98 protein-coding genes, 4 tRNA genes, 1 pseudogene and 1 riboswitch (1 of these 104 running past the window's edge) are annotated in these 112916 nt (G+C 71.4%); of the genes and pseudogenes, 46 read left to right on the top strand and 57 right to left on the bottom strand.

The features are described 5' to 3' along the window. Positions 1–2: 2 nt before the first annotated feature. The 17 genes from rpsJ to IAI59_RS01115 all read right to left on the bottom strand — a co-directional run bounded on the left by rpsJ (position 3) and on the right by IAI59_RS01115 (position 17167). Positions 3–311, bottom strand: coding sequence for a 30S ribosomal protein S10 (gene rpsJ / locus IAI59_RS01035; protein ID WP_137177962.1), 309 nt, complete (start codon positions 309–311; stop codon positions 3–5). 30 nt (positions 312–341) lie between these two features. After that, entirely contained in the window at positions 342–1529 is a 1188-nt protein-coding gene (tuf, locus tag IAI59_RS01040; RefSeq protein WP_207417764.1) for an elongation factor Tu, read from the bottom strand. 26 nt (positions 1530–1555) lie between these two features. Then, positions 1556–2032, bottom strand: coding sequence for a 30S ribosomal protein S7 (rpsG, locus tag IAI59_RS01045; protein WP_120639579.1), 477 nt, complete (start codon positions 2030–2032; stop codon positions 1556–1558). A gap of 12 nt (positions 2033–2044) precedes the next feature. Then, entirely contained in the window at positions 2045–2416 is a 372-nt protein-coding gene (gene rpsL / locus IAI59_RS01050; RefSeq protein WP_207417765.1) for a 30S ribosomal protein S12, read from the bottom strand. A 335-nt stretch (positions 2417–2751) separates the two neighbouring features. Then, positions 2752–7020 carry a DNA-directed RNA polymerase subunit beta' gene (gene rpoC, locus IAI59_RS01055; RefSeq protein WP_207417766.1) on the bottom strand — a complete coding sequence of 1423 codons (4269 nt, stop codon included), beginning with the start codon at positions 7018–7020 and terminating at the stop codon, positions 2752–2754. Between the two features lie 100 nt (positions 7021–7120). Then, entirely contained in the window at positions 7121–11305 is a 4185-nt protein-coding gene (rpoB, locus tag IAI59_RS01060) for a DNA-directed RNA polymerase subunit beta (RefSeq protein ID WP_207417767.1), read from the bottom strand. 234 nt (positions 11306–11539) lie between these two features. Beyond that, complete coding sequence (gene rplL / locus IAI59_RS01065) at positions 11540–11920, bottom strand: 50S ribosomal protein L7/L12 (protein ID WP_207417768.1); 381 nt, start codon at positions 11918–11920, stop codon at positions 11540–11542. Positions 11921–12007: 87 nt separating this feature from the next. Further along, complete coding sequence (gene rplJ / locus IAI59_RS01070; protein ID WP_207417769.1) at positions 12008–12526, bottom strand: 50S ribosomal protein L10; 519 nt, start codon at positions 12524–12526, stop codon at positions 12008–12010. 308 nt (positions 12527–12834) lie between these two features. Then, the gene (gene rplA, locus IAI59_RS01075) at positions 12835–13533 is read right to left on the bottom strand and encodes a 50S ribosomal protein L1 (protein WP_207417771.1); all 699 of its coding nucleotides are present in this window, start codon (positions 13531–13533) and stop codon (positions 12835–12837) included. 2 nt (positions 13534–13535) lie between these two features. Next, positions 13536–13970, bottom strand: a complete 435-nt coding sequence (gene rplK, locus IAI59_RS01080) for a 50S ribosomal protein L11 (RefSeq protein ID WP_207417773.1) — start codon at positions 13968–13970, stop codon at positions 13536–13538. Positions 13971–14120: 150 nt separating this feature from the next. Continuing rightward, positions 14121–14564 (bottom strand): DUF2062 domain-containing protein, encoded by a 444-nt coding sequence (locus tag IAI59_RS01085; RefSeq protein WP_207417799.1) that lies wholly within the window; start codon positions 14562–14564, stop codon positions 14121–14123. Between the two features lie 4 nt (positions 14565–14568). Further along, a complete protein-coding gene (gene nusG, locus IAI59_RS01090) occupies positions 14569–15105 on the bottom strand; it encodes a transcription termination/antitermination protein NusG (RefSeq protein WP_207417775.1) in 537 nt (178 codons plus the stop codon). 16 nt (positions 15106–15121) lie between these two features. Next, positions 15122–15319, bottom strand: coding sequence for a preprotein translocase subunit SecE (gene secE, locus IAI59_RS01095; protein ID WP_207417778.1), 198 nt, complete (start codon positions 15317–15319; stop codon positions 15122–15124). A 119-nt stretch (positions 15320–15438) separates the two neighbouring features. After that, a tRNA-Trp gene (locus IAI59_RS01100) sits at positions 15439–15515 on the bottom strand. Between the two features lie 136 nt (positions 15516–15651). After that, positions 15652–16839 (bottom strand): elongation factor Tu, encoded by a 1188-nt coding sequence (tuf, locus tag IAI59_RS01105; protein ID WP_207417764.1) that lies wholly within the window; start codon positions 16837–16839, stop codon positions 15652–15654. Between the two features lie 77 nt (positions 16840–16916). Beyond that, positions 16917–16990, bottom strand: a tRNA-Gly gene (locus IAI59_RS01110). A gap of 94 nt (positions 16991–17084) precedes the next feature. Further along, a tRNA-Tyr gene (locus tag IAI59_RS01115) sits at positions 17085–17167 on the bottom strand. A gap of 509 nt (positions 17168–17676) precedes the next feature. Here IAI59_RS01115 and rlmB point away from each other — a divergent pair. The 7 genes from rlmB (at position 17677) to IAI59_RS01150 (ending at position 22299) form a co-directional block, all read left to right on the top strand. Continuing rightward, the gene (rlmB, locus tag IAI59_RS22920) at positions 17677–18525 is read left to right on the top strand and encodes a 23S rRNA (guanosine(2251)-2'-O)-methyltransferase RlmB (RefSeq protein ID WP_408887630.1); all 849 of its coding nucleotides are present in this window, start codon (positions 17677–17679) and stop codon (positions 18523–18525) included. A gap of 121 nt (positions 18526–18646) precedes the next feature. Continuing rightward, a complete protein-coding gene (locus IAI59_RS01125) occupies positions 18647–18874 on the top strand; it encodes a hypothetical protein (protein WP_207419336.1) in 228 nt (75 codons plus the stop codon). 234 nt (positions 18875–19108) lie between these two features. Next, positions 19109–19246: a hypothetical protein gene (locus IAI59_RS01130; protein ID WP_207419337.1), complete on the top strand. Its 138-nt coding sequence runs from the start codon at positions 19109–19111 to the stop codon at positions 19244–19246. 79 nt (positions 19247–19325) lie between these two features. Further along, positions 19326–20642, top strand: a complete 1317-nt coding sequence (gabT, locus tag IAI59_RS01135) for a 4-aminobutyrate--2-oxoglutarate transaminase (protein ID WP_207419338.1) — start codon at positions 19326–19328, stop codon at positions 20640–20642. A gap of 4 nt (positions 20643–20646) precedes the next feature. Continuing rightward, positions 20647–21285, top strand: coding sequence for a hypothetical protein (locus IAI59_RS01140; protein ID WP_207419339.1), 639 nt, complete (start codon positions 20647–20649; stop codon positions 21283–21285). A 55-nt stretch (positions 21286–21340) separates the two neighbouring features. After that, positions 21341–21412 (top strand) — tRNA-Thr (locus tag IAI59_RS01145). A gap of 26 nt (positions 21413–21438) precedes the next feature. After that, entirely contained in the window at positions 21439–22299 is an 861-nt protein-coding gene (locus IAI59_RS01150) for a glycosyltransferase family 2 protein (protein ID WP_207419340.1), read from the top strand. Between the two features lie 174 nt (positions 22300–22473). On the opposite strand, the gene IAI59_RS01155 is transcribed toward IAI59_RS01150, so the two are convergent. Genes IAI59_RS01155 through IAI59_RS01165 form a run of 3 tightly spaced genes read right to left on the bottom strand, consistent with a single transcriptional unit; the run spans position 22474 to position 25729 of the window. After that, complete coding sequence (locus IAI59_RS01155) at positions 22474–23499, bottom strand: glycosyltransferase (RefSeq protein ID WP_207419341.1); 1026 nt, start codon at positions 23497–23499, stop codon at positions 22474–22476. Further along, positions 23499–24527, bottom strand: coding sequence for a glycosyltransferase (locus IAI59_RS01160; RefSeq protein ID WP_207419342.1), 1029 nt, complete (start codon positions 24525–24527; stop codon positions 23499–23501). The genes IAI59_RS01155 and IAI59_RS01160 overlap by 1 nt, the downstream gene beginning before the upstream one ends. Next, positions 24524–25729, bottom strand: a complete 1206-nt coding sequence (locus tag IAI59_RS01165) for a glycosyltransferase (protein ID WP_272874683.1) — start codon at positions 25727–25729, stop codon at positions 24524–24526. The genes IAI59_RS01160 and IAI59_RS01165 overlap by 4 nt, the downstream gene beginning before the upstream one ends. A 209-nt stretch (positions 25730–25938) precedes the next feature. On the opposite strand from IAI59_RS01165, the gene IAI59_RS01170 reads away from it, so the two are divergent. Genes IAI59_RS01170 through IAI59_RS01180 form a run of 3 tightly spaced genes read left to right on the top strand, consistent with a single transcriptional unit; the run spans position 25939 to position 28378 of the window. After that, complete coding sequence (locus IAI59_RS01170) at positions 25939–26868, top strand: diacylglycerol/lipid kinase family protein (protein WP_207419343.1); 930 nt, start codon at positions 25939–25941, stop codon at positions 26866–26868. Between the two features lie 2 nt (positions 26869–26870). After that, on the top strand, positions 26871–27677 hold the full coding sequence (locus tag IAI59_RS01175) for an inositol monophosphatase family protein (protein WP_207419344.1): 807 nt from the start codon (positions 26871–26873) through the stop codon (positions 27675–27677). Further along, a complete protein-coding gene (locus IAI59_RS01180) occupies positions 27659–28378 on the top strand; it encodes an SDR family NAD(P)-dependent oxidoreductase (protein WP_237181169.1) in 720 nt (239 codons plus the stop codon). The genes IAI59_RS01175 and IAI59_RS01180 overlap by 19 nt, the downstream gene beginning before the upstream one ends. A gap of 86 nt (positions 28379–28464) precedes the next feature. Here the strand turns inward: IAI59_RS01180 and IAI59_RS01185 are convergent, their stop codons facing one another. The 5 genes from IAI59_RS01185 to glk all read right to left on the bottom strand — a co-directional run bounded on the left by IAI59_RS01185 (position 28465) and on the right by glk (position 33557). Continuing rightward, the gene (locus IAI59_RS01185) at positions 28465–29181 is read right to left on the bottom strand and encodes an ABC transporter permease (RefSeq protein ID WP_207419345.1); all 717 of its coding nucleotides are present in this window, start codon (positions 29179–29181) and stop codon (positions 28465–28467) included. 160 nt (positions 29182–29341) lie between these two features. Next, the gene (locus tag IAI59_RS01190) at positions 29342–30247 is read right to left on the bottom strand and encodes an ABC transporter ATP-binding protein (protein WP_207419346.1); all 906 of its coding nucleotides are present in this window, start codon (positions 30245–30247) and stop codon (positions 29342–29344) included. Beyond that, positions 30244–31458, bottom strand: coding sequence for an ABC transporter permease subunit (locus IAI59_RS01195; RefSeq protein ID WP_237181170.1), 1215 nt, complete (start codon positions 31456–31458; stop codon positions 30244–30246). The genes IAI59_RS01190 and IAI59_RS01195 overlap by 4 nt, the downstream gene beginning before the upstream one ends. A 4-nt stretch (positions 31459–31462) precedes the next feature. Then, positions 31463–32404, bottom strand: coding sequence for a glycine betaine ABC transporter substrate-binding protein OsmF (gene osmF / locus IAI59_RS01200; protein WP_207419347.1), 942 nt, complete (start codon positions 32402–32404; stop codon positions 31463–31465). 187 nt (positions 32405–32591) lie between these two features. Continuing rightward, positions 32592–33557, bottom strand: a complete 966-nt coding sequence (glk, locus tag IAI59_RS01205; RefSeq protein WP_207419348.1) for a glucokinase — start codon at positions 33555–33557, stop codon at positions 32592–32594. A gap of 117 nt (positions 33558–33674) precedes the next feature. Here glk and zwf point away from each other — a divergent pair, with 117 nt between their 5' ends. Beyond that, positions 33675–35159 carry a glucose-6-phosphate dehydrogenase gene (gene zwf, locus IAI59_RS01210; protein ID WP_207419349.1) on the top strand — a complete coding sequence of 495 codons (1485 nt, stop codon included), beginning with the start codon at positions 33675–33677 and terminating at the stop codon, positions 35157–35159. Positions 35160–35255: 96 nt separating this feature from the next. Further along, positions 35256–35561: a hypothetical protein gene (locus IAI59_RS01215; protein ID WP_207419350.1), complete on the top strand. Its 306-nt coding sequence runs from the start codon at positions 35256–35258 to the stop codon at positions 35559–35561. Positions 35562–35944: 383 nt separating this feature from the next. Here IAI59_RS01215 and IAI59_RS01220 read toward each other — a convergent pair whose 3' ends face one another. Beyond that, a complete protein-coding gene (locus IAI59_RS01220) occupies positions 35945–36217 on the bottom strand; it encodes an HU family DNA-binding protein (RefSeq protein WP_207419351.1) in 273 nt (90 codons plus the stop codon). 205 nt (positions 36218–36422) lie between these two features. On the opposite strand from IAI59_RS01220, the gene IAI59_RS01225 reads away from it, so the two are divergent. Genes IAI59_RS01225 through IAI59_RS01245 form a run of 5 tightly spaced genes read left to right on the top strand, consistent with a single transcriptional unit; the run spans position 36423 to position 41474 of the window. Next, on the top strand, positions 36423–37592 hold the full coding sequence (locus IAI59_RS01225; RefSeq protein ID WP_207419352.1) for an ABC transporter ATP-binding protein: 1170 nt from the start codon (positions 36423–36425) through the stop codon (positions 37590–37592). Position 37593: 1 nt separating this feature from the next. Beyond that, positions 37594–38493: a carbohydrate ABC transporter permease gene (locus IAI59_RS01230; protein ID WP_207419457.1), complete on the top strand. Its 900-nt coding sequence runs from the start codon at positions 37594–37596 to the stop codon at positions 38491–38493. Further along, a complete protein-coding gene (locus tag IAI59_RS01235) occupies positions 38486–39325 on the top strand; it encodes a carbohydrate ABC transporter permease (RefSeq protein ID WP_207419353.1) in 840 nt (279 codons plus the stop codon). Before IAI59_RS01230 ends, IAI59_RS01235 begins: the two co-directional genes overlap by 8 nt. 8 nt (positions 39326–39333) lie before the next feature. Then, the gene (locus tag IAI59_RS01240) at positions 39334–40614 is read left to right on the top strand and encodes an ABC transporter substrate-binding protein (RefSeq protein ID WP_207419354.1); all 1281 of its coding nucleotides are present in this window, start codon (positions 39334–39336) and stop codon (positions 40612–40614) included. Positions 40615–40619: 5 nt separating this feature from the next. After that, a complete protein-coding gene (locus IAI59_RS01245; RefSeq protein WP_207419355.1) occupies positions 40620–41474 on the top strand; it encodes a metallophosphoesterase family protein in 855 nt (284 codons plus the stop codon). A 40-nt stretch (positions 41475–41514) separates the two neighbouring features. Here IAI59_RS01245 and IAI59_RS01250 read toward each other — a convergent pair whose 3' ends face one another. Next, complete coding sequence (locus tag IAI59_RS01250; RefSeq protein WP_207419356.1) at positions 41515–42120, bottom strand: DUF4412 domain-containing protein; 606 nt, start codon at positions 42118–42120, stop codon at positions 41515–41517. Between the two features lie 74 nt (positions 42121–42194). Next, the gene (locus IAI59_RS23285) at positions 42195–43205 is read right to left on the bottom strand and encodes a TonB family protein (RefSeq protein WP_207419357.1); all 1011 of its coding nucleotides are present in this window, start codon (positions 43203–43205) and stop codon (positions 42195–42197) included. 234 nt (positions 43206–43439) lie between these two features. Here IAI59_RS23285 and abc-f point away from each other — a divergent pair, with 234 nt between their 5' ends. Next, positions 43440–45320: a ribosomal protection-like ABC-F family protein gene (gene abc-f, locus IAI59_RS01260; protein ID WP_207419358.1), complete on the top strand. Its 1881-nt coding sequence runs from the start codon at positions 43440–43442 to the stop codon at positions 45318–45320. A 266-nt stretch (positions 45321–45586) separates the two neighbouring features. On the opposite strand, the gene IAI59_RS01265 is transcribed toward abc-f, so the two are convergent. Then, entirely contained in the window at positions 45587–47926 is a 2340-nt protein-coding gene (locus IAI59_RS01265) for a helicase-related protein (protein WP_237180970.1), read from the bottom strand. A gap of 175 nt (positions 47927–48101) precedes the next feature. On the opposite strand from IAI59_RS01265, the gene IAI59_RS01270 reads away from it, so the two are divergent. Then, a complete protein-coding gene (locus IAI59_RS01270) occupies positions 48102–48629 on the top strand; it encodes a peroxiredoxin (RefSeq protein ID WP_237180971.1) in 528 nt (175 codons plus the stop codon). Here IAI59_RS01270 and IAI59_RS01275 read toward each other — a convergent pair. The 3 genes from IAI59_RS01275 to radC form a co-directional block, all read right to left on the bottom strand. Continuing rightward, a complete protein-coding gene (locus tag IAI59_RS01275) occupies positions 48626–49120 on the bottom strand; it encodes a YdcF family protein (RefSeq protein ID WP_207419360.1) in 495 nt (164 codons plus the stop codon). The genes IAI59_RS01270 and IAI59_RS01275 overlap by 4 nt on opposite strands. Before the next feature lie 181 nt (positions 49121–49301). Continuing rightward, positions 49302–50546, bottom strand: coding sequence for a class I SAM-dependent methyltransferase (locus tag IAI59_RS01280; RefSeq protein WP_207419361.1), 1245 nt, complete (start codon positions 50544–50546; stop codon positions 49302–49304). Between the two features lie 458 nt (positions 50547–51004). Beyond that, a complete protein-coding gene (gene radC, locus IAI59_RS01285; RefSeq protein ID WP_207419362.1) occupies positions 51005–51913 on the bottom strand; it encodes a RadC family protein in 909 nt (302 codons plus the stop codon). A 157-nt stretch (positions 51914–52070) separates the two neighbouring features. Here radC and ltnD point away from each other — a divergent pair, with 157 nt between their 5' ends. Continuing rightward, positions 52071–52961: an L-threonate dehydrogenase gene (gene ltnD, locus IAI59_RS01290; RefSeq protein ID WP_207419363.1), complete on the top strand. Its 891-nt coding sequence runs from the start codon at positions 52071–52073 to the stop codon at positions 52959–52961. A 244-nt stretch (positions 52962–53205) separates the two neighbouring features. Here ltnD and IAI59_RS01295 read toward each other — a convergent pair whose 3' ends face one another. The 6 genes from IAI59_RS01295 to IAI59_RS01320 form a co-directional block, all read right to left on the bottom strand. Continuing rightward, positions 53206–53829 (bottom strand): isochorismatase family protein, encoded by a 624-nt coding sequence (locus IAI59_RS01295; protein ID WP_207419364.1) that lies wholly within the window; start codon positions 53827–53829, stop codon positions 53206–53208. Between the two features lie 52 nt (positions 53830–53881). Beyond that, entirely contained in the window at positions 53882–54706 is an 825-nt protein-coding gene (rsmA, locus tag IAI59_RS01300; RefSeq protein WP_207419365.1) for a 16S rRNA (adenine(1518)-N(6)/adenine(1519)-N(6))-dimethyltransferase RsmA, read from the bottom strand. Positions 54707–54708: 2 nt separating this feature from the next. Next, a complete protein-coding gene (locus IAI59_RS01305) occupies positions 54709–56031 on the bottom strand; it encodes a peptidylprolyl isomerase (RefSeq protein WP_207419366.1) in 1323 nt (440 codons plus the stop codon). An 86-nt stretch (positions 56032–56117) separates the two neighbouring features. Then, the gene (locus tag IAI59_RS01310; protein WP_207419367.1) at positions 56118–58553 is read right to left on the bottom strand and encodes an LPS-assembly protein LptD; all 2436 of its coding nucleotides are present in this window, start codon (positions 58551–58553) and stop codon (positions 56118–56120) included. A 60-nt stretch (positions 58554–58613) separates the two neighbouring features. After that, entirely contained in the window at positions 58614–60005 is a 1392-nt protein-coding gene (locus tag IAI59_RS01315) for a sensor histidine kinase (protein ID WP_207419368.1), read from the bottom strand. Continuing rightward, positions 60002–60670 (bottom strand): response regulator transcription factor, encoded by a 669-nt coding sequence (locus tag IAI59_RS01320; protein WP_207419369.1) that lies wholly within the window; start codon positions 60668–60670, stop codon positions 60002–60004. Before IAI59_RS01320 ends, IAI59_RS01315 begins: the two co-directional genes overlap by 4 nt. 325 nt (positions 60671–60995) lie before the next feature. Here IAI59_RS01320 and IAI59_RS01325 point away from each other — a divergent pair, with 325 nt between their 5' ends. After that, entirely contained in the window at positions 60996–62450 is a 1455-nt protein-coding gene (locus tag IAI59_RS01325) for a DcaP family trimeric outer membrane transporter (RefSeq protein ID WP_237181171.1), read from the top strand. Between the two features lie 42 nt (positions 62451–62492). Here IAI59_RS01325 and lptG read toward each other — a convergent pair whose 3' ends face one another. From lptG to IAI59_RS01355, 6 genes are all read right to left on the bottom strand, one after another. After that, on the bottom strand, positions 62493–63602 hold the full coding sequence (gene lptG, locus IAI59_RS01330; RefSeq protein WP_207419370.1) for an LPS export ABC transporter permease LptG: 1110 nt from the start codon (positions 63600–63602) through the stop codon (positions 62493–62495). 10 nt (positions 63603–63612) lie between these two features. Further along, positions 63613–64821, bottom strand: coding sequence for an LPS export ABC transporter permease LptF (lptF, locus tag IAI59_RS01335; protein ID WP_207419371.1), 1209 nt, complete (start codon positions 64819–64821; stop codon positions 63613–63615). Between the two features lie 380 nt (positions 64822–65201). Then, on the bottom strand, positions 65202–66266 hold the full coding sequence (locus IAI59_RS01340) for an ABC transporter ATP-binding protein (protein ID WP_207419372.1): 1065 nt from the start codon (positions 66264–66266) through the stop codon (positions 65202–65204). Next, positions 66263–68467: an ABC transporter permease gene (locus IAI59_RS01345; protein WP_207419373.1), complete on the bottom strand. Its 2205-nt coding sequence runs from the start codon at positions 68465–68467 to the stop codon at positions 66263–66265. The genes IAI59_RS01340 and IAI59_RS01345 overlap by 4 nt, the downstream gene beginning before the upstream one ends. Before the next feature lie 12 nt (positions 68468–68479). Continuing rightward, on the bottom strand, positions 68480–69514 hold the full coding sequence (locus tag IAI59_RS01350) for an ABC transporter substrate-binding protein (protein WP_207419374.1): 1035 nt from the start codon (positions 69512–69514) through the stop codon (positions 68480–68482). A 99-nt stretch (positions 69515–69613) separates the two neighbouring features. Then, a complete protein-coding gene (locus tag IAI59_RS01355) occupies positions 69614–70234 on the bottom strand; it encodes a pyridoxamine 5'-phosphate oxidase family protein (RefSeq protein WP_207419375.1) in 621 nt (206 codons plus the stop codon). 106 nt (positions 70235–70340) lie between these two features. On the opposite strand from IAI59_RS01355, the gene IAI59_RS01360 reads away from it, so the two are divergent. Next, entirely contained in the window at positions 70341–71210 is an 870-nt protein-coding gene (locus IAI59_RS01360) for a LysR substrate-binding domain-containing protein (RefSeq protein ID WP_237181172.1), read from the top strand. Between the two features lie 18 nt (positions 71211–71228). Here IAI59_RS01360 and IAI59_RS01365 read toward each other — a convergent pair whose 3' ends face one another. The 3 genes from IAI59_RS01365 to IAI59_RS01375 are packed head-to-tail and all read right to left on the bottom strand — an operon-like array spanning position 71229 to position 73452. Beyond that, positions 71229–71558, bottom strand: a complete 330-nt coding sequence (locus IAI59_RS01365) for a DUF3325 domain-containing protein (RefSeq protein ID WP_207419376.1) — start codon at positions 71556–71558, stop codon at positions 71229–71231. Next, the gene (locus IAI59_RS23290; protein ID WP_207419377.1) at positions 71555–73105 is read right to left on the bottom strand and encodes a PepSY-associated TM helix domain-containing protein; all 1551 of its coding nucleotides are present in this window, start codon (positions 73103–73105) and stop codon (positions 71555–71557) included. Before IAI59_RS23290 ends, IAI59_RS01365 begins: the two co-directional genes overlap by 4 nt. 20 nt (positions 73106–73125) lie before the next feature. Then, a complete protein-coding gene (locus tag IAI59_RS01375) occupies positions 73126–73452 on the bottom strand; it encodes a DUF3649 domain-containing protein (protein WP_207419378.1) in 327 nt (108 codons plus the stop codon). A 270-nt stretch (positions 73453–73722) separates the two neighbouring features. Here IAI59_RS01375 and efeU point away from each other — a divergent pair, with 270 nt between their 5' ends. The 4 genes from efeU to efeO are packed head-to-tail and all read left to right on the top strand — an operon-like array spanning position 73723 to position 77810. Continuing rightward, complete coding sequence (efeU, locus tag IAI59_RS01380; RefSeq protein WP_207419379.1) at positions 73723–74547, top strand: iron uptake transporter permease EfeU; 825 nt, start codon at positions 73723–73725, stop codon at positions 74545–74547. Beyond that, a complete protein-coding gene (locus IAI59_RS01385; protein ID WP_207419380.1) occupies positions 74544–75626 on the top strand; it encodes a cupredoxin domain-containing protein in 1083 nt (360 codons plus the stop codon). Before efeU ends, IAI59_RS01385 begins: the two co-directional genes overlap by 4 nt. Positions 75627–75645: 19 nt before the next feature. Beyond that, the gene (gene efeB / locus IAI59_RS01390; RefSeq protein WP_207419381.1) at positions 75646–76947 is read left to right on the top strand and encodes an iron uptake transporter deferrochelatase/peroxidase subunit; all 1302 of its coding nucleotides are present in this window, start codon (positions 75646–75648) and stop codon (positions 76945–76947) included. A 26-nt stretch (positions 76948–76973) separates the two neighbouring features. Further along, positions 76974–77810, top strand: a complete 837-nt coding sequence (gene efeO, locus IAI59_RS01395) for an iron uptake system protein EfeO (protein WP_272874685.1) — start codon at positions 76974–76976, stop codon at positions 77808–77810. A 4-nt stretch (positions 77811–77814) separates the two neighbouring features. On the opposite strand, the gene IAI59_RS01400 is transcribed toward efeO, so the two are convergent. Further along, complete coding sequence (locus IAI59_RS01400) at positions 77815–79629, bottom strand: glycoside hydrolase family 15 protein (protein WP_207419382.1); 1815 nt, start codon at positions 79627–79629, stop codon at positions 77815–77817. Then, on the bottom strand, positions 79629–80678 hold the full coding sequence (locus IAI59_RS01405) for an SDR family oxidoreductase (protein ID WP_207419383.1): 1050 nt from the start codon (positions 80676–80678) through the stop codon (positions 79629–79631). The genes IAI59_RS01400 and IAI59_RS01405 overlap by 1 nt, the downstream gene beginning before the upstream one ends. A gap of 116 nt (positions 80679–80794) precedes the next feature. On the opposite strand from IAI59_RS01405, the gene IAI59_RS01410 reads away from it, so the two are divergent. The 7 genes from IAI59_RS01410 to glpD are packed head-to-tail and all read left to right on the top strand — an operon-like array spanning position 80795 to position 87484. Next, positions 80795–81583, top strand: coding sequence for a DeoR/GlpR family DNA-binding transcription regulator (locus tag IAI59_RS01410; protein WP_207419384.1), 789 nt, complete (start codon positions 80795–80797; stop codon positions 81581–81583). 43 nt (positions 81584–81626) lie between these two features. Continuing rightward, the gene (locus IAI59_RS01415; RefSeq protein ID WP_207419385.1) at positions 81627–82466 is read left to right on the top strand and encodes an HAD-IIB family hydrolase; all 840 of its coding nucleotides are present in this window, start codon (positions 81627–81629) and stop codon (positions 82464–82466) included. Next, entirely contained in the window at positions 82463–83560 is a 1098-nt protein-coding gene (gene phnD / locus IAI59_RS01420) for a phosphate/phosphite/phosphonate ABC transporter substrate-binding protein (protein WP_207419386.1), read from the top strand. Before IAI59_RS01415 ends, phnD begins: the two co-directional genes overlap by 4 nt. Before the next feature lie 30 nt (positions 83561–83590). Further along, entirely contained in the window at positions 83591–84391 is an 801-nt protein-coding gene (gene phnC / locus IAI59_RS01425; protein ID WP_237181173.1) for a phosphonate ABC transporter ATP-binding protein, read from the top strand. After that, positions 84388–85173, top strand: a complete 786-nt coding sequence (phnE, locus tag IAI59_RS01430; RefSeq protein WP_207419388.1) for a phosphonate ABC transporter, permease protein PhnE — start codon at positions 84388–84390, stop codon at positions 85171–85173. The genes phnC and phnE (IAI59_RS01430) overlap by 4 nt, the downstream gene beginning before the upstream one ends. After that, positions 85170–85991 carry a phosphonate ABC transporter, permease protein PhnE gene (gene phnE, locus IAI59_RS01435; RefSeq protein ID WP_207419389.1) on the top strand — a complete coding sequence of 274 codons (822 nt, stop codon included), beginning with the start codon at positions 85170–85172 and terminating at the stop codon, positions 85989–85991. Before phnE (IAI59_RS01430) ends, phnE (IAI59_RS01435) begins: the two co-directional genes overlap by 4 nt. After that, positions 85991–87484, top strand: a complete 1494-nt coding sequence (glpD, locus tag IAI59_RS01440; RefSeq protein WP_207419390.1) for a glycerol-3-phosphate dehydrogenase — start codon at positions 85991–85993, stop codon at positions 87482–87484. The genes phnE (IAI59_RS01435) and glpD overlap by 1 nt, the downstream gene beginning before the upstream one ends. Before the next feature lie 103 nt (positions 87485–87587). Here glpD and IAI59_RS01445 read toward each other — a convergent pair whose 3' ends face one another. From IAI59_RS01445 to IAI59_RS01465, 5 genes are all read right to left on the bottom strand, one after another. Next, the gene (locus IAI59_RS01445) at positions 87588–88007 is read right to left on the bottom strand and encodes a pseudoazurin (RefSeq protein WP_207419391.1); all 420 of its coding nucleotides are present in this window, start codon (positions 88005–88007) and stop codon (positions 87588–87590) included. 11 nt (positions 88008–88018) lie between these two features. Further along, complete coding sequence (locus tag IAI59_RS01450; protein ID WP_207419392.1) at positions 88019–88783, bottom strand: ABC transporter ATP-binding protein; 765 nt, start codon at positions 88781–88783, stop codon at positions 88019–88021. Next, a complete protein-coding gene (locus tag IAI59_RS01455) occupies positions 88780–89856 on the bottom strand; it encodes a FecCD family ABC transporter permease (RefSeq protein WP_408887628.1) in 1077 nt (358 codons plus the stop codon). The genes IAI59_RS01450 and IAI59_RS01455 overlap by 4 nt, the downstream gene beginning before the upstream one ends. After that, on the bottom strand, positions 89853–90863 hold the full coding sequence (locus IAI59_RS01460; RefSeq protein WP_207419393.1) for an ABC transporter substrate-binding protein: 1011 nt from the start codon (positions 90861–90863) through the stop codon (positions 89853–89855). Before IAI59_RS01460 ends, IAI59_RS01455 begins: the two co-directional genes overlap by 4 nt. A 111-nt stretch (positions 90864–90974) precedes the next feature. After that, positions 90975–91171: riboswitch (cobalamin riboswitch) on the bottom strand. A 40-nt stretch (positions 91172–91211) separates the two neighbouring features. Further along, positions 91212–91490, bottom strand: coding sequence for a hypothetical protein (locus tag IAI59_RS01465; protein ID WP_207419394.1), 279 nt, complete (start codon positions 91488–91490; stop codon positions 91212–91214). Between the two features lie 130 nt (positions 91491–91620). Between IAI59_RS01465 and dinB the strand changes: the two genes are divergently transcribed. Beyond that, positions 91621–92700 (top strand): DNA polymerase IV, encoded by a 1080-nt coding sequence (dinB, locus tag IAI59_RS01470; protein ID WP_272877393.1) that lies wholly within the window; start codon positions 91621–91623, stop codon positions 92698–92700. On the opposite strand, the gene IAI59_RS01475 is transcribed toward dinB, so the two are convergent. After that, on the bottom strand, positions 92697–93095 hold the full coding sequence (locus tag IAI59_RS01475) for a hypothetical protein (RefSeq protein ID WP_207419396.1): 399 nt from the start codon (positions 93093–93095) through the stop codon (positions 92697–92699). The genes dinB and IAI59_RS01475 overlap by 4 nt on opposite strands. A 163-nt stretch (positions 93096–93258) precedes the next feature. Between IAI59_RS01475 and IAI59_RS01480 the strand changes: the two genes are divergently transcribed. Beyond that, a complete protein-coding gene (locus IAI59_RS01480) occupies positions 93259–94782 on the top strand; it encodes a serine hydrolase domain-containing protein (protein ID WP_207419397.1) in 1524 nt (507 codons plus the stop codon). After that, entirely contained in the window at positions 94779–96356 is a 1578-nt protein-coding gene (locus IAI59_RS01485; RefSeq protein ID WP_207419398.1) for an ABC transporter substrate-binding protein, read from the top strand. Before IAI59_RS01480 ends, IAI59_RS01485 begins: the two co-directional genes overlap by 4 nt. Before the next feature lie 48 nt (positions 96357–96404). Here the strand turns inward: IAI59_RS01485 and IAI59_RS01490 are convergent, their stop codons facing one another. Continuing rightward, positions 96405–97274 carry an aldo/keto reductase family oxidoreductase gene (locus IAI59_RS01490; protein WP_207419399.1) on the bottom strand — a complete coding sequence of 290 codons (870 nt, stop codon included), beginning with the start codon at positions 97272–97274 and terminating at the stop codon, positions 96405–96407. Between the two features lie 91 nt (positions 97275–97365). On the opposite strand from IAI59_RS01490, the gene IAI59_RS01495 reads away from it, so the two are divergent. Further along, complete coding sequence (locus IAI59_RS01495; RefSeq protein WP_207419400.1) at positions 97366–98322, top strand: LysR family transcriptional regulator; 957 nt, start codon at positions 97366–97368, stop codon at positions 98320–98322. An 812-nt stretch (positions 98323–99134) separates the two neighbouring features. On the opposite strand, the pseudogene IAI59_RS22935 reads toward IAI59_RS01495, so the two are convergent. Then, positions 99135–99599: pseudogene (locus IAI59_RS22935) on the bottom strand (deoxyribodipyrimidine photo-lyase); the annotation flags it as partial. A gap of 236 nt (positions 99600–99835) precedes the next feature. Here IAI59_RS22935 and IAI59_RS01500 point away from each other — a divergent pair. The 9 genes from IAI59_RS01500 to IAI59_RS01540 all read left to right on the top strand — a co-directional run. Then, the gene (locus IAI59_RS01500; RefSeq protein ID WP_207443827.1) at positions 99836–103135 is read left to right on the top strand and encodes a DEAD/DEAH box helicase; all 3300 of its coding nucleotides are present in this window, start codon (positions 99836–99838) and stop codon (positions 103133–103135) included. Between the two features lie 69 nt (positions 103136–103204). Continuing rightward, a complete protein-coding gene (locus IAI59_RS01505) occupies positions 103205–103750 on the top strand; it encodes a heme NO-binding domain-containing protein (protein WP_207419402.1) in 546 nt (181 codons plus the stop codon). A gap of 5 nt (positions 103751–103755) precedes the next feature. Next, complete coding sequence (locus IAI59_RS01510; protein ID WP_207419403.1) at positions 103756–105312, top strand: putative bifunctional diguanylate cyclase/phosphodiesterase; 1557 nt, start codon at positions 103756–103758, stop codon at positions 105310–105312. A gap of 359 nt (positions 105313–105671) precedes the next feature. Further along, entirely contained in the window at positions 105672–107315 is a 1644-nt protein-coding gene (locus IAI59_RS01515) for an amidohydrolase (protein WP_207419404.1), read from the top strand. Positions 107316–107318: 3 nt separating this feature from the next. Then, on the top strand, positions 107319–108260 hold the full coding sequence (locus tag IAI59_RS01520) for an ABC transporter permease (protein ID WP_207419405.1): 942 nt from the start codon (positions 107319–107321) through the stop codon (positions 108258–108260). A gap of 2 nt (positions 108261–108262) precedes the next feature. Continuing rightward, on the top strand, positions 108263–109156 hold the full coding sequence (locus tag IAI59_RS01525) for an ABC transporter permease (RefSeq protein WP_207419406.1): 894 nt from the start codon (positions 108263–108265) through the stop codon (positions 109154–109156). A gap of 61 nt (positions 109157–109217) precedes the next feature. Continuing rightward, positions 109218–110810: an ABC transporter substrate-binding protein gene (locus tag IAI59_RS01530; RefSeq protein ID WP_207419407.1), complete on the top strand. Its 1593-nt coding sequence runs from the start codon at positions 109218–109220 to the stop codon at positions 110808–110810. Positions 110811–110832: 22 nt separating this feature from the next. Beyond that, positions 110833–112266 (top strand): amidohydrolase family protein, encoded by a 1434-nt coding sequence (locus tag IAI59_RS01535; protein WP_207419408.1) that lies wholly within the window; start codon positions 110833–110835, stop codon positions 112264–112266. Beyond that, positions 112266–112916 carry the 5' portion of an ABC transporter ATP-binding protein gene (locus tag IAI59_RS01540; RefSeq protein ID WP_207419409.1) on the top strand. The gene runs 345 nt beyond the window's last position, so the window shows 651 of its 996 coding nt (coding positions 1–651); the start codon lies at positions 112266–112268; the stop codon falls past the right edge of the window. The genes IAI59_RS01535 and IAI59_RS01540 overlap by 1 nt, the downstream gene beginning before the upstream one ends.

The raw sequence follows: 112916 nt of genomic DNA on the forward strand, positions 1-112916 counted from the left end.
CTTCAGATCTTGATCTCGACGTCCACCCCGGCGGCCAGGTCGAGCTTCATCAGCGCGTCCACGGTCTGCGGGGTGGGGTCGACGATATCAAGCAAACGCCGGTGAGTCCGGATCTCGAACTGCTCACGGCTCTTCTTGTCGACATGCGGCGAACGGTTCACGGTGAACCGCTCGATCTGCGTCGGCAACGGGATCGGGCCGCGCACGCGCGCGCCCGTCCGCTTCGCGGTGTTCACGATCTCCCGCGTGCTGCCATCCAGCACGCGGTGATCGAACGCCTTGAGGCGGATGCGGATGTTCTGGCTGTCCATGACTGGCGCCTATCTCTTCCCGCTGCCCGCTTACGCGCTGATGGAGGCGACGACGCCGGCGCCGACGGTGCGGCCGCCTTCGCGGATGGCGAAGCGCAGGCCCTCATCCATGGCGATCGGCGCGATCAGCTCGACGTCCATCGACACGTTGTCCCCCGGCATCACCATCTCAACGCCGTCCGGCAGCGTCACCACGCCCGTCACGTCGGTCGTGCGGAAGTAGAACTGCGGGCGGTAGTTGGTGAAGAACGGCGTGTGGCGGCCGCCTTCTTCCTTGGTCAGCACGTAGGCCTCGGCCTTGAACTTGTTGTGCGGCTTGATCGAGTTCGGGGCCGCCAGAACCTGGCCGCGCTCCACGTCCTCGCGCTTGGTGCCGCGCAGCAGCGCGCCGATGTTGTCGCCCGCCTGTCCGCTGTCCAGCAGCTTGCGGAACATCTCGACGCCCGTCACCGTCGTCTTCACCGTCGCCTTCAGGCCAACGATCTCGACTTCCTCGCCGACCTTGATCACGCCCCGCTCCACGCGGCCCGTCACCACCGTGCCGCGGCCCGAGATGGAGAACACGTCTTCCACCGGCATCAGGAACGGACGGTCAATGGCGCGCTCCGGCTGCGGGATGTAGGCATCCACCGCCGCCATCAGCTCCAGGATCGCGTTCTCGCCCAGCTCCGGCGACTTGTCTTCCAGCGCCATCAGCGCCGAGCCCTTGATCACGGGGATGTCGTCGCCCGGGAACTGGTAGGAGCTCAGCAGCTCGCGCACCTCCATCTCGACCAGCTCCAGCAGGTCGGGATCGGCCATGTCGCACTTGTTCAGGAACACCACCAGCGCCGGCACGCCAACCTGGCGCGCCAGCAGGATGTGCTCGCGCGTCTGCGGCATCGGGCCGTCGGCCGCCGACACCACCAGGATCGCGCCGTCCATCTGCGCCGCACCCGTGATCATGTTCTTCACGTAGTCGGCGTGGCCCGGGCAGTCCACGTGGGCGTAGTGGCGGTTGGCCGTCTCGTACTCGACGTGCGCCGTCGAGATCGTGATGCCGCGCGCCCGCTCCTCGGGGGCCTTGTCAATCTGGTCGTACGCCGTGAACGACGCACCGCCCGACTTCGCCAGGACCTTGGTGATCGCCGCCGTCAGCGACGTCTTGCCATGATCCACGTGCCCGATCGTGCCAATATTGCAGTGCGGCTTGTTCCGCTCAAACTTAGCTTTCGCCATCGTCTTCAGTCCCCGATCGGGTGTCGTTACCAGCGGTAGTGGCTGAAAGCCTTGTTGGCTTCGGCCATCCGGTGCGTGTCTTCGCGCTTCTTCACGGCGGTGCCGCGGTTGTTCGCGGCATCCATCAGCTCCGAGGAGAGCCGCTCTTCCATCGTGTGCTCACCGCGCTTGCGGGAGCTCTCGATGAGCCAGCGGATCGCCAGGGCCTGGCGCCGCTCGGGACGCACTTCGACGGGCACCTGATAGGTGGCACCGCCGACGCGGCGCGAACGCACCTCGACCGCGGGCTTCACGTTGTCCATCGCCTCATGGAACAGGCGCAGGGGGTCGCTGTTCGGACCGCCGCGGCGCTTCAGGGTGTCCATGGCGGCGTAGACGATACGCTCGGCCGTGCTTTTCTTGCCGTCATACATCAGCACGTTCATGAAACGGCTGAGGACGACGTCGCCGAACTTCGGGTCCGGCAAAACTTCGCGCTTCTCGGCGCTATGGCGACGCGACATCGCTGCTATTCCTTACTTCGGCCGCTTCGCGCCGTAGAGCGAGCGCCGCTTGCGACGCTTGGAGATGCCCTGCGTGTCCAGCACGCCGCGCAGGATGTGGTAGCGCACACCCGGAAGATCCTTCACGCGCCCGCCGCGGATCAGCACCACGGAGTGCTCCTGCAGGTTGTGACCTTCACCGGGGATGTAGCTCACGACTTCATAGCCGTTCACCAGGCGCACCTTGGCGACCTTACGCAGAGCCGAGTTCGGCTTCTTCGGCGTGGTCGTGTAGACGCGGGTGCAAACGCCACGCTTCTGCGGGCAGTTCTGCAAGGCCGGAACCTTGTTCCGCACCGGCTTGGGCTCACGCCCGCGGGCAATGAGCTGATTGATCGTCGGCATGACGCCCCTTGTGCTTCTACTGACGCCCAGACCCCATGCAAGCGAAGCAGCCCGGCCAGACCATGCATTGCTGCATGACCCTTCCGAGCCTTTGCCCCGCCCCCGGCCTAGACATCCATGAAATGGATGCGGCACCGGTTGCGCAGAACCTGTCGTCCGAACTCCGCAGGCCTACCCGGTGCTCCGGATAAACCCCGTCGAGGGGGCGGAACCTACGCGCCGACCCACAATGAGTCAAGCACGCCGCACCCCCGTCACAGGGAATCCGGGGCCGAAAGGACCCCGGATTCCTTTTGCCTCCCCTGCGCCGGACGCGGGTGCGCCCGGCCGGGACCTTACTCCGCCGCTTCGGCGCCGGGCTTGGGCAGCGCCGCGCTGGTCTGCGGCAGCCGCTGGCCATCGCGCTGTGCGGCCAGCGCCCGCAGCCGGTTCATCACGGAGCCCGTGCCCGCCGGGATCAGGCGCCCGACGATCACGTTCTCCTTCAGCCCGGCCAGGAAGTCGACCTTGCCGGCCACCGCCGCCTCCGTCAGCACCCGGGTCGTTTCCTGGAAGGAGGCGGCCGAGATGAAGGAGGTGGTCTGCAGCGACGCCTTGGTGATGCCCTGCAGCACCGGCTCGGCCCGCGCCGGGCGCTCCTTGTTCGCGATCAGCTTCTCGTTCTCGATCTCGAACTCGATGCGCTCGACCGTTTCGCCGGTCAGGTAGGTGGTGTCGCCCGGCTCCAGGATCTCCACCTTCTGCAGCATCTGACGAACAATGACCTCGATGTGCTTGTCATTGATCTTCACGCCCTGCAGTCGATAGACGTCCTGGATCTCGTTGACCAGGTAGTTGGCCAGCGCCTCCACGCCCAGCACCCGCAGGATGTCGTGCGGCACGCGGGGACCGTCGACCAGCGGGTCGCCGGCCTTCACGTAGTCGCCTTCCTGCACGGACACGTGCTTGCCCTTGGGCACCAGGTACTCGCGGGCCACGGGCGCGTCGTCGCCCACCTGCTCCGGCACCACCAGGATGCGGCGCTTGGCCTTGTAGTCCTTGCCGAACTCCACGCGCCCATCGATCTCGCTGATGATCGCGTGGTCCTTCGGGCGGCGGGCCTCGAACAGCTCGGCCACGCGGGGCAGACCGCCGGTGATGTCGCGGGTTTTGGAGGACTCGCGCGGCAGGCGGGCCACCACGTCGCCGGCCGCCACCTGGGCGCCGTTCTCGACTGAGAGGATCGAGTCGGGCGACAGGAAGTAACGGGCCTCGGCGCCGTTGGAGAGCTTGGCGATGTTGCCCTTCTCGTCCTTCAGGATGATGCGCGGCCGCAGATCGACGCCGCGCGCCGCCTGCTTGTAGTCCACCACCACCTTGGAGGAGAGGCCGGTCACCTCGTCCTGCCGCTCCACCAGCGTCACGCCCTCGATCAGGTCGGCGTATTCGATCGCGCCACCCTTCTCCGTGATGATCGGCAGGGTGAAGGGATCCCACTCGGCCAGCTTCTGGCCGCGCGTCACGGCGATGCCGTCCTCCAGCGTCAGCAGCCGGGCGCCGTAGGGCACGCGGTAGCGGGCGCGCTCGCGGCCGGCGGCGTCGCTCAGCACGATCTCGCAGTTACGCGACATCACGATGGGCACGCCCTGGCTGTTGGTCACCACGTTGCGGTTGACCACCACCACGGTGCCGTCGCTGGTGGCTTCCACCGCCGACTGCTCCGCGCCACGCTGCGCCGCACCGCCGATGTGGAAGGTGCGCATGGTGAGCTGCGTGCCCGGCTCGCCGATCGACTGCGCGGCGATGACGCCCACCGCCTCGCCGATGTTGACCGTCGTGCCGCGGGCGAGGTCGCGCCCGTAGCACATGCCGCAAACGCCGGAGCGCGCGTCGCAGGTCAGCACGGAGCGGATGTAGACCTCCTCCACGCCCGCCTGCTCCACCATCTCGGCGGAAGGCTCGTCCACCAGCGTGCCGCGCGGCAGGATGACCTCGCCCGTTTCCGGGTCGACCACGTCGCGCTGCACGGTACGGCCCAGGATGCGCTCGCTCAGCGAGGACACCGTCTCGCCGCCATCCATCACGGCGCGCACGGTGATGCCGCGCTCGGTGCCGCAATCGGGCTCCACGATGATGCAGTCCTGCGCCACGTCCACCAGGCGGCGGGTCAGGTAGCCGGAGTTCGCGGTCTTCAGCGCGGTGTCCGCGAGGCCCTTGCGGGCCCCGTGGGTCGAGTTGAAGTACTCCAGGACGGACAGGCCCTCCTTGAAGTTCGCGATGATCGGCTGCTCGATGATCTCGCCGGAGGGCTTGGCCATCAGGCCGCGCATGCCGGCCAGCTGGCGCATCTGCGCCGGCGAGCCGCGCGCACCGGAATGCGACATCATCCACACCGAGTTGGTGACGCGGCCGACCTCCTGGCGGGAGATCTCCTTCATCATCGCGCCGGCAACCTCGTCCGTGCAGCGCGACCAGGCGTCGACCACCTTGTTGTAGCGCTCGCCGGCCGTGATCAGGCCGTCGAGGTACTGCTGCTCGAACTCCTTCACCTCGGCCTTGGTGCTGGCGATGAGCCCCTCCTTCTCGGCGGGGATCATCATGTCGTCCTTGCCGAAGGAGATGCCGGCCTTGGCCGCCTGCTTGAAGCCGAGGCTCATCAGGCGGTCGGCGAAGATCACCGACTCCTTCTGGCCGCAGTGGCGGTACACCGCGTCCATGACGTCCGAGATGGACTTCTTGGTCAGCTGGCGGTTGACCAGGCTGTAGGGCGTGCGCGGGTCGCGCGGCAGCAGCGCGCCCATCATCATGCGGCCGGCGGTGGTCAGCACGGTCTCGTGACGCTTAGCGTTGTCCTCGCTCGGCGCCGGCACGCGCGCCATCACGGCGGTGTGCAGCGTGATGGAACCGGCGGCCAGCGCCTGCTCCACCTCGCCCAGGTCGCCGAACACGTGCGGCCGGTGCTCCAGCGCCTTGCGCTCGGCATCGTTCAGCGCATCCACGGCCTTGCCGTTGGCACTGCCAATGGCGGCGCGGATCTGCTCCAGCTCCTTCTGGGCGACGCGGAACTCCGGCGTTTCTAGCGAGAGGTAGTACAGGCCCAGAACGATGTCCTGGCTCGGCACGATGATCGGCTTGCCGTTGGCGGGGCTGAGGATGTTGTTGGTGGACATCATCAGCACGCGCGCTTCCAGCTGGGCCTCAAGGCTCAGCGGCACGTGCACGGCCATCTGGTCGCCGTCGAAGTCCGCGTTGAAGGCGGTGCAGACCAGCGGGTGCAGCTGGATCGCCTTGCCTTCGACCAGCACCGGCTCGAAGGCCTGGATGCCCAGGCGGTGCAGCGTCGGCGCGCGGTTCAGCATCACCGGATGCTCGCGGATCACCTCTTCCAGGATGTCCCAGACCTCGGGACGCTCCTTCTCCACCATCCGCTTGGCGGCCTTGATGGTGGTGGCGTGGCCGTACTTCTCGAGCTTCGAGTAGATGAAGGGCTTGAACAGCTCCAGCGCCATCTTCTTGGGCAGGCCGCACTGGTGCAGCTTCATCTCGGGACCGACGACGATCACCGAGCGGCCCGAATAGTCGACGCGCTTGCCCAGCAGGTTCTGCCGGAAACGGCCCTGCTTGCCCTTCAGCATGTCGGACAGCGACTTCAGCGGGCGCTTGTTGGCACCCGTGATGGCGCGGCCGCGGCGGCCGTTGTCGAACAGCGCGTCCACGGACTCCTGCAGCATGCGCTTCTCGTTGCGCACGATGATGTCCGGCGCCCGCAGCTCGATCAGCCGCTTCAGGCGGTTGTTGCGGTTGATGACGCGGCGGTACAGGTCGTTCAGGTCGGAGGTCGCGAAGCGGCCGCCGTCCAGCGGCACCAGCGGGCGCAGCTCGGGCGGGATCACCGGCACGACGTCGAGGATCATCCACTCGGGGCGGGCGCCGCCCTCCTTGAACGCCTCGATCATCTTCAGGCGCTTGACGTACTTCTTGCGCTTGGCTTCCGACGCCGTCTCCTTGAGATCGACGCGCAGCTGCGTGCTCTCACGGTCCAGGTCGATGCCGGCCAGCATCTGCTTGACCGCCTCGGCGCCGATGCCGACCGAGAAGGCGTCCTCGCCGAACTCGTCCTGCTTGGAAACGAACTGCTCCTCGGTCAGCAGCTGGTGCAGCTTGAGGTCGGTCAGGCCCGGCTCCAGAACCACGTAGGATTCGAAGTACAGGACCTTCTCCAGCTCCTTCAGCGACATGTCGACCATCAGGCCGACGCGGCTCGGGAGGGACTTCATGAACCAGATGTGCGCGACCGGCGAGGCGAGCTCGATATGGCCCATGCGCTCGCGGCGCACCTTGGCCAGCGTCACCTCGACGCCGCACTTCTCGCAGATGATGCCGCGGAACTTCATCCGCTTGTACTTGCCGCACAGGCACTCGTAGTCCTTGATCGGACCGAAGATGCGCGCGCAGAACAGCCCGTCCCGCTCCGGCTTGAACGTCCGGTAGTTGATCGTCTCGGGCTTCTTGATCTCGCCATAGGACCACGAGCGGATCTGCTCGGGCGAGGCGATGGTGATCTTAATCTGATCGAAAGTCATCGCCTGGCCGGTCTGGCCAAGGATCTTCATCAGTTCGTTCATGCGCCCGTCCTCTCAAGGTGAGGCCGCCGCGCCGGGATCTTCCCGGCGCGGCTGAGCAAAAGGTGATTGGTGGAAGTCGCGGCGGCCTGAAGGATGGGCATCAGGTCGGACGCGTCTCCAGGTCGACGTTCAGGCCCAGGGACTTCAGTTCCTTGACCAGGACGTTGAAGGATTCCGGGATGCCGGCCTCGAAGTTGTCCTGATCGCGGACGATCGCCTCGTAGACCTTGGTGCGGCCGGACACGTCGTCCGACTTCACCGTCAGCATCTCCTGCAGCGTATAGGCGGCGCCATACGCTTCCAGGGCCCAGACCTCCATCTCGCCGAAGCGCTGGCCGCCGAACTGCGCCTTGCCACCCAGCGGCTGCTGCGTGACGAGCGAGTACGGGCCGATCGAGCGCGCGTGGATCTTGTCGTCGACCAGGTGGTGCAGCTTCAGCATGTAGATGTAGCCGACCGTGACCTTGCGCTCGAACGGCTCGCCGGAGCGGCCGTCGATCAGCGTGGTCTGCCCCGAGGTATCGAGGCCTGCCTTGGTCAGCATGGTCTCGATGTCGGAGATGCGGGCGCCGTCGAACACCGGCGTCGCGATCGGCACGCCGCGCTTCAGGTTCTCGCCCAGCTCCAGCAGCTGGTCCTCGGTCATGTCCTCGATGTCGCGGTCGAAGATCTCCTGGCCGTAGACCTCGCGTAGCTTCTCGATCAGCTCCTCGCGGGCGGCGCCCACGCGGCGGTAATCGTCCACCAGCTCGCCGACCTGCTGGCCCAGCACCGCGCAGGCCCAGCCCAGGTGGGTTTCCAGGATCTGCCCGATGTTCATGCGCGACGGCACGCCCAGCGGGTTCAGCACGATGTCGACCGAGGTGCCGTCCGGCAGGAACGGCATGTCCTCCACCGGCACCACGCGGGACACGACGCCCTTGTTGCCGTGGCGGCCGGCCATCTTGTCGCCCGGCTGAAGCTTGCGCTTCACGGCCACGAAGACCTTGACCATCTTCATCACGCCCGGCGGCAGCTCGTCGCCGCGCTGCAGCTTCTCGACCTTGCTGTCGAAGCGCTTCTGCAGCTTCTCGACCGCCGCGTCGAACTCGCGCTTCAGCGCCTCGATCTCGGCCATCACGGCGTCGTCCTGCACGCCGATCTGGCGCCAGGTGGCACGCGAGTACTGGTCCAGCACCTCGTCGGTGATGGGCGTGCCGGCCTTGATGCCCTTGAAGCCGCCGCTGGCCTTCTGGTTCAGCAGCCGCTCGCGCATCCGCGACGTGAAGGACCGCTCCTGGATGGCGCGCTCGTCGTCGCGGTCCTTGGCCAGCCGCTCCACCTCGGCGCGGTCGATCGCCATGGCGCGCTCGTCCTTGTCCACGCCGCGGCGGGAAAAGACGCGCACGTCGACAATGGTGCCGGTGGTGCCGGGCGGCAGGCGCAGGGAGGTATCGCGGACGTCGGAAGCCTTTTCGCCGAAGATGGCGCGAAGCAGCTTCTCTTCCGGCGTCATCGGGCTTTCGCCCTTGGGCGTCACCTTGCCGATCAGGATGTCGCCCGGGTTCACCTCGGCGCCGACATAGACGATGCCGGCCTCGTCGAGGTTGCGCAGCGCTTCCTCGCCGACATTCGGGATGTCGCGGGTGATCTCCTCCTGGCCCAGCTTGGTGTCGCGGGCCATGACCTCGAATTCCTCGATGTGGATCGAGGTGAAGACGTCGTCCTTGGCGATGCGCTCGCTGATAAGAATGGAGTCCTCGAAGTTGTACCCGTTCCACGGCATGAAGGCGACGAGCACGTTGCGGCCCAGCGCCAGCTCGCCGAGCTGGGTGGAGGGGCCGTCCGCGATGATGTCGCCCATCGCCACCTGGTCGCCCACCTTCACCAGCGGGCGCTGGTTGATGCAGGTCGACTGGTTGGAGCGCTGGAACTTGCGCAGGCGGTAGATGTCGACGCCACGGGTCGTGCTGTCCGTGTTCGTCGCGCGCACCACGATGCGGGCACCGTCGATGCTGTCGATCACGCCCTCGCGGCGGGCCACGATGGTGGCGCCGGAGTCACGGGCGACGGCCGCCTCCATGCCGGTGCCGACCAGCGGGGCATCGGACTGCACCAGCGGCACGGCCTGCCGCATCATGTTGGAGCCCATCAGCGCGCGGTTGGCGTCATCGTTCTCCAGGAACGGGATGAGCGCCGCGGCCACCGAGACGAGCTGCTTGGGCGAGACGTCGATCGCCGTCACCTCTTCCGGCTTGACCAGCCGGAAGTCGCCGCCCTGGCGGACGGAGACGAGGTCCGACTTGAACTCGCCGGTGTCGTTGTCGACCTCGGCATCGGCCTGGGCGACGACCAGCTTCTCTTCCTGCATGGCGGACAGGTAGCGCGGCTCGCCGGTGATCTTGCCGTCCTTGACCAGGCGGTACGGCGTCTCGATGAAGCCGTACTTGTTCACCTTGGCGAAGGTGGCCAGGCTGTTGATCAGGCCGATGTTCGGGCCTTCCGGCGTCTCAATCGGGCAGATGCGGCCGTAGTGGGTCGGGTGCACGTCGCGCACCTCGAAGCCGGCGCGCTCACGCGTCAGACCGCCCGGGCCAAGCGCCGAGAGGCGGCGCTTGTGCGTCACCTCGGACAGCGGGTTGGTCTGGTCCATGAACTGCGACAGCTGCGAGGAGCCGAAGAACTCGCGCACGGCGGCGGCCGCCGGCTTCGCGTTGATCAGGTCGTGCGGCATGACGGTGTCGATGTCGACCGACCCCATGCGCTCCTTGATCGCCCGCTCCATCCGCAGGAGGCCGACGCGGTACTGGTTCTCCATCAGCTCGCCGACCGAGCGCACCCGGCGGTTGCCGAGGTTGTCGATGTCGTCGATCTGGCCCTTGCCGTCCTTCAGCTCCAAGAGCGTCTTGACGGTGGCCAGCACGTCCTCCTTGCGCAGGGTGCGCAGGTGGTCGGGCACGTCGTCCAGGCTGAAGCCCAGGCGCATGTTCATCTTGACGCGGCCGACGGTGGAAAGGTCGTAGCGCTCCTCATCGAAGAACAGGCCGCGGAACAGGGCCTCGGCGGTTTCCGGCGTCGGCGGCTCACCCGGCCGCATAACGCGGTAGATGTCCATCAGCGCTTCGTCGCGCGAGTTGTTCTTGTCCACCACCAGGGTGTTGCGCATCCACGGGCCGGTGGACTGGTCGACCGCCAGGGTCGGCAGCTCGTCCAGCCCGGCCTGCTCGATGGCGGCGAGCTTCGGCTCGGTCAGCTCCTCGCCGGCCTCGGCCCAGATCTCGCCGGTGGTCATGTCCACCAGGTCGACGGCCACGAAGCGGCCCACCAGGTCGGCGCGGCCGACCAGCACCTCGGTGGTGCCACCCTCGGCGATCTTGCGGGCGGCGCGCGCCGTCAGCTTGGTTTCCTTCTCGGCGACGATCTCGCCCGAGATGGCGTCCACGAGGTTCTCGACCAGCTTCAGGCCCCGGAAGGAGTCCGGCTCGAAGGAGCGGCTCCAGCCCTTGGAGCCGAGCTTGAACACCACCTGCTGGTAGAAGGTGTTGAGGATCTCCTCGCCGTCCATGCCGCGGATCTCGCCCGGCTCCAGCGTCTGGCCAGGGGCCAGCGCGGCGCGCTTCTCCTGCGTCGCGGCGGATTCCAGGGCGTAGAGCAGTGTGGTGGCCGGCAGCTTGCGCTTGCGGTCCACGCGCACGTAGCAGATGTCCTTGGCGTCGAACTCGAAGTCCAGCCAGGAGCCGCGGTAGGGGATAACGCGGGCGGCAAACAGGTACTTGCCGCTGCTGTGCGTCTTGCCCTTGTCATGGTCAAAGAACACGCCCGGGCTGCGGTGCATCTGCGACACGATGACGCGCTCGGTGCCGTTGATGATGAAGGTGCCGTTGTCCGTCATCAGGGGCATGTCGCCCATGTAGACGTCCTGCTCCTTGATGTCGCGGACCGAGCGGGACCCGGTGTCCTCGTCCACGTCCCAGACGATCAGGCGCAGGCGCACCTTGAGCGGGGCGGCGAAGGTCAGCCCGCGCTGGATGCATTCCTCGACGTCGTATTTCGGCTCTTCAAGCTCGTACTGGACGAACTCCAGGCGGCCGCGCCCGGCGAAGTCGTCGATCGGGAAGACCGACTTGAACACTTCCTGCAACCCGGTGCTCGTCCGCGCGTCTGGATCGACACCCATCTGCAGGAACGCCTCATAGGACGCGCGCTGCACATCGATGAGGTTCGGCATCGGCGCCACTTCGGGCAAACGCCCGAACGACTTGCGGATGCGCTTGCGCCCGGTGAACGACTTGGTGATCGCGTTCATGCCCGTCATGCTTCCCTTCACGCCAACCCATGCCCGGCTTGCAGTCCCCAGCCGGCAGGGGTGTCCCAACTCGCGGGCCATCCGGGGGAAACCCCGGTCGCGCTCCCCGACAGTCCGTCAGGACCGTTCGGAACGCAGGTACGGGCAGGCACCCATAGGGGTCCCCGCCCGCACCGCTTCGCAGTCTCACCCGCCGCCCGGACCCTGAGGCCCGGGGCAGCGGCGGAAAACGGCTTACTTGACCTCGACGGTCGCCCCGTTCTCTTCCAGGACCTTCTTGATCTTGGCCGCTTCGTCCTTGGAAGCACCTTCCTTGACGGTCTTCGGAGCGCCCTCGACCAGATCCTTGGCTTCCTTCAGGCCCAGGCCGGTGATGGTGCGAATTTCCTTGATGACGTTGATCTTCTTGTCACCAGCCGTCGCGAGAATGACGGTGAACTCCGTCTGCTCCTCGGCGGGGGCGGCAGCGGCGCCACCACCGGCCGGGGCAGCAGCCACGGCGGCGGGAGCGGCAGCGGACACGCCCCACTTCTCTTCCAGCATCTTGGAAAGCTCGGCGGCTTCCAGAACGGTCAGGGCGGACAGATCGTCCACGATCTTAGCGAGATCGGCCATGTCTTGTATCCTTCGATGTAATCGCTTGGCTTGTTGAATGCAATCCCCAGGCCGCAACCCGGGGACCGCGTCTTCCGCGAGAGGCTGTTAGGCCGCCTCGTCCTTCTTGGCATATGCCGCCAGCACGCGCGCGATCTGGCCGCCAGGAGCCTGCAGGATGCCGGCGATACGAGTCGCAGGCGTCTGGATCAGGCCCAGCAGCTGGGCGCGCAGCGTCTCGAGCGAGGGCAGTTCCGCCAGAGCCTTGATGCCGTTGACATCGAGGACCTGGGTTCCCAGCGACCCGCCGAGGATGACGAACCGGTCGTTCGTCTTGGCGAATTCCACGGCGGTCTTGGCCACGGCCACCGGGTCCTTCGACCACGCGAGCGCGGTCGGACCCTTCAGCAGCGGCGAGATGCCCTGGAACGAGGTGCCTTCAAGGGCAAGGTTGGCCAGCCGGTTCTTCGCGACCTTGTACGTCGCACCCGCCGCCCGCATCTTGCGCCGCAGATCGCTCACGCCCGCGACCGTCATGCCCTTGTTCTGGGCGACGAGCACGAAGGAGGTTTCTCCGAACACATCCGCGAGGGAGGCAACGAACGCGCGCTTTTCCGTACGGTCCATACTTCCCAACTTACTGCGATAGCGGCCGCCTTGTGGAAGGGCGCCCGCCGGTTCACGCGGGGCCAGGGCCTGCGCCCCGAACCCCCGGTTCACCTGTCATTGAGTTCCACGGAAGACCAAGCCAATCCGCCGGCGGCCACAGCCACCGGATACGATCTCTCGGGCATCCCGTCTCACGCGTGCGGGGCGAACCCCCTTAGGACCCCGAAGGGTCACATGCATTCTCGGACAGGTCATCGGGCAGGACCATGCGGCCCTGCCCTGCCCACGCCGCCGGCGGACCGGCGGCGCGAATTCTGCTCAGGGCCTCAGGAGGCCGAGAGGGAGGTCACGTCGACCTTGTAGCCGGGGCCCATGGAAGAGGACACGTTGACCTTCTTCACGTAGGTGCCCTTGGCGCCGGTCGGCTTGGCGCGCTGCACGGCGTCCACGAAGGCCTTGGCGTTCTCGAGCAGCTGCTCCGCCGGGAAGGAGGCCTTGCCGATGCCGGCGTGCACGATGCCGGCCTTCTCGGCGCGGAACTCCACCTGGCCGGCCTTGGCCGCGGCGACCGCGCCCTTGACGTCCATGGTGACGGAGCCGAGCTTCGGGTTCGGCATCAGGCCGCGCGGGCCCAGGATCTTACCCAGGCGGCCCACCAGGCCCATCATGTCCGGCGTCGCGATGCAACGGTCGAACTCGATCTTGCCTTCCTGCACCAGGGCGGCCAGGTCGTCCGCGCCCACCACGTCGGCGCCGGCGGCCTGGGCCTCCTCGGCCTTGGGGCCGCGGGCGAAGACGCCCACGCGCACGGTCTTGCCGGTGCCGTTCGGCAGGCCGACCACGCCGCGGACCATCTGGTCGGCGTGGCGCGGGTCGATGCCGAGGTTCATCGAGATCTCGATGGTCTCGTCGAACTTGGCCTTGGCGTTGGCCTTGGCCGTCTCGATGGCCGCGCCGAGCGCATACAGCTTCTCGATGTCGAGGCCCTCGTAGAGAGCCTTCAGACGCTTGCCCTGCTTGGCCATGTTCAGCCCTCCACCACGGCGATGCCCATCGAGCGGGCGGAACCGGCCAGCATGGACACGGCCGCCTCGACGTCGTTGGCGTTCATGTCCTTCATCTTGGTCGCGGCGATCTCGCGCAGCTGCGACTTCGTGACGCGGCCCACGTTGCCACCCTTGCCGGGGGTCTGCGTGCCCTTCTCGATCTTCGCCGCCTTGAGCAGGAAGTACGTGTTGGGGGGCGTCTTGGTGATGAAGGAGAAGGTGCGGTCCGAGAACGCGGTGATGACGACCGGCGTCGGGGTGCCGGGCTCCATCTGCTGCGTCGCCGCGTTGAATTCCTTCACGAACTGCATGATGTTCAGGCCGCGCTGACCCAGCGCGGGGCCAACCGGCGGCGAGGGGTTCGCCTTGCCGGCCGGGATCTGCAGCTTGATGTAGCCGACGATCTTCTTCGCCATGATTTCGTCCTCTGCTATCCAGGGAACCCGCGGTCGGTAGCGGCCCTGGCAGGGCCTGCCGCGTTAACCTGAAAAAAGCCGGCCCGGACCAATCGCTGGTCCAGGCCGGGCGGGCGCGTATACGCCCTCCGGGTTGCAGGAGTCGAGTCCTTAATTTCGCGGCCGGGCCGCCGCCAGGGCGCGGGAAGCCACCAGATAGGCCACCGCCGCCGCGACCAGGCCGAACAGCAGCCCGCCCACCAGCGTTTCCTCCGCCGCCGGCAGGGCGCGCTGCATCCAGTGCGGCGCCCCGGCGGGCAGGAAATCGAAGTCGTGCGGCAGCAGGGCGCGGCCGACGGCATATTCGGCCGGGATCAGCAGCGCATGGGTCAAGGGATTGCCGAAGGCGAGGCAGGCGGCCGCCGCCCCGGCGAGGCTGCCACGCGACACCCAGGCCAGCGCGGCGGCAAGGATCAGGTGCATGCCGAAGACCGGCAGCATGGCGGCGGCAGCTCCGGCCGCGATGCCGCGGGCCACGGTGCCGGGGCCGCCGGGCGAGGCCAGAAGCCGCGCCCAGGCCGTCCGCGCCCGGTCTGTCAGGGCGCGGAGGCGCAGTGGGTCAGACCTTCTCGACCTGCGCGTATTCCAGCTCGACCGGCGTGGCGCGGCCGAAGATGGAGACGCTGACCTTCACGCGGCCCTTCTCCTCGTCGACCTCTTCCACCGTGCCGTTGAAGGAAGCGAAGGGACCGTCGGACACCCGCACCTGCTCGCCGATCTCGTAGACCACGGCGGGGCGCTTGGGCTTGTCGACGCCTTCCTGCACCTGCTTGACGATCCGCATGGCCTCGGCCTCGGTGATCGGGCTGGGGCGGTTGCGGGCGCCAAGAAAGCCGGTGACCTTGGGCGTGTCCTTGACCAGGTGCCAGGCATCGTCGGTCATGGTCATCTTCACCAGCACGTAGCCAGGAAAGAACTTCCGCTCGGAATTGATCTTCTGGCCGCGCCGGATCTCGGTCACGTCCTCGGACGGCACCAGGATGTCGCCGATCTGGTCGGCAAGCCCCTTCTGAGCGGCCTGCTCCTGGATCTGCTGGGCGATCTTCTTTTCGAAGCCCGAATAGACGTGGACGACGTACCACCTCATGTCAGCCATGGAACGCGCTCCGCGATCAGACGCCGAGGCCGAGCAGCAGGCTCATGGCCAGCTGGATCAGGCGGTCGGTCAGCAGGAAAAAGACGGCGGCCAGTGCGGACAGGGCCAGCACCAGGCCGGTGGTGATCAGGGTTTCCTTGCGGGACGGCCAGGTGACCCGGGCCACCTCCTGCCGCACTTCGCGCCCGAACAGGATGGGATTGAACTTAGCCAATGATCGGCGACCCTGCATGGTTCAAAGAGGAAACTGATCGTCCGGGCAAGCTTCGCGGGCGGGGGCATCCGGCGCCACCGCCCTCCAGCCACTGCCCGTGGGAAAGTCTCTCGCGGCGCTGGCAGGGGCGGAGGGTCTCGAACTCTCAACCTCCGGTTTTGGAGACCGGCGCTCTAGCCAATTGAGCTACGCCCCTGCATGCAGCGTCGCCGCGAGGCCCGTCCTATAGGCGAGGCGGCCGGGCCTGTCGAGGGGTCAAAGACCCCCGCAAACGCAAAACGGGCCGCCCCCGGAGGGAGCGGCCCGTCTCGTTCAGCCCGGAGGCGGCAGCGTTACGCGCTGATGGAGGCGACGACGCCGGCGCCGACGGTGCGGCCGCCTTCGCGGATGGCGAAGCGCAGGCCCTCGTCCATGGCGATCGGCGCGATCAGCTCGACGTCCATCGACACGTTGTCGCCCGGCATCACCATCTCAACGCCGTCCGGCAGCGTCACCACGCCCGTCACGTCGGTCGTGCGGAAGTAGAACTGCGGGCGGTAGTTGGTGAAGAACGGCGTGTGGCGGCCGCCTTCTTCCTTGGTCAGCACGTAGGCCTCGGCCTTGAACTTGTTGTGCGGCTTGATCGAGTTCGGGGCCGCCAGAACCTGGCCGCGCTCCACGTCCTCGCGCTTGGTGCCGCGCAGCAGCGCGCCGATGTTGTCGCCCGCCTGTCCGCTGTCCAGCAGCTTGCGGAACATCTCGACGCCCGTCACCGTCGTCTTCACCGTCGCCTTCAGGCCGACGATCTCGACCTCCTCGCCGACCTTGATCACGCCCCGCTCCACGCGGCCCGTCACCACCGTGCCGCGGCCCGAGATCGAGAACACGTCTTCCACCGGCATCAGGAACGGACGGTCAATGGCGCGCTCCGGCTGCGGGATGTAGGCATCCACCGCCGCCATCAGCTCCAGGATCGCGTTCTCGCCCAGCTCCGGCGACTTGTCTTCCAGCGCCATCAGCGCCGAGCCCTTGATCACGGGGATGTCGTCGCCCGGGAACTGGTAGGAGCTCAGCAGCTCGCGCACTTCCATCTCGACCAGCTCCAGCAGGTCGGGATCGGCCATGTCGCACTTGTTCAGGAACACCACCAGCGCCGGCACGCCAACCTGGCGCGCCAGCAGGATGTGCTCGCGCGTCTGCGGCATCGGGCCGTCGGCCGCCGACACCACCAGGATCGCGCCGTCCATCTGCGCCGCACCCGTGATCATGTTCTTCACGTAGTCGGCGTGGCCCGGGCAGTCCACGTGGGCGTAGTGGCGGTTGGCCGTCTCGTACTCGACGTGCGCCGTCGAGATCGTGATGCCGCGCGCCCGCTCCTCGGGGGCCTTGTCAATCTGGTCGTACGCCGTGAACGACGCACCGCCCGACTTCGCCAGGACCTTGGTGATCGCCGCCGTCAGCGACGTCTTGCCATGATCCACGTGCCCGATCGTGCCAATATTGCAGTGCGGCTTGTTCCGCTCAAACTTAGCTTTCGCCATCGTCCGTCACCCTGTCGGTCAGTCGGTCAGCGCCACCACGGCGCAAATCGGCCCATCCTGCCACCTGCCCACATATATGGAGCGGGTGACGGGAATCGAACCCGCACAACCAGCTTGGAAGGCTGGGGCTCTACCATTGAGCTACACCCGCACTGCATCCGGCTGGCTGCGAAGCCCGCCGGCCACAGGTGGCACTTCCCACCGGGGGTTTTGCCCATGCCGCGCCGTGAAGCGCGGCAGGAATATGGAGGGGGTTGGATTCGAACCAACGTAGGCGTGCGCCAGCGGATTTACAGTCCGCCCCCTTTAGCCACTCGGGCACCCCTCCACCTTAGAAACCCCGGTCGGCGGGAGCGCGCGGACTATCGCCTTTCCACCCCACCTGTCAACGGGCCGTGAGCAGGCTTCGCCCTGCTTCTTCGCGCCGCAACACGGGGCGGGCATCGAATCATGGCGCTTGCCCTGCTGCGCGGGATGCGGAGGATGCGCCTCATGCCTCGTCCTCCGCGCCGTACCGACGGCCCTTCTTCTTCTGGCGCCCCCCGCCGCCCCCAGCGCCCCGACGCGGGTGCCCCCCGCGGCGACGGCGCCGCCCGCTTTCCGCGTGGCGAGGCCGGTGGCTTCCGGCCGCGTGACGGTGCCCGCCCGGCGCCCCGGGGCACCGGCGAGCGCGCGCCCTTCCAGGGCGACGACCGCGCCCCCGCGCGCGGCGCCGTGACGCCGGCCCCTGGCGCCCGCCGCCCCGGCAAGGCCGAAAGCTTCGCCCCCCGCCCGCGCGACGAGGCCCCGGCGACCGAGGCCCCGCGCCGGGGCCGCGACCACCGCGGTGAGCGCCCGATCGAGGAATCGCCCCGCGCGGTGGCGCGCCGCAGCCGCCGCGAGGACGGCGATGAGCCGGCGCGCGGCGGGCCCCGCCCCGCCCGCGATGCCGCCCTGGCCGCGCCCGCCGGTTCGCTGTGGCTGTACGGCCAGCACGCGGTGGCCGCCGCGCTGGCCAACCCGAAGCGCCGCATCCGCCGCCTGCTGGCCACCACGGATGCCGAGGAAGCGCTGGCCGAGCGCCTGCCCCGCCCCTGGCGCGTCGCCGCCGAGCGTGTGGAAAAGAACCGCTTCCAGACCTTTCTGACCGAGGACGCGGTGCACCAGGGCATTGCCGTGCTGGCCGACCCGCTGCCGTCCGCCGATCTGGAAGACGCCATCACCGCCTCCGACGGCCCGGTGCTGCTGCTGGACCAGGTGACGGACCCGCGCAACGTGGGTGCCATCCTGCGCTCGGCCGCCGCCTTTGGCGTTGCCTGCGTGGTGATGCAGGACCGCAACGCGCCGCCGGAAACGGGCGCGCTGGCCCGCACCGCCTCCGGCGCGCTGGAAACCGTGCCGCTGGCGCGTGAGGTGAATCTGGCCCGCACCATCCAGGTGCTGCAAAAGGCCGGCTTCTGGGTGATGGGCCTGGAAGGCACCGCCACCCGCACCCTGGCCGAGGCCAAGCCCGCCGCCGGTTCCGGCCGCCGCAGCGCCCTGGTGCTGGGCGCGGAGGACACCGGGTTGCGCCGCCTGCAGCGTGAAACCTGCGACGAACTGGTGCGACTGCCGATCCGCAGCGCCATGGAAAGCCTGAACGTTTCCGCCGCCGCCACCGCCGCCTTGTATGAGCTGGCGAGAAACAGCGAAGCTGACGAAAGCTGACGCAGGCGTGAACAGCAATCCAGGTGCTGTTCACCTTTCGTCAAGGCCTGTCGGTGATGTTGCGACAGCCGCGCGGATTGCGGCGAGAAGCCAAAACGGCGCAGCACACAGGATAGACCCGATGCGTCCCGCCGAATGGCAAGACCTTTCCGATAGCATGCAGATCGCGCTGTCCCGCCAAGCCCTGGAGCGCGCCGCGGAAACCCTGGCCCAGCACGCCGAGCTGCTGGCGCGCGAGATGGACGCCGGCGCGCTGCTGGACCAGGGCGGGCCGGACGCGTTGCGGCTGTTCGCGGCCGTGGTGCGCGCCACCAATGCCAGCACCTATGGCGTGGCGGGCAACGCCTGACGGCGGGGCGGCAGGCCGGGGATACGTTTGGCCGGACCAGGGCCTCTTGGACCGGGCCCTGGCTGATGCGGCTGACCCGCCCGTGCGGCAGTCACGCGCAGAAGATCCCGGACTGTCCCAGACGGCAGGACGATTCCACATCTTCTGCGCGAAGATTTCGTTGATCCACGGCACAATGCGCGCCATTCCTTGTGGAGGGCAGAAAACAGCCGCACAGGATCGTGGATCTTCGCCATGCTGGACCAGACCCCCTCGGTCACCCCAGGCTGCGCCTTCGTGGCTGAGCCACCGCAGGAAGCCGACGACATCATGCTCGGCAGCCTCGGGCTGTCGCTCGGCGTCATTCTGTTGCGGCTCTGGCTGGGCGGCTGAATCCCCCGGCCCGGCCCTTGCCCGGCGCGGGCCGGCGGCGCATCGTTCCGCACCTTCGACCTTCCGGGAGTGAGCACCGATGAGCGTGACCGCCAGCGACAGCAACCAGGCCCTGCAGTCCCGCCGCGAGCAGGCCGTGCCGCGCGGCGTGGCCACGCAGCTGCCGGTCTTCGCCGCCAAGGCCGAGAACGCCGTGATCACGGATGTGGAGGGCCGCCGCTATATCGACTTCGGCGCCGGCATCGCGGTGGTCAACACCGGCCACATGCACCCCAAGGTCAAGGCCGCCGTCGCCGCGCAGCTGGAGAACTTCAGCCACACCTGCTTCCAGGTGACGCCTTATGAAAGCTACATCCGCCTGGCCGAGCGGCTGAACGAAAAGGTGCCGACGCGCGGCCCCCGCAAGACCATCTTCCTGACCACCGGCGCGGAAGCGATCGAGAACGCCGTCAAGATCGCCCGCGCCCATACCGGCCGCGCCGGCGTGATCGCCTTCTCGGGCGCCTTCCACGGCCGCACGCTGCTGGGCATGGCGCTGACCGGCAAGGTGGTGCCCTACAAGGTGGGCTTCGGCCCCATGCCGGGCGACATCTACCACCTGCCCTTCCCCGTCGCCTACCACGGCCGCGAGGTGGCGCAGACGCTGGACGCGCTCGAGACGCTGTTCAAGGCGGACGTGGACCCGAAGCGCATCGCCGCCATGATCATCGAGCCGGTGCAGGGCGAGGGCGGCTTCTACATCGCCCAGGCCGAGCTGCTGCAGGGCCTGCGCCGCATCTGCGACGAGCACGGCATCGTCATGATCGTGGACGAGGTGCAGACCGGCTTCGCCCGAACGGGCAAGCTGTTCGCCATCGAGCATTCCGGCGTGCAGCCGGACATGGTGACCATGGCCAAGTCCCTGGCAGGCGGCTTTCCGCTGTCCGCCGTCACTGGCCGCGCCGAGATCATGGACGCCCCCGGCCCCGGTGGCCTCGGCGGCACTTATGGCGGCAACCCGCTGGCCTGCGCCGCCGCCAACGCCGTGCTGGACGTGATCGAGGAGGAAGGGCTTTGCGCCCGCGCCGACGCGATCGGCGAGCTGCTGGTCAACCGCATCAAGCAGCTGCAGGACAGCAACAGCCTGAAGGGCGTGGTGGGCGATATCCGCGCCCTCGGCGCCATGGTGGCGATGGAGCTGGTGGCGGGCGGCGAGGCCGACCGGCCGGACCCGGACCTCGCCAAGGCCCTGGTGGCGCGCTCCGCGCAGAAGGGGCTGGTGCTGCTGTCGTGCGGCGTGCGCGGCAACGTCATCCGGTTCCTGGTGCCGCTCACCGCCTCGGACGCGCTGGTCAACGAGGGCATGGACATCCTGGGCGAGGCGCTGCGCGAATGCGTGGCCGAACGCGCGGCCTGATCCCATGAGCCTGCTCCGCTCCCTGCCGCGGGTCGCGGCGGGGGGCGCGTTGCTGGCGCTGCTGGCGCTGGCGGCGGGGCGGATCGGCCAGCGCGGCGCGTTGCCGGTGCCGGACGCGCTGCTGGCCATCGGTGCCGCGCGGCTGGGCGAGATCGCCGCCCTGGGTGCCGCGCTGGCCCTGCTCGCGACCCTGTTGCTGCGGCCGATGCCGGACTTCCTGGGTCGCGCCCTGCGCGGCGGCTTCTGGACCGGCGTGGCCAGCATGGCCGTGCTGCAGCAGGGCGCCTGCTTTCTGTTGTTCCACCTGTTCCACGCCCTGCCCGATCCCGGCTTCAGCCTGGCGCCCGTGCCGGCGCTGGGCGGCATGCCGGCCTATGTGGCGCTGCTGCTGGCCGGCGGGCTGGCGGGCGTCCTGCTGGCCCTGGCGGTGCAATGGCTGCCTTTGATGTGGCTGCCCGGCGCCGATCTGGCGCTGGGCCTCGCCGCCGGGGCGCTGGGGCTGTCGCAGCTGGCGGGCGTCGTGCCGGTGCCGCCTTTCGCCGTGGAAGCGCCCGGCTGGTGGGCCAATCTGGTCGCCAACGGCTCCTGGGGCCTTGGCACGGTGTTGCTGCTGCGCCCGCTGGAACTGCTGGGCAGCGAATAAACCCGCCCTGCCCCGGTTGAGCCCGGCCGCCATCCCGGGGCATAAGGCAGGCGGCGCCGGGTTAGCACAGCGGTAGTGCAGCGGTTTTGTAAACCGAAGGTCGGGGGTTCGATCCCCTCACCCGGCATGCCCTGCCAGCCCGGAAGATCCGCCATGCCCCAGCCCGTCGCCGTGCTCACCCTGGTTCGCGGCCGGGGCGACCATCTGGCCAACCTGCTGGAAGGGCTGGGCCGCGGCTCCCGCCGCCCCGACCTCGTGGTCGTGGCGGACATGAACGACACCCCCACCGCCCTGCCCGCCACGCCGTTTCCGCTGCGCCAGCCGCACCGGCCCGCCGGCACCCTGCCACTCGCCGCCGCACGCAACGCGGCCGCCGCCGCCGCCGGCGACACGCCGCTGCTGGTCTTCCTGGACGTGGATTGCATTCCCGGCGCCGGATGCGTCGCAGCCCTGGCGGATGCGCTGGAACAGCACAACGCCCTGGTCTGCGCCGACATCCGCTACCTGCCCGCCGGCATCGCCGCCCCGGGATGGACGGAAGCCGACCTGCTGCGGCACGGCCATTCCCACCCCGTGCGCCCCTTTCCCGCCGCCGGCCTGCGGGCCGAGCCGAATGCCGGGCTGTTCTGGTCCCTCGGCTTCGGCATTCGCGCCGCAAGCTTCCGCCGCCTCGGCGGCTTCGACGAGGGCTTCACCGGCTACGGGGCCGAGGACACCGACCTCGGCTTCCGGGCCCGCGATGCCGGCATCCCGCTGCTGTTCAGCGGCGATGCCCGTGCCTTCCACCAGCATCACGCCAGCTTCGACCCGCCCCTGCAGCACGTGGCCGACATCGCCACCAACGCCTGGCGCTTCCGCCAGCGCCACGGCTTCTGGCCGATGGACGGCTGGCTGGATGCCTTTGCCGCCCTGGGCCTGATCGCGCCGCCGGGCGACGGGCCCATCGCGCTGCTGCGGGCGCCGACCGGGGCGGAGCTGGCGGCGGCGCGGCGGCCGGAGGGGGCGCCGTTCTGAGGGGTGGGTGAAGGTTGGGGGAATGGATGCTCCCAAACCCCCATCTTTTTTCTGTCTGTTTTCCGGGTGCGGCCGCGGTGGCGCCAGGCGGAAGCGTCCAGCGGGCGGACGCTTCCGGATAGCAAGAGAAGAAGATGGGGTTCGGGGAAGACTTCATTCGTCCCCGGTTTCAGGTCACGCCGCCGAGGCGACCCCGTCCAGCCAGCCCGCTAGCCGCCCCACCGCCCCCGGCGCGTGCAGCGCGCCGATGCGGGCCGGGTCCAGCGCCAGCGCCCGGTCCAGCAGCCCGGGCCAGTCCGCCGCCGCCGGCCATTCCGGCAGCACGCAGGCGGCGCCCAGTTCCGCCAGCCGCTGCGCCTTCAGCGTCTGCTCGCCGAAGGGACGCGGTTCCGGCAGGCAAAGGAAGGGTTTGGCCAGGGCGGCGGCCTCGGCCACCAGCCCGTCGCCGGCGCCGCCCACCAGCACGGCGGCCCCGGCCAGCAGGGGCTGCGGGTCGGCCACCCAGCCGAGCAGCTCCAGGTTGGCGGGCAGCGCTGCATCGCCGGACACGGGGCCGATCACGCGCCACCGCCAGCCCGGCGTGGCGCGGGCGGCAGCGGCCAGGGCGACGGCGTCGCCCCCCGTGCCACCCTGGCCGAAGACCACGGTCACGCTGCGTTCCGCCACCGGCGCGGTGCCGGCGGCGACATCGGTCAGGAAGCCGGCATAGAAGGTCTTTTCCACCACCCAGTCCGGCGTGGCGGGGTCTTCCAGGGCGGCTGGAAAGGGTGCGACCAGATGCTGCGCGGCGGCAAAGGCGTGCAGGTGCGGCGGGTCGTCCCGGCGGCCGGCGAGGCGGAACAGCGCCACGGGCACGGAGCACAACCGGGCCAGCAGCGCCGCCTCGGCGGACACGTCCACCACCAGCAGGGCCGGGTCGGCCTCGCCCATCCAGGCAGCCAGCGCGGCGCTGCGCCGGCGCAGGCCGGAATGGCGCAGCGGCGCGTAATGCAGCAGGGGCGGCGGCACGCCGGGCGTGGCGCCGGGGACGGGCGCGTCGTCGGCGAGGTTCAAGGTGGCGCCGGGTGCCGCGGCCTGCTGCGCGGCGTTGAAGGTGCCGATCAGGGTGCAGGGTGTCGCCATGGCGCGGGCCACCGCCACGGCGCGGCGCCAGTGGCCGATGCCATGGTGATGCACGTAGTAGCCGACCGGCTGCGGCATCAGGCGGCGATGCGCCCGTCGCGGGCCAGGGCTTCCAGCGCGGCGGTGGCGGTGGCGATGGGCGCCTCGGCCTGCGGCAGCGCCGGCAGCAGCGGTTCGGCGCGGGCCAGAAAGGCGATGTCGTTGGGGCAGCCCGCGGCCAGCGCCGCCAGCTTGCCTTCCAGCCGGCGGGCATGGAACAGGGCCCGCAGGTCGGCGCGGCGTTGCAGCAGGGCCTGCCAGAAGGCGGCATCGGACAACAGGTGCGGCGCGCCGGTTTCGGCGATCCGCCGCCATTTCACCATTTCGGTCGCCATGCCGCCGCTGGCGCGGCCGTCCTCGCGGGCGGACACGCGCACAAACACCGCGGGGTCGTGGCGCAGGCGGCCGCCGGCGCGCTCCACTTCGGCCACCAGTGCGTTGTCCTCGCCGCAGGGCAAGGGGGGCAGGCCGCCGATGGCCTCGTAGAAGGGCGCGGCGATGGCCAGGCTGCCGGCGACGTGGTCGCCGTGCCGGGGCGCCGGGTCCCAGGGCAGCGGATCGATGCGGTCGGCCAGGGCCCGCACCGCGGCCCAGTAGCGGGCGACGGTGTCGCGCACCGCCAACAGCCCGGGGGGCAGCGGCAGAGAATCATCCAGGTCGATGCGCCCACCGACGCAGTCGGCCCCCTCCGCCAGGGCCCGCAGCTGGGCGCCGATCCAGTCCGGCGGCGGCAGGGCATCGGCATCGGTGCTGATCAGCGCGCCTTCCGGCTCGCCATCCCGCCGCAGCCAGTCCAGGCCGAGCGCCAGGGCCTGGCGGCGGGCAAAGCCGACATGCGCCTCGTCGCCGAGCAGGCGGGCTTCCTGGACCCGCAGGTCCAGGGCGGGGTGGGCGCTGGCGCGGGCCACGGCGGCGGTCGCATCCGTGCAGTTGTTGGCCAGCAGCAGGACCCGCAGCGGCCGGTCCGGGCCGGCCGCGCGCTGCGCCGCCAGCGCGCGCAGCAGGCGTGGCACCGCCGCCGCCTCGTCCTTGGCGGGAACGCAGACGACGCAGGGCAGCGGGGTCACGGCATCGCCACGGGCGGGCGCGGCGCCTTGGCCACCGGCAGCAGCGCCGGGTGCGGCGCGGCCACCGGGCGGTCCACATGCATCACCGCGCGCCCGGCCACCGGGGCGCTGGACAGCGCCGGGGCCAGCATGCCGCGATACACGGCCTCGTAGCCCGCCACCATCACCGTGGCATCGCAGGTCTGCTCGGCACGGCGGCGGCAGGCGGCGCGGCTCAGGCGGCCGGCGCGCAGAATGGCGTCGGCCAGCGCCTCCACATCGTCGGCGGGTGCGAGGGCGCCGGTGGCGGCATCGACGATCTCCGGCAGCGCGCCGCGCGCGAAGCCCGCGACCGGCGTGCCGCAGGCCAGCGCCTCGGCCACCACCAGGCCGTAGGGCTCCTCCCAGCGCGGCGTGCACAGCGCCACGCGGGCGCGGGCCACCTCGCGCGCCAGTTCGGCGTGGCCGAGGTGGCCGATATACTCGATGTCGCCGCCCAACCGCGGCTGGATCTCGCTTTGCCAGTAGCTGAGGTTGTTCAACGGCCCGGCCACGCGCAGCGGAATGCCGGCACGGCGGGCGGCGTCGATCGCCAGATGGGTGCCCTTTTCCGGCACCACGCGGCCGGACCAGATGGCATGCTCGCCCGCCACCGCGCCAAAGGCGAATTGCTGCAGGTCGATGCCGTTGCGCACCACGGCATCCACCGGCACCACCGGCTGCCAGATGTCGCGCACGCAGCCGGACACGGCGGCAAAGCGCATGCCCTCGCCACTGCGGTCACGCACGCCGGTTTCCAGGGTCGGGAACGGGGGCGTGTGAAAGGCGGTGAGCATGGGTATGGGCAGGCAATGCGCCATGGTCAGCGGCAGGTCGTGCAACGCGGCGTTGTGCACGATGTCGAAGCGCCCCAGGGCCACCCGCTCCATGATCCGGCGGTAGGCGTCCAGCTCGGCCACCCCCACCTGCTCCTCCAGCAACAGGTCGCCATGGCCTTCGCCGGTCGGCGGGCCGCTGGGACACAGGCCCAGCGCCGGGTCCGAGCCTTCAGCCGCGAACAGCGTCACGCGATGGCCGCGGCGGATCAGAAAGCGCGCCAGAAGATGGGTGTGCATCTCCAGGCCGCCGGCGAAGGGCTCCGCGATCGGGTATTTCAGGTGGGCGATCAGCGCGATGTTCAGCGGCACGGAGGGGGCGGCATCGATCAGGGCGACATCAATCATGCAGGGCTCCATTCCGGCGAATCCGGAAACTGACTGGTCAGAAGCCGAGGCAGGTGGCCGATGGGCCGGGAAGGGACGCCGGAATGCCGGCGGAGCCGTGGCAGCTGAGCCAGGAAAACGGCTGGGGCGCCCCCCGGTTGCGCAACAGGTGCCCGGACGGGGACGCACGGGAGGATGGAACGCCTATTGCACCCGGGCGTTACTCGCGCATGAAGACCATCCTGTTCCACAACCCATCCGCCGGCGGCGACGGCGACGCCCCTTCCCAGGAGGACCTGCTGGCCATGCTGCGCCGGTCGGGACTGGAGGTCTCGCCCCAGGACAACCGGACGGAGGACCTGTCCCGCGTCCTGGCCGAGCCGGCGGAACTGGTGCTGGTGGCGGGCGGCGACGGCACTGTCGGCCGCATCGCCACCGCCATGGCCGCCGCCCCGGGCGCCGCGGACCGCCTTCTGGCCGTGCTGCCGCTCGGCACCGCCAACAACCTGTCGCGCGCGCTCGGCTCATGGCCCGGCCCCGGGCACTTCGCCGAAGGCTGGCCGGAAGCCGCCCGGCGCAGCCTCAACGTGGCGGTGGCGGAAGCCGAGGGCTTTCCCGCCCGCCGCTTCGTGGAATCCGTGGGCTTCGGCGCCTTTGCGCGGGCGGTGGAACATGCCGATGAAACGGGCGAGCAGGGCGTCGATGCCGGGCGGGCGGTGTTCCGCCGCATTCTGTCCGGCGCCCTGCCCGGCCATGCCCGCATCATCGTGGACGGAGTGGCCGAGACGGTGGAAACCCTGCTGGTCGAGGTGATGAACGTCGCCTTGTTCGGCCCCAACCTGGTGCTGGCGCCGCAGGCCGACCCGGGCGACGGCATGCTGGACGTGGTGACGCTGCACCCCGACCAGCGGCACGCCATGCTGGACTGGCTGCGCGCCCCCGCCTGCGGCGAGCCGCCCGTGACCTTGCAGCGCGGCCGCAACGTGGTGGTGGAATGGGCCGGCGCGCCGTTGCGGCTGGACGACACGCCGCAGGAACAGGGCGCCCCGCCCGCCCTGGCCTTTCGCATGGCGGAGGAGGCGCTGACCGTCCTGGTCCCTCCCGAATGCCTGTCCGCCCCCCAGGGCGCCCGCGCCACCGCCGAGACGTGCAAGGCATGACCATGACCCCCGATCTTGATGCCATCGGCGCCCTGGCGCTGCGGCTGGCCCGCTTGGCCGGGCAGCAGATGGCCGATTCCCTGGGCCGCCCGCTGGAGGTGTCCTACAAGCCGACCGGCGAGCGCGAGCACAGCCTCAAGGACCCGGTGTCCGAAGTGGACCGCGCGGTGGAAGCCGCGCTGCGCCAGGAAATCGGCCGGCAGTTCCCGGACCACCACATCCTGGGCGAGGAGTTTCCCAACCCGCCGACGCGGCCGGGCGACGTCGTCTGGGCCATCGACCCGGTGGACGGCACCGCCAACTTCATCAACGGCTTTCCGCTGTTCGCCGGCTCGATCGGCGTGGTGCATGACGGCAAGCCGGTGGCCGGCGCGCTGTGGTGCGCTTCCTCGCACGCGCTGCGCGCCGGCGTGTATCACTGCGTTGCCGGCGGTCCGCTGCTGTTCGACGGCGAGCCGGTGTTGCCGCGCCGCAACCCCGAGGTGCGGCGCCGGCTGGGTGGCTTCCGCGATGCCTCGCACCGCTCGCCGCAGCAATGGGAGCCGCGCCGCACCGGCTCGGCCGCCATCGAATGCGCCTTTGTCGCCGCCGGGCTGATGGAGGTGGCGGTGTTCGAGAACCCTTATGTCTGGGACATCGCCGGCGGCCTCGCGCTGGTCCAGGCCACCGGCGGCGAGGCCTTTGTGCGCAATGCCGGCGGCTGGCAACGCCTGGAGCGCTTCGAGGGCGAGGACCTGCGCGCCTGGCAGAAGCCGATGATCGTCGCCGCCCCCGGCGCGGGAGACGCGCTGTGCCAGGCGATGGGCTGAGCAGCTTTCCGCCCGGCGGCCGCGCCGTGGTGGTCGGCGCTTCCGGCGGCATCGGGCGGGCGCTGCTGGACGCGCTGCACCGGTCCGGCGCCTTCGCGGAGGTGGTGGGTTTGTCCCGCCGCGACGGGCAGATCGATCTGGAAGACGAGGCCAGCATCGCCGCCGCCACCGCCCGGCTTCGGGACGGGCCGCCCTTGCGGCTGCTCATCGTCGCCACCGGCTTTCTGCACGACGCCGCGCAGCAGCCCGAGAAGACCTGGCGCACGCTGGACGCCGGGGCCATGGCGCGCGCCTACAGCCTCAATGCCATCGGCCCCGCGCTGGTCGCGAAGCACTGCCTGGACCTGCTGCCGGCCACGGGCAAGAGCGCCTTCGCAGCCTTGTCCGCCCGTGTCGGCAGCATCGGCGACAACCGCGCCGGCGGCTGGCATGCCTACCGCGCCTCCAAGGCCGCGCTGAACATGCTGCTGCGCAACCTCGCCATCGAACTGGCCCGGCGGAAGCCCGAGGCACTTTGCGTCGGGCTGCACCCGGGCACCGTGGATACGTCGTTGAGCGCGCCGTTCCAGGGCGGCGTGGCGCCGGGCAAGCTGTTCAGCCCCGCGCAGTCGGCGGGCTACCTGCTAGGGGTGCTGGACGGGCTGACGGCGCGGGACAGCGGAAACGTGTTCGCCTGGGACGGCAAGGCAGTGCCGCCCTGACACGGCGGGAAAGGCCAGGAGGAAGGGTTCCCCGGAATGGAAACAGGCGAGAAAGGGGTGCGGGGGAGTTCTCTCCCCCGGCCTTGCTAGCGTGCCGGCTCCAGCAACCGCACCGCCCGGTCCGCCAGCAGCGCCAGCCACGCGGTGAACAGCCCGCCTTGCAGCACATAGGCGCCGTTGTTGTTGGCCAGCCCGACGACGATGGGCGTGCCCAGGCATTCCGCCCCCGCCATCGCCCCCACCGCCGCCGTGGCGATGGACAGCACCACCGCCAGCCGCAGGCCGGACAGCACCACCGGCAAGGCCAGCGGCAGCTCGATCTGCGCCAGCATCCGCCACCGCCCCATGCCGATGCCGCGCGCGGCGTCCAGCACCGCGGGCGACACGCCGTCCAGACCCGCCACGGCGCCGCGCAGCACCGGCAGGCAGGCATACAGCACCAGTGCCAGCAGCGTCGGCGCCGCGCCGAAGCCCAACGCCGGCAGGGCGAGCGCGATCACCGCAATAGGCGGCACCGCCTGCGCCAGCGAGAACACCGCGTCCACCAATGGCCGCAGCCGCCGCCCGCCCGGCCGCGTGGCCAGCACGCCGCCGGCCAGCCCCAGCGTCGCCGCCACGGCCACGGCGCCCAGCGACAGCAGCAAGTGGGAGCCCAGCAGCGCGAACCAACTGCGCTGCTCCCAGACCGGCCGCTGCACCTCGGGGAACAGCGCGCCCCACAGCCCGCCGAGATGCGGCGCGGCGGCCAGCGCGGCGAGGAAGGCAAGCGCCTGGAGCAGGACGGAAAGGACGCGGCGGGGCATCAGGCGGGGAGAAGGTCGGGGGAAAGAATTGCCCCGAGCCTCCATCCTCTTTCTGATGTGTTTTCGGACGGCGCCCCGTCACCACGGCCGCCCCCGACAAACGGATAAAAAGAAGATAGGGGCTTGGGGGAATTCATTCCCCCGACCTTTGCAGCCGCTATCATGCCGCGCCCAGCACGTCGGAAAGGTACAGGCTCCCGCCCCCGGCCACCGCCACCCGGTCCGTGCCGTTTTCCAGCATCAGCATCAGCGCCTGCTTCATCGTGGCGCCGGCCGGCAGCGCCGGGCCGCCGGCCTCGCCGGGGGCGCCCACCGCCGGCAAGGTGCCGAGGCGGTGGAAGGCCAGGCTCTGCTCGCCGAACAGGTGGCGCACCACCGGGCCGGCGTCGTGCGCCAGCACGCGGGCGGGCGGGCCGTGGGCGATCAGCCGGCCGTCCTGCATCACCGCCAGCTCGTCGGCCAGCAGCAGCGCTTCCTCGACGTCGTGGGTGACAAAGAGGATGGTCTTGCCGGTTTCGGCGTGGATGGTGCGCAGCGCCGCCTGCAGCCCGCGGCGGATGCCGGGGTCCAGCGCCGAGAAAGGCTCGTCCATCAGCAGCACGGGCGGGTTGGCGGCCATCGCGCGGGCGAGGCCGACGCGCTGCGCCTGTCCGCCGGACAGCTCGTGCGGCATGCGGTCGCGGTATTGCGTGGGCGCAAGGCCGACGAGGTCCAGCAGCGCGTCGACGCGGGCAGCGGTGCGGGTGTCGTCCCAGCCCAGCAGGCGGGGGACGGTGGCGACGTTGCGCGCCACGCTCCAATGCGGAAACAGGCCGACCGACTGGATGACGTAGCCGATGCCGTGGCGCAGCGCCTGCTCCGGCACCTGGGACACGTCCTGCCCGTCCAGCATGACGCGCCCGGCATCGGGCAGCACCAGGCGGTTGACCATGCGCATCAGCGTGGATTTGCCGGAACCGGATTCGCCCAGCAGCACGCAGATGCGCCCGCGTGCCACCTCCAGGCTCACGGCATCGACCACGCGGCGCTCGCCATAGCGCTTGGTGGCGGTGTCAAAGCGGATCATGCGCGGCCGCCCGCCGGCATCAGCGCGGCCTGGACAGCGGCCAGCGCGGCATCGACGGCCAGGGACAGGCCGACCACCGGCAGCACGCCCAGCAGGATCAGGTCGGCCGCCAGCTGGCCGATGCCCTGGAACACGATGGCGCCCAGCCCGCCGGCGCCCACCAGCGCCGCCAGCGTCGCCAGCCCCACCGCCTGCACGGCGGCCACGCGCAACCCGCCCAGCATGGCGCCGAGGCCGAGCGGCAGGCGCAGCAGCCGCAGGATCTCGCGCTCGCTCATGCCCTGGCCGCGGGCGGCGTCCAGCAGCGCGGGCGGCGCCTGGCGCAGGCCGGCCAAAAGCCCGGCGGCCAGTGGCAGCAGCAGGTAGCAGGCGATGCCGAGCACGGCCGGCGCCGGCCCGATGCCGCCGATGCCCGCCGCGCGCAAGGCCGGATAGGCCGTGGACAAGGCCGCCAGCGGGGCCATCAGCAGGCCGAACAACGCGATGGAGGGCACCACCTGCAGGCCGTTGGCCACCGTCATCAGCGCCGCTTCCAGCCTGGGGCGGCGCAGGGCCAGCAGGGCCAGCGGCACCGCGACGGCAGCGGCCAGCACCAGCGCGCCCGCCGCCAGCAGCGCGTGCCGCCCCAGCGCCGCGCGCAGCTCCGGGCCGCGCGACGCCGCTTCCTGCAGGATGGACAGGCGGTCCAGCACGCCCAGCATCACCAGCAGCGCCACGCCGGGGATGGCCACGGCCAGAAAGCGCAACGGACTGGCGCCGCCGGCCTCGCGCCCTGCCGCGCAGCTGCCGCCCGCCAGCAGCAATGCCAGCGCGGCGGCCCAGACGCCGGCCGCGGGGGTGGCGCGGGCCAGCCGCGCGGCGCCTTCCAGCGCCGCGCCGGCGCCCAGCCCCACGGTCGCGACCAGGGCCACCAGTGCCAGCCCGGCGGCGGCCTCCGCCCAGGGCAGCAGCGCGCGGCGGCGGGCCAGCAATGCGACGCCCAGGCAGGACAGCAGGAACAGCCCGAGCGGCAGCGCCACCGCCGCCGTGGGCAACGCCGCGGCGCGGGGCGACACCAAGCGATTGGGCGCCACCGACAGCCAGCCCAGCAGGAAAGGCAGCGCCGCCGCGAAAGCGGCGAGCAGGGCGGCGGCCGTCGCCTCGCGCGGCACGGTCAGGGACGGAGGAACCGTGGGGGCGCTGGCCAGCGCCGCCGGCCGGGCAATGGCCACCGGGCTAGCCGATGCCCAGGGTCCGCAGGTGCGCCTTGGCCACGTCGCGGGCGTTCTGGCCTTCGACCACGATCCTGGCGTTGAGCCCTTGCAGGCCCGTCAGCGTCAGGGACTGGAACACCGGGTCCAGCCAGGTGGCGAGTTGCGGCTGCGCCTCGGCCACCGGGGCCCGCACGGTGGGGGCGGGCTGGTAGACCATCTGCGCGCCCTTGGGGTCGGCCAGCACCAGCAGGTCCAGGGCGGCGATGGCGCCGTCGGTGCCGTAGACCATGGCGGCGTTGACGCCGTTCAGCTTTTCGGCGGCGGCGCGCATGGTCACCGCCGTGTCGCCGCCGGACAGCACCAGCAGGTTGGCCGGCGCCAGCTTGAAGCCGTAGGTGGACTGGAAGGCCGGCAGCGCGGCAGGGCTTTCCACGAATTCGGCCGAGGCCGCCAGCTTGAAGCCGGTCCAGCCGCCGTTCACCAGCCGCGCCAAGTCTTCCAGGCTGGCCAGCGTTTGCCCGGCGGGCGCGGAATCCTTGCGGATGGCGATGGCCCAGGTGTTGTTCGCGCTGGCCGGCTTCAGCCAAACCACCTTGTTGCGCTCGGCATCCAGCGCACGGACCTTTTCGTAGGCCTGTGCCGGGTCACGCCAGGCGGGGTCGCTTTCCTGGTTGAAGAAGAAGGCGCCGTTGCCGGTGTATTCCGGGTAGATGTCCACCTCGCCGGCCAGCAGCGCGCCGCGCACGATGCGCGTAGGGCCCAGCTGCAGGCGGCGGGACACGGACACGCGGTTGGCTTCCAGCACCTGGGCGATCATCTCGCCCAGCAGCGCGCTTTCCGTATCCAGCTTGGAAGACACGGTGACGGCGCGCCCCTGCGCGACAGCGAAGCGCGGCAAAGTGGCGGCCAGCGCCAAGCCGGCAGTGGCCTGCAGCAGAACGCGACGGGAAAGAATGTTGGGCATGGGCCGGCTCTCCGCGAAACAGTGCCGGCGGTTGCCCCCGCAAGCCGGGGCATGAACGCAGGCGCCGGCGAGTCGTTGCAAGGACGGCGGGCGAGGACGCGAATCGTGCTGGAGACGCGGGCGGCATGCTTCCGTGGCGGCACGCCGCGGGGCAGCAGGCAAAGCGGCCGCTCCCCGGCCGTTTCCGCTACTCCTCGGCCGCGAAGGCCGCCGCTGCGCCGAACAGCCCCGGCTGGGGGTGGCCCGCCAGCCGCACGGGGATGGATTGCATCATCGCCTCGAACCGCCCCTTGGCCGCGAAGCGCGCGGCAAAGCCGGACCGCGGCAGCACCGCATCGATGCGCGGGCTGATGCCGCCGGCCAGCACCACGGCGTTGGCGCCCTGGGCCAGTGCCAGGTCGCCCGCCACGGCGCCGAAGCAACGGCAGAAATGGTCCAGCGCCGCCATGGCCAGCGGTTCGGTGCCGGCCAGGGCCGCGTCCCACACCGCGCGGTCGCCGCGCGGCGCGGCCTGGATGCCCTGCTCGTCCAGCAGCGTCTCGTAGATCGCCAGCAGGCCGGGGCCGGACACCACGCGCTCGGCCGACACGCGGCCAAAGCGGGCGCGCAGCCGGTGCGCCAGGCGGTCCTCGAAGGCATCGGTCGGCACAAAGCCGGCATGGCCGCCTTCGGTGGGGATCACCCGTGCTGAGCCGCCCCGCTTCACCACCATGGCGACGCCGAGGCCGGTGCCGGGGCCGATCACGGTGAACACGCCATCCTCCGGCATCGGCCCGGCGGGGCCGCACACGGGGGTCAGGTGGTCCGGCGCCGCCTGCGCCACGGCATGGCCCACGGCGGCGAAGTCGTTCAGCAGGATGCAGCGGTCCACGTCCAGCTCGGCGGCCAGCGTGTCGGTATGCAGCGTCCAGGGGTTGTTGGTCAGTTGCAGCGCCCCGGGGCTGACCGGGCAGGCCACGGCCAGCGCCGCCTGCCGCGGCAGGACGCGCCCTGCGGTCCTGGCGAACGCGGCCCAGGCGGCGGCAAGGCCCGCATGGTCGGCGGTGCGCAGCACCACGGCCTCGCCCAGGCGCGCCACGCGGCGGCCGCTCAGCTCCGCCAGCGCGAAGCGGGCATGGGTGCCGCCGATATCCACCACCACGATCTCGCTCATCCGCCGCTCCCCACCTGCCGGGCCACGCGCCTAGCAGAGCCGGGCGGCGTCCGCCACTTTCCATCCACCCCGCCCGCCCGCATGCTGCGCCACCACCGCCAGCGAGTGCCTTTCCCCATGGTTTCCCGCATTCTGCCCGTGCAGCCCTTCGACTACGTGGTGTTCGGCGCCACCGGCGACCTGACCATGCGCAAGCTGCTGCCGGCGCTGTACAGCCGCTTTCGCGACGGGCAGTTCGGCACCGACAGCCGCGTGATCGCCGCCGCGCGCAGCGAGATGGACACGGCCGAATACCGTGAGCGCGCCGAGGCCGCGCTGCGCGCACATATCCCCGGCCACGACCGCACCGACCAGAGCGTGGCCGCCTTTCTGGCGCTGCTGAGCTACGCGGCGGTGGACGGCGCGGGCGAGGACGGCTGGGCCGCTCTGCTCGCCACCCTGGCGGAGCGCGAAGGGCAGGTGCGGGTGTTCTACCTGGCCACGGCGCCGGCGCTGTACGGCAGCATCTGCGAGCGGCTGGCGGCGCATGGCGCGATCGACGGGCGGTCCCGCGTGGTGCTGGAAAAGCCGCTGGGGCACGACCTCGCCTCGGCGCGTGCCATCAACACCGCGGTGGGCGCCGTGGTGCCGGAAGCGCAGATCTTCCGCATCGACCACTACCTGGGCAAGGAAACGGTGCAGAACCTGCTGGCGCTGCGCTTCGCCAACCCGATCTTCGAGCGGCTGTGGAACGCCGACGTCATCGACCATGTGCAGATCACGGTGGCCGAGACGGTGGGGGTGGAGCAGAGGGCCGGCTACTACGATACCTCCGGCGCTTTGCGCGACATGGTGCAGAACCACATCCTGCAGCTGCTGTGCCTGCTGGCCATGGAGCCGCCCGCCTCGCTGGACGCGGACGCGGTGCGCGACGAGAAGCTCAAGGTGCTGCGCGCGCTGCGGCGCATCCGCCCGGGCGAGGTCGCGGCGCAGTCGGTGCGCGGGCAATACGTGGCGGGCGCCGTGGGCAGCCAGCCGGTGCCGGGCTACCTGACCGAGCTCGCCGCCCAGGGCGGCAGCGGCGGCAGCACCACGGAAACCTTTTTCGCCATGCGCGCGCAGGTGGACAGCTTCCGCTGGGCCGGCGTGCCCTTCTACCTCCGCACCGGCAAGCGGCTGCCGCGCAAGGTCAGCGAGATCGTGGTGCAGTTCCGCACGCCCCCCTTCTCGCTGTTCCCGGCCGGGGCGCATGGCCCGTCGGAGCCCAACCGCCTGCTGATCCGCCTGCAGCCGCAGGAAGGCATGCGGCTGGAGATGATGACCAAGGACCCCGGCCCCGGCGGGCTGCGGCTGCGCCCCACCGGGCTCGACATCTCCTTCGAGGAAACCTTCGGCCAGCGCTTTCCCGATGCCTATGAGCGGCTGCTGATGGACGTGGTGCGCGGCAACCAGACCCTGTTCATGCGGCGCGACGAGGTGGAGGCGGCCTGGGACTGGGTGCAGCCGCTGCTGGATTCCTGGGCCGACAGCGCCGAGCCCCCCCGCCCCTACGCCGCCGGCGCCTGGGGCCCCACCGCCGCGATCGCGCTGATCGAGCGCGACGGGCGCACCTGGTACGAATAGCGCACCCCCGCCCCTGGCATTCCGCAGTGGTGGACGGCGCAAACGATCGCTAAAGGCGGGCGTTCACGTCTTATCACTGCCGCGAAAGCCCTGCACATGTACACGCTCGAGATCGGTGGCCAGCCCACCGCCATCATGAACGCCGACGAGGCCGATGCCCGCGCCATTCTGGAGGCCGACGGCTTTCTGGACGACCTCAAGACCCTGACCACCGAGGGCAAGCCCATCTGGGACGGCAAGGCTCCGCTCAACCTGCGCGCCTCCACCGAGGACGAAGTGGCCGAGTTCGAGGCCAGCGAGGACGAGGACGAGGAGGAAGAAGAGGACGAGGACTCCGCCACCGTCCTGTTCCTGGTTCCGCTGGACGACGACGAGGAAGACGAGGACGACGAAGAGGCCTGAGGCCCCGTCCGGGGAAAGCCACCGGCTTTCCCCCTCCACGCCTGCTGTCGTGGGGCATCCGCTGAAATAGCGGTCCCCCGGCATTCCGCCCCTTGTGGCGGGGGCGGCGCGATCCCAGCTTTCTGTCAGCAGCAACAACAGAAAGGAGGTGATCTAGTGTCTCATTGTTTGACGTCGGCCCCCGTGGCCCAGGCCTGGATCTCTCTGTCCCTCGCGCCGGCTTGCGCGCGCTGAGATAGGCCCCGCCGGCGCTTGGCGCCGGCCGGTACCAGGCCGGGTCCCACAGGGCCCACAGACAATGCCTGAACGACGGAAGGCCCCGGGGATCGCTCCCCGGGGCCTTCTTCATGTCCGGCCATCCCGGCGGTGCCGGGACCGCGGGATCAGCCCAGGCGGGACTTGAGGTCCTTGGCGGGCTTGAACTTCACGGACTTGCTGGCCGCGATGTCCACTTCCTCGCCCGTGGCGGGGTTGCGGCCCTTGCGGGCGGCGCGCTCGCTGATGGCGAAGCTGCCGAAGCCGGCCAGACGGACCTCGCGGCCCTCGCCCAGCGCGTCGCCCAGGCTGGTCAGCATCGCCTTCAGGGCGGCGTCGGCCTGGTTCTTGGGCAGGCTGGTGGCCGTCGCCACGGCGTCGATCAGGTCCTGGCGGCTCATCGGGCGGTTTTGATCGCTCAAAGGAATTCTCCAACTCATAGAAGCGCGGCAGCAAGGACACGGCTCGGGGGGCGCGGTCAAGACGGCTGCCGCGCTTTCCCCGCCTGCACGCCCCGGTTGTGACCGGAAATCGTCATCTGCATGCCATGCAAGCGTCACCGAACCCCAACAGGAAGGTCACGCAACCCGGTTAAGCAGCCGCCCCATGACGGAATTCACTGGGCATCCACCGCCGGGCGGCATCCACATCCGCGCCGTGGAAAAGCGTTTCGGCCACACGCAGGTGCTGCGCGGCGTGTCGCTGGACATCGCGGCGGGCGAGTTCGTGGCCCTGGTCGGGCCGTCCGGCTGCGGCAAGACCACCCTGATGCGCATCGTTGCCGGCATCGAGCAGGCGGATGCCGGCTCTGTCGCGATCGGCGACCGGGACGTGACGCGGCTGCGCCCGGGCGACCGGGACGTGGCCATGGTGTTCCAGTCCTATGCCCTCTACCCGCACCTGACGGTGGCCGAGAACATCCGAGTGCCGCTGGCGCTGCGCCGGCTGAACGCGTGGCAGCGGCTGCCGCTGCTGGGCGGCTGGATGCCAGGCGCCGCCGATGAGGGCCACCGCATGGACCAGGAGGTGCGCCGCGCGGCCGAGGCGCTGGGCCTGCGCGCCCTGCTGGACCGCCGCCCGGCGCAGCTTTCCGGCGGCCAGCGGCAGCGCGTGGCGCTGGCCCGCGCCATTGTGCGCCGCCCGGCGGCCTTTCTGATGGACGAGCCGCTGTCCAATCTCGACGCCAGCCTGCGGGTGCAGACGCGGCGCGAGATCGTGGACATCCACCGCCAAGCCGGCGCCGCCACCCTCTACGTCACGCACGACCAGTCCGAGGCCCTGACCATGGCCGACCGCGTGGCGGTGATGCAGGGCGGCGAGCTGCTGCAGGTGGCGACGCCCGAGGCCATCTACGCCGACCCGGCCGACCTGCGGGTCGCCACCTTTATCGGCTCGCCCCGCATCAACACCCTGCCGGCCGAGGCGGGGACGGACGGCATGGTGCGCGTCGGCGGCCATCCGGTGGGGCTTTGGGGCGCCCGTCCCGGCCCGCTGACGCTGGCGATCCGCCCCGAGGACCTGCTGCCCGCCGCCACCGGCCTGCCGGCACGGGCCGAGGCACTGGAGTTCCTGGGCGAGAGCCTGCTGCTGCATGCCCGCCACGAGGCCACCGGCACCCCCCTGGTGCTGCGCCTGCCGCCCGAGATGCGGCCGGACCTGCCGCCCGGCGGCAGCGCCTTCGCCCTGCAGTTCGACACCAGCCGCGCGCTGCTGTTCGGGCCGGAAGGCCACCGCGTCGGCGCCAGCGTGTTATCGGGGATGCACGCCCTTGTCTGACATGGCCTTGACGCGCGCCGCCCGCGCGCCCTGGGGCGAGGCGGCGGCGGCCTGGATGCTGTCCGCCCCCGCCGTGCTGGCCTATGTCCTGATGCTGGCGCTGCCGACCCTGGCCACCGTGCTGCTGGCCTTCACCGACTTCGAGCTCGGGGCCACGGGCTTCCGCTGGATCGGCCTCGACAACTTCGCCGAGATGCTGAGCGACCGCGGCTTCGGCATCTCGCTGCGCAACACGCTGATCTATGTGGGGCTGGTGACGCCGGGCTCCATCGCCGGCGCGCTGGCACTGGCGCTGCTGATCGAGGCGGGGCTGCGCGGGCGCACGCTGTTCCGCGCCGTGTTCTTTCTGCCCGTCGTCTCGCTCACCGTCGCGATGGCCGCCGCCTGGCAATACCTGCTGCACCCGACCATCGGCCCGTTGAACGCCATGCTGCGGCTGGCGGGGCTGGGCGCGCCGGAATGGCTTTCTTCCAGCTCCACCGTGCTGGTTTCCCTGGCGGCGATCGGCATCTGGGAGAACCTGGGGTTCAACCTGGTGCTGTTCCTGGCGGGGCTGACCGCCATCCCGCGCGAGTTGTACGCGGCGGCCGAGGTGGACGGCGCGCGCAGCGCCTGGGACCGCTTCCGGCTGGTCACCTGGCCGATGCTGGGGCCGACCACGCTGTTCGTGCTGACCATCACCATGATCCGCGCGGTGCGGGTGTTCGACACGGTGGCGGTGCTGACCCAGGGCGGGCCGAACAAGGCGTCGCAGGTGCTGCTCTACACCATGTACGAGGAAGGCTTCACCTACTTCCGCCTTGGCTATTCGGCGGCCGTGACGCTGGTGTTCCTTGCCATCGTGCTGGCCATCATGTGGCTGCAAACCCAGCTTCTCGACAAGCGGGTCCATTATGTCTGAACCCCGCCCCCCCCTGCTGCGCGATGCGCCGCGGCTGGCGCTGCTGGCGCTGGCCGGCGTCATCATGCTGATGCCCTACATCTGGATGGTCGCCGCCAGCATGAAGCCGCTGGACGAGATCTTCCGGGCCTCGCTCTCGCTTTGGCCGGAACGGTTCTTCGCCATCGAGAATTACGGCAAGGTCTTCGCCACGATCCCCGTCGGCCGCTACCTGTGGAACGGCCTCGTCGTCTGCGGCGGCATCCTGTTCTTCCAGCTGCTGTTCGCCGTGCCCGCCGGCTACGCGCTCGCGAAGCTGCGGTTCCCCGGCAAGGACCTTGTGTTCGGCGCGGTGATGCTGGGGCTGTTGGTGCCGCCGCATGTGCAGGCGCTGCCGCTCTACGTCGCCTTCAGCCAGGTGGGGCTGCTCAACAGCTACACCGCGCTGATCGCACCCTTCACCATCTCCGTCTTCGCCATCTTCCTGTTCCGCCAGTTCTTCCGCTCGCTGCCGGACGACCTGATCCACGCGGCGCGGCTGGACGGCTTCTCGGAACTCGCCATCGTCTGGCGCGTGGTGCTGCCCAATGCCTGGCCCGCCGCCACCGCCTTCGCCATCTTCTCCGTCGTCGCCCATTGGAACGACCTGTTCTGGCCGCTGATCGTCGTCAACGGCACGGACTACGCGACCCCCGCCCTCGGCGTGCTGTTTTTCCGCTCGGCCGAGGCGGGCGACGACTTCGGCGCGTTGATGGCGGCCGCCGTCATCATGACCGCCCCCCTCGTGATCGCCTTCCTGCTGGCGCAGCGCCGCTTTGTCGAAGGCATCGCCACCACCGGCCTCAAAGGTTGAACCTCTCCATGACCCAGCTGTCCCGCCGCGCGGCGCTCGCGCTGCCCGCCGCCCTCGCGCTCCCGGCGCTGGCGCGCGCCCAGTCCGCCGCCACCGAGATCACGGTCCACTACGCGCAGCCCAACATCTACAAGGAAAGCTACGACGCCATCCTCGCCGGCTTCAACAAGCGCGAGCCCGGCATCCGCGTGAACTTCGTCACCACGCCGAACTACGAGGAAGGCGCGCAGCTTCTGTTGCGCCAGGCCGCCACCAACCAGCTGCCGGACCTGTCCTACCAGGGCTTCAACCGGCTGCGCATGTTCGCTGAGCGCGGCGTCGCGCAGGACCTCCTGCCGCTGCTGAAGCAGGAGGCGGCCGACCCGGCGACGCTGGGTTATTCCGAGAACCTCCTGAAGCTAGCTTACTTCGGCAACATGCAGGCCGGCCTCGCCTACGCCGCCTCCAACCCCATCTGCTACTACAACGCCGACCTCGTGAAGCGTGCCGGCGGCGACCCGGACAACTTCCCGAAGGACTGGGACGGCGTGCTGGCGCTGGCCGCGAAGATCGACGCGCTGGGCGATGGCGTCGACGGCCTGTGGTACACCTGGAACGGCGACGACTGGATGTTCTCCGCGCTGCTGTTCGGCCATGGCGGCCGCATGCTCAACGAGAACGAGACGGACGTGGCCTTTGCCGGCCCCGAGGGCATGGCGTCGCTGAAGCTGCTGGAGCGCATGGTCAAGCAGGCCGGCATGCCGAACCTGACCGCCGTGGCCGCGCGCCAGGCCTTTGCCGCGGGCAAGATCGGCATGTTGTTCCAGACCACGGCGCTGGTGCGCGGCACCGCCGCCGCGGTGGGCAACAATTTCGTTCTCCGCACCACCGGCATGCCGGTGATCGACGCCGAGCGCGGCCGCCTGCCCACCGGCGGCGCCGCCGGCATGCTGACCGCCAAGGACCCCGCGAAGCGCGCGGCGGCCATGAAGTTCCTGCGTTATTCCACCGGCCCCGAAGGGCAGGCGATGATGGTCAAGGCCAGCGGCTACCTGCCCTGCAACCAGATCGCCATCGACGACCCGCAGTACCTGGGCGAATTCTACCGGGAAAACCCGCTGTTCGTGGCCTCCGTCAAGCAGCTCCCGATCAGCATCCCCTGGTATGCCTTTCCCGGCACCAACAGCGTGCGCGTGACGCAGACCATGGTCGACAACATGGCGCGCATCGTGGAAAGCCGTGCGACGCCGGAGCAGGTACTGCCCGAGATGGCCGCCGAGATCCGCCGCCTCCTGCCGCGCCGGAGCTGAGCACCATGGCCTTCCGCATTGCCCAGATCACCGACACCCACCTGTCGGAGCGCCACGCCGGCTTTTCCGCCAACTTCGACGCGCTGGCCGAGCATCTCCGCGAATCCGCGCCCGACCTGGTGGTGCATACCGGCGACGTGTCGGCGCATGGCGAGCTGGCGATCGATGACCTGCTGTTCGCCCGCCGCAAGATGGACGCGCTGGGCCTGCCGTGGCGCGCCATTCCCGGCAACCACGACGTCGGCAACGACCCCGGCCTCGGCAACACGCCGGCCGATGCCGAGCGGCTGTCGCGCTGGCGCGCGGCCTTCGGCGCCGATCGCTTCGTGCTGGACGTGCCGGGCTGGCGGCTGATCGGACTGGACACGCTGATCACCACCACCGACCTGCCGGACGCGGACGAGCAGTTCGCCGACCTGGCCGACGCCCTGGCTTCCGCCGGCCCGCGCGCCATCGGCCTGTTTCTGCACAAGCCGCTGTGCGAGGAAACGGTGACGGAAAGCGTCGTCACCTACTGGTCCGTGCAGCCCGGGCCGCGCCGGCGGATGCTGGACCTGCTGCACGCCTTTCGCCCCGCCTTTGTCGCGTCCGGCCACGTGCACCAGTGGCGCGACCGGGGCGTGTCGGAAGGGCTGCGGCAGATCTGGGCGCCGGCGGCGGCCTTCGTCGTCGGCGACACCTGGCAGCACCGCGCCGCCGGCGGCGCCAAGCCGGTGGGCTATGTGGAGCACCTGCTGCACGAGGACGGCCGCCACGAATGCCGGCTGGTCGAGCCGGCGGGCATGCAGGCCCATGACCTGGGCGAGATGCCGGGGATCTACGCGCCCATGCAGCCGGTGGTCGCCACCGCGGCGGAATGAGGCTCGGCGGGCCTCAGGGCCCGCCTCCCCCATCCGCCACTCAACGCGCCGGCGTGGTGCCCGCGCCGCCCGGCATCGCCATCGGGCTGTAGCCCTGCGGCACGGTGAGGCGGGTGGCCTCCACCGGGGCATAGGTCACCTGCGTGGCTTCCATCACCGTCATGGGGGTGCCGTTCGGCGGCGTGGTGACGGCGCGCAGCAGCACGCCGTCCTCGGTGATGCAGGAAGTTCCCCGGCCCTGGCCGGCGGTCACGTCCCACTCCGTGCAGGCCAGCCCGGCGACCGTGGCGGTGCCCTTGCGCGTGAAGGTGGCGCCGGGCGGCACGCCCTGGGTCATGGCGCCCACCGTCGCGGGGGGCATCGCCATGGTGGCGCGCTGCGCATCCATCACCATCACCGCCGTGTTGGCTTTCCGGTCGATCAGCATCCATCCCATGTTGCCCGGCGGGTCGATGCGCTGCTTGCCTTCGCTGACGGAAAAGGCCATCCGCATTTCCTGCGGGGCGGCCGGCGCACCACCCGCCGCCGGAGCGTTCATGCGGTAGGTGACGCTGACATCGCGGGTGGGCTGCAGGTGGGCCGGCTGGGCCAGCGCGGGCAGCGCGGCGAGCAGCAGCACCGCCGTGGGGGTCATGACGCGCAGCATGCGGTTCCTCCTGTTTTCTTGGAAGCCGAACCTGGACCGGACGCCGGGGGCTGTCCATGCCCGCCGCGCGCCCTTTATCCGGCGATCAGGATGTAGCGCATGCGGATGCGAAGGGTCATCGTGTCGCCCTGCATCTCCGGGGTGAAGCGCGGCACCATCTGGCCCCGGAACACCGACAATGCACCGATGTCCAGCAGGCGCGAGCCGGAGGTGGTGCGCAGCACCGCGGACCGCACCTCGCCGCTGCGCGCCACCACGATCTCCAGCACCGCCATGCCGCTTTCGCCGTTCCGCCCTGCCTCGGGCGGATAATAGATGTGGTTCTGTCCCCATTCGTGAAACGCGCCCAGCCAGCCGCCGGTCGGCGCCGTGCCGGCCACGTGCTCCACGCTGCTGCTGATGCCGGGGGCGGCCGGGCGCGCACGGCTTTCCGGCACCCGGCCCATGCTGAGGTCGATGCTGCCCGGCGGCATGCGCTGGCGCGGCGTGCCCCCACCTGGCGGCGCGAAGGCGATGGACGGCTGGCGGCTGAGGTCCAGCGTGCCGGGAAAGGGCGGGCGCGGCGCGGCGCGGGGGGCCTCGGCGGGTGGCTGTGGCGGCGGGCGCGGGCGCAGCGGCAAGGCCAGCTCGGTGCGGTCGGCCGGCGGCAGCCCCGGCAAAGGTTCCAGCGGCGGTGGTTCGGCCTGGGCTGGCTCGGGCGGCGCCGGCTCGGGCAAGGGCGGCGGGGCCTCGGCGACCGGCGGGGGCAGCGGCGGCGGCGGCACAGGGGGTGACACGGGGGGCGACACGGGCAGCGGCGGGGCGGCGGCCAGCGGGCCGGGCGTGGGTGACGGCGGGCCGGGCAAGGGCGGCGCATCGGGCGGCACCGGCAAGGGGGGCGCCGGGTCGGGGTCGCCCGGCGGCGGGGCCGGCGCGGTGTCCGGCGCGTCCGGCAGGGGCGGCGCGTCGCTGCCGGCGGTTTCGAACACCACCGGCACGCCCTCGGCCGCGCCGGGCGAGCCCAGCTCGCGCTGCGGCGGCGCCAGCAGAAACAAGAGGCCGGCCATCAGGTGCAGCAGCGCCGAGCCCGCGATCCAGGCCCACAACCGCCGGCGGCGCGGCGCGCGCGCGGGGCGCGGCAGCGGAACGGGCTTGGGCGGGGGCGGCGGGATGTGCAGGACGGCACCTCGGGGCGATGGAAAGCCTCCCTAGCACGGGGCCGCACGGGCCGCGCGTATCGTCCTGTTTTGGAATCGGCCGGGCTGCCCTACCCCCGCGCACCCCACCGTTGCGCAACCGCCTGTTCCTTCGGGCGGGCGAAATGTTCTACACGGTCGCCCATGACCGTCCTCGCCATCCGTGACCTGACCATCCGCATCGCCGGCCGCCCGCTGCTGGAGAACGCCGACCTGATGGTCGATCCCGGCCGCAAGATCGGCCTCGTCGGCCGCAACGGCGCCGGCAAGTCCACCCTGCTGCGCGCCATCACCGGCCAGCTGCAGGCGGACGGCGGCGAGATCCGCCTGGCCGCCCGCGCCCGCATGACCCATGTGGCGCAGGAAGCCCCCGGCGGCCCCACCAGCCTGATCGACACCGTGCTGGCCGCCGACACCGAGCGCGCCAGCCTGATGGCAGAGCTCGACACCGCCACCGACGGCACCCGCCTGGCCGAGATCCACGAGCGGCTGATCGCCATCCAGGCGGACAGCGCTCCCGCCCGCGCCGCCATCGTGCTGTCGGGCCTGGGCTTCGACGCGGCGGCGCAGCAGCGGCCGGTCAGCGAGTTTTCCGGCGGCTGGCGCATGCGCGTGGCGCTAGCCTCCGCGCTGTTCCTGGAACCCGACATCCTCTTGCTGGACGAGCCGACCAACCACCTGGACCTGGAAGCCACCATCTGGCTGGAAGGCTGGCTCACGCGCTTTTCCGGCGCCGTGCTGGTGGTCAGCCACGACCGCGGGCTGCTGGAGCGCTGCGTCGATGCCATCGCGCATCTCGACCAGAACAAGATCACCCTCTACCCCGGCGCCTACGACAACTTCGTGCGGGTGCGGACCGAGCGCGCGGCGCAGCAGCAGGCGGCCAACGTCAAGGTGGCGGCGCAGCGCGCCCACATGCAGGCCTTCGTGGACCGCTTCAAGGCGCAGGCTAGCAAGGCCCGCCAGGCGCAGAGCCGCATCAAGGCGCTGGAGAAGCTGCCGCAGATCGAGTCCGTGATCGAGGACCACGTCACCCGCTTCGCCTTTCCCGAACCCGCCGAGCTGCCGCCGCCGATCCTGGCGCTCGCCCGCGCCGATGTCGGCTACGACGGCCGCACCATCCTGGGCAACCTGGACCTGCGCCTGGACCAGGAGGACCGCATCGCCCTGCTCGGCGCCAACGGCAACGGCAAGTCCACGCTCGCCAAGCTGCTGGCCGGCCGCCTGGAAGCGAGCCGGGGCGAGGTGAAGCGCACGCCGCGCCTGAAGGTCGGCTACTTCGCGCAGCACCAGACCGACGAGCTGGACCTGAACGGCACGCCGCTGTCCCACATGCAGGCCGCACTCGGCAATAAGGCGACCGAAACGCAGTGCCGCGCGCAGCTCGCGCGCTTCGGCCTGGATGTCGAGCGCGCGGTGACCAAGATCTCCTCGCTCTCGGGTGGCGAGAAGGGCCGCCTGCTGCTGGCGCTTTGCACGCGCGAAGCCCCACAGCTCCTGATCCTCGACGAGCCGACCAACCACCTGGACATCGACGCGCGCGAGGCGCTGGTGCGCGCGCTGGCCGACTACCGCGGCGCCGTGATCCTGATCACCCACGACCCGCACCTGGTGGAGCTGGCGGCCGATCGGCTGTGGCTGGTGGGCGAAGGCAAGGTGACGCCCTTCGACGGTGACCTCGACGACTACCGCGCCTACCTCTCCGACCGCACCCGCGCCGCGCGCGCCGCCAACGCCAAGGAAAAGCCGCGCGACGAACGCAAGGAACGTGCCGAGGCCCGCGCCGCCAGCAAGGCCGCCCTTGCGCCCTTGCGTGACCGCGTGGCGCAGATCGAGGCGGACATGGCGCGCATGGGCAAGGAAGCCGAGATCATCGCCAAGAAACTCGCGGACCCGGCGACCCACGCGCGCTTCAAGCCCTCCGACATCGCCAAGGTGTCGCAGCGCCACGGCTTCCTGACCAAACAGGTCAAGGTGCTGGAGGAGGAGTGGCTGTCACTGCAGGAACAGCTCGAAGCGGCGTGAAGCAGGCCAGGGGCGCTGCCCCTGGACCCCGCCGGGGTGGCTGAGCCACCCCGGACCCCGGCATTCCCGGCCGTTGCGGGACCTGCGCGCCGAGGGTCGATGACCCCCGGCGATTGAGGGTGCAGCCCGCGTGGCTTTTTAAATCAAACCCCGCCAGCGGCCTGCTGCGGCCTTCAGGCCCAGATGCTTTCTGACGGCGGGGTCTGGGGTGGCACTGCCACCCCAGCGGGGGTCCAGGGGGCAGCGCCCCCTGGCGGCGCCACGCCTCAGCCAGCCAGCGCCGTCCGCCCCCGCCGCTGCTGCCGCAGCACGTCCTCGATCCAGTGGTCCAGCCGCATCGTCTCGGCCTCGGCGCGTTCCATGTCCGGGTAGGCGGCGGGGAAGCGCAGCGAGAGCCAGCGCCAGGCCACCAAGCGCTTGTGCACCTTCTCGCCGCGCTGCAGCTCCTCGCCGCTGGCCTGCATCGGGTCGGGCAGGCGGCCGGCGGCGGGGGGCACGACGGGGCGGCCGGCGGCGTGGTCCACTGCCCAGCGGGCCAAGCGCTGGATGCCGTTATCGCGCTCGTCCACCGGGCAGAGGGCGTAAGTCCAGCGGTCCATCAGCGCGAGGCCGACGCCATCGATGGCCGAGGCGATGGCGGCGGCCTGGGTCATGTCGGCCAGGCGGTAGTTGGGGTCGTCGAGCCGCAGCACGGCGCGCTTGATGCGCGCCAGCACGCCGAACAGGCTGTCGGAGCCAATTTCGGCGGCCACCGCCTGCACGATATCGGCGTCCGGCTGCACCTGGGGGCGGAGTTCGGCGGGGGGCGCGGGCGGGGCATTCAGCAGGTGGCGCACGAAGTCGGGGCTGCCGGCGCCGGCCAGCACCGCGACGATGCCTTCCTCGAAGCGGCCGAAGCGCCCGGCGCGGCCGCCGATCTGCTTGACCTCCTGGGCGTTGAGGTCGCGCCGTCCCTCGCCGTCGAACTTCTTGAGGGCGGAGAAGACGATGCGGCGGATGGGCAGGTTCAGGCCCATGCCGATGGCGTCGGTGGCCACGACGATGTCGGCCTCGCCGTTGCGGAAGCGCGCGGCCTCGGCGCGGCGCACCTCGGGGGAGAGGGCGCCGTAGATGACGGCCACGCGGCGGCCACGGCGGACCAGCTCGGCGCGGAAGTCCAGCACGTCGCGGCGGGAAAAGGCGATCAGCGCGTCGCCGGCCTTGAGGTCGCCGATGCCCACCGGAGCAGCGGCGGCGCGCAGCGGGCCCTTGCGCTCCAGCGATACCTTCTCGACGCTGTCGCCGCAGAGCTGGGCGATGCGCTCCACCATCGGGATGCATTCGGGCGCGCCGAGCACGAAGACCTCGCGCGCCGGGACGCCCATGATGGCGGCGGTCCAGGCGGCGCCGCGGTCGCGGTCGTGCAGCAATTGCGCCTCGTCGACGATCGCCACGTCCACCGGGTTGCGCAGCGGGCACATCTCGACGGTCGCCGCCAGGTGGCGGCTGCCGGGAACGTGGATGCGCTCCTCGCCGGTCGACAGCGAGGCCTCGACGCCGCGCGATTCCAGCGCGTCGCGGAACTCGTGCGCCAGCAGGCGCAGCGGCGCCAGGGCGTAGCCGCTTTCGGAGGTGGACAGGCGGTCCAGCGCGGTGTGGCTCTTGCCGCTGTTGGTCGGGCCGGTGACCAGCACGATGCGCCGCTGCATGGCGCGGGCGGTGGCGAAGTGCGCGGCGTAGCGGTCCAGCGCCGCGACGCGGGCGATGGCGGCATTGCCGACGCGGGTGAGCGAGACCTTCTGCGGCGCCTCGCCCTTGCGCGTGGGCGCGGCTTCCTGCTCGGCGCGGCGCCATTCGGCGGAATCGCGCTTGAGGGGGATGATCTCGGCGGGATCGAATTCCCAGCGCTCGCGGCCGCCGCGGTCGCGCTGGCGGCGGGCCACCGGCAAGAGCCCGGCGCCGGCCCAGCGCAGCGCCTCCTTGGGCGTGCAGCCCAAGAGGCCCGGGATGCCCTCGATGCCCACCAGGCTCTTTTCCCAAGCGCGCAGCCGGGCCACCTCGTCCCGCCGCTTGGCGCGGGCGGCCTGCTCGGCGCCGCGCAGCTCGGCGCGGCGGCGGTCCTCGGCCCGGATGGCGGCGGCGACAAAGGAAGCCGTTTCCGTCCGGTCCAGCCCGAAGGCCCAGGCAACCTGCTGCGCCAGCGTGGCGTGGCGGTCGGCGGGCAGCAGGTGGCCGGTGGCGTCCAGCAATTCGGCCGAGATGGAATCCAGCGCCGCCTGGGCGTCCGGTCCCGCGGCGCGCAGCCGGGCGGCGATGACGGTGCGCAGCGCGTGGCGCAACTGGTCCTCGTCCGGTTCCGGCGTGGCGATGGAGGCCGCCGCCGCCTCGGCATCCGCGCGGCGCACCCAGCTTTCGCCGAAGCGGTTGGCCAGGTCCATCAGCTTGCCGGTCCAGGCCTTGCGGCGCACGTCGCACAGCGCGGCCGCCACGGCTTCGCGGTCCGCCGGCATGCGGCGCGCGACCAGGCGGATCAGCTGCGGCATTTCGCGCGATTCAACCGTCAGGCCCGAAGCCAGGATGGCGGCCTCGGCCGGGCTGGCCACGGGCTCGTGCGGAATGTCGTTCAACCGTTGGTCCTCGGCGGGCAGTGCATCAGGGGGAGATGGGCCAGGGCGGCCGGGTTTACCACAGCAATTCCATGCCGGGGGCACATGGGTGGCAGCGGACCAGGGAGGCTGGTTCAGGGATGATGCCGCGCCGCCCTTGAGTTTAACCTCTTGCCGACGTCCAAGGAGGATGCCCATGGAAACCGAACAGGCCACCCGAAGCCGGCTGACCAGCCAGATGCTGCCCGCGCTGTCGTTGCCTTCCACGGCGGGCGGCGCCGTGGACCTGGCCGCCCTGCCCGCCGGGCGCAGCGTGATCTACGCCTATCCCCGCACCAGCGAGCCCGGGCAACCAGCGCCGCAAGGCTGGGACATGATCCCCGGCGCGCGCGGCTGCACCCCGCAGGCCTGCACCTTCCGCGACCACCATGCGGAGCTGGCGGCGCTGGGGGCCGGCGTGTTCGGCCTCAGCACCCAGCCCACCGCCTACCAGCAGGAAATGGCGGAACGCCTGCACCTGCCCTTTCCCGTGCTGAGCGACGCCGAATTCCACCTGACCGACGCGCTGGACCTGCCGAGCTTCACGGCCGACGGCATGCGCCTGCTGAAGCGCCTGACGCTGATCCTGCGCGACAAACGGATCGAGGCTGTGCTCTATCCCGTGACCGCCCCGGAACGGAGCGCGGAGGAGGTCGTCGCCTGGCTGAAGGCCCACCCGCTTTAGCGGCGGCGCCAGCGCGCCCGCAGCCCGAGCACCGCGTCCACCGGCAGCGCGGCCCCTTCCCGCGCCCGCCACCACCAGCGGTCCCGCCAGCCCATCGCGGCCTCGGGCGGGGGTGCGGCACGGGCGGGCAGGCCCATCAGCCGCAGCAGCATCACGCAGCGCGGCAGGTGGTAGCCGCTGCTGACCGCCCAGACGGGGCCGTCATGCCCCCGCAACATCGTGGCGCAGGCGACGGCCGAGTCCAGCGTGTCCTTCGCCGTCGCCTCCTGGCGGATGGCATCGGCTGACACGCCGAGGTCCTGCAGCAGCCGGGCCATGATCACCGCTTCCGGCTCGCCGTAGCGGCCCTGGCCGCCGGTGGGGATGTAGAGCGGGCCGTCCAGCGTCGCGCCGAAGCGCGCGGCGGCCTGCACACGGCGGCGCAACGTCAGGCTGGGGCCGCCATCGGGGCGCACGGCGGCGCCGAAGATGATCAGGGCGGGGCGCGGCATGGTCAGCCGGAGAGAAGGCTGGGGGAAGGGATTTCCCCAGGCCCCCATCTTTTTTCTGCCTGTCTGCCGCAGGCCACAACGTCACCCTGCATGGCACGCCCTGTGCCATCGGCGAGCTCTGGACAGACAAGAAGAAGATGGGGGCTCGGGGGAATTCCTTCCCCCGACCTTTCCGCGCCCGTCACGCGGGTGCCGCCAGCAGCAGCCGGTTGAAGGGTTCCAGCCCCGCCCGCAGCGCCGCGAAGTCGCGCAAAAAGGCTTCCGGCGCGACGCCATTGGCGGCCAGCGCCGCACCGATCTCGCCGATGCTGCGGCGGCCATCCACGCGGGACAGGATGGCGGCCGCCAGGCGCGGCAGCGGCACGCCGACGCGGATGTCGTCAAAGGCGATGCGCAGCACGCCGTCGGGCGGGATGCCCTTGGCCAGGGTCGGGCCGTCGATCTCGCGCAGGACGGGGACGGAGGCGGGGTCGTCCCAGGCGGGCTGGGGCGGCGTGTCCGCCGCGCGGGTGCAGTAGGCGACGTGGATGCCCATGTTGCCGGCCATCGCCTCGGCCAGCGCGGCGCGGCCCACGGCATCCAGCGTGGCGGTGCGGGCGCGCAGGCGGGGGTCAGGCAACAGGCGGTCCGGGTCGTAGCGGCCGGGTTCCAGGAAGCAGCGCAGTTGCAGCCCGGCGCCCTCGATCAGGGCGGCGAGCTGCGGCACGGTGAAGGCGACGTCGCGCGGGTTGAGCAGCAGGTCGTAGAGCCCGGCATCGCCGCCGCGGATGTGGTCGTCGATCCAGGCGTTGCGGCGCAGCCAGGCGGTCTCGGGCAGCTGCTTCCACAGGCGCTTGGCGATCTCCACGCGTTCGGCGGGTGGCATGCTGTCCGGCGCCAGCAGGCGCAAGGCGTCCTGCAGCATGTAGACGCCGGTGCGGCCGTGCGGCGCGTAGACCATCAGGCCGATGCCGCCGCCGGGGGCCAACGCGCCCGCCAGGGAAGCAAGGCCGGCCGCAGGGTCCGGCAGGTGGTGCAGCACGCCGCAACAGTCGATGTAATCGAACTCGCCCAGGCCCAGCGTCGCGAGGTCCAGCAGCGAGCCATTCCGGAACGACACGTTGGACAGGCCGCGCACCCGGGCGCGCTGTTCCGCCACCGCGCGCGCGGCGGCGGAGCGGTCCAGCCAGGTGACGTGGCCGGGGCGGCCGGCGCTGGCCAGCTGCTGTGCCAGCATCATGGTGCCGTCGCCGCTGCCGCCGCCGGCCATCAGGGCTTGCAACGGCTGACTGGCGGGGCGGCGGGCGCCGAACACCCAGTGGTCGATTTCCCGGAGGTGGCTGGGGCTGCCGACGATCAGGCGCTTCGCCTCGTCCCGCGGGTCGCGGGCGGGGTAGGGATAGGCCTCGTACTGTTCGGCGAGGCGGGAGTCGGTCGCGTCCTGCATGGCCGTGGTGGATAAAGCAGATCACCCCGCCCCGGAAGGAGCCTCGCCATGCCCCCGATCTCCACCCTGTCGCGCATCCTGCTGGTGGTGATGGTGATCAGCGCCCTGGTCCGGATCGCGATGTTCGCGGCGGGATAGCGGTCCCATCCAAACGGTCGCCATGCCCATCAGCAGGATGTGGTGCACCACGCCGGTGTATTGCCGCCATGCGTCCCGCGCGGCGGCCGATAGATGGTAGAGCTCGGCATCGCTGCGTCGGCATCGCTGAGAATGAAGGGGCAGCGGCGCGGCTGTCACCTGTCTTACGTAGTCCGCCAGTCCCCACGGCGGCGATGCCGTAGGGGCCACCAGGGGCTCCACGCCGATCCCGTGCTGGCCTGCGGGCCGTCGGGAAGACAAGCGATATTCACGCGGCCGCTGGCCCCTTTCGCCGGGCGGCGGAATGCCGCCCGCCGATGCTACAGCAAACCTTCCCGCCGGAACGACAGGTGCCGCCCGTTGCCGACGATCAGGTGGTCATGCACCACGATGGACAGCACCGCGCCGGCGGCCTTGATCTCGGCCGTCATCTCGATGTCGGCGCGCGACGGCGTGGGGTCGCCGCTGGGGTGGTTGTGCACCAGGATCAGCGCCGTCGCGTGCAGTTCCAGCGCGCGCTTGACCACCTCGCGCGGATAGACCGGCGTGTGGTTGACGGTGCCGCGCGCCTGCGCCTCGTCGGCGATCAGACGGTTCTTGCTGTCCAGGAACAGAATGCGGAACTGCTCGATCTTCTCACGCGCGATGGCGGCGTTCAGGTAGTCGATCAGCCGGTCCCAGTTGTTGAGGACAGGCTTTTCCATGACCTCGGCCCGGGACAGGCGCAACGCCGCGTCCTGCACCAGCTTGATGGCGCTGACGCTGTGCTCACCCAGCCCCGGCGTGTCCATCAGCTCCTGCTGCGGCGCCGTCAGGACGTTGGCGAAGGAGCCGTAGCGGTTGATCAGCGCCTTGGCCAAGGGCTTGGTGTCGCCCTTCTTGAAGGCCAGAAACAGCAGCATCTCCAGCAGCTCGTAATCCGCCAGCGCGCCGGGGCCGCGTTCCAGCAGTTTTTCCCGCATGCGGCCGCGGTGCCCCTGCGGGCCCGTGCTGGCGAAGGGCAGGCCGGCGGAGGGCTCGGCGGCGGGGCGGTCCTCGCCATCCCAGTCGTCCGGCGCGCGACGGCGGGCGGCGGCGGGCGGGCGGGCGACCCGGCTGCTGCTGGACCGCGCCTCGCCGTAGTCGATGCCGGCCGACTGCTCGGCAAAGCCCGGTGGTGCCGCGCCCACCGGCTTGGGGCGGTACACCGGCACGGCGGCGCCACGCCGCAGGATCTTGCCCAGCCACATCGATGCATCCCCCTTTTGGCGTGCCGCGCGGCATCATCGGCAGGCTCGGGCCGTTCATCAATGGTTAAACTCACGATTTCGTGACAAATACCGGAGGTCGCCTTCCCCGCCCGGGTCTTCGGCCCCAGGCTATGGCGGTCAGGGAAGGAATCGCGCCATGCGAACGGGCGTCATCGGGCTGGGCAGCATGGGCATGGGGGCAGCCCTGTCGGCGCTGCGGGCCGGGCTGGAGGTGACGGGGGTGGACCCCCGCGCCGCGGCGCGCGACAGCTTCGCGGAGGCGGGCGGCGGCGCCGTGGCCCGCGCGGCGGAATTGCCGGAAGGCACCCAGGCGCTGGTGGTGCTGGTGGTCAATGCGGCGCAGACGGAGGCCGCGCTGTTCGGCCCGGACGGCGCCCTACCCCGCTTGGCGCCCGGCGCGGTCGTCATCTCGTCGGCCACCATGGCGCCGGAGGATGCCCGGCGCATCGCGGAGCGGCTGGGGGCGGCTGGGATGCTGGCGCTGGACGCGCCCGTGTCCGGCGGCGCCGCCAAGGCCGCGACCGGCGAGATGACCGTGATGGCCAGCGGCAGCGCGGCCGCCTTCGACGCCGCCGCCCCCGTGCTGGCCGCCATCGCCACCAAGGTGTGGCGCCTGGGCGAGGCGCCAGGCATCGGCGCCACCGTCAAGGTGGTGCACCAGCTGCTGGCCGGCGTGCACATTGCCGTGGCGGCCGAGGCCATGGCGCTGGGCATCCGCGCCGGCGCCGACCCGCAGCAGCTTTACGACGTGGTGACCAGCGCCGCCGGCAATTCCTGGATGTTCGAGAACCGCATGGCCCGCGTGCTGGCGGCGGACGACGCGCCACGCTCGGCGGTGGATATCTTCGTGAAGGATCTCGGCCTGGTCACGCAGATGGCGAAGTCACTGGACTTCCCGGTGCCGCTGGCCGCCCAGGCGCAACAGCTCTTCACGGCGGCCCACGCGCAGGGGCACGGGCAAAAGGACGATGGCTTCGTGATCCGGGTGTGGCAGGCGCTGACCGGGATCAAGCTGCCGGGGGACTGAGGGCATGGCCAGGGGGTGCCGCCCCCTGGACCCCCGCCGGGATGGTTGAACCACCCCGGACCCCGACATCGACTTGGCATCTCTCGGCGACTGAGAGGTCGGCGCCAGTGGCTTTCATCCAAAATCGCTGCCGGCAGCGGGGCACCGTGACCCTGAAGCCACCCACCGCTTTCTTTCGGCGGGGTCTGGGGGGACACTGTCCCCCCAGCGGGGGTCCAGGGGGCAGCGCCCCCTGGCCACGCCCTCAGCCTGCGGCGTTCGCCCCCCGCAGTTCCTCCACCGTCATCAGGTCCGCGTATTTCTGCCCCATGTCGAAGAGGTTCGCCTCGTGCGGCCCCAGGGCGCGGTCGCCCACGCAATCCGTCACCACCACGGTGCGGAAGCTATGGCTGCAGGAATCGACCACCGTGGCGCGCACGCAGCCGGAGGTGGTGCACCCGGCCACCAGCAGCGTGTCCACCCGGCGAAAGGCCAGCCAGCCGGCCAGCTCGGTGCCGAAGAAGGCGCTGGGCTGGCGCTTGCGGAACACCATCTCGCCCGGTGCCGGCTCGAGTTCGGGCACGATCTGCGACAGCGGGCTGTGTTCCGTCAGCGTCAGCAGGGGTGGCACCTTGAGCGCGAAGGCCCCGCCATCCGCCCCGTCATCGGCGTAGACCACGCGGGTATGCGCCACCGGCCAGCCCCGGGCGCGGGCCAGCGCCAGCAGCTCCACCGTGCGGCTGATGGCCTCGCCGATATTGCCGCCGCCGAAATGCGCGGGGTCGGTGAAGCCCTTGACGAAATCGACCACCACCACCGCCGGGGCGGCGCCGATTCCCACCGTCTGCGCGAAGCCCTGGCTCTTGTAGATATCCAGCTCGTCGGTCATGCGATCCTCGTGCCTGCGCCCGGCCACCTTGGCCGGGGGTGGAGATGGACTGTCAGCGCGCGGCGAGCAGCCTCGCCAGCCCCTCGAACTCCGCCACGGACAGGGTTTCGGCCCGGCGGGTGGCGACAATGCCGCCCTGTTCCAGCAGCGCGTCCGAGTCGCCCAGGGCCTTGAGGCTGGAGCGCAGCATCTTGCGGCGCTGGCCGAAGGCGGCGGCGGTGAGCTTTTCCATGGCCGCCAGCAGCGCCGGCGCCGGCGCTTCTGGCCGCGGCACCAGCTGCACCACGGCGGACCAGACCTTGGGCGGCGGCGTGAAGGCGCCCGGCGGCAGGCGCATCGCCATGCGGCATTCGCAGCGCCACTGCGCCAGCACGGACAGCCGGCCATAGGCGTCGGTGTCCGGCGCGGCGCAGATGCGCTCGGCCACCTCCTGCTGGAACATCAGCGTCAGGCTCTCGAACAGCGCCGCCTGCTTGATCCAGCCGACCAGCAGCGGCGTGCCGACGTTGTAGGGCAGGTTGGCCACCACGCGGCGCGGCCCCTCGGGCAGCAGCTCCTCCGTGCGGGCCTTCATGGCGTCGCCTTCCACCACCTGCAGGCGGCCGGGATAGCTGTCCGACAGCTCGGCCAGGGCGGCGATGGCGCGGCGGTCCAGTTCCACCGCCACCACGCGGGCGGCGGGGCTGTCCAGCAGCGCGCGGGTCAGGCCGCCGGGGCCGGGGCCGACCTCCAGCACCTGCCGTCCGTCCAACGGCCCGGCGATGGCGGCGATGCGCGCGCAAACCCCCGGGTCCAGCAGGAAGTGCTGGCCCAGCGACTTGCGCGCCGCCAGCCCGTGCCGCGCGATGACATCGCGCAGCTCCGGCAGGGCCGGCACGCTCAGCTCCGCTGCTCGATCACGGCGCGGCGGCGCAGGTCGCGCTGCAGCTGGCGGGAGGTCAGCTCGGCGCGGTCTCGCAGGATCTGGGAGCGCGCCTGGTCCGGCGTCAGCTCCGCCAGGTTGCGCTGTTCCTTGGTGCAGACGGCGATGATCATGACGCCATCCGGCGTGATGATGGGCTGGCTGGCGCGGCCGACCGGCAGGCCGGCGATCAGGTTGCGCAGCGGCGGCGGCTGCAGCGTGTCCAGCCGCACCTGCCCCGGGTCGGCCGGGCGGTTGCCGTTCTGGCCACGCGCCGCGGCTTCCACCACCGGGCAGGCCTTGCCTTCCAGGGTGCGGGAGCGTTCCACGGCGCTGCGCTGCTGGTCCGTCGGGTTCTGCGGGTCCAGCGGCGAGGTGAAGGGGAAGAAGGCCTGGCGCAGGCTGACCAGCGTCGCGATCTCGCGCCCCGTTTCGCGCTTCTGGCGCAGCGCCACGATCTGGAAGCCGCCCGGCACCTTGGTGGGGTTGGCGATGGCGCCCACCGGCATGCGGCTGACGATGGAGGCGACGGCGGGGTCGAACTCGTCGGCCCGCACCCAGCCCATGTCGCCGCCCTGCAGCGCGGTCTGGCTTTGGCTGAACTGGGTGGCGGCGGCGGGGAACGGCACGCCGCGGCGCAGCTGCGCCACCACGTCGTCCACAAAGCGCCGCACCTCGGCCTCGGAGGACACGTCCTCCACCGGCACGAAGATCTCGCTCACCAGGTATTCCGGCTCACCGATGCGGGCCTGGTGGGCGGCGACGAACTCTTCCACCTCGCGCGGCGACACCTCGCCCTGCGCGCCCAGCATGGCGCGCACCAGCCGGGCCCAGCCGATCTGCACGCGGATCTGGTCATACAGCGCGCGGGGCTCGACGCCCGATCCGCGCAGCTGGGCGGCCAGCCCGCCGGGGGGCAGGCCGTTGCGCTGCTCGATGTCGGCCACCGCCTCGCCCACTTCCTGGTCGGCCACCAGGATGCGGCGGCGCTGGATCTCCTGCAGCCGCAGCCGCTCATCCACCAGCAGGCGGGTGACCTGCGGGGTCAGGCGCGCCAGCACCTCCGCATTGGCGCCCATGCCGCTGTTCAGCGCGAACAGCCGGGCGCGGTTGGCGATCTCGTTGGCGGTGACGACGTCGCCGTTGACCACCGACACGATGCGGTTGGTTTGCGCCGCCGCGACCCCGGCGCCCGGCACGGCGGCCGGCAGCAGCGCGGGGGCCAGCAGCAGCGGCGCCGCCAGCGCGAGCGCCCGCAGGGCAGGAAGGGACGGGAGGCGGGGGGAGGAAGTGGCACGCATATGCGGTTCCTAGAGCAGAACGGGCGCCGGCGGAAATCGCCCGGCGCTAGCAGGCCGCCCCCGCCGCGGGGAGGCCGCCGGGGCGATCAGATCGCCCGGAAGCCGAAGTCGCCGATGGTCTTGAAGCCGACGCTGAACAGCAGCGTCTCGCCCGAGGGGTAGTAGGTGCTGTTGCTGACGTTCTCCGCCCAGGAGCGGCTGTAGGAGGTGTTGAAGATCAGGCACTCGTCCTCGTAGACGAGGTTGACGCCGGCCGAGACAGGCTTGCTGGTCTCGATGTCGTAGCGGCCGGTGGCGCCCGCGCGCCAGTACTGGCCGAGCCGCGCGCTGACGCCGCCCGACACCTCGCGCCGGCGGGCGTTGGGCGTGGTGGTCAGCGCCGGGTTGGGCGTGGTGAACAGGTAGCCACCCGACACGGCCACCGGGCCGAGGCTGACGCGGGCGCTGGTTTCGGTCAGGCGATTGGCGAAGGTTTCGCCGTCCTGCCGCGCGCGGGCGATCAGGTCCAGCCAGGACACGGGCGACACGCGCACCCGGCCCACGTAGTCGGAAGCCTTCTTTTCCAGGCCGGAGCCGGCGTAGAACACGTCCTCCTCGCTGGCGCGGAAGGAGCGGCCGACGAGGCCCTCCACCTGCCCGCCATTGGGGAACAGCCAGGCGCCGCGCATGGCGGCATCGACGCGGGTGCCGCCTTCCTGGCGGTCGCGCCCGGTGAAGCGGTTCAGCGCAAACAGGTTGGCGTCGGTGAACTCGAAGTCGAGGCTGTCCTCGTTGGGGATATCGTATTGCCGGCCGGTGGAGGGGCCGGACACGAACTGCACCCGCGGCTCCAGGATCTGGCTGCCGTATTCACCGGCGCTGCGCACAAAGGGCATGCGCCAGTCCAGGCCGACGCGCACGTTGCCGGTGGCCGTGGTGTTGCTGCTTTCGGTGGTGGAGGACACCGGCGCGAGGTTCAGGTTGTCCGCCGACAGCCCGATCAGGTCGGCCTGCCCGCGCACCGTCCAGACGCTGCCGAAGCGGTCCTGCTTGGGCAGGTCGTAGCTGACGCGGGTGGCCAGCCGGCGGGTGTCCGTGCCGCTGCTGCGCAGCAGGATGTGGTTGCTGGTGTCGGCCGTCAGGTAGCCGCCCCAGCCATCGCGCGGGTAGGCGTAGTCGGCGTACAGGTTGGGCAGCACGATGGGGATGACGGAAGTGTCGTCCCGCTCGTTCAGGCTCTGGTAGATGCGGCTGTCGAGGCGCACGTAGCCCTCGGTTCCCCAGAAGCCTTCCAGATACACGTCCGAGGTCAACTGCCGCGGCGCCGGGTAGCGCCAGGCGCGCAGGTAGGTCTGGTTGCTGGCGCGGTTGATGTTGATGCCGGCGCGCCAGTGCTCGTCCAGCGAGAACTGGGCCGAGCTGTAGATGTGCCCGCCCCAGCCGCGCTCGTCATCGGCGATGTTGCCGCCCGACAGGTCGCCCAGCGAGGCGCTCAGGTTCACCGTGCCGCTGTTGAAGCGGCGGCGGTAGTCGAGCCCGAGGCCCGGCGACTGCTTGGACGAGAAGGTCGGCCGCAGCGTCAGGTCCGAGCTGCCGTCGATCGCGTAGTAATACGGCGTCTGCAGGAACGGCCCGAGGTAGCGGCTGGAGCCGAACACCGGCGTCAGAAAGCCAGAGGCGCGCGGGATGGTCGGGTCGGGATGCGACAGGTAGGGGGTGTAGAGCACCGGCCAGCCGTCGATATCCAGCGTCGCGTCGCGGTAGCGCAGGCGGCGCTCCTCGCGGTCGTGGGTGGCGACGCGGGCGCGCAGCTGCCACAGCGGCGCGGCTTCCGGGTCGTCGGCGCACAGGTCGCAGGTGGAATACACCACGCGGGACATGTCGACGACGTTGCCATCCGTGCGGCGGGCGCCGTTGGCCACCATGCGGCCGTTCTGCGCCAGCCGGGCCTTCAGCCCCTCGATCACGCCGTTGCGCATGTCGCCGGTCAGCTCGGCGCGGTCGGCGAAGGTCACCTGGCCGTCCGGCTCCAGCAGCTGGACATTGCCTTCGGCGGTCGCGATGCCGGTTTCCCGGTTGTAGGTGAAGGTGTCGGTGCGCAGGATGCGCTCGTTCTGCCACGCTTCCACCGAGCCGCGGGCGGTGACCAGGTTGCGGTCCTGGTCATATTCCACCTCGTCGGCCGTGAAGGTCACGGGCGCGTTGCGGTCACGCGCCCCGGCCGCCGCGGCGGGGCGGGCGGGGGCCGTGGCTGCGGCCGGCGCGGGCATGGGTGCCGCCGGGATGGACGGCGTGGCCAGCGCGCCGCCGGACTGGCCGCTGCCCATCATGCCGGTGGCCGGGTCGATCGCCCCCATCAGGTCGGCGCCGGAGCCCGAGCCCATCAGGCTCTGCGCGGGCGCGCTGGCGCCGGGCAGCAGCAGGGCGGGCCAGAGCGCCGCGCTGCCGAGCAGCGCCAGGCGCCAGGACCGGCGCAGCCGCACGCCGCGCCGCGGAAGGGTCGGGGCCGGGCCGGGGCCGGCGTGGTGCTGGGCTCGCTGCATGCTGCCTGCATAGCCTGTCCCGCGCCGGCCGACGAGAGGGCGCGCGAGGGGCCGAATGTTTCAGCCGCCCAGCGTGGCTTTCGGCCCCGCCGCGTCCCCTGGCAGCACCAGCCGGAACAGCGCGCCGCCGCCGGGCGCCGCTTCCACCGCCACCGTGCCGCCATGGATCGCGGCCGCGCGCCGCACGATGGACAGGCCGAGTCCCACCCCCTGGCGCCGCCCTTCCAGCCGCCGCCGCGCCCGCCAGAAGCGCCGGAAGATCAGCTTGCGCTCGTGTTCCGGCACGCCCGGGCCTGAATCGGCGACCTCCAGCACCGCCCCTTCCCCGTCCGGGCGCAGCGCCAGGGTGACGGTGCTGCCGTCCGGCGCGTGGCCGATGGCGTTCTCCAGGAGGTTGGCGATGGCCTGGGACAGCGCTTCCTCCCAGCCGCGCAGCGGCAGGGGGGCGGGGGGCAGCGCCAGTGCCAGCGCCACCGCCCGCCGGTCCGCCAGGGGCCGCAGCAGCGCGGCGATGTCGGCGGCGAGCTGCCGCAGGTCCAGGGTGCCGGGCGTGCCCAGCGCGGCGTCCTCCAGCTCCGCCACCGCCAGCAACTGGGCCACCATCCGCTCCAGCACCCAGACGTCGCGCCCCAGCGCCGTGGCGGCGTCGCGGTCGCGCAGCAGGTCCAGATGCGCCTGCAGCACCGCCAGCGGGGTGCGCAGCTCATGCGCCGCATCGGCGATAAAGCGCTGCTGCTCGGTGCGCGCCGCTTCCGCCCGTTCCAGCAGGCCGTTCAGGCGGCGGACCAGCGGCAGCAGCTCGGACGGCACCTCCTCCTCCGGCAGCCGCTCGGCCGGGCGGGCGGGGGACAGCGCCTCGGCGCGCGCCGCCAGCATCCGCAAAGGTCGCCGCAGCCGGGCCAGGGCCATCAGCAGGATGGCGGATAGCACCAGGAACACCGGCAGCACCAGCCAAGCGATATCGGCGGCCAGCCCCTCGGCGGCATCGTCCAACAGCACGTCGGGGTGGCGCAGGTCCTCGGCCACCTGGATGGACAACGTTTCCCCATCCACCACCACCGGCACCGCCAGCCCCTGCAGCTCCCGCCCGTTGCGCCGCAGCGAGAAGCCCTGCGCCACCGGCCCCGGGATCGCCAGCGGCGTGTCGGTGCCGGAGCCCAGGAGAAAGGCGCCATCGCCGCTGACCACCGCGTAGCGGGCGCGCCCATAGGCGGTGGAAAAGGCGGCCGCCATCTCCTGCGGCAGGGTCAGGGTCCAGCCGCCTTCCGGCGTGCGGCCGAGGTGCTCGGCGATGCTTTCGGCCCGCCCGGCCAGGGACCGCAGCTCCAGCCGCTCGATCACCGCCGCGTTGCGCAACGGCAGCAGCACCAGCAGCAGCAGCGCCGCCACCGCCAGCGCCGACAGAAAGGCCAGCGCCGCCCCGGCGGTGAGGGAAACGGGGTGGCGGCTCACGGGCCTTCCACCAGCCGGTAGCCCAGGCCGCGCTCGGCCCGGATGGCCAGCCCCGCCGCCGCCAGCCGCCGCCGCAGGCGGGACACGTAGACCTCCACCGCGTTGCTGCCCACCTCGTTGTCGAAGCTGCCCAGCGCCTCCTCCAGCACCTCTTTGGGCACCAGCCGGTGCCGGCCGCGCAGCAGCAGTTCCAGCACCATCATCTCGCGCCGCGGCAGCGGCTGCACCGTGCCGTCCACGGAAAAGGTGCGCGCCGCCGGCTCCAGCGCCACGCGGCCGAGGCGCAGCGCCTGCGGCGCCGGCGTGTCGCCCCGCCGGCAGGCGGCGGCCAGCCGGGCCACCAGCTCCTCCAGCGCGAAGGGCTTGACCAGGTAATCGTCGGCGCCGCCGTTCAGCCCCTGCACCCGCTCGGACAGCCGGCCGCGCGCGGTCAGGATGATGACGGGCAGAAAGGTGTCGTTGCGCCGCAGCTCGCGAAGCACCTCCATGCCATCGCCATCCGGCAGGCCGAGGTCCAGCACCAGGGCGCGGTAGCGCACGGCGCGCAGCGCGGCCAGCGCTTCCTCCACCCCGCCCACCAGGTCGACCGCCCAGCCGGCGCGCTCCAGCCCCTGCACCAGCAGCGGGCCCAGCCTGGGGTCGTCCTCGGTCAGCAGAATCCGCATCCGTCGCGTCCCTCCCGCAGCAAACTCCGCGCGGTGTCAGCTTGGTGCAAGCTTCACGCCGAAGGCTCCGCTTCGGGGCACGACGCCGTGCCCCGGCCCGTCAGCGGGCCGGACCAACGGAGTTCTCCTCCCGATGCCGCACCCCGTTGCTCCGGCCGGCCCGCACCGCCCCCCGGACTGCAGGCCGCACGCCGCCTGACACCGCCGCACGCCCGGCCCGGAACCGGGTCCGGTTCAACCGCATCCACCGGCCCCGCGCCAGGGGCCGGGCGGCGGCCGCTTCCCTTTCGCGGGTTTTTCCACCCGCCCGACTGGAGTTCACCCGGTGACAAAGCTGTCCTTCCTCCGGCGCCAGGCCCTGCTGTGCGGCACGGCGCTCGCCGCCACCCTGGCCGCCGGCACGGCCCCCGCCCGCGCGCAAAGCAGCACGCAGAACCTGCGGCTGGAGATCCAGAACCTGCAGGAGCGGCTGAACCAGCTGGAAGCCCAGCAGGCCGAGAACACGCGCGCCCAGCAGGCCGCCGCCGCCCAGGCGGCCGAGGCCAACCGGGCCGCGCAGGCCGCCAAGCAGGCCAGCATGACGGCGGGCAGCTTTCCCGGCTCCTTCCGCGTGCCGGGCACCAACACCTCGGTCCGGCTGTACGGCTTCATCCGCGCCACCGGCACCTACGACCTCAACGGCCGCAACCGCACGCCGTACCAGAATTCCAATGCCGTACCGCTGACCACCGGGCCGGCCGAGCGCCAGGGCGGCGACACGCAGTTCAGCGCCCGCTATTCCCGCCTGGGCTTCGAGACGCGCACGGACAGCGACTGGGGCCCGATCCGCAGCGTGGTGGAAATGGACTTCGGCGGCGTGCAAAGCACCGGCAGCCTGACCACGCAGAACAGCTGGATCCCGCGGCTGCGCCAGGCCTTTGTGGAAGCCGGGCCGCTGCTGGCCGGCCAGACCACCACCCTGTTCGGCGACACGCTGGCCTGGGACATGATTGACTTCGGCACCATGGTGGGCCTGGGCGGGCCGCGCCAGGCGCAGATCCGCTACACCGCCACGCTGTCGCCCGGCGTCACCTGGGCCTTCGCGCTGGAAAACCCCTACAGCGACTACACCTATAACGGCGGCGCCGTGCTGCCCGATTCCGACACCACGCCCGCGCTGGCGGTCAACCGCCTGCCCGACTTCACCACCAGCGCCCGCGTCAAGGGCAACTGGGGCGACGTGGCGCTGCAGGGCGTGCTGCGGCGGATCGACTTCACCAACGACGGCGCGGCCGTGGCCAGCCAGCGCTTCAGCGACGAAACGCTGGGCTACGGCGTGGCGGTGAACGGCGTGCTCAACGTCTTGCAGCGCGACCGCATCATGGCGCGCGCGGCCTATGGCGACGGCGTCGGCCGCTACATCGACAACTTCGGCTCCGGCGCCGTCAGCAATGTCGGGCTGGCGGGCGTGCTGCATCCGGAGCTGGACACGGTGAAGGCCAGCAGCATCATGGTGGGCTACCAGCACTTCTGGTCGGATTCGGTGCGCAGCAGCGTCGGCGCCGGCTTCGCCCACTTCAACTACCCGAGCTACGCCCGCAGCTTCTCGCCCGCCACGCAGAACATCCAGAACACCAACTTGGTGCAGGGGCTGGCCAACATTATCTGGACGCCGGTGCCGGCGCTGGACCTCGGCCTGGAATACAACTACGGCACCCGCGACCTGCTGTCGGCCAGCACGGAAGGCGCGACCCACGGCCTCGGCCAGCGGATCACCGCGCTGGTGCGCTACACCTTCTGACACCCGCCGCCGCCCCCCGGCCGGAAACGGCCGGGGGTTCGCTCAGCCGTCTTCCAGGTGCAGCAGCAGGGCAAGCGCCAGCATCAGCCCCGCGACGGAGGGCGCCCAGGCGGCGAGCTCCACCGGCAGGGTGCCGGCCTGGCCGAACTCCTCCGCCACCTTGTCCAGCAGAAACAGCGCGAAGCCGGCGCCGACGCCGAAGCCCAGCGTGCGCGCCACGTCGCCGCGCCGCGACTGGCGCATGGAAAAGCCCGCCGCCAGCAGCGACATGGCAACCGCGAGCAGCGGCGTGGACAGGAGCGAATGGAAATGCAGCCGGTGCTTGGTGGCCGAAAAGCCCGAGGCCTCCAGGATCTCGATGAATTCCGGCAGCGCCCAGAAGGATAGGGTGTCAGGGCTGGCGAAGCTGTCCTCGATGCGGTCGGGCGTCAGGGTGGTGGGCACCACCAGCGGCGCCGGCAGGCCCGGCTGGCGGTTGGCACCGAAGCTCACCGCATCGCGCAGCGCCCAGGTGCCGTCCACCAGCCGCGCTTCGGGCGATTCCACCCGCACCAGGGGGCGGTCGGCGGCCGACATGCGCCACAGCGAGACGTCGCGCAGCCGGAAGCCGCCCTGCCCCAGCTCCGGCCGGCCGGCCATGATGATGGTGCCGCCGGGGTCGAGGTCGGTGTCCGCCTGCCGCAGCCACAGCCGGCCGCCGGCCAGGGTGGCGGGGCCGGACGCGTTGCGCAGATAGGTGGCGTCCAGCCGCTCGGCGCGGGAGAACATGGCGGCCGACAGGGGCGACACCACGGTGATGGCCAGCGTGCCGAGGCACAGCGCCACCAGCGCCGGGCCCAGCAGGAAGCCCCAGGCGGAAACGCCGGCCGCGCGCGCCACCACCAGCTCGGACGAGCGGGCCAGGCGCCAAAAGGCGATGATGCCGCCGAGCAGGATGCCGAAGGGCAGGATCTGCAGCATCACGTAGGGCAGCCGCAGCCCGGCGATGGTGATGACCAGCGCGAAGCCGGCATCGGCGCGCGTCGCGGCGCGGCGCAGCAGCTCGATGAAATCGAACAGCGCCACCAGCCCGGTCAGCGCCAGGATCAGCAGGATGGCCATGGCCGCGAAGCGCCGCGCCACATAGGCCGAAAGGGTAAAAGCGATGGGCATGGGCGCGCGCTCAGCTCAGGCGGGGTTCAGGCAGGGCGGCGTCGTCGTCATCGTCATCATCGGCCAGATCATGCGCGCCCGTCGGCAGGCGGGGCTTGCGGCGCGGCAAGCCGGGCGAGCCCAGCAGCACCCACAGCCCGCCCACCGCCGGCAGTGCCACCTGCAGCCAGATCAATGGGATATAGGCATTGTTGCGGGCCGCGGCATTGCCGCCGGCCAGCCCCAGCGCCAGCAGCCCGACCACCAGGGCGACACCCGTGGCCGCCGGGCGCGAATCGCCATGGCGGCGGAAAGCGGTGCCCAGCGCCGTGGCCAGTGCCACCAGCGCGAAGGCCAGCGCCGTGAAGGGCGAGGCCAGCCGCTGGTGGCCCTCGGCGCGGAACTTGCGGATGTCGCGATCCGGCAGGTTCTCGGCCGGATCCGGGTTCAGCAGCTCGTCCACGAAGCGCTCGCGCGAGTCGCGGTTGCGGCCGCCATCCTGCTGGCTGCGGGACGAGGTGGCGAGGTCCAGGCTGTTTTCGGTGAAGGTCAGCACCGACAGGCGCGGCGCCGGGTTGGCGGCACCGGGCGGCGCCTGCTCCAGGGTTTGCCGCACGCCGTTCAGCAGTGTCACGCGCGGGCCGCGCGGCGTGCTGACCAGCCGCCCCTCCTCCGCCATGATGGTGACCGGCGCGCCGGGCTGGCGGCTGTCATGCACCATGATGCCGCGCAGGTTGCCGTCCGGGTCGCGCCGGCGGGCATAAACCGTCAGGTCATCGCCCAGGGCGCTGAACACGCCCTCCTGCACCAGGATGGCGGCCATCTCGTTGCGGATCTCGTACTGCCATTCGCGAAAGGCGGAATGGCTGACCGGCACCAGCCAGAGCTGCAGAAACAGGCACAGGCCGGTGCAAAGGGTGGCCAGCACCAGTGCCGGCCGCGACAGCCGCCAGTCCGACAGCCCCGCCGCGCGCATCACCACCAGCTCGCGGTCGCCCGCGAGCCGCACATAAGTGAACAAGGTGACCACGAAGGTGGTGATCGGCAGGATCACCGCCACGAAGGAGGGCAGCAGCAGCCCGGTCAGCTCCACGAACACCGCCGCCGACAGGCCGCGGTCCAGCACCAGCTCGATGAAGCGGAGGCTTTGGGTCAGCCATACCAGCGCGGCCAGGCCAACCGTGACGGCGACCAGCGTGACGGACAACTGGCGGAACAGATAACGGTCGAGGCGGTTCATGCGCGGCCTGAATAACCTTTCCGGGCGGCCAAGGGAAACCGTCCGGTGGGCGATGTGGACCGGGGGACGCGCCATGTGAAGGGAGCGACGTGTTACGGAGGTTGTCCGGCGGCGGGAGGGCGTGGCCGGGGGTCGCCGCCCCCTGGCCCCCCGCTGGGGTGGCAGTACCACCCCAGACCCCGCCGAAAGAAAGCGTCTAGAGCATTCAAGCCCGAACGCGGCACCGGAAAACTTCATGTGAAGCAGCGCGGGCTGGCACCCCAGTCGCCGGGGGTCATTGACCCCTGGCGCGCAGGTCCCGCAATGGCCGGGAATGCCGGGGTCCGGGGTGGCTCAGCCACCCCGGCGGGGGCCAGGGGGCAGCGCCCCCTGCCTTTCGGTCAGGCCGGCAACACCGCCACGCCCTTGCCGCCCAGGCTGATCCCCACCGGCTCGCCGACGCCGCGCATGCGGTTGGTGTGCGGGTCGATCACGAACATGTCGCCCGCCTCGGTGGCCAGGGTGTATTCCATCAGCCCGCCCAGATAGGCGGCCTTGCTGACCGTGCCGCGCAGCATGGCCGCCGGGTCGGCGGCGTCGTGCAGGGCGATGGCCTCGGGCCGGACGGCCAGCTGGATCGCGCCTTCCCGGGCACCGCGGTGCGGCAGGGTCAGGGTGGCGGGGCCGAGCGTCACCTTGGCCAGCTCGCCCTCCCGGTGGGAAAGCGTGGCGTCCAGCCGGTTGGCCTCGCCCACGAAGCCGGCGACAAAGGCGTTGGCAGGCTGCTCGTAGAGATCGCGCGGCGTGCCTTCCTGGGCGATCACCGCCTGGTTCATGACGATGATCTTGTCGGAGATCGCCAGTGCCTCGGCCTGGTCGTGGGTGACATAGGCCACCGTGACGCCGAGCCGCTGCTGCAGGTCACGAATCTCCTCGCGCATGCGGCGGCGCAGCCGGGCATCGAGGTTGGACAGCGGCTCGTCGAACAGCAGCACGGCGGGCTCCAGCACCAGGGCGCGGGCCACGGCCACGCGCTGCTGCTGGCCGCCGGACAGCTCCGACGGCAGCCGCTCGCCGAAGCCGGACAGGCCCACCGATTCCAGCGCCGCCAGCGCCGCCTCCCGCACCCGGGCCTTGGGCTGGCGGGACACGGCAAGGCCGTAGCCGACGTTTTCCAGCACGTTCATGTGCGGGAACAGGGCGTAGGACTGGAACACCATGGACACGTCGCGCTCGGCCGGCGGCAGGGCGGACACGTCCCGCCCGCCGATCAGCACGCGGCCGGAGGTGGGGTATTCCAGCCCCGCGATCATGCGCAGCGTGGTGGTCTTGCCGCAACCGGACGGGCCCAGCAGCGTGCACAGCGTGCCGGCCGGGATGGTGAAGGACACGTCCCGCACCGCCGTGGCGCTGCCACCATAGGACTTGGTGACGTTCTCGAAGCGGACTTCTGCGGCGCGGGTCATGCGATGGCTCCGGGAACAGGCGCGGCGGCGGCGGGCGTGGCGGCGGCGCGGCGGCCGATGCGGCGGCGGCCGACGGCCAGGTTCATCAGCCCCAGCACCGCCAGCATCAGCACGATCAGCACCAGCGAGGTGGAGATGGCCAGGCCGTAGTCGCCGTTGATGATGCGGTTGACGATGAAGACGGTGGCCAGCTCCGTCTCGGCCGTGACCAGGAAGATGACGGCGGAGACGGTGGTCATGGCGCGCACAAAGGAATAGGTGAGCCCCGCCACGATGGCCGGCCGCAACAGCGGCAGCACCACGCGGCGGAAGGCGTCCAGCCCGCCGCCGCCCAGCGTGTGGGAGGCCTCGTCCAGCGAGCGGTCGATCTGCGCCATGGCGGCCATGCCGGAGCGCAGGCCCACCGGCAGATTGCGGAACACGAAGCAGGCGACGATGATCGCCCCCGTGCCCGCCAGCTCCAGCGGCGGCAGGTTGAAGGCCGCCAGGTAGGCGACGCCGATCACGGTGCCCGGCACCGCGAAGGACAGCAGCGTGGCGAATTCCAGCGCGCCCTTGCCGGCGAAGCGGGTGCGGGAAAACAGCCAGGCCGCCAGGATGCCGAGTGCCGCCGTGATGGGTGCCGAGATGGCGGCGAGTTCCAGCGTCGTCAGCACGCTGTTCCAGGCGAGGCCGGTGAACTGCCCGCCCTCGATGGAAAAGGCCTTGGCGAAGTGGCGCAGCGTCGGCGTGTAGTCGCGGCCCCAGACCTCCACGAAGCCGCCCATGAAGGCCAGCACGTAAAGCCCGACGGTCAGCGCGCCCCAGGTGCCGGCGACGGCCACGCACAGCCGGCGCACGCCGCGCGGCAGCGGCGGCGGCAGGCCGGAATCGCCCTTGCCGGAGATGGACACGTAGGACTTCCGCCCCGTCAGCCGCTGCTGCAGGAAGAAGACGACGAGCGTGAGGACCAAGAGGATCAACGACAGGGAGGCGGCGCGCCCGGCATCCGCCTGGGCGCCGACGACGGCGAAGAAGATCTCGGTGGCCAGCACGTTGAAGGAGCCGCCCAGCACCACGGCGTTGCCGAAGTCCGCGATGCTTTCCACGAAGCCCAGCAGGAAGGCATTGGCCAGACCCGGCAGCAGCAGCGGCAGGGTGACGGTGCGGAAGGTGACGCGCTCATCGGCCCGCAGCGTGGAGGAGGCTTCCTCCAGCGTCGGCGACAGCCCCTCCACCACGCCGATCAGCACCAGAAAGGCGATGGGGGTGAAGGCGAAGAGCTGCGCCAGCAGCAGGCCCGGCAGGCCATAAATCCAGCGCCCCAGCTCCCAGCCGAACCAGGAGGAGGCGGCCTGGGACAAGAGGCCGGAGCGCCCGAAGATCAGGATCAGCCCGAGGCCCAGGATAAAGGGCGGCGTGACGATGGGCAGCACCGTCAGCCAGCGCAGCGGCCCGGGAAACCGCAGCCGCCCGCGCGTGACCAGCAACGCGAAGGCGAGGCCGAGCGCGGTGGTGCCGGCCGCCGTCAGCAGCGCCAGCAGAAGCGTGTTCCACACCACGCCGCAGCGTGGCGCGCCGGCCAAACAGCCCAGGCCCCAAAGGCGGTCATCCGCCAGCCGCGTGACGGCCGAGGCGGGGGCGAAGCCGCCGGCGGCGTCGCGAAAGGCGCCGGCCATCATCTGGCCGATCGGCAGGATGGTGAAGACCACGATGGCGACCGTCAGCACCGCCGCCACGGTGGCCGTGAAGGCATCGCCCCGAAAGGCGCCACGCCCGGCGAGGCCCGCCGCCAGCAGCACGATCAGCGCACCGGAAACGACGGTACCGCCCCAGCCGATGCCGTATTGCCGTGCCTCCGTGTCACCCCAGGCGGCCTGCAGCCAGGGGGCCATCCAGCCGCGCGGGCCGATGCTCCAGCCCTGGGCCGCCAGCAGCATCAGGCCGAGGCCGCCCGCCAGCAGGAACAGCCAGGAGCGGGCCGGGCGCGACATCGGCAGCACGGCACCCGCCAGTCCGGCCAGCGGCGCCACCACCGCCGGCCACAGCCACCAGCGGCCTTCCGCCAGGATCATGCCGAGCGCCGGCGCACCGTCCGGATCGGTCAGCCAGGCGCCGCCGGCATAGGAAAGGGAGCCGATGCCGTCCTGCAACAGGTACCAGGGCAGCAGCAGGCTGGCGGCCAGCGCGATGGCGCTGGACCAGAAACCGGCGGAACGCATCTGCGCGCGGCCTTAGCGCGGCAGGCTGTTGACCTCGCGGTCCCAGCGCTCGATCAGCCGGCGGCGCTCGGCCGAGGCACCGTACTTGGCGAAGTCGTAGTCGATCAGGCGGATCTGATCCATCTTGGGGGCTTCGGCCGGCACCGGCGTGTTGCGGTTGGACGGCGTCTGGAACTGCTTGGTTTCCGCGCCCAGCTGCTGCGCCGCCGGCGTCAGCGCCCAGTCGTAGAAGCGGCGCGCGTTGCGCTCGTTGCGGGCTCCCGCGATGATCGACATGGAGCCGATCTCATAGCCCGTGCCCTCGCACGGGACCACGTACTGCACGGGAAAGCCGCCGAGGCGCTCCGTCACCGCGTCATGCACGAAGGAGATGGACACGCCCGTCTCGCCGCGCGCCACCGCCTTGATCGGGCCGGTGCCGGAACGCGGATAGGCGTTGACGTTGCGGTGCAGGGCCTTGAGGTATTCGAAGGCCGGCTCCTCGCCCATCAGCTGCACGATGGTGGCGATCATCACGTAGGCGGTGCCGGAGGACTGCGGGTTGGCCATCTGGATCTCGCCGCGGAAGCGGGCGTCCAGCAGGTCCTTCCAGCAGGCGGGCGGCGCGGCGTTGCGGCGGGCCAGCAGCTCCGGGTTGTAGCCGAAGCCCATGGCGCCGGCGTAGATGCCCACCGTGCGGTAATGGCTCTGCTCGGCCTGCTTGCGCGCCCAGTCGTGCAGCTGGTCCAGCATGGGGGAGCGGTATTCGGCGCTCAGCTTGTCCTCGGCCGCCTGCAGGTGCGGGTCGCCGGTGCCGCCGAACCAGATGTCGCCGCGCGGGTTCTGCGCCTCGGCGCGGATCTGCGCCAGCACCTCGCCGCTGCCCTTCTGGGACACGTTGACGCGGATGTTGGTTTCTTTCTGGAAGGCGTTCGCCGCCGCCTGGCACCATTCCACCTGCGCTGAGCAGTAGACGTTCAGCGAACCCTGCGCGGCGGCGGGCAGCGCGCCCAGCGTGAGGGTCGCGGCAAAAGCCACGGCCAGGGTGGCGAGATGGCGCGGTCGCATGGGCGGCTCCTCCGGCTCGCCCTTGGTGGGCGGCGCTTCGGGCGGCTGAATGCAACAAAACTGTCACATTTGCAACGGTGCCGGTTGCCCCCCGGCCGGTCACCACATGGTGTCCCGCGCGCGCTCGCCCCAGCTCCGGTCATAGGTGTCGCCGCCCACACGCCCCTGGCTCATCTCCGCCAGGATCTGCCCGGGCGTCGGCAGGCTGCGCGGGTCCACGTGGCTGTCGGCGCGCCACAGGCCGGAACGGATCAGCGCCCGGGCGCACTGGAAATACACCTCCCGCACCGTGACGACCATGACGCTGCGCGGGGCCTTGCCTTGCACCGCAAAGGAACCGAGCAGCGCCGGGTCGTCCTCGATCACGGCATGGCCGTTGACCCGCAGGGCATTGCCGATGCCGGGGATCAGGAACATCAGCCCGACGCGCGGGTCGCGCACCACGTTGAGCAGGCTGTCGATGCGGTTGTTGCCCCGCCGGTCCGGCAGCAGCAGCGTTTCGCTGTCCGCCACGCGCACGAAGCCCGGCAGGTCGCCGCGCGGCGAGCAGTCCAGCCCTTCGGGACCGGAGGTGGCCAGCGCCAGAAAGGGCGAGGCCTCGATGAAGCGCCGGTAATGCGGCGTGACGTGGTGCGCGACCTTGGCCGTCGAGGCCTCGCCCACCGCATCGGCGCCACCGTAGATGCGCCGCAGATCCGCTGCCGTCTCGATCACCGCCATAGCTGTTCCCCCTGCTGCCGGACGAGGGATTGCTAGATCGGCGGGATGAACCGCGATATCGAGAAGTTCTGCCCGATCCGTGAGTTTCGCTCACCAAGGAGCCGCCGTGCGCCGCCTGCCCCCCTTGTCCGCGCTGCGGTCCTTTGAAGCGACCGCGCGGCTCGGCTCCGTCACCCAGGCGGCGGCGGAGCTGGGGCGCACGCATGGCGCGGTCAGCCGGCAACTGCGCTCGCTGCAGGATGCGGCGGGCTTCGCGCTGTTCGACAAGGCGGGCACGGGGCTGCGGCTGAACGCGCACGGCACGGCCATGCTGCGCTTTGTCGCGCGGGCCCTGGACACCCTGGAAGAGGGCTGGGACCGGCTGCGCGACGATGCCGGCGGCCCGGTGCTGCACGTGGCCTGCAGCGCCACCTTCGCCATGCGCTGGCTGGTGCCGCGGCTGCCGGGCTTCTACCAGACCTGCGCGGATGCGCGGCTGCGGCTGTCCATGACCACCGCGCGCGAGCTGCGCTTCGAAGGCGCCGACCTGGTGGTGGCCTGGGACCGGTCCACCTATCCGGCGGCGGACCGGGCACGGGCCATCCCGCTGGGCGAGGTCGCCTTCGGCCCGGTGTGCGCCCCCGGATACCCGGCCGGGCCCGACGGGTCCTGCTTCCGCATGCCGGCGCGGATCGGCCATGACCACACCGCGCGGGCCTGGGACAACTGGCAGGCGCGCGCGGGCCTGGTGCCGGCCTTCGGCACGGAGCTGCGCTTTCCACACACGCATCTCTGCATCGAGGCGGCGATCGCGGGGCTCGGCGTCGCCATGGTGGAACGGCGGCTGGTGCTGGACGAGCTGGCCACCGGCCGCCTCGTGGCCCCCTGCGGCTTCACGGGCTTCGCCGAGGGCTGGGCGGCGGTGCCGTTTTCCGGCCGGGCGGATACGCCGGCGGCCCACGCCTTTCTGCGGTGGCTGCGCGAAACCCTGGCGTGAGTCCTCGCGCCGCCCCTCTCAGCCGGCGAGCAGCGACGCGGCGCCGCCCAGCATCGCCGCTGCCGCCGCCGGCATCACCCAGCGCGGCCGGAAGGTGAGCAGCAACACCACCGGCAGGGCCGCCGCCGTTAGCAGCCCGGTCCAGTTCACCACCCCGAGGCCCCAGCCATCGGCCCGCACCAGCGGCAGCGGCGACAACAGCAGCAGCAGCCAGCCGGCGCCGGCCAGCAGGCGGCGGCGCAGCGGCGCGATGCGCCGCCGGCCCAGCACCTGTTCATGATGCCGCTCCATGCTCAGGCACAGCAGCACGAACCCGGCATGCGCGCAGGCGAAGCCCAGCCCGTTCACGGCGTGGACGCCAGCGGAGCCGCCGGGGCCGCGGCGCGGCGCGCCGGCGGCGCCGCCGCCGCCTTGTGCCGGTGCACGAACCAAGCCGCCGTGGCCAACAGCGCCGCGACCGCCAGCAGCCCCAGCGCGAAGCCCGCCCGCACCCAGTCGCCCTGCAGGACGGATGCCAGCAGGTGGCGCTCCGTCACCACCGCGTCCAGCAGCGGCAGCAGGGCGAACAGCAGCGCGCCGGCGGCGAACTGCTCCATCCAGGCGCGGCGGCCGCGCCGCAGCAGCGGGTGCACGAGGCAGGCGGCCCAGGCGATGAAGAAGACGTGGATTTCCCAGTCCGCGCGGCTGGGCAGGTCCAGCGGCAGCAGCCGGTTGGCCATCAAGAATGCGGCCATGGCCAGCGGCATGCCGGCGATGGTGGCGACGTTCAGCAGCTCCACCAGCCGGGTGCCGAAGCCGGGGCCGCCGCGGCGTTCCGCCTGCTGCCGCTGCTTGACGGCCCACAGCACGCAGCCGGTGGCCACCATGGCGGTGCCGGCCAGCCCCGCCAGCACGAACAGCCCGCGCAGCAGCGGCCCGGCGAAGCGGCCGATATGCAGCCCATACATCACGCCCCGGGTTTCCGCCGCCGCGCCGCCGGCGCCGCTGCTGGCGACCAGCACACCGGTCGCGCCGCTGAAGGTGACGGACTGCGCGCTGTAGGACAGCCGCTCGGAATCGCGGCGCACCAGCTGCACCGTGGCATTGCTGTCGCCGGCATGGGACACGACGATGCGCCCCACCGTGCCGCCGCCCCAGTGGTCGGACGCCTGCCGCACCAGCGGCGCCACGGGCACCAGCGGCGCGGCCACGCCGGCCGGGCGGCGCGGCGGCGGATTGCCGGACAGCTCGGCATTGAAGGCGGCGCGGTCGTTGGGATAGGCCTGCTGCACGCCCCAGGGCATCGCCATCATCATGAAGATGACCAGCCCGGTATAGGTGATCATCAGGTGATAAGGCAGCGCCAGCACGGCGCTGACGTTGTGCGCGTCCAGCCAGGAGCGCTGCCCCTTGCGCGGGCGGAAGGTGAAGAAGTCCGCGAAGATGCGGCGGTGGGTGATCACGCCGCTGACGATCGCCACCAGCATGACCATGGTGCAGGCCGTGACGATCCAGCGGCCCCAGAAGACGCTGACGTAGTGCAGCTGGAAGTGGAAGCGGTAGAAGAACTCGCCGCCCATGGTGTCGCGCGCCGCGACGGTTTGTCCGGTCGCGGGGTCCAGCGCGGCCTCGCGAAAGCGGCGCCCGCCGCCCTGCGCGTCGCGCCAATACACCCGCGTCACGTTGTCGCGCCCGTCGGGCAGGGTGATGAACCAGGATGGCGAGCCCGGCGCCATCTGCTGCATGGCGGCCACCGCGACCTCGGCGTCGCGTGGGCCGGGGGGCGCGGCCATGGCGATCTCGGGCCGCATCCACACGGAGATTTCCGGCCGCAGATAAGCGGCCGTGCCGGTCAGAAACACCGCGAACAGGATCCAGCCCACCAGCAGGCCGGACCAGCTGTGCAGCCAGGCCATGGATTGACGGAAGCCGTCCTTCACGCGCCGGCCCCCCGCAGCAGCAGCACCCCGCCCAGCAGCGCCGCCGGAACGGCGATGCCGGCGCAGGCCCGCAATGGGCCGCGGGCCGCGAAGGCCCAGACCACGGCGGCGGCGTAGACCGCGAAGCTGGCCATGCTGGCGGTCAGCACCGCCTCCACCCGCGCCAGCGGCAGCGTCGCGGACAGCAGCATGGTGAACAGGGCGGCCAGGGCGTAGCCGCCCCCCACCGCCACCACCACCCGCACCGCGACATCGAGCCGCCGCCTTGTTGCCGCCCCCGGCGCGAACCGGGCACGGAGGGGATGGGCCCCGCGCGGCGTCATGGCCGGCCCGCCGCCAGCAGGGCCGCGATGGGCGCGGGCAGCTGGGGCCGGAACGGCGGTAAGGCCCGGCACAGGGTCATGCGCGGTTCCAATGCGTGCTATTGCGATGCATTCTCATATTGCAGGGCCGCTGCAAGCTCAACCGCCATCTGCCGCCGCTACGCATGCGTCAGGCTTCCGGGAGCCATGGCGTGAACGCGCCCTGACATGCGACTGAGTATCAACTAGGCTCCGGGCACAGGCCCGACGCCGGGCCGCGGGAGCGGGCACGTGCTGGTATCGTTTCTGATCATGCTGCGCGAAGGGCTGGAAGCCGCGCTGGTTGTCGGCGTCGTCGCGGGCTGCCTGCGGCGGCAGGAGCAGGGCGGCTGGATGCCGCTGGTCTGGATTGGCGTGCTATGCGCCGTGCTGGCGTGCCTGGGCGCCGGGCTGCTGCTGGACCTGCTGGGCAGCGAATTCCCGCAGCGGCAGCAGGAGATGTTCGAGGCGGCTGTGAGCCTGCTGGCCGCCACCATGCTCACCGCCATGGCCTTCTGGATGCGCCGCGCCGGCCGCGCCATGGCGGGCGAGATGCGCGCGCGGGTGGCACGGGCGGTGGGCAGCGGCTCGGCCTGGGCGCTGGTGGCCATGGTGTTCCTGGCCGTGGCGCGCGAAGGGCTAGAGGCGGTGATCTTCCTGCTGGCGCTGCTGCGGCAAAGCGAGGGCTGGTCGGTGCCGCTGGGCGCCGTGCTGGGGCTGGCCGCCGCCGCGCTGGCCGGCACCGCCATCGCCTGGGGCGGCGTGCGGCTGCCGCTGGCGCGCTTCTTCCGCTGGACCGGCGTGGTGCTGCTGCTGGCCGCCGCCGGGTTGGCCGCCGGCGCGCTGCGGGCGCTGCACGAGGCCGGGCTGTGGAACGCCCTGCAGCAGGTGCCCTTCGACCTCAGCCACACGCTGCCGGCCGATGGCGCGGCCGGCGCCGTGCTGGCCGGGCTGTTCGGCTATGCCGACCGCCCCAGCCTAGGCGAGCTGGCGCTCTACCTCCTGTTCCTGCTGGTGACGCTGCCGCTGTTCCTGGCGCCGCAGCCGCCGGCCGCGGCCCCGGCGGCACGCGCGTGAGCGCCGGGCCGCCGCGCGGCGCCGTCCGCCTGGGCTACGGCTTGGTGGCGCTGCTGGCCGTGGGGGTGGGCGCGCTGGGGGTGCTGGACTGGCGGGCACACCGCGCGGGCCGCGGGACGCCGGAGGAAGCGGCCGTGACCGTGACGGTCACCGCCCATGCCTGCGAGCCGGACAGCCTTTCCGTGCCGGCCGGGCGCAGCGTGTTCCGCATCGTCAATCGGAGCGAGCGCCTGCTAGAATGGGAGATCCTGGACGGCGTGATGGTGCTGGAAGAGCGCGAGAACATCGCCCCCGGCCTCAGCCAGCGGCTGGTGGCCCGGCTGGCGCCGGGCGACTACAGCATCACCTGTGGCCTGTTGGGCAACCCGCGCGGACGGCTGCGGGTGCTGCCGGCGGCGGGTGGCGCCGGCCGCGCGGCACCGGATCTGCGCGCCCTGGTCGGTCCCATGGCCGAGTATCAGGTGTACCTGACGCTGGAAGGCGTCGCCCTGTCGGACGCCATGGAGGATCTGGCGCGCAGCGTGGCACAGGGCGGCGACGCCGCGCCCGCCCTGGCCGCCGCGCATGCCGCCTACCAGCACCTGCGTCCGGTCAGCCGGCTGGCGCAGGCGCCGCTGGACCTGAAGCTGGACGCGCGGGCGGACGAGCTGGCGGGCGGCGAGGCCGACCCCGCCTTCACCGGCTTTCAGCGCCTGGACCTGGCGCTGCGCCGGGGCGATGGCACCGCCCCCGCCATGGCCGCCGGATTGCAGGCCGATGTCGCGACGCTGCTGGACAGCATGGCCCGGAGCATGCCGCCGCCCGACCGCATGCTGGCCGGCGCCGCGCTGATGGCGCGCCAGGCGGCGGAAACGCCCGACCCCGCGCTGGCGGGGGCGATGCTGGAAGGCGCCGCCGAGGTGGTGCGCCTGCTTGCCCGCCCCGTCCAGGCCTGGGACGCGCCGGGGGTGGCACGCATGCGGGGCGGCCTCGCCGCCGCACGCGCCGCCCTGGCCGCCGGCCCGACGGAACGCCGCGCGGCCTTGCTGGACCTGGCCGAAGGGATCGACGCTTTGCGCGACAGCCTGGGCCAGGGGTGACGGAAGGGGAACGCACCGCATGACCGACCACGATGCGCGGCCCGGCCGCTGCCCGCTCCGCCCCCCTGCCCCGCCCGCCGCCGCCGGCCGGCGCGGCCTGCTGCTGGGCCTGGCCGGCGGCGGTGCCGCGCTGACGGCGGGCACGGCGCGGGCGGCTGGCGCGGCGTTGATGCAAAGCCCGCCGGGGCGCGATGCCGCGGCATCCAGCCAGGCGATCCCGTTTCACGGCCCGCATCAGGCCGGCATCCTCAACCCGCCGCCGGCGGCGGGCATGGTCGCCGCCTTTGACGTGCTGGCCGGGTCGCGCGAGGAACTGGCGCAGTTGTTCCAGCTGCTGACCACGCGCATCCGCTTTCTGATGCAGGGCGGCACGCCGCCGGCCGAGGACCCGCGCTTTCCGCCGGCCGATTCCGGCATCCTCGGCCCCGTCATCCTGCCGGACGGGCTGACGGTCACGGTGGCTGTCGGCGCCTCGCTGTTCGACGAACGCTTCGGGCTGGCGGCGGCCCGGCCGCGCCACCTGGTGGCCATGCCGCGCTTTCCCAACGACGCGCCGGACCGCGACTGGTGTCATGGCGACCTGCTGCTGCAGATCTGTGCCCACACCCCGGCCGCCACGCTGCACGCGCTGCGCGACATCCTGAAAAACACGCCCGCGCTGCTACGGCTGCGCTGGAAGCAGGACGGCTTCCTGCCCGAGGCGCGCGGCGGCACGGCGCCCGAAACGCCGCGCAACCTGTTGGGCTTCAAGGACGGCACCGCCAACCTCGACCCCGGCGATGCGCCACTAATGCGCGACCTGGTCTGGGTCGGTCCGGGGCGGGAGGAGCCCGCCTGGGCCACCGGCGGCAGCTATCAGGTGGTGCGCATCATCCGCAACTTCGTGGAGCGCTGGGACCGCACGCCGCTGCGCGAGCAGGAAGCGATCTTCGGCCGCGCCAAGGATTCCGGCGCGCCGCTGGGCGGGCGGGACGAGCACGACCCGATCCACTACGCCGACGATCCGGACGGCGCGCGCATCGCGCTGGAATCGCACATCCGCCTGGCCAATCCGCGCACCGCCGATACCGACGGCAGCCGCATCCTGCGCCGCCCCTTCAACTACAGCCGCGGCGTCACCCGCGCCGGGCAGCTGGACATGGGGCTGCTGTTCATCTGCTTTCAGGCCGACCTCGCCGCCGGCTTCGCGGCCGTGCAGGGGCGGCTGAACGGCGAGCGGCTGGAGGAATACGTCAAGCCCACCGGCGGCGGATATTTCTTCGCTCTGCCCGGCGTGCCCGATGCCGGCGGCCACCTCGGCCAGACGCTGCTGCAGTCCTGATGCCCATGCCCGAAAAGGAACTCCCGATGCGACCGATGCTCCTGCTGGCCGCCGGCCTCGCCCTGTGCGGCCCGGCCTTCCCCGGCACCGTGCTGGCCGCGACCCCCGCCGCCGTGTCGCCGCTGGAGCTGGCGGCGCCCATCGCGCGCTACAAGCTCTACGTGATCGGCGAGGCGCGGCAGCTGGTGGAGCAGACGCAACGTTTCGCCGCCGCCATCAAGGCCGGCGACATGGCCGCCGCGCGGGCGCTCTACGCGCCGGCCCGGGTGCATTACGAGCGGATCGAGCCGCTGGCCGAGTTGTTCAGCGACCTCGACACCGCCATCGATTCCCGCGCCGACGACCACGCGGAAGGCGAGAAGGATGCCGGCTTCACCGGGTTCCACCGGTTGGAATATGGGTTGTTCGCGCAGAACAGCACGGCGGGACTGGCGCCCGTGGCCGACAAGCTGGTGGCCGACGTGCGCGAGCTGCAGCAGCGCATCCGCGACCTCACCACGCCGCCGGACAAGGTGGTGGGCGGTGCCGCCGCGCTGATCGAGGAGATTGCCGCCACCAAGATCTCGGGCGAGGAGAACCGCTACAGCGGCGCCGACCTGTCCGACTTCCAGGCGAACCTGGACGGCGCCAAGATCATCGTGGGCGTGCTGCGGCCGCTGCTGGAGCGCGCGGACACCGCGCTGCTGACCGGCGTGGACGGCAACTTCGCCAAGGTGGACGCCATCCTCGCCCGCTATCGCACGCCGGACGGCTTTCAAAACTACGAGACGCTGACACCCTCCGACCGCAACGCCCTGCAGGCGCCGGTCACCGCGCTGGCCGAGGACCTGTCCCGGCTGCGCGGCACGCTGGGGCTGGATTGACGGCTCAGGCCGGCGCCTCGTCCTGCAATGCATCCAGCGCCATGATATGCGCCAGGTGCGACAGCCCCTGCGGCAGGTTGCCGAGGTAGGTGCCGCTGCCGGGGTCGGCCATCTCGCTGTAGATGCCCACCCCGCGGTCCAGCGCCGCCGTCAGCCGGCCCAGCGCCGCCTGCGCGCGGCTGCGCTGGCCGAGCAGCGCGCGCGCTTCCACCATCCAGAACGAGCAGGCCAGAAAGCAGCCTTCCTCCACTTCGGACCCGCTGTAGCGGTAGTGGTATGGCCCGGCGCCCAGGCGGCGGTCGATCGCGTCCAGGGTCTTTTCCAGCCGCTCCCGCCCGTCGAAGCCAAAGCGCACCGCCAGCGCCAGCGATGCGTCCAGCTTGTCCGAGCCGGGATGCAGCACGAAGGACTGCTGCACCTCCGACCAGCAGTTGGCTTCGATCCAGTGCGCGATGCGGTCGCGCTCGCGCTCCCAGCGCTCGCGGCAGGTGGTGGGCAGCTGGCCCTGGTCGGCCAGCTCCACGGCGCGCGCCAGGGCCTGCCAGCAGCTGATCTTGGACATGGTGTAATGCTCGGCATCCGGCAGTTCCCAGATGCCGGCATCCTTTTGCCGCCAGCGGTCGGCGCACTGGTCGGCGATGTGCGACAGCAGCTCGGCGCTGGAGGGGTCCAGGATATTGCCGTAGCCCACGAAGCGCGCCGCGGTTTCGAAGATGTCGCCGTAGATGCCGTGCTGGTGCTGGTCGGTCGCCAGGTTGCCTGTCACCACCGGCCGGGAATCGCGATAGCCCGGCACGTCGATCTCGCGCACCTGCGGCACCGGCGCGCCAGACAGCGTGTAGCACACCCGGCAGCCTTCCTGCCGCAGCCGGTCGAGCAGCCAGGCGAAGGCGGCCTTGGCTTCCGCCTGGGCGCCGGCGGCCAGAAAGGCCTTGATGGTGTAGCCGGCGTCGCGCACCCAGGCGTAGCGGTAGTCGTAATTCTTTTTGCCGCCGATGCCCTCCGGCAGCGAGGTGGTGGCGGCGGCCGCGATGGCGCCGGACGGCGAGAACAGCAGCAGCTTCAGCGCCAGCGCGCTGCGCACAAAGGCCGGCCGCTCCGAGCTGCGGTGCGCCACGCTGTCCGCCCAGGCCCGCCATTCGTCGTCCGAAATGTCGATGCGCCGGTCGATCTCCTCCACCGGCGGCACCACCAGCGGCTCGTCCATGCCGGCGATGATGGCCAGCACCTCGCGGCTGCCGGCGGATACGGAGAAGCTGCCCGTGACGCTTTCGTCCGTGCGCTCGCAGCGGATGCCGTCGCTGTGCAGCAGCAGCCCCAGCACGCGCTCCACATGGAATACGAAGTGGCGACCGATTTTGGACTGGTAGGGGCTGGCGGCCTGGGCGCGGCGGCCCGGCCGCATGTCCAGCCGGAAGCGCACCTCGCCGGACAGGCCCTCGATGCGCCGCGCCAGCTCCGCCCAGGGCAGGCGCCCGGCACGGCCGCTGTTCAGCGATTCGGTCAGCCGCGCCTCGCCGGTGTCCGTGGTGAACACCGTTTCCAGGACGTTGCTGCGCGGGCGGTAGGATTGCCGCACCGTGAAGGGCAGTTCGGGCGCGATCACGAAGCGCCCACCTTCCTCGGGGTCCAGCAACCGGTCGAACAGCGGCGGCGAGTCGAGGTTGGGCACGCACCACCAGTCGATCGAGCCATCGGCGCCGGACAGCGCGACGGAGCGGCCATCGCCCAGCGCGCCGTAGTCTTCCAGTGGCAGGCAGCCGGCATTCCGCCGCCCCGCCTGGCGTGTCGGAACGCCCTGGGGCGGCAGCCGGTCCATCAGTGCCGCCAGCGATCGGGGCGGTGCAGCGGACGGGCAGCGACGGGGCGGGGGACGGGGCGCGGCTTGTCGCGGCCCAGGCCCAGCCCGATCAGCGTGCCGAGCCCGAGCAGCCCGCCGGCGACGGCGACCTTCAGCATGTCACGCTGGCGGGACGTGAAGATGTCCCAGGTGCCGGTCACCGCGCGGTCGGTCGAGGCGCCGTCGATGCGCGCGGGGCCGGGCACCGGCTCCTCCAGGTTGCCGGCCTTGTCCGGGGCCGGCGCGCCCATCTGCTGTTGCTTGAAGGAGCTGGCCTGCCGGTCGGCGAAGCCCGGCGCCAGCGCCTGGCCCACCGCCATCATGGCCGTGGAACGGCCCACCCAGTATTCGCGCTGCGGGTCGTGGATGGCGCGGGCAATGGCCGTAGCGCAGACGCGCGGGTCGAACAGCGGGTCGGGCAGCACCTGCTGGTGGCCGGTGTGGTTGCGCGCCCAGCTGGGCTGCGGCGTGTTGACCGCCGGCAGGTAGACCACGGACAGCGCCACATCCACATGGTCGGCGATCAACTCGGCCCGCAGCGAATCCGTGAAGCCGGATACCGCGAACTTGGCCGCGCAATAGGCCGCCTGCATGGGCACCGCGCGGAAGCCGAGGCCGGAGGAGACCTGCACGATCACCCCGCGGTTGCGCGGCTTCATGTGCCGCAGCGCCGCCAGCGTGCCGTGCACCTGGCTGAGATAGGTGGTGGCCGTGACGCGCGCGTATTCGGCGGCGGTGATCTGGTCCGCCGGCGCCACCACGGTGGACATGGCGTTGTTGACCCAGGCGTCGATCGGGCCAAGCTCGGCTTCCACCTGTTCGGCAGCGGCATCCACCGCCTCGGCATCCGCCACGTCGGCGCTGATGGCGATCACCCGGGCATAGCGGGACAGCCGCGCGCGAGCTTCCTCCAGCCGGGCCTCGTCGCGGGCGATGATGGCGACCTGCCACCCGTCGCGGGCCAGATGTTCGGCCGTGGCAAGGCCGATGCCGGCGCTGCCGCCGGTAACCACTGCTGTTCTGGGCACATCATTCTCCGGTCTGGTCGCCGTGAAAGCGCGCGGGCGCCGAGTGGGGTTGCGCGAACACGCCAATTCAGCACACGCCGCTTGCGCCGGCCCGCCAATGTGGCACCTTGCAACCTATGGCCCCTCGCAATGTGACCTCTCTCGGCAAGGCCGCCCGCCACGCCGCCATCCTGGACGCGCTGTCCACCGACCCCACGGTGCGCATCAGCACGCTGGCGGAGCAGTTCGCCGTGTCCACGGAAACGGTGCGGCGCGACATCGAGGCGCTGTCGGCGTCCGGCATGGTGCGGCGGACCTATGGCGGCGCTTCCGCCTCCCAGCCGGCCAGCCAGCCGCGGCTGTCGGAGCGGGAAACGCTGCTGGTGGCCGAGCGCGCGCGCATCGGCCAGGCCGCCGCCGCGCTGGTGGAGGACGGCACGGTGGTGATGCTGGACGCGGGCAGCACCACCACGCATTTCGCCCGCGCCCTGGCGGCGCGCGGCGTGCGCGCCACGCTGCTGACCAACAGCCTGGACGCGGCGCTGGCCGCCGGCGCCAGCGAGGCGCTGCGGGTGCTGGTGGCGCCGGGCGAGCTGAGCGTGGTGGAGCGCGGGCTGTACGGCCCCGAGACGGCGGCCTTTCTGCGCCGCTTCCATGTGGACATGGCGGTGATCGGCGCGTCCGGCCTGACCGAGGAAGGCCCGAGCGAGGCGGAAAGCCGCGCCGCCTGGGTCAAGCGCGCCATGCTGGAGCGCGCCCCGCGCCGGCTGCTGCTGGTCGACAGCTCGAAGTTCGGCCGCGCCTTTCTGGAACAGGTGTGCCCGCCCGAGCAGATCACCGACCTGGTGACGGAAGCACATCCGCCGGTGCCGCTGGCTGCCGCGCTGGGGCGGCACGGGCTGCGGCTCACTGTCGCGGAACTGTAAAAAACATGTTTGACCTGCCACAGGGATAGGTGGCAAGTGCAACATGTATATGACACAAGACCTGCCCCGCCCCCTGTCCGCCGCCCCCGCCGCCCAACTCGCCGCGCTGCGCTGGGTGCTGACCGACATCGACGACACCCTGACCCTGGACGGCCGCCTGCCCGCCCGCGCCTATGCGGCGCTGGAAGCGCTGGACGCCGCCGGCATCGCCGTGGTGCCGGTGACCGGCCGCCCGGCCGGCTGGTGCGACGCCATCGCCCGCCATTGGCCGGTGGCCGCCGTGGTCGGCGAGAACGGCGCGCTCTGGTACGCGCAGGACCGGCAGGCGCGGCGCATGCTGCGCTGGCAGGCCCAGCCCGAGGCCGAGCGGCTGGCCAACCAGGCCCGCCTGCATGCGCTGGCGGCCGAGGCGCTGCGTGCCGTGCCCGGCAGCGCCATCGCCGCCGACCAGCCGTTCCGGCTGTTCGACGTGGCGGTGGACTTCTGCGAGGACGCCGGGCCGCTGGGCCTGGAGGCGGCCGAGCGCATCGCCGCCGTATTCCGCGCAGGTGGTGCGGAGGCCAAGGTCTCCTCCATCCACGTCAATGCCTGGATTGGCGGCTGGGACAAGCTGGCCGGCATCGAGGCGCTGTTCGCCGCCCGCTTCCACCCCTTCGATGCGGTGCGCCAGCAGGTCGCCTTCGCGGGCGACAGCGCCAACGACGCGCCGTTGTTCGCCGCCGTCGCCTGCTCGGTCGGTGTCGCCAACGTGGCGCCGTTCCTGGCCGGCATGAGCACGCCGCCCGCCTTTATCACCCGTGCCGAAGGCGGCGCGGGCTTCGCCGAATTCGCCGACGCGCTGCTCAAGGCGCGCGGTTCCATCCCGGAGGAAAACGCAGCATGAAAACCCTGTTCCTGGCCGGCACCGCGCTGTGCCTCAGCCTCGGCGCCCTGTCCCTGTCCGCCACGCCCGCCGCCGCCCAGCAGGCCGCCTGCGCCTTCCGTGGCGCGCTGGACGAGGCCTATTGCGACGCCAACCGCGACATGGTGGCCGACGCGCCGACCGACCCGTCCAAGCTGCGCGATCCGTCGACCATCGTCTTCACCTACACGCCGGTGGAAGACCCCGCGCTCTACGCCAGCCAGTTCAAGCCGTTCCTGGATTACCTGACGCAGTGCACCGGCAAGCGCGCCGTGTATTTCCAGGTGACGTCGAACGCCGCGCAGGTCGAGGCCATGCGCTCCGGTCGCCTGCACGTGGCGGGCTTTTCCACCGGCCCCACCGCCTTCGCGGTGAACCTTGCCGGTGCCGTGCCCTTCGCGGTCAAGGGCGATGCCCAGGGCTACGAGAGCTACAAGGTCGTGATGATCGTGCGGGCGGACAGCCCCTACCAGTCGCTGGCGGACCTGCGCGGCAAGCGCGTGGCGCACACCTCGGCTACCTCCAACTCCGGCAACCTGGCGCCGCGCGCCTTCTTTCCCGCGCTCGGCCTGACGCCGGACACGGACTACAACGTGGTGTATTCCGGCGGCCATGACCGCAGCGTGATGGGCGTCAATGCCGGCGACTACGATGCCGCGCCCGTGGCGTCGGACGTCTGGACCCGCATGATCGCGCGCGGCCAGGTGAAGCGCGAGAACTTCCGCGTGCTGTGGGAAAGCGATCCCTTCCCCACCAGCGGCTTCGCCGTCGCCAGCGACCTGAAGCCGGAGCTGTCCGCCAAGATCCGCCAGTGCTTCCTGGATTACCGCTTCCCCGAGCAGATGGCGCGCGACCTGGGCGGCAACGACCGCTTCTGGCCCGCGACCTATGCCGAGCAGTGGGCGCCGGTCCGCGCCGTGGCCGATGCCGTGGGCGCCCCCTACAACCGCGCCGCCTTTGATGCCGAAAGCCGCCGCGAGCTGGAAGCCGAGGCGCGCAAGCGGGCCCAGGCGCAGCAGCCCGCCGCCCCCACCCATGTCGCGCCCACGGGTGCCACGCCCGCGCCCGCGCGCTGACCGCCTGAAGAGCACAGCATGTCCGCCACCATGACCGCCGCACCCCAGGGAACCCCTGGGGGCGCGGCGCCCGCCGTCGCCAGCGTCCTGCAGATCCGCAAGCTGGTGAAGGAATACGCCGCCGGCAAGCCGGTGCTGAAGGGCATCGACGTGTCGGTGCCGGCCGAGGGCATCACCGCCATCATCGGCCCTTCCGGCACCGGCAAGTCCACGCTGATCCGCTGCATCAACCGGCTGGTGGAGCCGACCAGCGGCTCCATCACGCTGCACGGCGCGGAGCTGACCGGGCTGCGCGGCAAGCAGCTGCGGCTGGCGCGGCGGCGCATCGGCATGGTGTTCCAGGAATACAACCTGGTCGAGCGCCTGACGGTCATGGAGAACGTGCTCAGCGGCCGGCTCGGCTACGTGCCGCTGTGGCGCGCCTGGCTGCGCAAGTACCCGGAGGAGGATATCCAGCGCGCCTTCATGCTGCTGGATGCTGTCGGCCTGCCGGAACACGCGACGCGCCGCGCCGACGCGCTGTCCGGCGGCCAGCGGCAGCGCGTCGGCATCGCCCGCGCGCTGATGCAGCGGCCGGAGATCCTGCTGGCCGACGAACCGACCTCCTCGCTCGACCCGCGCACCGCGGTCGAGGTGCTGGAACTGCTGACAAAGCTGACGGCGGCCGAGGGCGTGCCGGTCATCATCAACATCCACAACGTCGAGCTCGCCAAGCGCTACGCGCGCCGCATCATCGGCATGTCCGGCGGCTCCGTGGTGTTCGACGGCCCGCCGGAGGAGCTGGAGCAGCACCACCTGCGCGCCATCTACGGCGGCGAGGACTGGCTGTGAGCGCCACCACCGCACGGCGCGTCGCCTTCGCGCCCAACTGGGCGCTGCGCGCGGCGCTGCTGGTGCTGCTCGCCTATACGGTCTGGGCGTCCTCGCGCCTCGGCCTGAGCTGGGACCGCGTGGCGCATGGCATGGGCGAGGGCGGCCGGCTGCTGGCCCGCATGGTGCCGCCGAACTTCGAGCGCTGGCAGCTGCTGCTGGAAGGCATGCTGGAAAGCTTGCAGATCGCTGTGCTGGCTTCCGCGCTCGGTATCCTGATCTCGCTGCCGCTGTCCGTGCTGGCGGCGCGCAACCTGTCGCCGCTCTGGATCGCCGGGCCGGTGCGCGGCGTGATCGCGGTCTGCCGCTCGCTGCACTACGTGATCGTCGCCATCCTGTTCGTGAAGGCCATCGGCTTCGGCGCGCTGGCCGGCACGGCGGCGCTGGTGGTGGCTTCCGTCGGCTTCATCGCCAAGCTCTTCGCCGAAGCCATCGAGGAGATCTCGATGAAGCAGGTGGAGGCGATCCGCGCCACCGGCGCCGGCGTGATGAAGGTGCTGTTCTACGCGGTGCTGCCGCAGGTCTCCTCGCGCTTCATCGGCTTCTGCCTGTACCAGCTCGACAGCAACCTGCGGAACTCCACGCTGGTCGGCATCGTCGGCGCGGGCGGCATCGGCGGCACGCTGTTCGCGGCCTTCAAGCGCTTCGACTACGACTTCGTGGCCGCCATCCTGCTTTCCATCATCGCCCTCATCTTCCTGGCCGAGATCATCTCCGGCCGCATCCGGGCCGCCCTGCGATGAACAGCATCACGCATGATCCCGTCGCGCCGCTCCGGCGCGAATGGCAGCGCCACACGCCCGCGCAGCGCATCTCCCGCTGGCTGGTCTGGCTCGCCTGCGTCGCCGCCGTCGTCTGGGCGGTGCGCAGCATCGACATCATCCCCGAGTTCCTGGCGGACGCGCCGGAGCAGATGGGCGACATGCTGGTGCGGATGTGGCCGCCCGAGCTGTCGCATTACTACCCGGAAGTGCACAACGCGCTGATCGAGACGCTGCACATCGCGACGCTCGGCACCGTGTTCTGCTTTATCCTGGCCGTGCCGCTGGCGCTGCTGGCGGCGCGCAACATCTGCACGATCCGCCCGATCAACGCGCTGGCGCAGCTCGGCCTCGTCGCGTCCCGCTCGGTCAACTCGCTGGTCTGGGCGTTGCTGTTCGTCGCCATCTTCGGCCCCGGCCCGGCGGCGGGCGTCTTCGCCATCGCGTTCCGCTCGGTGGGCTTCGTCGGCAAGCTGCTGGCGGAAGCCCTGGAGGAAACCGCGCCTGGCCCGCGCGAGGCACTGCGCGCCGCTGGTGCCCCCTGGGGCTCGGAGCTGCTGAAGGGCGTCTGGCCGCAGGTGCAGCCGGCCTTCTGGGGCATCGCGCTGTTCCGCTGGGACATCAACGTGCGCGAAAGCGCCGTGCTCGGCCTGGTCGGCGCCGGCGGCATCGGGCTGGTGCTGGACGATGCCATCAACTTCTTCCAGTGGCCGCGCGTCGCCACCGTGCTGCTGGCGGTGCTGGTGGTGGTGCTGTTGGCCGAGATCATCGTCACCCGCATCCGCGCGAGGCTGATCTGATGCCCGGCACCATCGACCTCCTGGTCATCGGCGGCGGGGCTAACGGCGCCGGCATCGCGCGCGACGCGGCGGGGCGCGGGCTGTCCGTGCTGCTGGTGGAGCGCGGCGACCTCGGCGGCGCCACCTCCTCCAACTCCTCCAAGCTGGTGCATGGCGGGCTGCGCTACCTGGAGCACCGCGAGTTCCGGCTGGTGCGCGAGGCGCTGGCGGAGCGCGAGGTGCTGCTGCGCACCGCCCCGCACATCGTCTGGCCCATGCGCTTCGTGCTGCCGCACGTGCCGGACATGCGGCCGCGCTGGATGCTGCGCACCGGACTGTTCCTGTACGACAACCTGGCCAAGCGCGTGACCCTGCCCGGCAGCCAGGCGCTGGACTTCCGCACCCATCCCTGGGGCGCGCCGCTGAACGGCGCCGCCACGCACGGCTTCGCTTATTCCGATGCCTGGGTGGAGGATTCCCGCCTCGTCATCCTGAACGCCCGCGATGCCGCGGCGCGCGGCGCCGAGGTCCGCGTCCGCACGCGCTTTATCGGCGCGGCCCGCGATGCCGAGGGCTGGACCGTGACGCTGGAGGCCGAGGGCGGCCAGCGCGAAACGATCCGCGCCCGTGCCATCGCCAATGCTGCCGGCCCCTGGGTGATGCAGGCGCTGCAGGATACCGGCGTGAAGGCACCGGACCGCATCCGCCTGGTGCGCGGCAGCCACATCGTGGTGCCCGCGCTGTACGAGGGCGACCAGGCCTACATCCTGCAGAACGACGACCGGCGCGTGGTCTTCGTGATCCCCTACGAGGGGCGCTTCACGCTGATCGGCACCACGGACGTGCCGCACGACCCGGACAGCGGCCCGCCCCGCTGCACGCCGGAGGAAGCGGCCTATCTGTGCCGCGCCGTGTCCCGCCAGTTCCGCAAGCCGGTGACGCCCGAGGACATCGTCTGGACCTATTCCGGCGTGCGCCCGCTGCACGACGACGGGGCCGAGAACCCTTCCGCCGTGACGCGGGACTATGTGTTGAAGATGGACCGGTCGGCCGCGCCGCTGCTGTCCGTGTTCGGCGGCAAGATCACCACCTACCGCCGGCTGGCCGAGGACGCGGCGACGCAGCTTTGCGACGCGCTGGGCCGCCCCCGCCCCGCCTGGACCGCCGGCAGCACCCTGCCCGGCGGCGACCTGGGCGGGCTGTCGGCGCAAGCCTTCCTTGCCGCCGCCGCCGCGCGCTACCCCTTTCTGCCGGCCGACCGGCTGGCCCGGCTGTTCCATTGCTATGGCGGCGAGCTGGACCAGGTGCTGGGCGGTGCCGCCTCCGCTGGCGAACTAGGCGAGGACCTGGGCGGCGGCATCACGGAGCGCGAGCTGGACTGGATGGTGCGCAACGAGTGGGTGCGGGCGCCGGACGACGCGCTGTGGCGCCGCACCAAGCGGGGGCTGCACATGACCCCGGCGGAGCGTGATCGTTTCGCCGTGGCGTTCCAGGGGCTGGCGCAAGTCGCCTGAACGGTGGGGGCGGACACATTCGTTTCCCGCCCCCCCCCGCGGCCACATCCGCCTTTTCCCCGCTCGGTTGGGTGGCAAGGGCTCTGGTGCCTGGGGCGGCGCGTCATTCCGCCCGTTGCAGGATCCGCTCGAAGCGCCGCCGTGCCGGGGGCGGCAGGTTGTCCGGCAAGGCCGCCGCGTCGGCCCGGGCATCGCCCACCTGCACCAGCATCACCATGCCCATCGCGAAGTGCGGGATGCACTGGATGCCGTAGGTGCCGGGCACGGCGAAGGGCACCACGATCTCCTCGTTGATGCGCCCCTTGAAGGAGGTGGCGCCAGGTGGCAGCATGGCGGGGATGGAGGCGGCGTTGTGCGTCACGTGGGTGGCGACAAAGCGGATGCTGTCGCCTGGCCGCAGGCGCAGGAACTCTGGCTCGTAGACCATGCCGCCGGTGTCGTTGCGGTTCAGCATGCGCACCTCGTGCACCTCCGCCCGGGCGGGGACAGCCAGCAACAGCAGCGGCAGGATCAACAGTCGCATCCGAGGACCTTTCAATCGGCGGCGTGGAAGCGGATGACGCGCGCGCCGTCGGTGGGGTCGGTCAGCACGGCGGCGCGCACGCCGAAGACGTCGCGCAGCAGCGCGGTGGTCAGCACCTCCCACGGCCGGCCCAGCGCCACCAGCCGCCCCCGGTGCATCACGCCCAGCCGGTCGCAGTTCAGCGCCTGGTTGAGGTCGTGCAGCGCGACCACGGTGGTCACCGGCAGGGTTTCCACCAGCCGCAGGATGGAAAGCTGGTGGTGGATGTCCAGGTGGTTGGTCGGCTCGTCCAGCAACAGCACGCGGGGCTGCTGCGCCAGGGCGCGCGCGATGTGTGCGCGCTGGCGCTCGCCGCCCGACAGCGTCGCCCAGTCGCGCGCGGCGAATCCGGCCATCTCCACCACCGCCAGCGCCTCGGCGACGATGGCGTCGTCGGCCGCCGACCAGGGCCGCAGCATGGACAGCCAGGGCGTGCGGCCGAGTTCCACCGCGTCGCGCACCGTCACGCGGTCGGCGGTCTCGGCCTGTTGCTCGACCAGCGCCAGCAGCTGCGCCACCTCGCGCCGCCGCATGGCCGCCATGGGGCGGCCGCCCAGGCGCACGGTGCCGGCATCCGGTCGCAACACGCCAGCCAGCAGGCGCATCAGCGTGGACTTGCCGGAGCCGTTGGGGCCGATCAGGCCCAGCGTTTCGCCTTGCGCCACGGCCAGCGACACGTCGCGCAGGATGGGCACGCCGCGCGCGGACCAGTGCAATGCCTCGGCGGACAGGATCATCGGGCCGGCCGCCGCCGCACCAGGATCAGCGCAAAGGCCGGCGCGCCGACCAGCGCGGTGACCACGCCGATCGGCAGCACCTGCCCCTTGACCGCGATGCGCGACACCACGTCGGCCGCGATCAGGAACAGCGCGCCGGTCAGCGCCGCCGCCGGTACCAGGCGCACGTGCCGCACGCCCGCCAGAAAGCGTGCCGCATGCGGCACCACGAGGCCCACAAAGCCGATGGAGCCGACGATGCTGACCATCACCGCCGTGGCAAAGGACGCGCACAGGATCAGCAGCACCTGCACCTGCCGCACCGGCACGCCCAGCGCGATGGCGGAATCCGTGCCGAAGGTGAAGGCGTCCAGCGCGCGGGCATGCCACAGGCAGACCAGGGTGACGGCCAGCGCCACCGGCACGGCGAAGACCACGTTGTCCCAGCGCGCGCCGCTGAGGTTGCCCAGCAGCCAGAACAGGATGCCACGCGCCTGCTCGGCGCTGGCGGAGCGGGTGATCACGAAGGCGGTGATGGCGTTGAACAGCTGCGAGCCGGCGATGCCCGCCAGCACGATCTGCCCTGCCGCGCGCGGCCCCACCCCGCCGCCTGAGAAACGCGCCAGCAGCGCCACCAGCAGAAAGGCGCAAAGCGAGCCGGCGAAGGCGCCGAGCGACAGCGACACCGCCCCCGCGCCGACGCCCGCCACCGTCACCAGCACGGCGCCCGTGGACGCGCCGGCCGAGATGCCCAGCAGGAACGGGTCGGCCAGCGCGTTGCGCAGCAGCGACTGCAGGATGACGCCCGAAACCGCCAGCCCCGCGCCGCAGCAGGCGGCGACGATGGCGCGCGTCAGCCGGTAGTTCCACACGATGCCCTGGTCGATGCGGTCCAGCGCGAAGCCGGCGCCGAACAGCTTGTTGGCCAGGGTTTGCAGCACCGTGCCGGGCGGGATCGGCGTTTCGCCGATGCACACGCCCGCCAGGATGGCCGCCGCCAGCAATGCCGAGATCCAGCCGGCATGCAGCGCCGCGCGGCCGAGCAGCCGGGCCAGCGCGCGCGGCAGGCCGGCGGGTGGCGGGCCCGCCGTCACCGGTCCAGCCGGGCCATCGCGTCCGTCAGGGCTTCCAGCCCGCCCACCAGGCGGAGGGTGGCCTGCATGGCGTGGGCGTCGATGATGACGATGCGGCCGTGCTTGACCGCCTCCATCTCCCGCGTCACGGGGTCGGCGCGCAGAAAGGCGAGCTTGCGTTCCACGTCGTCGGCCGGAAAGCGGCGGCGGTCCATGCGCGCGATGACCAGCACGGAAGGGTTGGCGCGCGCGATGCTTTCCCACCCCACGGTGGGCCATTCCTCGTCCGACTGCACCACGTTGCGCAGGCCGAGCGTGCGCATCATGTAGCCGGGGATGCCCTTCTGCCCGGCCATGTAGGGATCGAGGTCGAGGTCGGCGGAGGAAAACCAGAAGGCGGCCGAGGCATCGCTGAGGTTCAGCGCCCGGGCACGCGCCACCGCCGCCGCTTCCCGCGCGCGCAGATCCGCCACCAGCGCGGCGCCCCGGTCCTGGCGGTCGAACACCGCGGCCAGTTCCGTGATGCCCTTGTATAGCGATTCCGTGCTGAAGGCGGCGGTGCGGGTGCCGTCGGCGCCCACCAGGTTGTTCTTGCCCTCGCAGTCGGGGGGCATGACGTAGGTGGGCACGCCGAGCTCGTGGAACTGCGGGCGGGTCCCGACCACGCCCTGCGGCCCGACCATCCATTCGAACTGCGTGGCCACCAGCCCGGGGCGCTTGCCGATCACGGATTCAAAGGAGGGCGCGTTGTTGTCCAGCCGCGGCACGCGCGCGTTCTGCTCGCGGAACTCGGGCAGCACCTCGTTGAACCACAGCGCGGTGCCGGCCATGCGGTCCCCGGCGCCGAGCGCGTAGAGCACCTCGGTCACCGACTGGCCGATGGTCACGGCGCGGTCCGGCGCGGCGTCGAAGCGCAGCGACTGGCCGCAGTTCTCGATCAGCAGCGGATAGCGGGTCGGCTGCGCCGTGGCGGCGGACAGCGACAGCCCGAGGCCGATGGCGGCCAGGGCGAGGCAGCGGCGCATCATGCGCATGCCCCCTGTTGCGGGAGCGTGGCACCTGCGCGCGGCGGCGCGGGCCGCCGCGCATGGCGTGACGGTTCAAACATCGACATTCCTCCCCGGACACCCCGCCGGATGGGTCAGTTGCACAAGCCGGCAGGTCTCCTGACTGGCGGGTCAGCGCCCCATCCGGCCTTCCCGGGATGGCTCCCAGTGGCGTGTTCGGATCGGGCTCGCCGCCTACAGTTGCGGGGGCAGTTCCGTTTGGCGGCCGGCAAAGGCCGCGACGGATTCCCTGTTAGTTCCTTTCGGAAACCGGCATCGCGAGGGGTAACGGATGCGCGGCCGGCGCACAAGCGCCGGCCGCGCATCCCCTCAGTTCACGCCATGGCATTCCGAGGTGGTTTCGCGCCGGCTGCTCATGCCGCCGGCGGGACGGATCTCGCACACCACGTACTTGCCGCCCTTTTCCAGCGTGAAGCTCGGCCCCATGGCGGCGACGATGCGGTGGCCACCGTTCAGCAGCGCGCTCATCGGCTGGTCGATCTCGGTCCACACCGTGACGGGGCGCGCGGGCGGGGCGGGTGCCTGCGCCCAGGCCGGCAGGGCGGCGCACAGCAGGGCGAGGCTGGCGGGAAGCACGAAGCGGTTCATGGTATTTCCTGTGGATGGGACGGTGCGGCAAGCCTACCGGCGGCGGCATGGCGCGTCACCCCGCGCTGGCCCTGGGGCGGGCGGCGCGGCCGCGCTACAACCGCCGCAGGTCGAACCGCATTGCACCGTCGTGACGCCGCCAGTCCGCAAGATCATCCACATCGACATGGACGCCTTCTACGCCTCGGTCGAGCAGCGCGACGACCCGGCGCTGCGCGGCCGCCCGCTGGCGGTGGGCGGCTCGCGCGATCGGGGCGTGGTGGCGGCGGCGAGCTACGAGGCACGGCGCTTCGGCGTGCGCTCCGCCATGCCGTCGCGCACCGCGCTGCGGCTGTGCCCCGAGCTGCTGTTCGTGCCGCCGCGCTTTGAGCGCTACCGCGCCGTATCACGGCAGATCCGCGCCATCTTCCTGGACTACACGCCGCTGGTGGAGCCGCTGTCGCTGGACGAGGCCTATCTGGACGTCACGGACAACCTGAAGGGCGAGCCGCTGGCCAGCCGCATCGCGCGCGAGATCCGCGCCCGCATCCGGGAGGACACGGCGCTGACCGCCTCGGCCGGCATCAGCTACAACCGCTTTCTGGCCAAGCTGGCATCGGACCACCGCAAGCCGGACGGCCAGTTCGTGATCACGCCGGAGATGGGGCCGGACTTCGTGGCAGGGCTGGAGGTGGGGCGCTTTCACGGCATCGGCCCGGCCACGGCGGCGCGCATGAACGGCCTCGGCATCCGCACCGGGCAGGACCTGCGCGCGCAGTCGCTGGCCTTTCTGCAGGCGCATTTCGGCAAGGCGGGCGCGCATTTCCACGCCATCTCGCGCGGCGAGGACGCCCGCCCCGTGGTGCCGGACCCCCCGCGCAAGTCGTCCGGCTCGGAAACCACCTACGGCCACGACCTGGCGGATGCGGACGGCGTGCTGGCGGGGGTGGAGGCGCTGGCGGCGGAGGTCTGGGACTGGTGCGCCGGGCAGCAGGCCTTTGGCCGCACCGTGACGCTGAAGGTGAAGTTCGCCGACTTCCAGCAGATCACCCGCAGCCGCTCCTCGCCCGAGCCGGTGAACAGCCGCGCCGCCCTGCTGGGCGCGGCGGCGGAGTTGGCGCGGACGGTGCTTCCACTGCCCAAGAAGGTGCGGCTGCTCGGCGTCACGGTGTCGAACTTCGAGGAGCCCGGCGCGGCGTCGCCGCAGATGACCTTCGACTTCGGCGCCTAGACAGCGCGGAAGCGCACCGGGTCCTCGATGCCCAGCTCCGCCGCCCGGGCATCGAAGGCCGCGTCATAGACCCCGGCCAGCGGGCCGCCTTGCGCCTCGTCCAGCGCCGGCACGCCCGCTTCCAGCGCCAGGGCCATCAGGTGCGAGGCCTGGGCGGCCAGCCCGGCGGCGTGCATCGACTCCACCGCCAGCTTCGCCTCGGCCACGGCCAGCTGCCGTTCCAGCGCGGCCGACTGCCGCTCCGCCGCGTCCAGCCGCCGGCTTTGCTCGGCCAGCACGCCGCGCAGGGCGCGCAGCCGCGCGGCGGTGTCGGCCACGGCCTGTTCCATGCGCTCCTCGATCCCGCCCAGGGCATCGTCCAGAAACGGGATGGTGGCGGCGGGGGGCTGGGACATGGCGGTTCTCCGGGCGGCGCGGGGGGCCTTGTATAGGTCGGCGGCTTCGGGCGCGAAATGCCGGCGGCCGCCAACACGGCGTGATCGGCGGGCCGGCCGCTCTAGCCAAGCCGGCCGTTCTCCGGTGTCATGCTTGCCGCCACGGAACGACTGTGAGGACCGCATGCCGATCCTGGACTGGAACGGGGCCGCCGCTGTCGCGGAGGAGATCGCCGCCAGCTGGGCGGGCGGGCCGGGCGGCGCCATCGTGCTGTTCGACGTGGCCGGGCCGCGCGCCACCGCCGCCGGCGGGCTGGCGAGCGTCGAGCATGCCCTGCCCTTCACGCCCGACACGCCCAGCCGCTATGCCTCCATCAGCAAGCACCTGCTGGCCGCGACACTGCTGCTGGAGGAGATCGAGCTGCGCGCCCCGCTCGGCGTGCTGCTGGACGGGCTGCCCGGGCCGATCGGCGCGGTGCCGCTGGGGCGGGCGCTGGACATGACCGGCGCGCTGCCGGACATGATGGAGGTGCTGTGGCAGCAGGGCGTGCCCTTCACCGCCAGCCTGTCCGCCGCCGAGGTGCTGGCCGCGCTGCGGCGCCTTTCCGGCACCAACGCGCCGCCGGGCACGGAGATGGCCTATTCCAACACCGGCTGGCGGCTGGCGCAGATGGTGCTGCCGGCGCAGCGCGGCGTCGAATATGCCGAGGCCTTGAGGCGCCGGCTGACCGCCCCGCTGGCGCTGGACATCACCTTGCCGCTGGACGAGGCCGAACCCGTGCCTGGCCTGGCCACCGGCTACTGGCGGGACGGCGCCACGCTGCGGCGCGGACGCTACGGCCTGCATTTCTCCGCCTCCGGCGGGCTGGCGGGCAGCGCGGCCACGCTGGCGCGCTGGGCGGCGGCGCTGCTGGCGGGGCAAGGTCCGCTGGCGGGCATGCTGGACCGGCTGTCGGCGCCCCGCTTCTTCGCCGATGGCACGCCCAGCGCCTATCGGCTGGGGCTGGTCAGCACCAGCCTGGGCGACGCGCCGCTGCTGACCCATGGCGGCTCCCTGCCCGGCTACCGCAACCACCTGATCCTGGCACCGGAGCATGGCGCCGGCGTGGTGCTGCTCGGCAATCGCGAGGAGGAGGCCCTGTGGCCCGCATTGCAGGTAATGGCCGCCCTGCTGGGCCAGCCGATGCCGCGCCCTGCCGGCAACCCCACCGGGCTGTTTGCCACGGCGGAAGGTCCCTTCTGGGCCGAGCTGCTGCCCGGCGCCATCGGCTTCATGGGCGGGCACGAGGCCTTGGTGGAAGATGGCGCGGGCGGCTTCCGCTCGCTGCCCGCTTATCTCGACATCCGGCTGCGGCCCATGGCGGATGGCGCGCTGGAAGGCCATGTCGGCGGCGCCGCGCGGCGGCTGCTGCCCGTGCCGCCCGGGCTGGCGCTGGACCCGGGGCTCGCCGGCCGCTGGCGGGAGCCGGCATCGGGCGCCGAGCTGCTGGTGCGCCCCGACGGCACCGCGCGCCTGCCCTGGGCCGGCGGCCTGGGCGCGGAGACGGTGCTTACCCCCCTGCCCGGCGGCCGTGCCCTGGCATCGCTGGCGCATGCCATGTGGCGCCACCGCCCCTGCCTGTGGCGCGACGCGGACGGTGCCCTGCGGCTGGCCGGGCACCGCGCCCGGGTGCTGCGTTTCCTGCCCCTTGGACCGGAGGTCTCATGACGCGCTTCCGCCTCGCCCTCGCCCTGCTGGGCCTGATCCCCCTGGCATCGCCGCAGGCCCAGGATCTGCCGCCCGACCGCGTGCTGCGCGTGGCGCCGCATGCCGACCTGCGCACGCTGGACCCGGTCTTCGCCTCCATCGTCATCACCCGCATGCACGGGCTGATGATCTACGAGACGCTGTTCGCCTGGGATTCCAAGCTGCAGCCGCACCCGCAGATGGTGGACAGCTTTTCCACCGCGCCGGACGGGCTGTCCTGGACCTTCACGCTGCGCCCGGGCCTGCTGTTCCATGACGGCCAGCCGGTGACCAGCCGCGACGTGGTCGCCTCCCTGAAGCGCTGGATGGCGCGGGACACGGTGGGCGGCAAGCTGGCGGAATACGCGGCCGGGCTGGAGGTGGTGGATGCGCGCAGCTTCGTGCTGCGGCTGAACAGGCCGATGGGGCTGGTGCCCTTCGCGCTCGGCTCCGCCGTCGGGCAGATCCCGGTGATCATGCGCGAAAGCGACGCCGCCACCGACCCGATGCGGCCGGTGACGACCACCATCGGCAGCGGTCCCTTCCGCTTCAACCGCGAGGAATGGCGCAGCGGCGCGCGCGTCGTCTACGACCGCAACCCCGACTACCGCCCGCGTGCCGAGCCGGCGGACGGGCTGGCCGGCGGCCGCGTGGTGAAGCTGGACCGCGTGGAATGGACCATCATGCCGGACCCGGCGACAGCCGCGGCGGCATTGCAGGCAGGCGAGATCGACATCTGGGAACAGCCCAGCCAGGACCTGCTGCCCGTGGTGGCACGCGCCCGCGGCGTGGCGGTGGACCGCTACGCCAGCCTGCCCAACCAGGCCATGCTGCGGCCCAACCACCTGTTCCCGCCGTTCAACGACCCGCGTGCCCGTTTGGCGATGGCCCTCGCCACCGACCAGGGCGACTTCCTGGCGGCAGGCTTCGGCGACGAGCAGTGGTGGAAGCGCTGCGGGTCGTATTTCGTGTGCGGCAGCCCCAACGGCACCGAGGCCGGCGCCGAGCCCTATGCGGCGCCCGACCTGGACCGCGCCCGCCGGCTGCTGGCCGAAAGCGGCTACAAGGGCGAGCGGGTGGTGCTGAACTCCTCCTACGACATCGCGCCGATCGGCCGCATGGCGGAGGTCGCGGCGGAATCGCTCCGCAGGATCGGCATGAACGTGGACCTGCAGTTCGCCGACTGGGGCACCGTGACCACGCGGCAGGCCAACCGGGGCCCGGTGTCGGAGGGCGGCTGGAACCTGTTCGTCACCACCGCCTCGGGCGCCACCATGCAGTCGCCCGTCACCAACATCGGCACCAACATGGGCTGCGACCGCGCCTGGTCCGGCTGGCCCTGCGACGGGGAAGCCGAGCGCCTGCGCGGCGCCGTGGTGGACGCGCCGGACGAGGCCGCGCGGCAGGCCGCGACGGCAGCGCTGCACCGCCGGCTGGCGGAGGTGCAGCCCTACCGCGTGCTGGGGCAATACGACCAGCCCTATGCCCGCCGCGCCAACGTGTCCGGCGTGCTGAACGCCCCGGTCATGGTGTTCTGGAACATCGAGAAGAAGTAACGGCTTTCGCTGATAGCCGGGAAGGGTCGGCGCCCCTCCCGGCCCGTATCAGGCCGCGCCGATCCCATCCAGCGCCGCCACCGCGTCCTCCGGCAGGTGCAGTTCCGCCGCCGCGAGGTTTTCCCGCAGATGCGCGACGGAGGAGGTGCCGGGGATCAGCAGGATGTTCGGCGCGCGCCGCAGCAGCCAGGCCAGGGCCACCTGCATGGGCGTGGCGCCCAGCCGCGCCGCCACGCCGGTCAGCGCCGAGGATTGCAGCGGGCTGAAGCCGCCCAGCGGAAAGAACGGCACGAAGGGGATGCCGTCACGGGCCAATTCGTCGATCAACGCGTCGTCGCCGCGATGCGCCAGGTTGTACTGGTTCTGCACGCAGGCGATCTCGCAGATGCGGCGTCCTTCCGCGACCTGCGCGGGCGTGACGTTGCTGAGCCCGATGTGGCGCACCAGCCCCTGCCGCTGCAGCTCGGCCAGCACGGACAGCGGCGCTTCCAGCGACCCCTCGGCCGGGCCGTGCACGCTGAACATGCTGCGCAGGTTGACCACCTCCAGCACGTCCAGGCCCAGGTTGCGCAGGTTGTCGTGCACTGCCTTTGTCAGCTCCTCGCGCGAGAAGGCCGGCAGCCAGGCACCCTTGTCGTCCCGCCGCGCGCCGATCTTGGTGACCAGGGTGAGCCCGGCGGGATACGGCGCCAGCGCCTCGCGGATCAGCTGGTTGGTGACGTGCGGGCCGTAGAAGTCGCTGGTGTCGATGTGGTCCACGCCGCCTTCCACCGCCGCCCGCAGCACGGCGATCGCCGCGTCGCGGTTTCGCGGCGGGCCGAATACGCCGGGGCCGGCGAGTTGCATGGCGCCGAAGCCGAGCCGGCTGACGTCGCGGCCGCCGAGCGTGAAGCGGCCGGCCTTGCTGAGCAGGGTCATGGGTTTCTCCTGTGGGTGCCGTGAAGCTAGGCCCTGTCCCGGCGCGCGATAACGGGGCAGAATCGGCACGCCCCGTGCGGAATGGCGAACAATGCAGGCTGACCTTGGCGACCTCCAGGCCTTTCTCGCGGTCGCCCGCGCCGGCGGCTTCCGCGAGGCGGCGCGCGCGGCGGGCGCCAGCGCCTCGGGGCTGAGCGAGGCGGTGCGCCGGCTGGAAACCCGGCTTGGCGTGCGGCTGCTGCACCGGACCACGCGCAGCGTCGCGCCCACGGAAGCCGGCGCGCGGCTGCTGGAGCGGCTCGGCCCGGCGCTGGGCGAGGTGGCGGCGGCGATGGACGTGGTCAATGGGTTCCGCGACCGGCCGGCGGGCACGCTGCGGCTGAACGTGCCGGTCAGCGCGGCCCGGCTGGTGCTGCCCCGGATCGTGCCGCCGTTCCTGTCCGCCTTTCCCGAGATCCGCCTGGAGGTGATCGCGGAAGACAGCTTCGTGGATGTGCTGGCCGCCGGCTGCGACGCCGGCATCCGCTACGACGAGCGCCTGGAGCAGGACATGATCGCGGTGCCCATCGGGCCGCGCCTGCAGCGCTTCGCCACCGCGGCATCGCCCGCCTACCTGCACCGCCACGGCCGGCCCGCCCACCCGCGCGACCTGCTGGGCCATGCCTGCCTGCGCAGCCGCTTCAGCAGCGGCGCCATGCCCGTGTGGGAATTCGAGCGCGACGGCGAGGTGGTGCGCGTGGACCCGGCCGGGCCGCTGCTGGTCAACGCCGGCGCGGCAACGGACCTGGCCGTGGAGGCCGCCATCGCCGGCACCGGCGTCGTCGCGCTGTTCGAGGACTGGCTGCGCCCGCACCTCGACAGCGGCGCGCTGGAGCCGGTGCTGGAGCCCTGGTGGCCGTGCTTTTCCGGCCCTTTCCTGTATTACCCGGGGCGGCGCCTGGTGCCGGCGCCGCTGCGCGCCTTCATCGACTTCGTGCGCGCTTCCGCGGCCGGGTCGGACTCGCCGTCACGCTCCGCCGCGCACAGCTTCTCCACCGACGCCTCGTAGGCCTTGGCGTCGATCTTGCGCAGCGAGTTCTCGCTCTGGTAGCGCACGGTGCCGAAGACAGGCCGCCGCGCCCAGGGGCGGTCGTGCAGCCCGTAGACCCAGGCGACGTTGGTGAAGGAATTGGCGTCCCGCCCGTCCAGGAAATACCGGTTGTTGATGCGCAGCGTACGCTCGAAGCCCTGCTCCGGCGTATCCGACCATTCCAGGATCTTCTTGCCCCAGTACATGCGCAGGTGGTTATGCATGTATCCGGTTTCCCGCATCTCGGCCATCGACACGTTCCAGTAGTGGTCGTGCGTCTTGCCTTCGCACAGCTCCTCGTCGCTGTAGCGGTGCGGGCGCTTGTCCTTGGCGTGCTCCTGCAGCGCCCCGCGCGCCCAGGCGGGGACAGCCTTGTCGTAGCGGTCGTAACCCTCGGTATAGTGCACGTGGTTCATCGCCAGCTCGCGGCGCACCACCACTTCCTCGATAAAGGCGGTGCGGTCCTCGTCCTTGCCACCCTTCGCGGCCTGCACGGCCAGCACGATCTCCACCGGCGAGATCTGGCCGAAATGCAGGTAGGGGCTCATGTGCGACGCGGCGCCGGCCTCGGGCTTGCCGCGCTCGGCGCCGTAGTTGCGGAACGGACCGGCGAGATAGGCCTTCAACAGCCGGCGCGCCTCCGTTTCTCCACCGCGGAAGCGCCGCACCGGGGAAACATCGCGGTCCAGCGTCATGCCCGCCAGCACCGCCGCCGGGTCGGACATGTCCATGCCCTTGAGCGACAATCCTGCCGCGCTATGCTTCACCTTCACGGGGCTGATGTCGTGCAGGAAGTCGGCCATGCGGCGGCCGATCTTGGGGCGCAGGGTGCGGGCCGCGTGCTCGTGCTTGTCGGACGCGACCTCCACCGGCACCACCACGTCGCCTTCCACCTGCACCACGCGCAGCTTGGCGCTCTTCAGGATCTCCGCGTACCACTGCTTCTGGATGGCCAGGTAGCCGCGGTCCAGCACCAGCAGCGCGGCGCGCTTGGACAAGTCGATGGCCACCTCGGCCGGCGAACCCTTGCGTGCCACGAATGCGATGCCCCGCTTGGCCAGCCCCGCGGCGGCATCCGCCAGCCCTTCCAGCAGAAAGGCGTAGTGGCGGGCATTGGCTTCGGGAAAGCCGTTGGAGCCGTCGAGCAACCCGAAACAGGCGACCACCGGCAGGCCCAGGCGGTTCGCCTCCTCCACCGCCAGCTCCAGCGCCGGGTTGCACCGCGACCGGTTCGCCTGCTGCAGCAGGCACAACACGTAGTCGGCCCCGTCGCGCGGCTCCGCCTCATGCAGTACGCGGATTCGCTCCGCCTCGATCCTCGCCAATCCCGCCCCCTGCCATCAGTACCAGGGAAGGCAGATATGGCCGATCTGCCTGCCGACAACCCGTCGTCGGCGCGGGGCCGGCGGCAAAAGCCACCATGCCACCCTTCGCCGTTTTGGTGCGTTTCACCCGCAACGTCGATCGGGAGCGATGAAGCATGGCAGCGTGGGTGGCAGAACCGGAGGGCCTTCTGGCCGCGCAGCTGACCGAATGCGTTTCGCGGTCCGGCGGCATGGTGTTCCTGGCCCGCAGCGAGGCCCGTGCCGGCCGCCTGGCCCGTGCCGCCGCCGCCCTGGCCCCCAGGCTCCGCGTGGTCCTGCTTCCGGGCTGGGACTGCCTGCCCTACGACCGCGGCTCGCCTTCGCGGCAAAGCATGGGACTGCGCATGGCCGCGCTGCGGGCCCTGTCGGCTGGCACGGACGAGCCGGTCCTGCTGTTCGCCGGCATCGAGGCCGCGACCCAGCGCCTGCCGCCGCCCGGGGCGCTGGCGGAACTGAGGTTCCGCACTGGCGACGCCTTTGACGAGGCGGCGGCGGCGCGCCGCCTGGCGCAGCTCGGCTACATGCTGGACGACCGGGTGGACGAGCCGGGTGAGGCGGCGCTGCACGGCAGCGTGCTGGATGTGTTTCCCCCCGGCGACGGCGTGCTGCCTTGCCGCATCGAGCACGAGGATGGCCGGATCCTATCGATCCGGCGCTATGACCCGCTGACCCAGCGCAGCGTGGACGAACCCGAGGACGGCGTGACGCTCGGCCCCGCCTCCGAGGTGGTCTGGCCCGAGGATGCGACGGAGCACCACGCCCAGGGCATCGAGCATGCCCTGCCCGACATCTACCCCACGCTGGTCGCCGTGTTCGACCTGTTGCCCGGCGCCGCCGTGCTGGCCGACCCGGAGGTGGAGGAGCTGCGCGTGCAGCGCGGCGCCGAGGTGGCCGACGCATTCCGATCCCGCTTCAGTTTCGCGCAGCCCGGGTCCGACCTGCGCCCGGCATCGGAACCCGCGCGCCTTTATCTGGACGATGCCGCCTGGGAACAGGCGTTAGCCGGCCGCGCGGTCACGGTGCTGGACGCGGCGCCCGAAGACCCGCAAGGCAGCATCCCCAGCTTTGTCGCCATGCGCGAGCCGGAGGAGGCTTTTCTGGCCTTTCTGTCGGAGCAGCTGGAGGCCGGCCGCCGCGTCGCCCTGTCGGGCCACGACCGGCAGCGCACCCGCGCGCTGGCGCGGCTGGCGCGCGACCGCGCCGGGCTGGATGCCGTGGAGTTCGCCGATTGGGCGGCAGTGCGGGCCGCGCCCCCCGGCAGCTTCGGCGTGATGCGGGGTCAGCTGGACACCGGTTTCTCCGACGGCGCGGCGGTGGTGGTCGCGCCGGACGACGTGCGCGTCGGCCAGCGCCTGCATGAATCCTTTCGCCGCGAGATTCCTGGCCTGGGCGACACGGTGCTGCAGCCGGGCGACGCGGTGATCCACCTGGACCACGGGCTCGGTGCGCTGCGCGGGGTGGAAACGGTGACGGTGGCCGACGTGCCGATGGATTGCCTGGCGCTGGAATACGCCGGCGGCACCAAGCAGCTGGTTCCGCTGGACGAGATGGATCGCATCTGGCGCTACGGCGCGGAAGCCGAGGGCGTGACGCTGGACCGGCTGGGCGGCACCTCCTGGCCCAGGCGGCGCGCCGAGGTGGAAGCGCAGGTGGCGGACTCCGCCCGCGCCCTGTGCCGCATGGCGCGGGAGCGCGCGCAGCGCACCGCGCCCGTGCTGCGCGCACCCGCCCGCGCCTACCACCGCTTTGCCGCACGCTTCCCCTATGCGCTGACGCCGGACCAGGCGGATGGCATCGACGCCGTGCTGGCCGACCTCGCTTCCGGCACCCCGATGAACCGGCTGGTCTGCGGCGATGTCGGCTTCGGCAAGACCGAAGTGGCGCTGCGCGCCGCCGCCGTAGCTGCCCTGGCCGGCCGGCAGGTGGCGGTTCTGGCGCCCACCACGGTGCTGGTGCGCCAGCACCTCAACACCTTTCGCCGCCGCTTTGCCGGCATGAAGCTGGACGGCCGGCCGATCCGCATTGAGCAGTTGTCCCGCCTGTGCTCGGCCGCCGAGGCCAGGGCGGTGAAGGCCGCGGTCGCCGACGGCACCGTGCACATCGTCGTCGGCACCCAGGCGCTAGCCGGCAAGGATGTGCGCTTCGCCGGACTCGGCCTCGTGGTTGTGGACGAGGAGCAGCGCTTCGGTGCGCGGCAGAAGGCGGCGCTGCGCCGCATGGGCGAGGACGTGCACCACCTCGCCATGACGGCGACGCCGATCCCGCGCACGCTGCAATCGGCGCTGGTGGGGCTGGAGGATCTCAGCATCATCGCCACGCCCCCGGGCCGGCGCCAGCCGATCCGCACCGTGCACGTGCCGATGGACGATGCGGTTCTGCGGCAGTCGCTGTCGCGCGAGAAGCGGCGCGGCGGGCAAAGCTTCGTGGTCTGCTCGCGCATCGAGGACCTGCCCGATATGCGCGCGCGCATCCAGCAGGCAATGCCGGAGCTCTCCATCATCGAGGCGCATGGCGCGCTGCCGGCCGACGAGGTGGACAGCGCCCTGGTGCGCTTCGCCGAGGGCGAGGGCGACGTGCTGCTGTCCACCAACATCGTGGAAACCGGGCTGGACGTGCCGCGCGCCAACACCATGCTGGTGCACCGCGCGGACCGCTTCGGCATCGGTCAGTTGCACCAGCTGCGCGGCCGCGTCGGCCGCGGGCGCACCCGGGGCAGCATCGTGCTGCTGACCGACCCGGCGGAGCCGCCCAGCGAGCTGACGCGCAAGCGCCTGAAGACGCTGGAGGCCTTTGACCGCATCGGCGCCGGCTTCGCCATCAGCGCGCGCGACATGGACCTGCGCGGCGCGGGCGACCTTTTGGGTGAAACCCAGGCCGGGCACATGAAGCTGATCGGCCTCGACTTCTACCAGCACATGCTGCAGGGCGCGCTTTGCCAGGCCCGCGGCGAGGCGGTGCGGGAAGACTGGACGCCGGCGCTGTGCATGGCCGTGCCCGCCGGCATCCCGCGCAGCTACGTGGAGGAGGAAGCGACGCGGGTGGAACTGCATGTCCGGTTGGCCGCCATCCTGCGCCGGGGCGATGCCATCGCGCTGGGCGACTTCGCGGAAGAGGTGGACGACCGCTTCGGCACCCCGCCGGAAGAGGTCGCCAGCCTGCTGGCCCTGGCGCGGCTGCGCATCGGCTGCCGGCGCCTCGGCATTGCGGAGCTGAAGGCCGGGCCCAGCGCGGCCACCGCCCGCTTCCGGGGCCGGATGCCGGAGGTGGAGGCGCCGCTGGAACGCCGTGGCGACCGCATCCGCCTGGCACGCGAAAGCCAGGACGCGGCCGCGTTGCTCACTACCGCGAAGATCCTGGTCAACACCCTGGCGAAGCAGCGCCGCGCCCGGCGCCAGGCCCCGGCCGAGGACCTACGCGTGGAAGCATGACGCGCCCGCGATCTTAACCGGGACTTCAAGGACATCGGCTAGCTTGCATGCGAAGCAAGGATGATCCCCATGAAGGGCCGGGTGTTCACGGAACTGTTCGACCATGTCGAGAAGCGCTACGGCATCGACATGGTGGACGACATCGTCGATGCGGCACAGTTGCCACATGACGGTGTCTACGCCAGCACCGGCAGCTACCCGTTCCAAGAGATGGTGTCGCTGGTCAAGGCATTGTCCGCCACGACGGGCCGAAGCCTGCCGGAGATCCTGGAGCCTTTCGGTACTCATTGCTTTGAAAGCTGGGTGAGCGACGCGCCACACTACTTCTCGCGCGATCGCAGCCTGTTCGACATCCTGGAAGGCATCGACGCGTTCCATGAGGTCGAAGTCCGCAAGCTTTACCCGGACGCGGAGCTGCCGTCCTTCCAGCCGGAAGCGCGCAGCGCCAGTTCCCTGACGCTGGGCTATCACAGCTGCAAGCCGCTGGCGCCTCTCGCGCTCGGCGTGATTCGCGGCGCCGCCACGCATCTGGGGCAGGAAGTGGCGCTCAGCATCGAGCCAGCCACCGGCCCGCGCGGGGCCTACACCCGGATCCACGTTGACCTGCTGCGGTGACCTGCGTGACCTGTGCAGATCCGGCTGAAGTGATCGCGCCGCCGGAACAGGTCCGGCGCCTGCAACGCAGGCTGGCGCGGGAAACCGCGGCGCGCAAAGAGGCCGAACGGCTGCTCGAACAGAAGAGCCTGGAACTGTTCGCATTGAACCGCAGCCTGATGCAGCTGAACAACCACTTGGAACAGCGGGTCGAGCATCGCACCCGGGAGCTCATGCAGGAAAGGCTGCAGGCACAGGAACAGGCGTATCGCGACCCGCTCACCGGGCTTGCCAACCGCCCCATGTTCCGCCGGCACCTGCGGCAGGCGGTGCGGCGCGCCGGATGCCTGTCGCATGCTGCCGTGCTGTATCTTGATCTCAGCGGCTTCAAGACGGTCAACGACACGCTCGGTCACCCGGTCGGCGACGCGCTGCTGTGCGCGGCCGCGGCGCGGCTGCGGCATTGCACGCAGCCCGGCGACTTGGTGGCCCGCATCGGCGGCGACGAGTTCGTGGTCGTGCAGATCGGCCCCGCGCAGCCGGAAGCTGCGGCAGCGCTGTCGAAGCAGCTGCTGCGGGCCATCCAGGCGCCGTTTTCCGTCCAGTCGCACCGCATCGCCATGAACGCGAGCATCGGGATCGCCACCGCGCTCGCGGCTTCGGCGGATGCCGATGTCCTGCTGCGGGATGCGGACATCGCGTTGCGCGTGGCACAGGCGGAAGGTCGGGGCACCACGCGGCTGTTCCGCCCCGAGATGCACCGCCAGGTGCAGGACCGCCAGCACAGAGAGGGCGAGCTTCGCCACGCGGTGGAACAACAGCAGTTCGAGCTGTTCTACCAGCCGCTCCTGCATGCCGGCGCGGGCCATCTGGCGGGCTTCGAGGCGCTGCTGCGCTGGCGCCATCCCGAGCGCGGCCATGTTCCGCCGGCCGAGTTCATTCCCCTGGCCGAGGAAACCGCCCTGATCCGGCCGCTTGGCGCCTGGGTGCTGGAGCAGGCCTGTCGTGAGGCAGCCCGGTGGCCCGGGTCGCTGAAGGTCGCCGTCAACCTGTCTCCCGTACAGTTCGTGCAGGGCGAGCTGCTGGACGGCGTGCGGCATGCGCTGGACGCATCGGGGCTGGATGCGGCGCGGCTGGAGCTGGAGATCACGGAATCGGTTTTGCTGCGGAACAGCGACGAGACCCTGCTGCTGCTGCGGCAGATGCAGGCGCTGGGCGTGCAGATCTCGATGGACGACTTCGGCACGGGCTATTCGTCGCTGAGCTATCTCCGCAGCTTTCCTTTCAACAAGATCAAGATCGACCGGGCCTTTGTCCGCACCCTGGCGGATGGCAAGGGCAGCCTGGAGATCATCCGCGCCGCCGTCGGCCTCGGACGCGCGCTCAACATGAAGGTGCTGGCGGAAGGCGTGGAAACGCCCGCGGAGTTGGCCACGCTGCGGGCGGAAGGCTGCGACGAGGTGCAGGGGTTCCTGTTCAGCAGGCCGGTCCCGTCGGCCGAGGCATGGCGCCTGATCGCCCGGGACCAGAACGGGCGCGCCCCATGGCGACGCAATGACGCCCTGCAGGAAGCCTGCAGCTGAGGACAACTGCGGCGGATGCCGCCGAAGGTCCTGCCAGCAAGCCCACCGCCCTGAACACAGATGCCGCGACAGCACGGCCGGCCACGGGGCCGCGGCGCGGGCCACCTGCACAGCAACATTCAAGTTGAACCACGACCGCCGGCCGCATGCGCGCCCGGCAATACGTGCGACTTGGCGAATGCCCATGATTTTGACCAGGATATGCTTGAGAAACAGGCAGCCTCGTTTTTTGTGCAGTGCAAATTCCTCCGGGCACTATTGACGCTTCGCACGGCAAGGGATGTGATTGCCCCGCGTTCTGGGGGAATGGATCATGATCGTCGCCACGCCGGCCTCGCGCCAAAGACGGACCTACGCCGGTGGACGCTGATCTGATCCTTCACGGCGGCCGCGTGTTTCGTGGCCTGGAGAATGGCTGCGCGGAGGCGCTGGCGGTCAAGGACGGCCGGGTGCTGGCGGTGGGCACGGAAGCGGAGGTGGAAGCCCATGCCGGCCCCGCGACGCGCCGCGTCGACCTCGGTGGCCGGCTGGCGACGCCGGCACTGAACGAGGCGCATATGCACCTTCTGTCCTACGGCCTCGGCCTCAGCCAGGTGAACCTGCGCGCCGAGCAGGTGCGCACGCTGGACGAGGTGCTCACGCGCGTTGCCGCCGCCGCCGAAACCACGCCCAAGGGCGAATGGATCCTGGGGCGCGGCTACGATCACGGCGCGCTGGATATCGGCCGCCACCCCACGGCGGCCGAACTGGACCGCGCGGCACCCGACCATCCGGTGTTCCTGACCCGCACCTGTGGCCATGTGGGGGTCGCCAATTCCGCCGCCATGCGGCTCGCCGGCATCGGCCACAACACGCCGGACCCCGAGGGCGGCGCCATCGAGCGCAAGGATGGGCAGCTCACCGGGCTGTTCCAGGAACGCGCCATGCGGTTGCTGCGCGACATCATGCCGCCGCCGTCCGAGGCCGCCATGGTGGCGGCCATCGATGCCGCCGGGCGCAACCTCGCCGCGCTGGGCTTTGCCTCCGCCAGCGACATGAACGTGGGCATGACGGCGGGGCTGGCCGAGATCGCCGCCTATCGCCGCGCCGAAAGCGAGGGCGTGCTGCACCAGCGCATGTGGCAGGTGCTGGCGGGCAATCCCGAGGGTATCGCCAAGGATGCGTGGGAGCAGGGCCTGCGCCCCGGCATCGCCGCCGGCGCGACCGCCGACGCGCTGCTGGCCTGGGGCGCGGTCAAGGTGTTCGGCGACGGCTCCGCCGGCGGGCTGACGGCGGCCTTCTTCGAGCCGTATCTGGAGGCCGTCGGCGGCGGCACTGGTATCTTCTGCTTCCCCGACGAGACCATGCAGCGCCTGCTGGCGGAATACCACGCGCAGGGCTGGCAGCTCGACATCCACGCGATCGGCGACGCCGCCATCGAGCAGGTGCTGGTGGCCATGGAGCAGGCGGAGCGCGACGACGCGCCGCTGGCCGGCCGCCGCCACCGCGTCGAGCACTGCGGCTTCGTGACCCCCGCGCAGCGGCGCCGCATGCTGCGCCACGGCATCCTGCCCGTGCCGCAGCCGGTGTTCCTGTATGAGTTCGGCGACCTGTACCTTCGCAACCTCGGTCCCGCGCGCAGCGAGCATTCCTACCCGATGCGCACCTGGCTGCGGGAAGGGCACCACCCGGCCGCCTCCTCCGACAGCCCGGTCTGCACGGTGGACCCGTTCATCAACCTTTTCACCATGGTCACGCGCCAAACCAACCAGGGCACCGTGATGGGTGCCGAGGAAGCGCTGACGCCGGCCGAGGCCTTGCACTGCTACACCTGGTGCGGCGCCTTCACGCAGTTCGCGGAAGCCGAGCGCGGCACGCTGGAGCCGGGCATGCAGGCGGACATCGCCGTGTTCTCGCGCGACCTGCTGGCCTGCGCGCCGGAGGAGATCCTGGGCACGGAAGCGGACCTCACCCTGCGCGGCGGCACCGTCATCTTCGACCGCCACGGCGCGCTGGCTGCCTGAGCCATGCTGCGCCACATCCTGCAGCGCCTGCTGCTCACGGTTCCCGTCATGCTCGGCGTGCTGCTGGTTGGCTTCCTGCTCATGCAGGTGGTGCCGACCGATCCCGCCATCGTCCGCGCCGGCCCCACGGCCTCCGCCGAGATCGTCGCCGAGATCCGCCGAGAGCTGGGGCTGGACGAGCCGCTTTACTACCAGTTCGGCATCTATCTGTGGCGGCTGCTGCAGGGCGACCTCGGCGTATCCATCATCAACAACGTGTCCGTGGTGCATGAGCTCGGTGCCACCATCGGCCCGACGTTGGAGCTGATGTTCGCCTCGCTGTTCTGGTCCATCCCCACCGGCATCGCACTCGGCACCGTGGCCGCCTATTGGCGCGGCTCGCTGCTGGACCGCTTCGTCACCGCGCTGTCGGTCGCGGGTGGCTCCGTGCCGGTGTTCTTTCTCGGGCTGATGCTGATCTGGTTTGTCGGCTTCCAGTGGCAGTGGCTGCCCTTCACCGGCCGCGGCGGGCCGCTGTGGACGCTGGAAGGCTGGCAGTCCGTGGCGCTGCCGGCGCTGACGCTGGGCGGCGTGTTCATCGCCCCTGTGGCGCGCATGACCCGTGCGGCCGTGCTGGAAACGCTGGGCGCCGAGCACGTACGCACCGCCCGCGCCAAGGGGCTGGCCGAGGGCACGGTGGTGGTGCACCACGCGCTGCGCAATGCCCTGATCCCGGTGGTGACGCTGATCGGCCTGCAGATCGGCTTTCTGCTGGGCGGCGCCGTGGTGACGGAAACCGTGTTTTCCTGGCCCGGCGTCGGGCGGCTGGCGGTGGGCGCCATCCTGTCCTCGGACTTTCCCATGGCCCAGGGCACCATCATCGTGCTGTCGCTGGGCTTCATCCTGATCAACCTGCTGGTCGACATGCTCTACGTCGCGCTCGACCCGCGCATGCGGGGGCATTGAGCATGAGCGCCCAGGCCACGAACGCCGCGACGGCTGCGGCCGCCCCGGCGCCCACCATGCCGCGCCGCCCCGGCCTGCTGCGGCGCCTGTTGCGTGAGCCGGTGGCCGCCTTTGCCGGCGCCCTGGTGCTGGCGCTGGTGCTGGCCGCTGTGTTCGCCCCCTGGCTGGCGCCGACCGACCCCTTCGACAACGACCTGGCCAACGCCATGGCGGTGCCCGGCACCCCCGGCCTGCCGCTCGGTGCCGACAGCCAGGGGCGCGACCTGATCACCCGCCTGTTGTTCGGCCTGCGGGCCACCATGCTGATGGGGCTGGCGGCGGTGCTGCTGGGCGGCGGCGGCGGCGCGCTGATCGGCTTCTGCGCCGCCTATTACCCGCGCATCGACGGGCTGCTGATGCGGCTGATGGACGTGCTTCTGTCCTTTCCCGCCATCCTGTTCGGCCTCGCCATCGCGGCCATCTTCGGCCCCGGCATGCCGGCGGTGATCCTGGCGCTGTCGGTGGCCACCGTGCCGCTGATGGCGCGCATCGTGCGCGGCAACGCGCTGGTGGTGATGCGCCAGGACTACATCGAGGCCGCGCGCGCCACCGGGATGGGCGACGGGCGGCTGATGCTGCGCCACCTCGCGCCCAATTGCCTGTCGCCGATCTTCGTCTTCGCCACGCTGCGCTTCGGGCAGGTGATTCTGCTCGGCTCCGCGCTGTCCTTTCTCGGCCTCGGCGCGCAGCCGCCGGTGGCCGAGCTCGGCGCCATGGCCTCCGAGGGCCGCAACTTCCTGTTCTTCGCGCCGCACATCGCAGTCATCCCCTGCGTGATGATCTTCGTGGTGGTGCTGGCCTTCAACATCCTGGGCGATGCGCTGCGCGATGCGCTGGACCCCAGGCTCCGCGTCTGATCGTCGACTGTCTGAACCCGCAACACGGGCCCCGAACCGGGCCGCTGGGAGAACGGTGACCATGAGCAAGACCCTGAAGGCCGCGCTGCTGTCGCTGGCCGTGCTGGCGCCCGCGTCAGAGGCCCTGGCGCAGGCCGCGCCGCGCGACACGCTGGTGGTGCTGCGCGAATACGACGCCGACCGCTACGACCCGCACCGCTCCACCGCCCGCAGCGCCGGCGAGGTGGTCTACATGATGAGCGACACGCTGGTGTCGCTGGACTTCGACCAGAAGACCGTGAAGCCCGGCCTGGCCGAGAGTTGGACCGTCAGCGACGACGGCAAGCTCTACACCTTCAAGCTGCGCCAGGACGTCACCTTCTGCGACGGCAAGAAGATGACAGCGGCCGACGTCGCCTATTCCATCAACCGCTGGATCGCGCCGGAAACGCGCAGCCCCGTGCGCTGGCGCGCCGGCCCGGTGAAGGAGGTGCGCGCCGTCGACGACTACACCGTCGAGTACGAGCTGACGCAGCCCTATGGCGAGCTGCTGTACCAGCTGGCCCTGTTCTTCGCGGTGATCATCGACAAGGACAACGTGGAAAAGCTGGGCGCCAACTTCGGCGTGCAGGGCTTCAACGGCACCGGCCCCTATTGCTGGCAGTCCTGGACGCCACGCCAGGACATGGTGCTGACCCGCCACCCCACCTACAACTGGGGTCCGCCGATCTACCGCAACCCGGCGCCGCAGATCGGCAAGGTCATCTGGCGCATCATCCCCGAGGCCAATACGCGCCTCGCCGCGTTGCAGACCGGCCAGGGTGACATCACGCAATACGTGCCGCCCTTCGCGGTCGCGCAGTTGCAGCGGGTGCCGACGGTGCGCGTCAGCACCCAGCCCAACTACTTCTGGGACTACTTCCTGGGCTTCAAGGTGGACAAGCCCGTGGTCAACGACCCGGCCATCCGCCGCGCCGTCAACATGGCGGTGAACCGCGACGCGGTGGTCAAGGCGGTGTTCTTCGGCGCCGCCGAGCCGGCCGACGGCTACCTCAACCCCAACACGCTGGGCTATGACGCCGAGGCCGCCAAGCTGGTGCCGGGCTTCGACCCCGAGGCCGCCAAGAAGCTGCTGGACGAGGCCGGCTGGGTTGTGGGCAGCGACGGCGTGCGCGCCAAGGGCGGCGAGCGTGCCTCCTTCAACGTCTACGGCATCCAGTCCGCCGAATGGCGCCGCATGACGGAAGCGATGCAGGCCGACCTGCGGCGCGTGGGCATCGAGATGCGCATCCAGCTGTGGGATGCCACGGTCGCCTGGGGCAAGCTGGCGACGCAGGAGTTCGACAGCTTCGTGATGTCCTACCCCTATATCTCGGCGACCGACGGCCTGGCGCTGTATTTCGACGGCCGCAGCCGGCCCACGCCCAACCGCATGAACTGGAACGACAGCGAGACCGACCGGCTGATCGATGTCGCCAAGAGCGACCTGGACCCGGCCAAGCGCGCCGAGGCCATCGCGCATGTGCAGCGCATCGTGGCGCAGAACAACGTGTGGCTGCCCATCGCGCGGGAGAACCTCTACCTCGCCGCCTCGACCCGGGTGGAAGGTGCCCGCGCCCACGGCATCTACGGCGCCGGGCTGTACCGCGGCCTCGACCTGCGGCTGACGCGCTGAGCAGCCGGAAGGAAACAGGGACATGACCACCACCGTCATCCGCAACGCCGACCTGGTGATTGCCTGGGACGCGGCCGAGCAGCAGCACACCTACCTGACCGACGCGGAGGTGGCCTATAGCGACGGCAAGATCACCTTTGTCGGCCGGGGCTATGATGGCCCGGCCGACGAGGTGCTGGACGGCAAGGGTATGATGGTCATGCCCGGGCTGGTGAACATCCACTGCCACCCGTCCAGCGAGCCGATGAACAAGGGGCTGATCGACGAGATCGGCTCGCCCGGCCTGTATAATTCCTCGCTCTACGAATACATGCCGATCTTCCGCACCGATGCCGAGGCAGTGCCATCCTGCGTGCGCGTCGCGCTGTCGGAGCTCTTGCTGTCCGGCGTCACCACGGTGGCCGACCTATCCATGTCGCACCCCGGCTGGCTGGACCTGCTGGCCGAAAGCGGCATGCGCGTCTGCATCGCGCCGATGTTCCGCTCCGCCCGCTGGTTCACCAAGAACGGCCATGTGGTGGAATATGAATGGGATGAGCAGGCCGGCGAGAAGTCGATGGGCGAGGCCTTCTCGCTGATCGAGCGCGCGGAGCAGCATCCCTCGGGCCGGCTGTTCGGCATGGTGGTGCCGGCGCAGATCGACACCTGCTCCGAAACGCTGCTGCGCGACAGCTTCGCGGAATCCCGCATGCGCGGCCTGTCCTGGCAGATCCACGCGGCGCAGAGCGTGGTGGAGTTCCACGAGATCACCCGCCGCAGCGGCCTGACGCCGATCGGCTGGCTGGACAGCATGGGGCTGCTGTCCGAGCGCTCGATCATCGGCCACGGCATCTTCCTGGACGACCACCCCAGCACCCGCTGGCACACCGAGAACGACCTGGACCGGCTGGCCGACACCGGCACCACCGTGGCGCATTGCCCGACGGTGTTCGCGCGGCGCGGCATCGCCATGAAGTCCTTTGGCCGCTATCGCAAGCGCGGCGTCAACATGGGCGTGGGCACCGACACCTATCCGCACAACATGCTGGATGAGCTGCGGCTCGTCTCCTACCTCGCCCGCACGCAGTCGGGCGACCCGCGCAGCCTGTCCTCCACCGACCTGTTCGACGCGGCGACCATTGGCGGCGCCAAGGCGCTGAATCGCGAGGACATCGGCCGCCTGGCCCCCGGCTGCCGCGCCGACTTCGTGATGGTGGACGTGACGCACCCGCAGATGCGCCCGTCCCGCGACCCGATGCGCAGCCTGATCTACGCCGCCGGCGACCGCGCCATCCGCTCCGTGCACGTGGACGGGCAGATGCTGGTCAAGGACGGCAAGGTGCTGACCATGGACTACGAGGGTGCCGCCGCGCATCTGGATGAGGCGCAGAAGCGCATCGTCGCCCGCGCGCCGCAGCAGGACTGGGCGCACCGCCCGGTGGACAAGATCTCCCCTCCCACCTTCCGTTGGGCCTGATGAGCACGGACCTGCTGCGCGTCGAGGGGCTGCGCACCGTCTTCAAGACTTCGGCCGGGCTGGTCCGGGCGGTGGATGGCGTCGACCTTTCCGTGCCGCGCGGCAAGACGCTTGGCATCGTCGGTGAAAGCGGCTGCGGCAAGTCCATGCTGTCGCTGTCCATCATGCGGCTGGTCCCCTCCCCCGGCCGCACGGTGGAAGGCCGGGTGCTTTTGGACGGGCGCGACCTGCTGGCGCTGCCGGCGCGCGAGATGCGGCAGGTGCGCGGCGGGCAGATCGCCATGATCTTCCAGGAACCGATGACCAGCCTGAACCCGGTGCACAGCATCGGCCGCCAGCTGGTGGAGGCGATGCGCGTGCATTCGCCAGGACTTTCCACCGCCGCCTTCCGCGACAAGGCGATCGCCGCCCTGAAGCGGGTGCGCATCCCCTCGCCCGAGCGGCGCTTCGAGGAATATCCGCACCAGCTTTCGGGCGGCATGCGGCAGCGGGTGATGATCGCCATGGCGCTGGCCTGCGAGCCGCGCCTGTTGATCGCCGACGAGCCAACCACGGCGCTGGACGTGACGGTGCAGGCGCAGATCCTCGACCTGTTGCGGGAGTTGCAGTCGGAGACGGGGATGTCGATCATCCTGATCACCCACGACCTC

Source organism: Roseomonas haemaphysalidis (assembly GCF_017355405.1).
Taxonomy (GTDB): Bacteria; Pseudomonadota; Alphaproteobacteria; order Acetobacterales; family Acetobacteraceae; genus Pseudoroseomonas; species Pseudoroseomonas haemaphysalidis.

Excerpts from the sequence above, each read along its gene's own strand:
- abc-f (WP_207419358.1), top strand. The coding sequence starts at position 43,440 with ATGACCGTCCTCGCCATCCGTGACCTGACCATCCGCATCGCCGGCCGC.
- IAI59_RS01460 (WP_207419393.1), bottom strand. The coding sequence starts at position 90,863 with ATGATGCGCCGCTGCCTCGCCCTGGCCGCCATCGGCCTCGGGCTGTCG.
- IAI59_RS01530 (WP_207419407.1), top strand. The coding sequence starts at position 109,218 with ATGAGCAAGACCCTGAAGGCCGCGCTGCTGTCGCTGGCCGTGCTGGCG.
- IAI59_RS01295 (WP_207419364.1), bottom strand. The coding sequence starts at position 53,829 with ATGACCGACGAGCTGGATATCTACAAGAGCCAGGGCTTCGCGCAGACG.
- rplA (WP_207417771.1), bottom strand. The coding sequence starts at position 13,533 with ATGGCCAAGCAGGGCAAGCGTCTGAAGGCTCTCTACGAGGGCCTCGAC.
- phnC (WP_237181173.1), top strand. The coding sequence starts at position 83,591 with ATGACCGCCGCACCCCAGGGAACCCCTGGGGGCGCGGCGCCCGCCGTC.
- IAI59_RS01245 (WP_207419355.1), top strand. The coding sequence starts at position 40,620 with ATGGCCTTCCGCATTGCCCAGATCACCGACACCCACCTGTCGGAGCGC.
- IAI59_RS01165 (WP_272874683.1), bottom strand. The coding sequence starts at position 25,729 with ATGATTGATGTCGCCCTGATCGATGCCGCCCCCTCCGTGCCGCTGAAC.
- phnD (WP_207419386.1), top strand. The coding sequence starts at position 82,463 with ATGAAAACCCTGTTCCTGGCCGGCACCGCGCTGTGCCTCAGCCTCGGC.
- nusG (WP_207417775.1), bottom strand. The coding sequence starts at position 15,105 with ATGGCTGACATGAGGTGGTACGTCGTCCACGTCTATTCGGGCTTCGAA.
- IAI59_RS01230 (WP_207419457.1), top strand. The coding sequence starts at position 37,594 with ATGGCCTTGACGCGCGCCGCCCGCGCGCCCTGGGGCGAGGCGGCGGCG.
- rpsL (WP_207417765.1), bottom strand. The coding sequence starts at position 2,416 with ATGCCGACGATCAATCAGCTCATTGCCCGCGGGCGTGAGCCCAAGCCG.
- IAI59_RS01520 (WP_207419405.1), top strand. The coding sequence starts at position 107,319 with ATGCTGCGCCACATCCTGCAGCGCCTGCTGCTCACGGTTCCCGTCATG.
- rplK (WP_207417773.1), bottom strand. The coding sequence starts at position 13,970 with ATGGCGAAGAAGATCGTCGGCTACATCAAGCTGCAGATCCCGGCCGGC.
- IAI59_RS01465 (WP_207419394.1), bottom strand. The coding sequence starts at position 91,490 with ATGAACCGCTTCGTGCTTCCCGCCAGCCTCGCCCTGCTGTGCGCCGCC.
- osmF (WP_207419347.1), bottom strand. The coding sequence starts at position 32,404 with ATGCCCAACATTCTTTCCCGTCGCGTTCTGCTGCAGGCCACTGCCGGC.
- rpoB (WP_207417767.1), bottom strand. The coding sequence starts at position 11,305 with ATGAACGCGATCACCAAGTCGTTCACCGGGCGCAAGCGCATCCGCAAG.
- efeB (WP_207419381.1), top strand. The coding sequence starts at position 75,646 with ATGACCGACCACGATGCGCGGCCCGGCCGCTGCCCGCTCCGCCCCCCT.
- IAI59_RS01275 (WP_207419360.1), bottom strand. The coding sequence starts at position 49,120 with ATGCCGCGCCCCGCCCTGATCATCTTCGGCGCCGCCGTGCGCCCCGAT.
- IAI59_RS01175 (WP_207419344.1), top strand. The coding sequence starts at position 26,871 with ATGACCCCCGATCTTGATGCCATCGGCGCCCTGGCGCTGCGGCTGGCC.
- IAI59_RS01350 (WP_207419374.1), bottom strand. The coding sequence starts at position 69,514 with ATGCGACCGCGCCATCTCGCCACCCTGGCCGTGGCTTTTGCCGCGACC.
- rplL (WP_207417768.1), bottom strand. The coding sequence starts at position 11,920 with ATGGCCGATCTCGCTAAGATCGTGGACGATCTGTCCGCCCTGACCGTT.
- zwf (WP_207419349.1), top strand. The coding sequence starts at position 33,675 with ATGGTTTCCCGCATTCTGCCCGTGCAGCCCTTCGACTACGTGGTGTTC.
- IAI59_RS01400 (WP_207419382.1), bottom strand. The coding sequence starts at position 79,629 with ATGGACCGGCTGCCGCCCCAGGGCGTTCCGACACGCCAGGCGGGGCGG.
- glk (WP_207419348.1), bottom strand. The coding sequence starts at position 33,557 with ATGAGCGAGATCGTGGTGGTGGATATCGGCGGCACCCATGCCCGCTTC.
- radC (WP_207419362.1), bottom strand. The coding sequence starts at position 51,913 with ATGTGGCTGGGCAAGATCCTGCGGCGTGGCGCCGCCGTGCCGGTGTAC.
- tuf (WP_207417764.1), bottom strand. The coding sequence starts at position 16,839 with ATGGCGAAAGCTAAGTTTGAGCGGAACAAGCCGCACTGCAATATTGGC.
- IAI59_RS01250 (WP_207419356.1), bottom strand. The coding sequence starts at position 42,120 with ATGCTGCGCGTCATGACCCCCACGGCGGTGCTGCTGCTCGCCGCGCTG.
- gabT (WP_207419338.1), top strand. The coding sequence starts at position 19,326 with ATGAGCGTGACCGCCAGCGACAGCAACCAGGCCCTGCAGTCCCGCCGC.
- IAI59_RS01525 (WP_207419406.1), top strand. The coding sequence starts at position 108,263 with ATGAGCGCCCAGGCCACGAACGCCGCGACGGCTGCGGCCGCCCCGGCG.
- IAI59_RS01140 (WP_207419339.1), top strand. The coding sequence starts at position 20,647 with ATGAGCCTGCTCCGCTCCCTGCCGCGGGTCGCGGCGGGGGGCGCGTTG.
- tuf (WP_207417764.1), bottom strand. The coding sequence starts at position 1,529 with ATGGCGAAAGCTAAGTTTGAGCGGAACAAGCCGCACTGCAATATTGGC.
- IAI59_RS01155 (WP_207419341.1), bottom strand. The coding sequence starts at position 23,499 with ATGCCGCAGCCGGTCGGCTACTACGTGCATCACCATGGCATCGGCCAC.
- IAI59_RS01215 (WP_207419350.1), top strand. The coding sequence starts at position 35,256 with ATGTACACGCTCGAGATCGGTGGCCAGCCCACCGCCATCATGAACGCC.
- lptF (WP_207419371.1), bottom strand. The coding sequence starts at position 64,821 with ATGAACCGCCTCGACCGTTATCTGTTCCGCCAGTTGTCCGTCACGCTG.
- IAI59_RS01270 (WP_237180971.1), top strand. The coding sequence starts at position 48,102 with ATGGAAACCGAACAGGCCACCCGAAGCCGGCTGACCAGCCAGATGCTG.
- IAI59_RS01445 (WP_207419391.1), bottom strand. The coding sequence starts at position 88,007 with ATGCGACTGTTGATCCTGCCGCTGCTGTTGCTGGCTGTCCCCGCCCGG.
- IAI59_RS01505 (WP_207419402.1), top strand. The coding sequence starts at position 103,205 with ATGAAGGGCCGGGTGTTCACGGAACTGTTCGACCATGTCGAGAAGCGC.
- IAI59_RS01240 (WP_207419354.1), top strand. The coding sequence starts at position 39,334 with ATGACCCAGCTGTCCCGCCGCGCGGCGCTCGCGCTGCCCGCCGCCCTC.
- IAI59_RS01190 (WP_207419346.1), bottom strand. The coding sequence starts at position 30,247 with ATGATCCGCTTTGACACCGCCACCAAGCGCTATGGCGAGCGCCGCGTG.
- IAI59_RS01305 (WP_207419366.1), bottom strand. The coding sequence starts at position 56,031 with ATGCGTGCCACTTCCTCCCCCCGCCTCCCGTCCCTTCCTGCCCTGCGG.
- IAI59_RS01495 (WP_207419400.1), top strand. The coding sequence starts at position 97,366 with ATGCAGGCTGACCTTGGCGACCTCCAGGCCTTTCTCGCGGTCGCCCGC.
- IAI59_RS23290 (WP_207419377.1), bottom strand. The coding sequence starts at position 73,105 with ATGGCCTGGCTGCACAGCTGGTCCGGCCTGCTGGTGGGCTGGATCCTG.
- IAI59_RS01235 (WP_207419353.1), top strand. The coding sequence starts at position 38,486 with ATGTCTGAACCCCGCCCCCCCCTGCTGCGCGATGCGCCGCGGCTGGCG.
- IAI59_RS01485 (WP_207419398.1), top strand. The coding sequence starts at position 94,779 with ATGACGCGCTTCCGCCTCGCCCTCGCCCTGCTGGGCCTGATCCCCCTG.
- IAI59_RS01220 (WP_207419351.1), bottom strand. The coding sequence starts at position 36,217 with ATGAGCCGCCAGGACCTGATCGACGCCGTGGCGACGGCCACCAGCCTG.
- IAI59_RS01320 (WP_207419369.1), bottom strand. The coding sequence starts at position 60,670 with ATGCGGATTCTGCTGACCGAGGACGACCCCAGGCTGGGCCCGCTGCTG.
- IAI59_RS01355 (WP_207419375.1), bottom strand. The coding sequence starts at position 70,234 with ATGGCGGTGATCGAGACGGCAGCGGATCTGCGGCGCATCTACGGTGGC.
- IAI59_RS01450 (WP_207419392.1), bottom strand. The coding sequence starts at position 88,783 with ATGATCCTGTCCGCCGAGGCATTGCACTGGTCCGCGCGCGGCGTGCCC.
- rplJ (WP_207417769.1), bottom strand. The coding sequence starts at position 12,526 with ATGGACCGTACGGAAAAGCGCGCGTTCGTTGCCTCCCTCGCGGATGTG.
- IAI59_RS01480 (WP_207419397.1), top strand. The coding sequence starts at position 93,259 with ATGCCGATCCTGGACTGGAACGGGGCCGCCGCTGTCGCGGAGGAGATC.
- IAI59_RS01185 (WP_207419345.1), bottom strand. The coding sequence starts at position 29,181 with ATGCCCCGCCGCGTCCTTTCCGTCCTGCTCCAGGCGCTTGCCTTCCTC.
- IAI59_RS01310 (WP_207419367.1), bottom strand. The coding sequence starts at position 58,553 with ATGCAGCGAGCCCAGCACCACGCCGGCCCCGGCCCGGCCCCGACCCTT.
- IAI59_RS01375 (WP_207419378.1), bottom strand. The coding sequence starts at position 73,452 with ATGACGCCGCGCGGGGCCCATCCCCTCCGTGCCCGGTTCGCGCCGGGG.
- IAI59_RS01125 (WP_207419336.1), top strand. The coding sequence starts at position 18,647 with ATGCGTCCCGCCGAATGGCAAGACCTTTCCGATAGCATGCAGATCGCG.
- rpsG (WP_120639579.1), bottom strand. The coding sequence starts at position 2,032 with ATGTCGCGTCGCCATAGCGCCGAGAAGCGCGAAGTTTTGCCGGACCCG.
- IAI59_RS01415 (WP_207419385.1), top strand. The coding sequence starts at position 81,627 with ATGTATATGACACAAGACCTGCCCCGCCCCCTGTCCGCCGCCCCCGCC.
- rpoC (WP_207417766.1), bottom strand. The coding sequence starts at position 7,020 with ATGAACGAACTGATGAAGATCCTTGGCCAGACCGGCCAGGCGATGACT.
- rpsJ (WP_137177962.1), bottom strand. The coding sequence starts at position 311 with ATGGACAGCCAGAACATCCGCATCCGCCTCAAGGCGTTCGATCACCGC.
- IAI59_RS01130 (WP_207419337.1), top strand. The coding sequence starts at position 19,109 with ATGCTGGACCAGACCCCCTCGGTCACCCCAGGCTGCGCCTTCGTGGCT.
- IAI59_RS01225 (WP_207419352.1), top strand. The coding sequence starts at position 36,423 with ATGACGGAATTCACTGGGCATCCACCGCCGGGCGGCATCCACATCCGC.
- IAI59_RS01535 (WP_207419408.1), top strand. The coding sequence starts at position 110,833 with ATGACCACCACCGTCATCCGCAACGCCGACCTGGTGATTGCCTGGGAC.
- IAI59_RS01340 (WP_207419372.1), bottom strand. The coding sequence starts at position 66,266 with ATGACCCGCGCCGCAGAAGTCCGCTTCGAGAACGTCACCAAGTCCTAT.
- lptG (WP_207419370.1), bottom strand. The coding sequence starts at position 63,602 with ATGCCCATCGCTTTTACCCTTTCGGCCTATGTGGCGCGGCGCTTCGCG.
- IAI59_RS01490 (WP_207419399.1), bottom strand. The coding sequence starts at position 97,274 with ATGACCCTGCTCAGCAAGGCCGGCCGCTTCACGCTCGGCGGCCGCGAC.
- IAI59_RS01475 (WP_207419396.1), bottom strand. The coding sequence starts at position 93,095 with ATGTCCCAGCCCCCCGCCGCCACCATCCCGTTTCTGGACGATGCCCTG.
- IAI59_RS01345 (WP_207419373.1), bottom strand. The coding sequence starts at position 68,467 with ATGCGTTCCGCCGGTTTCTGGTCCAGCGCCATCGCGCTGGCCGCCAGC.
- IAI59_RS01410 (WP_207419384.1), top strand. The coding sequence starts at position 80,795 with ATGGCCCCTCGCAATGTGACCTCTCTCGGCAAGGCCGCCCGCCACGCC.
- glpD (WP_207419390.1), top strand. The coding sequence starts at position 85,991 with ATGCCCGGCACCATCGACCTCCTGGTCATCGGCGGCGGGGCTAACGGC.
- IAI59_RS01150 (WP_207419340.1), top strand. The coding sequence starts at position 21,439 with ATGCCCCAGCCCGTCGCCGTGCTCACCCTGGTTCGCGGCCGGGGCGAC.
- phnE (WP_207419389.1), top strand. The coding sequence starts at position 85,170 with ATGAACAGCATCACGCATGATCCCGTCGCGCCGCTCCGGCGCGAATGG.
- IAI59_RS01280 (WP_207419361.1), bottom strand. The coding sequence starts at position 50,546 with ATGCAGGACGCGACCGACTCCCGCCTCGCCGAACAGTACGAGGCCTAT.
- IAI59_RS01170 (WP_207419343.1), top strand. The coding sequence starts at position 25,939 with ATGAAGACCATCCTGTTCCACAACCCATCCGCCGGCGGCGACGGCGAC.
- efeO (WP_272874685.1), top strand. The coding sequence starts at position 76,974 with ATGCGACCGATGCTCCTGCTGGCCGCCGGCCTCGCCCTGTGCGGCCCG.
- ltnD (WP_207419363.1), top strand. The coding sequence starts at position 52,071 with ATGCGAACGGGCGTCATCGGGCTGGGCAGCATGGGCATGGGGGCAGCC.